Annotated in this window: 88 protein-coding genes; 59 read left to right on the top strand and 29 right to left on the bottom strand. The window is 51.9% G+C overall.

Annotated elements, in window-relative coordinates; all coding sequences use genetic code 11:
- A partial coding sequence (locus tag AB1611_08110) for a dockerin type I domain-containing protein (protein ID MEW6379559.1) occupies positions 1-1,076 on the top strand: 1,076 nt, incomplete at its 5' end.
- 20 nt (positions 1,077-1,096) lie between these two features.
- Here AB1611_08110 and AB1611_08105 read toward each other — a convergent pair.
- From AB1611_08105 to AB1611_08075, 7 genes are all read right to left on the bottom strand, one after another.
- Positions 1,097-1,267 carry a hypothetical protein gene (locus AB1611_08105; protein MEW6379558.1) on the bottom strand — a complete coding sequence of 57 codons (171 nt, stop codon included), beginning with the start codon at positions 1,265-1,267 and terminating at the stop codon, positions 1,097-1,099.
- 10 nt (positions 1,268-1,277) lie between these two features.
- Positions 1,278-1,625 (bottom strand): HD domain-containing phosphohydrolase, encoded by a 348-nt coding sequence (locus tag AB1611_08100; protein MEW6379557.1) that lies wholly within the window; start codon positions 1,623-1,625, stop codon positions 1,278-1,280.
- 312 nt (positions 1,626-1,937) lie between these two features.
- Entirely contained in the window at positions 1,938-2,507 is a 570-nt protein-coding gene (locus AB1611_08095; protein ID MEW6379556.1) for a Uma2 family endonuclease, read from the bottom strand.
- An 84-nt stretch (positions 2,508-2,591) separates the two neighbouring features.
- Positions 2,592-10,913 (bottom strand): UvrD-helicase domain-containing protein, encoded by an 8,322-nt coding sequence (locus AB1611_08090; GenBank protein ID MEW6379555.1) that lies wholly within the window; start codon positions 10,911-10,913, stop codon positions 2,592-2,594.
- A 12-nt stretch (positions 10,914-10,925) separates the two neighbouring features.
- Positions 10,926-11,264, bottom strand: a complete 339-nt coding sequence (locus AB1611_08085; protein ID MEW6379554.1) for a hypothetical protein — start codon at positions 11,262-11,264, stop codon at positions 10,926-10,928.
- Complete coding sequence (locus AB1611_08080) at positions 11,251-11,535, bottom strand: hypothetical protein (GenBank protein ID MEW6379553.1); 285 nt, start codon at positions 11,533-11,535, stop codon at positions 11,251-11,253. Before AB1611_08080 ends, AB1611_08085 begins: the two co-directional genes overlap by 14 nt.
- A 541-nt stretch (positions 11,536-12,076) precedes the next feature.
- Positions 12,077-12,208, bottom strand: coding sequence for a hypothetical protein (locus AB1611_08075; protein ID MEW6379552.1), 132 nt, complete (start codon positions 12,206-12,208; stop codon positions 12,077-12,079).
- Between the two features lie 804 nt (positions 12,209-13,012).
- On the opposite strand from AB1611_08075, the gene AB1611_08070 reads away from it, so the two are divergent.
- The 10 genes from AB1611_08070 to AB1611_08025 all read left to right on the top strand — a co-directional run bounded on the left by AB1611_08070 (position 13,013) and on the right by AB1611_08025 (position 20,424).
- The gene (locus AB1611_08070) at positions 13,013-13,300 is read left to right on the top strand and encodes a hypothetical protein (GenBank protein ID MEW6379551.1); all 288 of its coding nucleotides are present in this window, start codon (positions 13,013-13,015) and stop codon (positions 13,298-13,300) included.
- Positions 13,221-13,511, top strand: coding sequence for a DUF5320 domain-containing protein (locus tag AB1611_08065; protein MEW6379550.1), 291 nt, complete (start codon positions 13,221-13,223; stop codon positions 13,509-13,511). The genes AB1611_08070 and AB1611_08065 overlap by 80 nt, the downstream gene beginning before the upstream one ends.
- An 894-nt stretch (positions 13,512-14,405) precedes the next feature.
- Positions 14,406-14,684: a hypothetical protein gene (locus AB1611_08060; GenBank protein ID MEW6379549.1), complete on the top strand. Its 279-nt coding sequence runs from the start codon at positions 14,406-14,408 to the stop codon at positions 14,682-14,684.
- Positions 14,685-14,771: 87 nt separating this feature from the next.
- Positions 14,772-15,134 carry a NifB/NifX family molybdenum-iron cluster-binding protein gene (locus tag AB1611_08055; GenBank protein MEW6379548.1) on the top strand — a complete coding sequence of 121 codons (363 nt, stop codon included), beginning with the start codon at positions 14,772-14,774 and terminating at the stop codon, positions 15,132-15,134.
- Positions 15,131-15,649 carry a tRNA (N6-threonylcarbamoyladenosine(37)-N6)-methyltransferase TrmO gene (tsaA, locus tag AB1611_08050; protein MEW6379547.1) on the top strand — a complete coding sequence of 173 codons (519 nt, stop codon included), beginning with the start codon at positions 15,131-15,133 and terminating at the stop codon, positions 15,647-15,649. Before AB1611_08055 ends, tsaA begins: the two co-directional genes overlap by 4 nt.
- Entirely contained in the window at positions 15,646-16,485 is an 840-nt protein-coding gene (locus tag AB1611_08045; protein ID MEW6379546.1) for an ATP-binding protein, read from the top strand. Before tsaA ends, AB1611_08045 begins: the two co-directional genes overlap by 4 nt.
- A gap of 20 nt (positions 16,486-16,505) precedes the next feature.
- Positions 16,506-16,775 (top strand): zinc ribbon domain-containing protein, encoded by a 270-nt coding sequence (locus tag AB1611_08040; GenBank protein ID MEW6379545.1) that lies wholly within the window; start codon positions 16,506-16,508, stop codon positions 16,773-16,775.
- 11 nt (positions 16,776-16,786) lie between these two features.
- The gene (locus AB1611_08035) at positions 16,787-17,722 is read left to right on the top strand and encodes an ATP-binding protein (protein MEW6379544.1); all 936 of its coding nucleotides are present in this window, start codon (positions 16,787-16,789) and stop codon (positions 17,720-17,722) included.
- A gap of 2 nt (positions 17,723-17,724) precedes the next feature.
- Positions 17,725-19,410, top strand: a complete 1,686-nt coding sequence (locus tag AB1611_08030) for an iron-sulfur cluster carrier protein MrpORP (GenBank protein ID MEW6379543.1) — start codon at positions 17,725-17,727, stop codon at positions 19,408-19,410.
- A gap of 174 nt (positions 19,411-19,584) precedes the next feature.
- The gene (locus AB1611_08025) at positions 19,585-20,424 is read left to right on the top strand and encodes an MBL fold metallo-hydrolase (protein MEW6379542.1); all 840 of its coding nucleotides are present in this window, start codon (positions 19,585-19,587) and stop codon (positions 20,422-20,424) included.
- A gap of 34 nt (positions 20,425-20,458) precedes the next feature.
- Here AB1611_08025 and AB1611_08020 read toward each other — a convergent pair whose 3' ends face one another.
- Positions 20,459-20,866 carry a DUF1622 domain-containing protein gene (locus AB1611_08020; protein MEW6379541.1) on the bottom strand — a complete coding sequence of 136 codons (408 nt, stop codon included), beginning with the start codon at positions 20,864-20,866 and terminating at the stop codon, positions 20,459-20,461.
- Positions 20,867-21,120: 254 nt separating this feature from the next.
- A complete protein-coding gene (locus tag AB1611_08015) occupies positions 21,121-21,978 on the bottom strand; it encodes a hypothetical protein (protein ID MEW6379540.1) in 858 nt (285 codons plus the stop codon).
- Positions 21,979-22,207: 229 nt separating this feature from the next.
- Between AB1611_08015 and AB1611_08010 the strand changes: the two genes are divergently transcribed.
- A complete protein-coding gene (locus AB1611_08010; GenBank protein ID MEW6379539.1) occupies positions 22,208-24,334 on the top strand; it encodes a vitamin B12-dependent ribonucleotide reductase in 2,127 nt (708 codons plus the stop codon).
- Positions 24,335-24,357: 23 nt separating this feature from the next.
- Here the strand turns inward: AB1611_08010 and AB1611_08005 are convergent, their stop codons facing one another.
- From AB1611_08005 to AB1611_07995, 3 genes are all read right to left on the bottom strand, one after another.
- Entirely contained in the window at positions 24,358-26,223 is a 1,866-nt protein-coding gene (locus AB1611_08005; GenBank protein MEW6379538.1) for a hypothetical protein, read from the bottom strand.
- Positions 26,224-26,377: 154 nt separating this feature from the next.
- Positions 26,378-26,791 (bottom strand): hypothetical protein, encoded by a 414-nt coding sequence (locus AB1611_08000; protein MEW6379537.1) that lies wholly within the window; start codon positions 26,789-26,791, stop codon positions 26,378-26,380.
- 9 nt (positions 26,792-26,800) lie between these two features.
- Positions 26,801-26,929 carry a hypothetical protein gene (locus tag AB1611_07995; GenBank protein ID MEW6379536.1) on the bottom strand — a complete coding sequence of 43 codons (129 nt, stop codon included), beginning with the start codon at positions 26,927-26,929 and terminating at the stop codon, positions 26,801-26,803.
- 171 nt (positions 26,930-27,100) lie between these two features.
- Here AB1611_07995 and pilB point away from each other — a divergent pair, with 171 nt between their 5' ends.
- The 8 genes from pilB to AB1611_07955 all read left to right on the top strand — a co-directional run bounded on the left by pilB (position 27,101) and on the right by AB1611_07955 (position 35,941).
- A complete protein-coding gene (pilB, locus tag AB1611_07990; GenBank protein MEW6379535.1) occupies positions 27,101-28,888 on the top strand; it encodes a type IV-A pilus assembly ATPase PilB in 1,788 nt (595 codons plus the stop codon).
- The gene (locus tag AB1611_07985; protein ID MEW6379534.1) at positions 28,881-29,018 is read left to right on the top strand and encodes a hypothetical protein; all 138 of its coding nucleotides are present in this window, start codon (positions 28,881-28,883) and stop codon (positions 29,016-29,018) included. The genes pilB and AB1611_07985 overlap by 8 nt, the downstream gene beginning before the upstream one ends.
- Positions 29,019-29,143: 125 nt before the next feature.
- A complete protein-coding gene (locus AB1611_07980; GenBank protein MEW6379533.1) occupies positions 29,144-30,205 on the top strand; it encodes a type IV pilus twitching motility protein PilT in 1,062 nt (353 codons plus the stop codon).
- Between the two features lie 19 nt (positions 30,206-30,224).
- On the top strand, positions 30,225-31,439 hold the full coding sequence (locus AB1611_07975) for a type II secretion system F family protein (GenBank protein ID MEW6379532.1): 1,215 nt from the start codon (positions 30,225-30,227) through the stop codon (positions 31,437-31,439).
- A 218-nt stretch (positions 31,440-31,657) separates the two neighbouring features.
- A complete protein-coding gene (locus AB1611_07970) occupies positions 31,658-33,364 on the top strand; it encodes an ATP-binding protein (GenBank protein ID MEW6379531.1) in 1,707 nt (568 codons plus the stop codon).
- Complete coding sequence (locus AB1611_07965) at positions 33,361-34,743, top strand: sigma-54 dependent transcriptional regulator (protein ID MEW6379530.1); 1,383 nt, start codon at positions 33,361-33,363, stop codon at positions 34,741-34,743. Before AB1611_07970 ends, AB1611_07965 begins: the two co-directional genes overlap by 4 nt.
- Before the next feature lie 149 nt (positions 34,744-34,892).
- Positions 34,893-35,459: a TIGR04211 family SH3 domain-containing protein gene (locus AB1611_07960; protein MEW6379529.1), complete on the top strand. Its 567-nt coding sequence runs from the start codon at positions 34,893-34,895 to the stop codon at positions 35,457-35,459.
- Positions 35,460-35,737: 278 nt separating this feature from the next.
- Positions 35,738-35,941, top strand: a complete 204-nt coding sequence (locus AB1611_07955; GenBank protein ID MEW6379528.1) for a DUF433 domain-containing protein — start codon at positions 35,738-35,740, stop codon at positions 35,939-35,941.
- 202 nt (positions 35,942-36,143) lie between these two features.
- Here the strand turns inward: AB1611_07955 and AB1611_07950 are convergent, their stop codons facing one another.
- A complete protein-coding gene (locus tag AB1611_07950) occupies positions 36,144-36,794 on the bottom strand; it encodes a hypothetical protein (protein MEW6379527.1) in 651 nt (216 codons plus the stop codon).
- Between the two features lie 592 nt (positions 36,795-37,386).
- Here AB1611_07950 and AB1611_07945 point away from each other — a divergent pair.
- The 3 genes from AB1611_07945 to AB1611_07935 all read left to right on the top strand — a co-directional run bounded on the left by AB1611_07945 (position 37,387) and on the right by AB1611_07935 (position 40,780).
- Positions 37,387-38,547 carry a RuBisCO large subunit C-terminal-like domain-containing protein gene (locus AB1611_07945; GenBank protein MEW6379526.1) on the top strand — a complete coding sequence of 387 codons (1,161 nt, stop codon included), beginning with the start codon at positions 37,387-37,389 and terminating at the stop codon, positions 38,545-38,547.
- A gap of 50 nt (positions 38,548-38,597) precedes the next feature.
- Positions 38,598-39,323, top strand: coding sequence for a polysaccharide biosynthesis tyrosine autokinase (locus AB1611_07940; GenBank protein ID MEW6379525.1), 726 nt, complete (start codon positions 38,598-38,600; stop codon positions 39,321-39,323).
- 206 nt (positions 39,324-39,529) lie between these two features.
- Positions 39,530-40,780, top strand: a complete 1,251-nt coding sequence (locus AB1611_07935; GenBank protein MEW6379524.1) for a hypothetical protein — start codon at positions 39,530-39,532, stop codon at positions 40,778-40,780.
- Positions 40,781-40,822: 42 nt separating this feature from the next.
- On the opposite strand, the gene AB1611_07930 is transcribed toward AB1611_07935, so the two are convergent.
- On the bottom strand, positions 40,823-44,161 hold the full coding sequence (locus AB1611_07930; protein MEW6379523.1) for an MASE3 domain-containing protein: 3,339 nt from the start codon (positions 44,159-44,161) through the stop codon (positions 40,823-40,825).
- A gap of 722 nt (positions 44,162-44,883) precedes the next feature.
- A complete protein-coding gene (locus tag AB1611_07925) occupies positions 44,884-45,177 on the bottom strand; it encodes a hypothetical protein (GenBank protein MEW6379522.1) in 294 nt (97 codons plus the stop codon).
- A gap of 228 nt (positions 45,178-45,405) precedes the next feature.
- Between AB1611_07925 and AB1611_07920 the strand changes: the two genes are divergently transcribed.
- Positions 45,406-46,725 carry a glucose-1-phosphate adenylyltransferase gene (locus AB1611_07920; protein MEW6379521.1) on the top strand — a complete coding sequence of 440 codons (1,320 nt, stop codon included), beginning with the start codon at positions 45,406-45,408 and terminating at the stop codon, positions 46,723-46,725.
- Between the two features lie 720 nt (positions 46,726-47,445).
- Here AB1611_07920 and AB1611_07915 read toward each other — a convergent pair.
- The 6 genes from AB1611_07915 to AB1611_07890 form a co-directional block, all read right to left on the bottom strand.
- Positions 47,446-50,652 carry an Ig-like domain-containing protein gene (locus AB1611_07915; GenBank protein ID MEW6379520.1) on the bottom strand — a complete coding sequence of 1,069 codons (3,207 nt, stop codon included), beginning with the start codon at positions 50,650-50,652 and terminating at the stop codon, positions 47,446-47,448.
- Between the two features lie 614 nt (positions 50,653-51,266).
- Positions 51,267-53,534, bottom strand: a complete 2,268-nt coding sequence (locus tag AB1611_07910; GenBank protein ID MEW6379519.1) for a cytochrome c3 family protein — start codon at positions 53,532-53,534, stop codon at positions 51,267-51,269.
- Positions 53,535-53,739: 205 nt separating this feature from the next.
- On the bottom strand, positions 53,740-54,825 hold the full coding sequence (locus AB1611_07905) for an NHL repeat-containing protein (protein MEW6379518.1): 1,086 nt from the start codon (positions 54,823-54,825) through the stop codon (positions 53,740-53,742).
- A 673-nt stretch (positions 54,826-55,498) separates the two neighbouring features.
- Positions 55,499-57,502, bottom strand: a complete 2,004-nt coding sequence (locus AB1611_07900; GenBank protein ID MEW6379517.1) for a cytochrome c3 family protein — start codon at positions 57,500-57,502, stop codon at positions 55,499-55,501.
- The gene (locus AB1611_07895; protein ID MEW6379516.1) at positions 57,492-58,523 is read right to left on the bottom strand and encodes a hypothetical protein; all 1,032 of its coding nucleotides are present in this window, start codon (positions 58,521-58,523) and stop codon (positions 57,492-57,494) included. Before AB1611_07895 ends, AB1611_07900 begins: the two co-directional genes overlap by 11 nt.
- Before the next feature lie 227 nt (positions 58,524-58,750).
- Positions 58,751-60,298 carry a sigma 54-interacting transcriptional regulator gene (locus AB1611_07890; protein ID MEW6379515.1) on the bottom strand — a complete coding sequence of 516 codons (1,548 nt, stop codon included), beginning with the start codon at positions 60,296-60,298 and terminating at the stop codon, positions 58,751-58,753.
- 688 nt (positions 60,299-60,986) lie between these two features.
- Between AB1611_07890 and AB1611_07885 the strand changes: the two genes are divergently transcribed.
- The 15 genes from AB1611_07885 (at position 60,987) to AB1611_07815 (ending at position 80,081) form a co-directional block, all read left to right on the top strand.
- Positions 60,987-61,214, top strand: a complete 228-nt coding sequence (locus tag AB1611_07885; protein ID MEW6379514.1) for a hypothetical protein — start codon at positions 60,987-60,989, stop codon at positions 61,212-61,214.
- A 315-nt stretch (positions 61,215-61,529) separates the two neighbouring features.
- Positions 61,530-68,363 (top strand): cohesin domain-containing protein, encoded by a 6,834-nt coding sequence (locus AB1611_07880; protein MEW6379513.1) that lies wholly within the window; start codon positions 61,530-61,532, stop codon positions 68,361-68,363.
- Between the two features lie 189 nt (positions 68,364-68,552).
- Positions 68,553-69,062: a hypothetical protein gene (locus tag AB1611_07875; protein ID MEW6379512.1), complete on the top strand. Its 510-nt coding sequence runs from the start codon at positions 68,553-68,555 to the stop codon at positions 69,060-69,062.
- 19 nt (positions 69,063-69,081) lie between these two features.
- The gene (locus AB1611_07870; GenBank protein MEW6379511.1) at positions 69,082-69,486 is read left to right on the top strand and encodes a molybdenum cofactor biosynthesis protein MoaE; all 405 of its coding nucleotides are present in this window, start codon (positions 69,082-69,084) and stop codon (positions 69,484-69,486) included.
- 28 nt (positions 69,487-69,514) lie between these two features.
- Positions 69,515-70,426, top strand: coding sequence for a response regulator (locus tag AB1611_07865; protein ID MEW6379510.1), 912 nt, complete (start codon positions 69,515-69,517; stop codon positions 70,424-70,426).
- A gap of 88 nt (positions 70,427-70,514) precedes the next feature.
- A complete protein-coding gene (locus tag AB1611_07860; GenBank protein ID MEW6379509.1) occupies positions 70,515-73,340 on the top strand; it encodes a tetratricopeptide repeat protein in 2,826 nt (941 codons plus the stop codon).
- A gap of 150 nt (positions 73,341-73,490) precedes the next feature.
- Positions 73,491-74,078 (top strand): hypothetical protein, encoded by a 588-nt coding sequence (locus AB1611_07855; protein ID MEW6379508.1) that lies wholly within the window; start codon positions 73,491-73,493, stop codon positions 74,076-74,078.
- The gene (locus tag AB1611_07850) at positions 74,059-74,427 is read left to right on the top strand and encodes a GerW family sporulation protein (protein ID MEW6379507.1); all 369 of its coding nucleotides are present in this window, start codon (positions 74,059-74,061) and stop codon (positions 74,425-74,427) included. The genes AB1611_07855 and AB1611_07850 overlap by 20 nt, the downstream gene beginning before the upstream one ends.
- A 287-nt stretch (positions 74,428-74,714) precedes the next feature.
- Positions 74,715-75,116 (top strand): response regulator, encoded by a 402-nt coding sequence (locus AB1611_07845; protein MEW6379506.1) that lies wholly within the window; start codon positions 74,715-74,717, stop codon positions 75,114-75,116.
- A gap of 261 nt (positions 75,117-75,377) precedes the next feature.
- On the top strand, positions 75,378-76,466 hold the full coding sequence (hisC, locus tag AB1611_07840) for a histidinol-phosphate transaminase (GenBank protein ID MEW6379505.1): 1,089 nt from the start codon (positions 75,378-75,380) through the stop codon (positions 76,464-76,466).
- 63 nt (positions 76,467-76,529) lie between these two features.
- The gene (gene hisB, locus AB1611_07835; GenBank protein MEW6379504.1) at positions 76,530-77,114 is read left to right on the top strand and encodes an imidazoleglycerol-phosphate dehydratase HisB; all 585 of its coding nucleotides are present in this window, start codon (positions 76,530-76,532) and stop codon (positions 77,112-77,114) included.
- 45 nt (positions 77,115-77,159) lie between these two features.
- Positions 77,160-77,759, top strand: a complete 600-nt coding sequence (gene hisH / locus AB1611_07830; GenBank protein MEW6379503.1) for an imidazole glycerol phosphate synthase subunit HisH — start codon at positions 77,160-77,162, stop codon at positions 77,757-77,759.
- Between the two features lie 71 nt (positions 77,760-77,830).
- The gene (gene hisA, locus AB1611_07825) at positions 77,831-78,589 is read left to right on the top strand and encodes a 1-(5-phosphoribosyl)-5-[(5-phosphoribosylamino)methylideneamino]imidazole-4-carboxamide isomerase (GenBank protein ID MEW6379502.1); all 759 of its coding nucleotides are present in this window, start codon (positions 77,831-77,833) and stop codon (positions 78,587-78,589) included.
- 8 nt (positions 78,590-78,597) lie between these two features.
- Positions 78,598-79,359, top strand: coding sequence for an imidazole glycerol phosphate synthase subunit HisF (gene hisF, locus AB1611_07820; GenBank protein ID MEW6379501.1), 762 nt, complete (start codon positions 78,598-78,600; stop codon positions 79,357-79,359).
- A 206-nt stretch (positions 79,360-79,565) separates the two neighbouring features.
- On the top strand, positions 79,566-80,081 hold the full coding sequence (locus tag AB1611_07815) for a hypothetical protein (protein ID MEW6379500.1): 516 nt from the start codon (positions 79,566-79,568) through the stop codon (positions 80,079-80,081).
- Positions 80,082-80,118: 37 nt separating this feature from the next.
- On the opposite strand, the gene AB1611_07810 is transcribed toward AB1611_07815, so the two are convergent.
- Both AB1611_07810 and AB1611_07805 read right to left on the bottom strand, forming a co-directional pair.
- Positions 80,119-80,979 (bottom strand): CPBP family intramembrane glutamic endopeptidase, encoded by an 861-nt coding sequence (locus AB1611_07810; protein MEW6379499.1) that lies wholly within the window; start codon positions 80,977-80,979, stop codon positions 80,119-80,121.
- A complete protein-coding gene (locus tag AB1611_07805) occupies positions 80,966-81,163 on the bottom strand; it encodes a hypothetical protein (protein MEW6379498.1) in 198 nt (65 codons plus the stop codon). Before AB1611_07805 ends, AB1611_07810 begins: the two co-directional genes overlap by 14 nt.
- A 218-nt stretch (positions 81,164-81,381) precedes the next feature.
- On the opposite strand from AB1611_07805, the gene AB1611_07800 reads away from it, so the two are divergent.
- From AB1611_07800 to AB1611_07785, 4 genes are all read left to right on the top strand, one after another.
- Positions 81,382-81,723 carry a cupin domain-containing protein gene (locus AB1611_07800; GenBank protein MEW6379497.1) on the top strand — a complete coding sequence of 114 codons (342 nt, stop codon included), beginning with the start codon at positions 81,382-81,384 and terminating at the stop codon, positions 81,721-81,723.
- Positions 81,724-81,807: 84 nt separating this feature from the next.
- Entirely contained in the window at positions 81,808-83,460 is a 1,653-nt protein-coding gene (gene hcp, locus AB1611_07795; GenBank protein ID MEW6379496.1) for a hydroxylamine reductase, read from the top strand.
- A gap of 18 nt (positions 83,461-83,478) precedes the next feature.
- Entirely contained in the window at positions 83,479-84,201 is a 723-nt protein-coding gene (locus AB1611_07790; protein MEW6379495.1) for an HD domain-containing protein, read from the top strand.
- Between the two features lie 94 nt (positions 84,202-84,295).
- Positions 84,296-85,087 carry a 4Fe-4S binding protein gene (locus AB1611_07785; protein ID MEW6379494.1) on the top strand — a complete coding sequence of 264 codons (792 nt, stop codon included), beginning with the start codon at positions 84,296-84,298 and terminating at the stop codon, positions 85,085-85,087.
- Positions 85,088-85,099: 12 nt separating this feature from the next.
- Here AB1611_07785 and AB1611_07780 read toward each other — a convergent pair whose 3' ends face one another.
- From AB1611_07780 to ftsH, 3 genes are all read right to left on the bottom strand, one after another.
- Positions 85,100-86,524 carry a hypothetical protein gene (locus AB1611_07780; protein MEW6379493.1) on the bottom strand — a complete coding sequence of 475 codons (1,425 nt, stop codon included), beginning with the start codon at positions 86,522-86,524 and terminating at the stop codon, positions 85,100-85,102.
- A gap of 298 nt (positions 86,525-86,822) precedes the next feature.
- Positions 86,823-87,299, bottom strand: a complete 477-nt coding sequence (locus tag AB1611_07775; GenBank protein MEW6379492.1) for an Hsp20/alpha crystallin family protein — start codon at positions 87,297-87,299, stop codon at positions 86,823-86,825.
- Positions 87,300-87,497: 198 nt separating this feature from the next.
- Positions 87,498-89,351 carry an ATP-dependent zinc metalloprotease FtsH gene (gene ftsH, locus AB1611_07770; GenBank protein ID MEW6379491.1) on the bottom strand — a complete coding sequence of 618 codons (1,854 nt, stop codon included), beginning with the start codon at positions 89,349-89,351 and terminating at the stop codon, positions 87,498-87,500.
- 149 nt (positions 89,352-89,500) lie between these two features.
- Between ftsH and bamE the strand changes: the two genes are divergently transcribed.
- Positions 89,501-89,872 carry an outer membrane protein assembly factor BamE gene (gene bamE, locus AB1611_07765; GenBank protein MEW6379490.1) on the top strand — a complete coding sequence of 124 codons (372 nt, stop codon included), beginning with the start codon at positions 89,501-89,503 and terminating at the stop codon, positions 89,870-89,872.
- On the opposite strand, the gene AB1611_07760 is transcribed toward bamE, so the two are convergent.
- Positions 89,839-91,275 (bottom strand): hypothetical protein, encoded by a 1,437-nt coding sequence (locus AB1611_07760; GenBank protein ID MEW6379489.1) that lies wholly within the window; start codon positions 91,273-91,275, stop codon positions 89,839-89,841. The genes bamE and AB1611_07760 overlap by 34 nt on opposite strands.
- Before the next feature lie 329 nt (positions 91,276-91,604).
- Between AB1611_07760 and AB1611_07755 the strand changes: the two genes are divergently transcribed.
- Positions 91,605-92,615, top strand: coding sequence for a porin (locus tag AB1611_07755; protein ID MEW6379488.1), 1,011 nt, complete (start codon positions 91,605-91,607; stop codon positions 92,613-92,615).
- A gap of 42 nt (positions 92,616-92,657) precedes the next feature.
- On the opposite strand, the gene mutM is transcribed toward AB1611_07755, so the two are convergent.
- Entirely contained in the window at positions 92,658-93,485 is an 828-nt protein-coding gene (gene mutM, locus AB1611_07750) for a bifunctional DNA-formamidopyrimidine glycosylase/DNA-(apurinic or apyrimidinic site) lyase (protein MEW6379487.1), read from the bottom strand.
- Between the two features lie 169 nt (positions 93,486-93,654).
- On the opposite strand from mutM, the gene AB1611_07745 reads away from it, so the two are divergent.
- From AB1611_07745 to AB1611_07700, 10 genes are all read left to right on the top strand, one after another.
- On the top strand, positions 93,655-95,553 hold the full coding sequence (locus AB1611_07745; protein ID MEW6379486.1) for a tetratricopeptide repeat protein: 1,899 nt from the start codon (positions 93,655-93,657) through the stop codon (positions 95,551-95,553).
- A gap of 21 nt (positions 95,554-95,574) precedes the next feature.
- The gene (locus tag AB1611_07740; GenBank protein ID MEW6379485.1) at positions 95,575-95,808 is read left to right on the top strand and encodes a hypothetical protein; all 234 of its coding nucleotides are present in this window, start codon (positions 95,575-95,577) and stop codon (positions 95,806-95,808) included.
- Between the two features lie 114 nt (positions 95,809-95,922).
- On the top strand, positions 95,923-97,578 hold the full coding sequence (gene ilvD / locus AB1611_07735) for a dihydroxy-acid dehydratase (protein MEW6379484.1): 1,656 nt from the start codon (positions 95,923-95,925) through the stop codon (positions 97,576-97,578).
- Between the two features lie 90 nt (positions 97,579-97,668).
- Complete coding sequence (gene ilvB, locus AB1611_07730; protein MEW6379483.1) at positions 97,669-99,336, top strand: biosynthetic-type acetolactate synthase large subunit; 1,668 nt, start codon at positions 97,669-97,671, stop codon at positions 99,334-99,336.
- 15 nt (positions 99,337-99,351) lie between these two features.
- The gene (gene ilvB / locus AB1611_07725; protein ID MEW6379482.1) at positions 99,352-101,034 is read left to right on the top strand and encodes a biosynthetic-type acetolactate synthase large subunit; all 1,683 of its coding nucleotides are present in this window, start codon (positions 99,352-99,354) and stop codon (positions 101,032-101,034) included.
- Positions 101,035-101,517 carry an acetolactate synthase small subunit gene (ilvN, locus tag AB1611_07720; GenBank protein ID MEW6379481.1) on the top strand — a complete coding sequence of 161 codons (483 nt, stop codon included), beginning with the start codon at positions 101,035-101,037 and terminating at the stop codon, positions 101,515-101,517.
- Between the two features lie 49 nt (positions 101,518-101,566).
- Entirely contained in the window at positions 101,567-102,094 is a 528-nt protein-coding gene (gene ilvN / locus AB1611_07715) for an acetolactate synthase small subunit (GenBank protein MEW6379480.1), read from the top strand.
- Between the two features lie 86 nt (positions 102,095-102,180).
- A complete protein-coding gene (locus tag AB1611_07710) occupies positions 102,181-103,074 on the top strand; it encodes a hypothetical protein (protein ID MEW6379479.1) in 894 nt (297 codons plus the stop codon).
- A gap of 107 nt (positions 103,075-103,181) precedes the next feature.
- Positions 103,182-104,174, top strand: coding sequence for a ketol-acid reductoisomerase (gene ilvC / locus AB1611_07705; protein ID MEW6379478.1), 993 nt, complete (start codon positions 103,182-103,184; stop codon positions 104,172-104,174).
- 4 nt (positions 104,175-104,178) lie between these two features.
- Positions 104,179-104,835 (top strand): phosphatidylserine decarboxylase family protein, encoded by a 657-nt coding sequence (locus AB1611_07700; protein MEW6379477.1) that lies wholly within the window; start codon positions 104,179-104,181, stop codon positions 104,833-104,835.
- An 18-nt stretch (positions 104,836-104,853) separates the two neighbouring features.
- On the opposite strand, the gene AB1611_07695 is transcribed toward AB1611_07700, so the two are convergent.
- The gene (locus AB1611_07695) at positions 104,854-105,558 is read right to left on the bottom strand and encodes a PilZ domain-containing protein (protein MEW6379476.1); all 705 of its coding nucleotides are present in this window, start codon (positions 105,556-105,558) and stop codon (positions 104,854-104,856) included.
- A gap of 130 nt (positions 105,559-105,688) precedes the next feature.
- Here AB1611_07695 and AB1611_07690 point away from each other — a divergent pair, with 130 nt between their 5' ends.
- The 4 genes from AB1611_07690 to AB1611_07675 form a co-directional block, all read left to right on the top strand.
- Entirely contained in the window at positions 105,689-106,282 is a 594-nt protein-coding gene (locus AB1611_07690; protein ID MEW6379475.1) for a D-sedoheptulose 7-phosphate isomerase, read from the top strand.
- Positions 106,279-107,250, top strand: coding sequence for a hypothetical protein (locus AB1611_07685; protein MEW6379474.1), 972 nt, complete (start codon positions 106,279-106,281; stop codon positions 107,248-107,250). Before AB1611_07690 ends, AB1611_07685 begins: the two co-directional genes overlap by 4 nt.
- 226 nt (positions 107,251-107,476) lie before the next feature.
- On the top strand, positions 107,477-108,271 hold the full coding sequence (locus AB1611_07680; GenBank protein MEW6379473.1) for a TlyA family RNA methyltransferase: 795 nt from the start codon (positions 107,477-107,479) through the stop codon (positions 108,269-108,271).
- A 139-nt stretch (positions 108,272-108,410) separates the two neighbouring features.
- The coding region (locus AB1611_07675) for a hypothetical protein (protein ID MEW6379472.1) at positions 108,411-108,652 on the top strand (242 nt) is incomplete at its 3' end.

Raw genomic sequence — 108,652 nt, 5'->3', positions numbered from 1 at the left:
AGTCTCTGATCTTCAATGCCAGGGTAGGTTCCCACAGCGTGGTCGAGCCCGGCTGCACCATCGTGGGGGTGGAAATCCCGGACCATGTCTATGTCCCGGCTGGCACTACCATTGCCTCCCAGGCTGAGGTGGCCGAAAAAACCCGCCCGATCACCGCAGGCTACACCTATGAACACACCAATGAGGCCGTAGTCCATGTCAATGAATCCCTGGCCGAAGGATACCTGGCTATGGATGACACCATCGGCCATATCGCCTCCAACGTATCCACGGATTTCAGCCGGAAGGTTTCCTCTCCGCATATTGCCGGAACAACCTTTGTTCATCCCCTGGCCTCAGTGATCGGCAATGTTACCCTGGAGGGTCACATTATGGTCTCTCCTGCCGCATCGGTGCGGGGTGATGAAGGCCAGCCCATCTTTGTGGGTGAGGCGGCCAATATTCAGGATGGCGTGATACTGCATGGTCTTGAGACCGAGGAACTGTCAGAGCATGGCGAGTGGGAATTCAAGGCAGGACGGCAGTTCAATGCCGAGGGGCAGAGAGTGAGTGACGGCAGCGGCTACTCGGTCTACATCGGCGAGCGGGTCTCGCTGGCTCACCAGGTGCAGATTCACGGCCCGGCCTATATCGGTCATGATACCTTCATCGCCATGCAGTCTCTGATCTTCAATGCCAGGGTAGGTTCCCACAGCGTGGTCGAGCCCGGCTGCACCATCGTGGGGGTGGAAATCCCGGACCATGTCTATGTCCCGGCTGGCACTACCATTGCCTCCCAGGCTGAAGTGGCCGAAAAAACCCGCCCGATCACCGCAGGCTACACCTATGAACACACCAATGAGGCCGTAGTCCATGTCAATGAATCCCTGGCCGAAGGATACCTGGAGACCTGCGACGGCGATGTCAACGGAGATGGCGCGCTTACTCCGGCCGATGCCCTGATGGTCTTCCGGTGCTACCTTGAAAGCGGCGCCTGCTCAGGCTGCGCCGATGTCAACCACGACGGCCAGATTACACCGCAGGATGCGCTCTGCCTGTTCAACAGATTCCTGGAGCAGCCTTCCTGCCTTGACTAGGCGTTTCTTCACCCCATGGTTTAATCCTGACCCGGCTCCAGTTCTCCCGGAGCCGGGTTTTTCTCTTTTCGCCCCGGATTCCCTTCGGCAGCAGGCTGCCTGCATATATTGATCTTATAATATTGTTCCGATGCCAAATCGATAATCCGGGGCTCTTTCAATCGCCGGTAATCGGATAGATGCCCATACATTGGATAAATTTTAACAGGTAGGAGGGGGAAAAGTCTTTTTCACCCCATTCCAGCATCTTGGACATGGCAACATCGGCATGGCCTTCCGGTATGGCCGGTCACTGGTTATGGCATCGAAAACATCGGCAATAGCTGCTATCAGGGCAAACTGGTTTATCCTCAGCCCCTTCAGCCTGAGCGGATAGCCGCTGCCGTCAAAGCGTTCGTGGTGTTCATAAGCAAGATGGATGGAATCCCAGCGGATATGAAGAGATTTTGTGAGTATCTCCTGTGAATATTCAGGATGCTTTTTGATAACCGCAAATTCTTCATCCGTTAATCGTCCGGGTTTATTGACAATTTTTTCCGGGATCCGCACCTTAACTTAAAAAAAGCATCCTTGTTCCTGAAAACACTTTCAGTTGCGCTGTCAGCAGCCCTGAAAATTTCATCCCAGTTAATGGGCTTTCCCTTGAGCGCATTTTTATAGGCATCTTCAATTATCTCGCGGATTTTATAGTATACTCTCCTTGTTATTCTGATGAAATTATCGGCACAGGGAATGAAAGGCATCGGCCTGAATACCTGCTTCATCGATTGAGATGGCGGAATCAGGCAGATCAGGAGGGGGGGCTTGTGCCACGGCAGGACACGGTTATCAGCCCCTTCCAGGACCGGAAATGTGCAAGGACTAACATGAAAAAATCTCGGTAAGGTTTATTCTGAGGCCGGGGAAAAAGGAAGAACCCATGACTTGATCACGATTATAAACTTCGGGTTCCAGAAATCTCTGGTTAACCAGGGTATAGACCTCTACTCTTTCTTTCTCGGGATCAATGATCCAGTACTCTTTTACCCCGAAGCGCTCATAAAGTTTCTTCTTCATGCCAAGATCATATTTCCTGCTGGCCGGCGAGATAATCTCCACTACCAGATCAGGTACGCCCCTGATATTTTTCCTGGTGATAACCTTCTCGTTTTCCCTGGAAATGAAGATCAGATCAGGAACCACGATATCCCAGTTGGATAAAATGACATCACACGGCGCATACAGCAGTTTGCCAAGATTATTTTCCTTGAGGTAGGATGCTATGATCAAGGCCAGATTTCTCGAGATATCCTGATGCCTTATTTCCGGTGAAGGAGCCATATGGTGTTCTCCATCGACAATTTCATGCCTCTTGCCATCGGAAGGAAACGAAACATAATCCTGATAACTGAGCTTAAGCCGATTGTCGTGCTTTATCGAATGAAGGTTCATTGTGCTCACCTTAAAAATTCTTATTCTTAAATCCTGCCAAAAGTTATTTCATTTATAGCAGTATCATCGGGTAACAGTCAAGATTCATTCCTGAACCCTTTCCAAAACAGGCAGCAGAAAATAAGCCCCTTGATTTACCTTATCTTTCAGGAATTCGGTGTATCCCATCCAGTAGGCCGGATCCTCTTCCGAATAAAACCGCACATATAATTCCCTGATCCGGTATGCCCACGGGCCGGACCCGCAGCCCTTGAGACAATTCGGGTTGATTTTGCCGATTACTATCGACGACTTGTGCCCGTCAAGGAAAAGCTCGCCCGTCCGGCTGATCTTGAGCGGTTCATCGACCTTTGGTCTTATTCCTCCTTCCCGCCAGGCATCAAACCGCAGGCCAAACTCCCGCGAGATAAGCTCCCGGCCCGGAAAGGACAGGACAACCGGCATCATCCCCTGATTTTTGCACACTTGAGAGGCTCGATTTCCCTCCCTGACCGGGAGGATGATCGGGAGGTAGCGGATAACCCGCTCCCTTGCACGGGTGATGCCCACATAACCGATATTCTTTTCCTCCCCTTCTTTGCTCTTCCTGGGGGGCATGCCAAAGGGAAGAAGATAGACCGCGTCAAATTCAAGGCCCTTGACCTTGTGTACCGTTGAAAAGATCACCTCGATGCCGCCCTCTCCACCGGCAATTTCCTCTCTCCGCAAAGGTGCCTCCTCGATCAGATAATCCTCCAGCTCACGGATATCGACCTGCCCCTGTACACCGGCTTGTCTCCAGCCATCATACCCTCCACCGGACCCGGAGTGTCCGAAAAGCAGCCTGTACTCCCCGTTCTCTTCCTCCTCCTGTTCCTGCCGGATCAGGATATGGGCAAATCCCTTTTCCTGGCCATTGAGATAGACCCAGATGGCCAGGGGCTCCCAATTCCGGTATGATCCGATATAGCCGGGGACCATCCCAAGGTCCCGGAAGCGGTTAAAAGCTGCCTGGATGACATCTGCCTCAACCCGTAGACCTTGCCGCTCCTTCCCGGCCAGATGCTGGATAGCCTCAAAGACGTCCCACCTTCGCCAGAGAGGAAAATTCTCGTTCAGAGGAAGACATCGGCCAAGCGGAGACAGTATCCGGTAAAGGTGATGGAACGCTGCCTCAACTTCCTGATTGTTCCGGCCAAGAATGGCAATGGACAGATTTCGGGAGACCGGCAGGTCCCCAGCCGTATGGGCAGTGCGGGCAGCGGTACAGCAGCGGGTAATGTCTTCGGCAATCTGCTGATACATGGCCTGATAATACCTGGCTGTGCGGTTTTCCCTGCCAGGGGCATCAGGGGCGTTGACCAGGGCTATCTTCCGGATTATTCCTCCCGCAAGATCATTGAACTCCCCGGATTCCCCGGACCCATCAGCCTGATTTTTCCAAATACCGGCAGGACGATGGATTCTCCGCAAAGGCGCATAGTTATCCGCCACATACTCGTCGAAGAACCGGCAGAGGCTGCCGGAGCTGCGATAGTTTCTGGTCAGCTCTCTTTCAGCATGGGCAATGGATTGCCCGGCCAGGTATGTCTCGATCAGGTCGAAGCTCGATTGTTCTTCCTGCGGACACTGGTAGTGGAAGATATCCTGCAGGGGATCTCCAACCAGGAAGACTTTCAGGTTTTCCCGGTGAGAAGTCCTGATAATGGTTTTGATAAATTCCAGCCGCTCAGCCAGAACGTCCTGGAATTCATCGATCAGAAGGTAGTGGTAATGCCGGGCTGAGAAAAGCCCGGCTGCCCGCTCCAGGCACTTTTGGTGAAACAGCTCTGTCTGGCCGCTCTCTCCTCCCCTCCCCTTCCGGTCCCTGATCTCCTCCCTGATCCTGGCCCGTTCTTCCGGTCCCAGGATTTTCCGGGCAAATCCATGAAAGGTATCGATATTCAGCTTCTGCCAGTCGTTCAAAAGATCGAATTGCGGCTGATAGGCCCGGATACGCCGGTGCAGCTCCACCACTGCCCTGCGGGTGTAGGAGAGAAGCAGAATGTGTTCCGGAGGAACACCTTTCCTGATCAGAAGGTCCAGAACGGCGTAGATCAGGGTCCTGGTTTTTCCGGCACCAGGTCCGGCCCTGACAATCAGCGATTCTCCCCGGCTGAAGGTTTCCACCAGTTCCTTCTGGTCATCGTCAAGTTCCCGGTCTTTGGCCTCAAGGTAGCCTTTCAGCTTTTCTTCGGCAAAATATCCCTGAATCCGAAGCCGCACCTGATCGTATTCCGGCTTTTGCAGCAGAGCCAGCGTGCGGGCAGAGAATCCGGGTGAGCTGCCGGAATGGGGGCAGGTAAAATAATCGACAATCAACTGGTCAGCCAGCTCCCGGTCCCCAGCGGCCAGGGCGGTGAAGAATATCCTGGTCAAAAACTCTTTTACTTTAGCCAGTTGGCTGATTTCCCTGATTCTGTCAAGAGCACTCTCGTTCCATCGATCAAAAGCCCGGCGGACCAGCCGGTAGCCGATTTCCTCCTCCTGTTCGAAGTAATGGATATATCCCATGACTTTCAGCAGGATGAGTGCCCGCCGCATCTCTTCCAGGGAGTGGTCCCGATGGAAACGCTCATAGATGCCAAGAAGGCCGAAGGCTTCCGGCTTCGATCTGCCTGCATGATCCATAGTATCATGGGACATGCGGCTTTCAGCCTGGCAGGAGCGGTGCAGATAGCGGTAAATCTCCTGAGCCAGTGCAACGTCCTGGTCCAGGCGGTGTTTCGGGTTTATCTCCAGGATACGGAAGGCAAGGTTTTTCTCCTTCACCGGATTTTCCATCCGGTAAGCCATGATCTTGTGCTTTTGCCAGAAGCGGAAAAGATGGCCGATCCTGCGCGATTTTTTGACCAGGTCATGCAGCATCTTTATGCGGTGTTTTTCCATCCACGCTTCGAGGCAGGGGTAGTTGGCTGTTGACTGGTCTTCTGAAAGGTGATAAAGATCAAGCTCATACAGGCAGTTGTCATCCGCACTATCTGCCCCATCCGGCAGCTTTTGGAAAAAGCCGCTTCGATAGAGTTCCTCAAGCTCTGCCGACGGCTCCGTGCCTCCCCAGATCCGTTTCCGGTCATCTTCAGAGAAAAAGAGTTTTTCCCGCGGCCGGTACTCACGGATCAGGGCAGCAATCCAGGCCACCAGGTCTGGCCAGAGAATGAGAGGCTCTCTGCCCAGGTATTTTTGCCGGATTTTTTCAAACAGGGCCAGGCTCAGCTCCAGGGGGAAGAACAGCGGGAAAAAACATGACCGGTCATCAGGTGCTTCCCGGCAGTCCATTGCCGGGTTGGCATCCGGCGCACACGGATTGCCTTTTTCCGACCGGCCAGGCAGGACAAAGGATGTCGGCTGAATGCTGCGGTGTGAGATGGCGATTGCTCCCTCCCTCTGGAAGTGGAGGATATCCAGGTAGCAGGCCCGCTCATCCCCATCGTACTGCCGGATCATCTCCTGAAGAGAGAAAACCGCCCGTGCGGTTTTGTGCAATTCTTTCTGCCAGGGCTTATCGGAAGGAAACAGCGCAGGCTCGCCGATCAGGTCCACTTCAAGGCCGTACAGCCGGTATTCGCCCCACTCGAAGATTCCCGCCTCGTATTGGGACAGCCAATAGAGAGCGCTTCGGACTATGGCCTCCTTTCTCCTTTTTTGCGGAGCGAAAGAAAATTTGGATATACCGGCCAGGCGCTCATCGAACCGGAATTCCAGACCATGAAATTGCAGGGAAAAGGTGGCTTCCCGAAGCGTCCCCTTCTTGAAAACCTGCTCCATCAGCTCGGAGCGGATATTCAGCACCGCCTCCCTGGTCAGATCCGGCACAGAGGCCGCATCCTGCTGCTGCGCGATTCCCTCACTCCCACTCCCCTCGATGCCGTCAGGTGCAAGGAGTACATAGGCACGGGCAGGTGTGGAAAACCGGCTCCGCTGCCTGGCTGCCCGCCCTATCTCCTGGAGATACTCCTCCAGGGTCTGCGGTCGCTGGTAATGAATGACCAGCGAAATATTTGGTATATCCATGCCCATGCCGAAAGCCCGGGTAGCCACCAGTGCCTGAATCTCTCCCCCGGCAAAACGGCGATAGATCATCTCCCGCTCCTCCACCGGTATTCCGGCATGAAAGCAGTCGAAATGAACGAGCCTGCCCTGCCGGTCTTTAATCAGGGCTTCATTGAGCGCCTCTGCCAGTTCCTCGGTGCCGGTCTGGGACTGGTAAAAGATAAGCGCCCGAAACGACCGGGAGTCCAGATTGTCTTCAATGATTTTCCTGATAGCCGAAAGCCGCTCAGCCTGAATTTCCGATGCCCTGGCGGGCATTGTCATCAGTTTGAGGCCGGGCACTGCCATGAGCTTGTGGGATGGATTCAGGTGGGAGGGGTGCTCAATGTCTGAACCATTCGGCAGTCCGGGGCTATGAATGCTCTCCGGCGCATTCTGGCTGCTCCCCTCCCCTTCTGCCTCCCTGCCCTGCCCTTTATCCGCCAGAGCCCTGCCAACGGGGAAAATATACTTTTCAATTTCCGGCCGCAAGGGTACCCGGTTTTCCGGATTGACATCCCTGATCACTTGATTTCCTGTGATTCCCTGATCTTCAGATTCCAAAGGCCGGACTTTTTCGACCAGAAGGCGCAGGTTTGTTTCGGTGATTGTGGCTGAGAAGAGAAAGCCCTGAACCCGGCCATAAATCTCATGAAGCAAAAGGTCCTGATAGCAGCACAGATAATCCGGACGGAAATGATATCCCCAGTCCGCAACGCAGTGGACTTCATCGAAAACCACAAACTCAAGCCCGCTATCCAGCGCTGCCCTGCGCTGTAAAACCTTGCGGAAGGCAGGGGAGCGAAACCGCTCCGGTGTCACGTAGACAATGCGCAGCGTGCCGTCCTGAATCTGGCGGTAGAGCAGGTCAACCTCTTCCCGGTCGAGGTCCTGGTGAAATCCTGCAACAAAATCGAACATCCCCAGGGAGCACAGCTTGAACGACTGCTCCTGGATCAGGGCCTTGAGTGGTGAAATGATCACTACCAGCCTGCCGGAACAGGCGGTCCGGATAATGGCCGGCAGTTGAAAGATCAGTGACTTTCCTCCTCCAGTGGGAAGGGTGATCAGCCGGTGACGGCTGTCTTTTGAATCGAAAAATTCATCCACATTCTTTTTCTGCGTCTTTTCATACTGCTCCTGGGAAAATTCCCCCTCCCGAAAGAAAACATGCCGAAGCAAAAGGTCAATATCCCTCTCCCGGTCGGCCTCCTGCTGCTCCTCCCAGCCCCTGGGGTTAAAGAGCTGATTGACCTTTTCCCGCACATCCCCATCATCCTTCTGCGCAGGCGGCATGGGCCATCGACTGGTCTCGATATCCGGGATCCGGTAGTCGAAGAAGTGGACCGCATCAAGGCCGTCAAATAATTTCTGGTAGAAGGGACGAAACTTCCGAAAAATCAGCTCCAGAGAATGAATATCCCCGATAGGGGTATCTTCGGCGGGATGAATATCCCCGGCGGAGCAAGTTTCTCCGGCAGGATAAGTTTCTCCGGTGGGATGAAAATCTTCATCCTCCGCTCTTTGAGGCCACCTGTTCTCCCCCGCCCCTTTGGGGAGAGGGCTGGGGTGAGGGGCTTTCTTGGTAAGTAGCTTGAAGTTACTATCATCGCTCTTGAGGGGCACAGAAGGAAGGCAGCTCAAGGTTATACCTTCACTCCCGCCTGAAGCAAACAGGCTGTAACCGAGTGGGATGCGAAAGGGCAGAGATTCGAGCAGCAGGATTGGCCGCTGCCGGCAGATCTGCTTCCCATCCGGAAAGGCTCTTTGATGGAAGGAGAAAGCCTCCACAACCTCCGCCAGGGCCGTGACCGGGAAAAAACAGGCTTCCTGTCTCCCCTGGAAAAGCAGCTCCAGGTTCCGAAAGATTCCGCTCCGGCTGACCTTTGGCTTATGCCACCCCTCACTTATCCCTCCGATGCCTGACGGACCGGCCTGTGCGCTGCTGTGGGCACCATCAGCCGAAATGGTCTGTTCGCTGCTGCGTGCCATATTAACCCGTATCTTCCCGGCCTTCAGAGACCGGATGATTTCCGGCCAGGGATTGCGGCTGGAGCATTTTTCCGGATCGTACAGGAAGACCACCCGGTTTCCTTTCCGTACCTGCTGAAGAATGCAGAGCAGCAGGGTGGAGTAAAAGGTATGGTGATAGGGAGAGTCCGGAGAGATAAGAAACTGCCGCTCATCAGGAATGACTCTGATAAACCTGGTGGTAGTGACAGCCCGCTGCGGCGACTGCTTTCCGGCAGCAGCCGGACTGCTGGCAGCCTGATCAATGGCAACCAGCCAGGGCAAAGACTCAAGCTGAGGATAGAGGCGAATCTCGCCGGTCAGAACGTTCAGGAGGAGAAATCCGCTCTCCCACAGGTAATTTCTGCCCGGCTCCCGGCCCTGTCCGGCCTGAGCAGCCTGACCGGCCTGATTTGAAGTTCCGGTCTCAGCCTTTGGCAGCCGGAGCCAGTTCCGGCTTGCGCGATGGAGCAAAAAATTGATCCTTTTTTTCTGCTGCCTTCTGGCCTCATCCGCCTCAGCAGGCCAGAATTCCCTGAGCCGGGCTGGCCATCCGGCTGAATCGAAAGACCATTCCAGCCGGGAAAGATAATAAGATGCCCGGTCTGGCCAGTGGAGGGTTTTAAACTCCTGCTCGGTCAGGTTCAAAAGGGGCAGTTCCTCCAGAAAATAAACCCTGCGCGTCCCTTTGCCGGGCTCTTGCCCGGACCCTTGACCCTGACCGGGACTTTTTCCAGGCTCGTGCCCAGGTTCTAGCCTATTCTTTTGCTTTTGACCGGGCTTTTGCCCGGCATCCTGCGAGCCTTCCGGAGGACATTCCGGGCATACCGGGTAATGCTCGTACTCGTGCAGACAGAATCCCGGCGGATAGCGCTCCGGTCTGATAAACTGAAGCTTTCCCTGGCACCATTTCCGGTGCGGGATGGGATGGAGAAGGTATCCTGAGCAGGGAACCTTTCTGCTCCTGCACTCTGCAAAAAAGGAGAAGAGAAAGGCCCCGGCCAGCCCCGATGTTACCCTGGCAAGAGTTTTCTCTTCATCCAGGATGTGCTCTGCGGAACCCACCAGAACTACATCTTGAGTCCCTTCACCTTCAGCCCCTGCACCTTCATCCTCCCCTGCACTTCCAGCCTCTGCACTTCCAGGCTCTGCGTCTTCCCCTCCTGTGCCTTCAGTCCCAGCACTTGCAGTCCCTTCGTGCTGCGTAAAGCAATAAGGAAGGCGATCCTTGATAATCACATTATTCCCCGGCATAAGGGTGATCGCTGCTGCTTCATACCCTGGCCGGAGCAGCTCTTGCGGCTGCAACTCATAGAGAGGGGCCAGGTCCTTGCCGGTTCCCGGCAATCTCTCCGGGCCGCTGGGCTGGGCAGGTTGACCGGCTGGGACGTCAGGGCTAGCCTGGCCGGGGTGACCTGCCAGGCCGGGCGGGCCGAGTTGACCGGATGACGACAGGATATCCCAGAGGGTCTGGAAGATGGGCAGCTCACGTTGGATGCGGTTCCTGACTATTTCAGGCTTGGCTCTGAGCTGAATGACCAGCGAGATGAAAAGGCGGACAGTCTGATAAACATCCTCCAGCGCCCTGTGCGGGCACCGGAGCCGCAGATCCGGCCAGAGAGGATAAGCAATGGCCGACAGCTCCAGGGTATCGATGACCTGGTCATCCGGTATGTCAAGCCCATGATTTTTAAGGATACCAAGATCGTGCTCCCTGATCTGGTGCCCCACCCAGTAAGGATTGGCCAGCATTCCGGTTTTCAGGGCTTCAAGGCCCTGGGCAAGGGCCGAAGGGACATCCTTTCGGCAATCTTGCGGCCTGTCCTTCGAGCGATCCTTCAAGCGATCCTTCAAGTAATCCTTTAAGCAACCCTTTAAGTAATCCTTTAAGCAATCATTCGAACCACTGTGCTGGCGCAGCCCTTGTGGTGAGCAGGCATAAAAATAAATGCCCGGAACCTGGGTGTGCAGGAAGGCCAGTTCCCTGATTTCCCCATACCAATTGGTTTCAACATCCAGAAAGATCAAAGGCGGGCCGCCTGCGGCCAGGAGGCTGGCTTGCAGCCGGGGCAGATATCCTCCATATTGCATGAGCAGGGCTTCATAGAAGCGCCCCTCCTGCTCAAAGACCTCCCTGCCCTGCCGCACGAACCCTTTCAGCTTGAGGCTTTGCTTCTCAAAGGATTGCCGGGTGTAGCAGTCACTGGCTGCCAGTGCCTCCCGATAATACCCGCGGCCAAGGTCCTGAAGAAACGACGCCGATCTTCCATCCGTGATGGGGAGGTTTTCCAGATACTTGCTCAAGCCATAGAGGTAGTAAGATAAGTTGCTGGAAGATTTGGCCATTACCACGTACCGCTAAAGCATTTCTTTATCTTCTAAAAACCTTATCGATTCCTGAACAAAGTCCTTTATTGATTTACTTTCATCAACAAATACGTGTTGATCAGGAGCATCAAAGGGGTGGCAATGATATTTACCACCTTCAGAATCAAAGCCATACAGTCTTCGATTTTTAAAAATAAGAGCAAGATTAACTTTATCTTTTTGAGCATTTGCGTAGATTTGTATAAACAGCCCATTATCGATCACCAGGTTTAAATTGATGATGTTGTCAGTCCTGTCTCTCTCGATCAGGTAAAAATCGTTTTTATCAGCTACATCACCGGCCTCTTTGATAATATTATTGATTTTCACCAGAGAGTTCCTTCAGCTTCTTTTCCAGTGTCTGTATCCCATCAACTGCAAGTTCCCACTCTTGTGCATCAGATTCAACCTCAAAGCTGTAATTCTCTTTTTGGACAATATTTGCCTTCTCGAAACTCTCAAAATCCATATTATATTTTTGCCGGTAAAAGTCATCCGTCATCCTGTACCGGGTCAACCTTCTTAAATAATCTCTCCTGAGAAGATGCTGAAGCTCATCTTCTGTCATTTCATCAAGCTGTTTTTTCAGGGCTGCCTTCATAGTTTGCACCTCCTAGTAAAATATGAACGTTAAGTATGCTGGTCATCTGCCCCACCTGGTTTTATTGTAATCATGCAAGAGCATTTTTTCTAGTCGAAGTTTAAGGGAGAAGTCATGTATATCAAGCATCCAGCCGGAACCTACAGAGGTTTATCGGCTAAAATTTGGTAGAAACTCTTTGAGCAACATCGATCATGGAGCAGGGCCAGATAGAACTGCATCTTGCTCATATAATCAGGCACGAGTTTCCAGATATTAAGCTCAACCGTGCCATCAAATATCCTATACCATACGATATTCCACAGCCTTATGCTTGATCTTTACACACCGTAATCCAGCATATTTTTCTCCCGAAAGGGAAAATCCTTTGCAGGGGTTTTCTTTGAGTTGAGAGAGTATTGACTTGATTCTATCCTGAATGTGATGGTCAAGGCCGGTATATTGCCTGTGAGCTTTCCTGGAAAGAAAAACATTATAACTCACTTCAGGTCCTCTGAAGGAACACTTTGGTTCGCCTGATGTTCTTTCCAAGCCTCATTTTTCATTTTACCTGGGCTTTAGCATAATCTTCGTTAATAATAAAAAATAGTTTTTCTTTCTCTTCTTCACTGAGACTTTTAACTGTTTCTACAATTTTTTCAAAGGGTAAATCCAATGCCATAGAGGTTGCCACAGGGGATACCTGCTCCCTGCATCACAGCATTACCGTCATTCCCGTAACTACCGGGAATGATGGAATGGCTGAAACGAAGACCATAGCTGTTGCTCAAACTATTAGGGGCTTCCGCCGTGCTGTACTGGCAATAACATACTCCATTTTTAAATAACTCAACGGGTTTCAGGTTTATCCAGATTTATTATACCATTTGTTTGAGACAAAAGTGGAGACAAAGAAGAACGGGGAGCAAATTGGTCCCATAGCTTTTCGGTGCTCCTCTCGAATTCCGTTCATCTTGACGGTACTCGCCTTACCAAGGTTCCATAATCCAATGAATTAAAATTCTACAAGGAAACCAAGATCATTACAAGAAATAAAATACAGGTTTTCAGATGGATCGGTGATACCAGCAATATCGGAACCGGCAAGAGGGCCGGTCAGTCCAAGTTCACCAGACAGGACAGGCCGTCCGTACTTTGTTATACTACGAACGGGTGAATATTGAACTTTTTGCTCTTTCTGAATAATGAGTTACCCAGGGTATGGGTAAAGCTCCTTCCCCTTTTCCTGCCTTCAATACCTGCTTGCAAAGCATTACTCCACAATCTCATTTCTGCTACTCTATGAATGACCTTGAGTCGCGGAAAAGCGATCTTATTTCCTTTCTTCAACCCTGTTCACGACTTTGATAATTACTTTATTTTAAAACACTTATATCTAAAAGGTTCTATTTCGCTTTTAGTATGGCACGACTGATGCATCCACGAATGTATGCATTCTATCTTGCAGGGCAATCAGTTGTCCCGTGTAGCAGCCAGAATGGGGAACAACGAAAGACGAACGGAACATTCGGAGGGAAGACAGCAGGATTGCTGGCTGGCTGTGATGGGGCTGCTGCCTGAAGAGCTCGGCATGCCGGGCAGGACCTGGCCTGGCGCTCGGCATGGCGGAATTACGGCATACCCATCCACAGGCTATCAGGAAACAGTGGGCCAGGAAAGAAAAAAAGCGAAAGGAGAATATTGCCATGCCAAGAGGAGATGGAACTGGTCCGACAGGAATGGGGCCAATGACTGGCCGTGCAGCAGGTTTCTGCGCGGGGTTTAGCGTGCCCGGCTCTGCGAGCTCCTCCCGCCGGCGTGGTTTCCGAAACGGAACCAGCCAGGGTTTCCAGGGCCGTGGCTTTCGATCGCCCGGCAGACCCAGAGTACAGGGCCAAACCCAGCCTCAGCCATCAGGCCGGGGAGCCGGTGGTTGCGGATGGCGGTACGGGTTCTGTGTCACCGGGCTGCCGGGCTGGGCTCGATTTGGCAGGTAGACGGCCGGCTGGCAGGTGACGAAATATTGGATAGGAGTCAGAATCCAGGAGTCAGAAGTCAGAAGAAAAGATAGCCTTTGTTCTGACTCCTGACTCCTGAATTCTCGACAAAAAGTAAAGTTTTAACCCGTTTGCAGTATAGATACTCGCGAGGGCAGATACCACTCAAGGAGGCAGGCACAAGTCCTGCCCCCGGTCCTGGACTCCATCAGGAAGCGTCTTGCTCGGATTGATACCGGCGATGAGGCGAAGTAGCCTCGAAAGCCTGTGGAGGGCGGCTGTCCCATGCCGCGAGTATGGCGCAGTCGTTTTTCGCAGCCCTTTTTCACAACCCGCATCGGTACATGTTACCAGTATTACGGGTATCAGATTTTTTCCAACTTCCCTTTATCGATGAGAATGGTGAAAATAACCATCACCTCCACCCAGCCTCCCCTGACAGATGGGCTCTCTGCCTCAAGGGGTTCAGGGGCGGACAGTTTTACTTTTTCTCTTTTGTGGGGGAATTTCCTCCACTTCCGCCCCATAGCATTGAGCGCAGGGAAGTGTTTCTCTCTCTCGTCCCTTTTTGGGGAGAGGGCTGGCAGGGAGCTCCTGTGGCGGGTGAGGGGCTTTCCTGGTAAGTAGTATGGGGGAGGGATTAAAAGCATACGCCCCTTCGGGCTAAGAATTCTGTACAGGTATTGTAAGTATTGCATTTTACGCCTGTTCCATTAGATAATAGGGAAAATGGCACTTACAGATGCCAAGTTGGTACTCATCTCCTGCGGCACCCACAGTGTGGGGCAGCCGCTTTGGACTACGGTGGCACGAACCGCTTTCCTTGTCGTGGGTATGCCGGGCATGTAATGTGTCAGGATTGGCGGCGGTATACCAGCATGTTTGGTTTTCGGTATGTCAGGAAGATACACCTTTTGCAGTGAGCAGCACTGCAAAAGGTGCTTCCACTACGGCCCCAATGTCCACCTAAAAAGGCAATGGGTTAAGGTAAGCCCGGCTATTTTCAAAAGCGGCAGTATTGAGCCATCCGCAAGGGAAGTGGCTGCCAGATTATCTTCGATCCGGGAGAAGGAAAGCGGTATCGTGCTGCCGCAGTCCAAAGCGGCTGCCGCCGCAGAAGGCAGTAGCCCTACCTTTAAGGCAAAATGGCATTGCCCCCCAGGGAGAGATTAGATTGGGTTAGCCGTATGATTCGTTCTGTAAGTGCCATTCCCTATAGAGAAGGATGTTGATACATAAGACGCATAAGGAGAAAAACAGATGAAAGTTGCCTTTACGACATCGGGAGAGAGCCTGGATGCTCCCCTGGACAGCCGTTTTGGCCGTGCTCCCAGGTTCCTCATCTATGACATGGATACCGCTACCTTTGTGGTGATCGACAATCAGAAAAACCTGAATGCAGCTCAAGGGGCTGGCATTCAGGCGGCAGAGACCGTGGCGCGCTCCGGAGCTTCCTGTCTCGTGACCGGGCATTGCGGGCCGAAAGCCTTCCGGGTTCTTTCCGCTGCCGGAATAAAGGTCTACAGCACCGATGCAGCCACCGTGGCCGCAGCCCTCGATTTATTCCGGTCCGGGAAGCTCTCCCCCTCCCAGGCCGCTGATGTGGAAGGGCACTGGGTATGAGCGGGGCCACTCCCATGCCCGGCCAGATCTGCTATACTCCCATTGGCGTTATTCACAGTGAGCATTGCATCCCTGAGAATACGCCGATTCAGCCTGTCTATGCAGAAGGCTGCACAGGCCGGGCGGAATTAGGGCCTGAATATGCCGGGGGGCTGAAGGACCTTGAGGGATTCTCTCACCTGATCCTCCTTTATCATTTTCATCGGGCAGGCAATGCCCGGTTGACTGTTCAGCCTTTTACTGATAACATACCGCGAGGTATTTTTTCCACCAGGCATCCGCAGCGGCCCAACCCCATCGGTATTTCAGTGGTGCGTCTGGTGCGGATCGAAGGGACGACCATCTATCTGAAGGATGTGGACATTCTGGACGGGTCGCCGCTTTTGGACATCAAACCCTATATTCCCCGTTTTGACAGGGTCGAGAATCCCCGTGGCGGATGGACGGAGCAGGTGGATGAGGAAACGGCCCGCCAGCGGGGCCGACGGGGATTTCGCGGCAGGGGGAATTCATGATTATTGCCATTGCTTCAGGCAAAGGAGGGACCGGAAAGACCACGGTCTCTTTGAACCTGGCAAGGGTGCACGGCGGTGCCGTGCAGCTTTTGGACTGCGACGTGGAGGAGCCGAACGGCCACTTGTTTCTGCAAGGTACTGCCGAAAACCAGGAGACAATCGCCATTCCTGTTCCCCAGGTTGACGAATCGCTGTGCGATGCCTGCGGCGAATGCAGCCGCATTTGCCAGTACCATGCCATTGTGTCTCTTGCGACCAGGCCTCTGGTGTTTCCTGAGCTGTGCCACGGTTGCGGCGGATGTGCAAAAATCTGTCCCCGCAAGGCCATTCGGGAAAAAGACCACAGGATTGGTGTGGTAGAGATTGTGAAGTCGGACCATATCACCCTGATTCAGGGTCGGCTCGATGTGGGCGTGGCTATGGCACCGCCTCTTATCCGGGCGGTGAAGGCCAGGATCCGGAGCGACACCCCGGCCATCCTGGATGCGCCGCCGGGAACTTCGTGCCCGGTGATTGTCACTCTCCGGGGAGCGGACTGTGTGGTCCTGGTTACCGAACCGACCCCATTTGGTCTGCATGACCTGGCCCTGGCTGTTGACATGGTGCGGGAGCTGGGAATTCCCTTTGGGGTAGTGGTCAACCGTGTCGGAGCTGGCGATGACCGGGTCCATACGTTCTGCAGGGAGCAGGGCATTCCCATTCTCCTGGAAATTCCGGATGACCGGCGGATCGCCGAAGCTTACTCAAGAGGAGACCTTGTAGTGGATGTTCTGCCGGAGTACCGGGATTATTTTAAGCGACTTTTGAAGCAAATCATGCAATTTGTGCTGGATTGATACTTAATCGGAGGGAAAGCATGCCAACATACGAATATGAATGCCAGACTTGCGGCCATAAATTTGAGCAGAAGCAGGCCATCAGTGAAGTGCCGGTTACCGAGTGCCCGAAGTGCCACGGAGTGGTCAGGCGCATCGTCAGCGGCGGAACGGGTTTTATCCTCAAAGAGAACGGCCAGACCCGGCATGGAGCGGGCAAGAGCGGATGTTCCTTTGAGCAGGGAGGCAAGACCTGCTGCGGCCGCGACCAGCGCGACGACCGCTGCGGGACTCCGCACTGCGGTGAATGAGTGTGACCACGATGTCGAGCGCCCCACAATCTCCAGTCACGGTCCGGCAACTCGTGGTCATCAGCGGCAAGGGTGGCACGGGCAAAACCAGCCTGACTGCATCGTTTGCCTGCCTCGCCGGTGAAACGGTGGTCGCTGACTGTGATGTGGACGCGGCGGACCTGCACCTTGTCCTTACGCCGAAGGTGCGGGAGCGGCATGAATTTCGAAGCGGTCATGAAGCCGTGATCAGGGATGCGGATTGTATCCAATGCGGTGCATGCCGTGAAAACTGCCGCTTTGGAGCGATTACTGTCAGGGACCGGGCAGCAGGCAGCAGGCCGGAGTTTGCAATTGACCCCATAGCCTGTGAGGGTTGCGGGGTATGTGTTCGCTTTTGCCCGGCGCAGGCCATTGATTTCCCGGAACGTCTTTGCGGTGAATGGATGGTGTCGGACACCCGCTGCGGTCCGATGGTTCACGCCCGTCTGGGTACGGCAGCCGAAAATTCCGGCAAACTGGTGTCGGTTGTCCGCCGAAAAGCGCACCAACTGGCCGAGGAAAGCGGATTTCCTCTGGTAATTGTGGATGGCCCGCCAGGTATCGGGTGCCCGGTAATCGCCTCGGTGACCGGAGCATCCCTGGTGGTGATCGTGACCGAGCCAACCGTATCGGGCGAGCATGACCTCGAACGGGTCCTGGCACTTACGCGACACTTTGCCATCCCGGCCCTGGTTTGTGTAAACAAGTGGGATCTCAACCCCGCGATGACAGAACGGATCGAGAACAAGGCGCGCCTGAGCGGCGCACAGGCGGCAGGCCGCATCCGGTATGACCGGCGGGTAACAAAAGCCCAACTGGAGACCCTCGCCGTAGTCGAGACGGATGCTGCGGCTGCGGAAGATATCAATCAGATTTGGAACAAGGTGATGAGTTTGGGAGGTTTAGATGTATCTGCTGGGAGGTAAAAATGAAGTTGCATGAAACCCTGGATTTTTCACCAATAGTGCGCGAGCATGCGCAGAATCCGAGAAACAATGGACCGCTGTCGGCATTCAACGGTCACGCCAGAATTACCGGACCCTGTGGTGATACCATGGAAATCTGGCTCCTGGTTCGTGACCATAAGGTTAAAAAGGTGTCCTTCTCCACCGACGGATGCGAGCCGGCGATTGCCAGTGGAAGCATGACTACCTGCCTGGCTATTGGAAAAAGCGTCACGGATGCGGCCGCTATGGGGCAGCAGGACATTCTCCATGCTCTGGGAGGGCTGCCCGCCGAAGTCGAACACTGCGCCCTGCTGGCGGCCAATACCCTGAAAGCCGCCTGCGAAGAGTATCTGCACAATGAACACCTGAAGTCTGACAAAGCCTCATCCAGGGCAGGGGCAACCTGTGATACCTGCAGCGACTCATCTTGTTCCGCTTCCCGCCGCCGTTCGGACGAAAACGATGAAGAATACAGGGAGCGCCAGAAGCTTGAGCAGCGGCTGTGCCGGATCAGCCATAAAATTGTGGTGATGTCAGGCAAGGGCGGGGTCGGGAAAAGCACCGTGGCCGTTAATCTGGCTATTGCCCTTGCAAGATCGGGGAAAAAGGTCGGACTGCTGGATGTGGACATTCACGGGCCCAGCGTGCCAACCATGCTTGGCCTGGAATTCGGCTCGGTTAACGGAAGAGGGGAAGATTTACTCCCCGCGGACCTCGATGGACTGAAAGTTCTGTCCCTGGGCCTTTTTCTCTCCAACCAGGATGATGCCGTTATCTGGCGGGGACCTATGAAGACAGGGGTTATCAGGCAGTTCCTCAAGGATGTGGCCTGGGGAGACCTGGACTTTCTGGTGGTTGATTCACCACCGGGCACCGGCGATGAGCCGCTGTCCGTCTGCCAGTTGCTCGGCAGGGTCGATGGAGCGGTGATCGTCACCACTCCGCAGAAGGTCGCGGCAGTGGATGTGCGCAAGTCCATTTCCTTTTGCAGGCAAATGCAGGTGCCGGTACTGGGCGTAGTGGAGAATATGAGCGGATTCGCCTGTCCGCATTGCGGCCAGGTTACACCGATCCTGCGTACCGGAGGTGGACGGCGCATTGCCGAAGACATGAAGGTGCCCTTCCTCGGCTCTATCCCCATAGACCCCAAAATCGCTGAATCCTGCGACGATGGCCATGCTTTCCTTTCTCATTATGCCGATTCCCCTACGGCAAAGATCATGCAGGAAATTATCCAGCCGATCAAGGCGCTGGACGGACTGGGCGGGGACGAGATGGAATCGCTGAATAAAAATGAAGAATACCTGAAAACCAAGGAGGATATATCCATGCGGATCGCTATTCCCATCGCGGATGGAAAATTGTCGATGCATTTTGGCCACTGCGGGCATTTCGCCCTGGTCGATGTGGACCCGGCAGCAAAGAAGATACTGAAACGTGAAGATATAGAAGCCCCACCGCACCAGCCTGGACTTTTACCGCCCTGGCTGGGGGAGCGGGGAGCCACGCTCATCATCGCCGGCGGTATGGGCCAGCGCGCTCAAAACCTGTTTGCCGAGCGGGGAATCCAGGTAATAGTGGGCGCTCCCGCCGAAACTCCCGAACGGCTGATTACCGACTATCTTGCCGGAACACTCGAAGTGGGTGATAACGTCTGCGATCATTGAGGGAAAGAAGTGGTCAGTGATCAGTGGTCAGTGGTCAGTAAAAGATAGTGGTCAGTGATCAGTGAATAGGGCAAATGGGGACAGATTTCAAATCTGTCCCCATTTGCCCCCTGATTGCCCCTGATGAGTAAAGCCGGAAGCAGCATTATTGGCTGAATCCTCGGAGAGGGAAAAATGTACACCGGGTCTGTCAGTATTACCATACTGGTTGATAATAAACCAGGAACCGGGCTGGTCGCCGAGCATGGGTTATCGCTCTGGATAGAGGCCGATGGGAAGTGCATCCTGTTCGACACCGGGCAGGGCAAGGCTCTTCCGGAAAACGCCCGCCAACTCGGGATCCCCCTGGAAAAGACCGACTTCATGGTGGTAAGTCACGGCCACTATGACCACACGGGGGGATTGGCTGCTGCCTTGAGGGTCGCAATAAGTGCCAGCCTGATCCTGCACCCGAATGCCGTAGTGCCACGGTATAGTATCCATCCTGAGAAACCGCCCAGGCCGATCGGCATGCCCCCTGCAGCCAGGTCTGCTATCCTTCGGGTACCCGATGGAAGGATTATCTGGGCAACTCAGCCATTAACCTTCACCGGACAGATTGGCATAACCGGGCCGATCCCCCGCGAGACATCCTTCGAGGACGTCGGCGGCCCCTTTTTTCTTGATCCGAAAGGAGAGCAGAAAGACTGCATTGCAGATGACCAGGCTCTTTGGATCAGCTCAGAGGAAGGTTTGATTGTGTGTGTTGGATGCTGCCACGCCGGACTGGTAAACACCCTGACCTCGATACGGCGGCTCAGGGGAAATTCCCCGATCCGGGCGGTCATCGGCGGTTTTCATCTTCTTCGTGCCGATAACCGGCGACTTGAACAAACCGCAGAAGCCCTGCATTCCCTGTCGCCCAGGATGCTGATACCCTGCCACTGCACCGGTGATCAGGCTGTCCAGGCACTCAGGAACTCTTTCGGGGATTGCGTATTATCCGGCTATTCAGGGATGACCTGCCGGTTTTAACAGGAATATATCCGCCTGCACGCTGGTGAGCTGCCTACAGGGTCCGGGAAATATCCTCTTCCAAAACCACCGAAAGGTCTTTCTCTGCCCTGGCTTCCGACTTTTCCAGCTCCTTCTGAAGAAAATAATTGAGTACGGTCCGCAGCACAATGATTGCCGCTACTGTTCCTATTGCCTGCCAGTTCGGTGCAACAGCCGTCTTGAGGATATCGGCCCCCAGCTCGAACTCAAGAGCCAGAGAAAGGGCAAATCCTAACTCGATCCGGAGGTTTTCCTCATTGAGCTTTTCCTTGGGCATCTTCTGAAACAATGCCTTGAAGATGTATCCAAAGAATGCCCGAATGCTTGCAGAAACAATGATAAAGGCAGCGCCAAGCTCTATGATGTTAGCCAGGATGGAAAAAACCCGCATGATAATCAATTCTACTGCTTCCATTGACATAGATGACTGCCCTTTGTGGATAGAAGGTTACGTGTTACGGACAATTGATGTTATAGCAGGAGACAGAATCCAGGAGTCAGGAGAAATGAAAGCCTTTATTTTGATATCCGGCTCCTGAATTCCGCCGTAAGATTTCTCATTTTAATACTCTTCAGGCTGCAAATCAAGAGGGTTTTCGGCGCTTACTGCCCCTATCCTATAAATGGAAGTTTTGCCGAATAAAAACATTTCTCCTGACTCCTGCGGAGCTACTATTATTGTCCTCCCTGTTCCGATGAAGGGCGATTATCCAGGGCATCCACATTTTCATTCAGTTGTGGATCGGCATACAGCCCGCCAATTCCTCCGGATGCTGCGCTGTACCAATAGATGTTGTCCCCGATTGGATCCGTTGCGCAGGGTGCTAAAGAATAGAAAATGACATCGCTGTTCAGTGTGTCAGTTCCGGCATCGAAGGTATCCAATCCACCTGCCACATCGTAGACAATCAAGCCATCAATAGCCTCGGGGAAAATGTGATAGATCTTTCCCCATCCGGATGTAAAGTTGCCGAAATATACTACCTTACTGTCTCCAGCCGAGTAATGGACCGCTTCGTTCTCCCAGTCGAGCGGTACCCCAGGATACGGAGTTTGATATCGTGGATGGTCGTGGGCTTCAAGGGCATCGAGATCCTGACCAGTCAGGCCCAAGTCTACGTCAGTATCATGAACACCGGCGAACGCGATATTCCGTCCAGATCCTGAAGGGACAGGTTCAGGTCCGGTTACATGCCATTCAAAGACATCCGAACTGCCGCTGACAGAGTACTTCAGGAAGTAGTCACCCTTAATCATAGCCGAGAGTGTTACATTGTGGTTCCACGGGGGACATCTATGATGACCGGAAAGGCCGCTCACGTCCAAGCCTCCTGTTGGAATTATAAAATCATCTCCCTTTGTTCCATCTTCGAGAGAATAGAGAATCTGACCAGGGGTAAGTGCACCACTGGCATTGACATCCGGCTTTATCGAGAAATCTTCCCTGCCGTCATTCGTTGAGGCATGTGAGGTTCCCCGAACGAATAATGCCATGCATACACAAACAGGCAGAATGGTAAGTATCTTTTTCATCTTCTTCACCTCATTCCTAATTTGATAATGCTAAAGCAAGCTCAATCACCTTCTTGATGCCAGTAAATCGGTTATTCCATTGGAAAACAGGTTACTTTTTGGGATTGGCTTCCTCCCTTTTCCAGGAGGAATATCCTTAAGCTGCCGGGCAATAAGCCCTGAACCTGCTTACAGCCGATCTATTAAGTTATCAACTGATTAATTTTTCATATTCGGAGATAACAAACATATGAATGCGACCACAATCAGGCAGGTCCGCCGGCGTACCGGCGAGATGGTGCCGTTTGACAGAAAGAAGATCCATCATGCGCTGGAGCGGGCTTTTCTGGAAAACCTCCAGGATGAGCAGGAGTCGGAAAGACGAGCCGGTGAGCTGACGGACAGGATCGTTCCCCTCCTTCGTGAGCGGTTTGGTGAAATACCCGGTGTCGAGGAAATCCAGGACCTGGTGGAAGAGGTGCTGATTCAGGCAGGGTTCACTCAGGTGGCAAGATCCTATATTCTGTACCGGAAGCGGCATCAGGAGATCCGTGAGATAAAGAGCTGGATGGGAGTGAAGGATGAGCTGAAGCTGCCGGTCAACACCATCCGTGTTCTGCACAGGAGGTATCTGCGCAAGGATGACGAGGGGAGGATAATCGAGTCACCTGCCCAGATGTTTCGCCGGGTGGCCAGGGCTGTGGCCGAAGCTGAACGACAGTATGGCTCTGCCGCCGATGTCAGGCTTTACGAGGAGGAATTTTATTCCCTGATGGCCGGCAGGGAATTCATGCCCAACTCCCCCACCCTGATGAATGCAGGGACCCAGATGGGCCAATTGTCCGCCTGCTTTGTCATTCCGGTGGAGGACTCCATCGAGAGCATCTTCGATGCGGTGAAGAACATGGCCCTGATCCACCAGAGCGGCGGGGGAACGGGCTTTTCCTTTTCCCGGCTGCGGCCCAGGGGCGATATGGTCATGTCCACCAAAGGCATTGCCTCCGGCCCGGTTTCCTTTATGGAGATTTTCGATACCGCCACCGGCGTGGTCAAGCAGGGGGGCAGAAGGCGCGGGGCCAATATGGGCATCCTGCGGGTGGATCACCCCGATGTCGTTGATTTTATCACTGCCAAGGGGCAGGAGGGAAAGTTCCGGAATTTCAATCTCTCCGTTGCGGCTGCCGACGATTATATGCAGGCCCTTGAGCAGGACCGGGATTATCCCCTGATCAATCCCAGAACCGGCCAGGAAGTCAGAAGGGTCCTGGCCAGGGAAATCTTCGACCTGATCGCCCACATGGCCTGGAAGAGCGGGGATCCGGGCATGATCTTTCTGGACGCCATCAACCGCGCTAATCCCACGCCGGAGATTGGCCGGATAGAAGCCACCAATCCCTGCGGCGAGCTTCCCCTGCTTCCCTACGAGAGCTGCAACCTGGCTTCCATCAATCTCAGCCGCCTGGTCAGGGGGGGAGATGTAGACTGGGAGCGGCTGACTCGTGTTGTCCATCTGGGCGTACGGTTTCTCGATGACATCATTGAGGTAAACCGCTTCCCTCTGCCCGAAATCGAGGAGATCACCAGAGCAAACCGCAAGATCGGCCTTGGGGTGATGGGCTTTGCCGATCTTCTGCTCGAGCTTGGGATACCCTATGATTCCGATGCGGCTGTCCGGATGGCTGAAAGGATCATGAAGCATGTCAGGGAGGAAGCCTGGAACCGGTCCCGACTGCTGGCCAGAGAGAGAGGGGCTTTCCCCAATTTTTCTGCATCCGTCTATGGCCGACGGGGTGATGCGGCAGTCAGAAATGCCACCACGACCACGGTTGCTCCTACCGGAACCATCAGCATCATTGCCGGGTGCTCGAGCGGCATCGAGCCGGTTTTCGCCTTGAGCTTTGTGCGCAACATAATGGATGGGACCAGACTGCTCGAAGTAAACCCGGTGTTTGAAAAAAAGGCCAAAGAGCGCGGATTTTTCAGCCAGGAGCTGATGGGCCAGGTTGCCAGACTCGGATCGATCCGGGAAATAACTGAAATTCCTGAAGATATCCGCCGGATATTTGTCACCGCTCTCGATATCTCTTCCGACTGGCACCTGAAGATTCAGGCCGCTTTCCAGAAATATACCGATAACTCTGTTTCCAAAACCATCAACCTGCCTGCTGAATCCACCGTGGACGAGGTAAAAAAAATCTACCTCGAAGCTTACCGTCTCGGCTGCAAGGGGATTACCATCTACCGCTACGGCTCAAAACCCGAACAGGTCCTCTCCCTGCCCGGCCAGTACAAGGAAAAGCTGGAAGAAGAATCCTGGTACACCGCGGCTGATGCTGAATACGCCGGAGGCTGTCCCACGCCGGGCTGCACCCTGTAGGTGCAGCCGGGGGGATGTGCTGTTCAGTTAATTGCCCCGCTAATCTCGTAACTACTCAGAGCAATGTCGCAGCAGGCTTGATTTTTCAATTTCATCATTGCTTCCTGGCATACCGATACATCCTCATCGTTGTGAGCAATATCTGCCAGAACAGCTTGATCTTCCAGCTTTTTTACCGCCTCCCGGCGGATCCATACGAGTATTTTGTTATTTCGGGCAATGGCTGTCAGAGCAACCTGGTCTTCCAGTTTTTTCATCGCTTCCTGGCGAATCCAGATAACAACCTCATCGTTTTGGGCGATATCCGCCAGAGCAGCTTGATCCTCCAATTTTTTCATTGCTTCCCGGCGAACGGATGGATCTTTGTCGTTTTTGATAATATCTGCCAGAACAGCTTGATTTTTCAGCTTTTTCACTGCTTCCTGGCGGAAAAACGGATCTTCAATGTTGTAAGCGATATCTGCAAGAGCAGCCTGATCTTCCAGCCTCTTCACCGCTTCCTGGCGAATCCAGATAACAACCTTATCGTCTTGAGCAATAGCTGCCAAAGCAGCCTGATCTTCCAGCCTCTGCACCGCTTCTCTGAGAATATCCACACTCGTATCGTTTCTGATGATATATACCAGGACTGCTTGATCGGCCAACTTTTTCACCGCTTCCTGGCGAACAGATGAATCCTGGTCATTTTGGGCAATAGCTGACAAAACGGCCTGATCTTCCACCCTTTTTACCGCTTCCCGGCGAACAGACTGATTTTTATCGTTCCTGACAACATCTGCCAGAACAGTCTGGTCTTCCAGCTTCTTCACCGCTTCCTGGCGAATGAATGCATCTTCATCGTTGTGAGCAATAACTGCCAGAGCAGCCTGATCTCCCAGCTTCATCACTGCTTTCCGGCGAATTCTTCCATCTTTATTGTTAAGAGCAATGTCTTTTAAAATAGCTTGATCTTCTATCCGACACATCACCCATTCTGTTACTTTTTCACGAACATCCGGATCACCTTTGTCATTTTTTGTAATATCTGCTAAAATACTCCGTAACATGAGCTGATCTTTTATGCGGGCTATTGCTGCTTTGCGAACATACAAACTTTCATCGTTTTTGGCAATATCTGCCAAAACAGTTTGATCTTCCAGCCTTTCCACCGCTTCCTGGCGAACAAATACATCTGTATCGTTTTGAGCAATATCTGCCAGAATAGCCTGATCTTCCATCTTTTTCACTGCTTCCTGGCGAACATACGAGCATTCATCGTTTCTGGCAATGACAGCCAAAATAGCTTGATCTTTCAACCTCTTCACCGCTTCCTGGCGGATTTTTTTATCCTTGGCATAGTTAGCAATATCTGCCAAAACAGTATCATTTTTTGCAATATCTACTAAATTGGGTTGAGCCTTTATATGAGCTATTACTATTTTCCGGACATCCGAGCTCTCATCGTTGTTCAGGATATCTGCTAAGACAGTTTGATCTTTTAACTTCTTCACTGCTTCCTGGCGAATCCTTTCATCCTGAGCATTTTGAGCGATATCTGCCAGAACAGCTTGATCCTGCAACCTCTTCACTGCCTCCTGACGAATATTGAAAATGGTATCGTCTTTTATGAGCGTATCTTCTTTAATAATTTTTACCAATAACTCCTGGGATTCCAATCTCTCTGCCGCCATACATCTGACAACATAACTCATATCACCCTTTGCGATCTCAGCAAGAGAATTCTGGTCTGCCAGCTTCTTGACAGCAGCCTTTCGAACATCCTCATCAGGCTCATTCCTGGCTATCTTTGCAAGTATTTTCTGGCTCTCCAGTCCCTCTACAGTACAAAGACGAACTTCCTTATCAGAATGCTTCCAACGGGGGCGAAAAAAGTCAAGCAGACTCATCATAAGATCCCTTTTTGAGTTAATATACTGAGGTCCCTTTTCTGACCTTATACCATATCAGCGTACGTAATTATCTGGATAACTCATATGCTGTGTAGTTTATATACACTGTGGTATTCATATGACTCTCGGCTCCTCCAAATAACGAGAGGAGTTCTCAGGATCTTATTATAGAAGTACTTATAATCTGAAGGATTTGAAAAGGCAGACGGTTTTCTCTTGAAGGAGAAATATCTTCCTGATGGTTAATCAAGATGTTACTCAGTTGCACACAAGGTGAGAGCAACGTTTCCTGATATTTGTCAGGGTTAATATATTTACTGAGAAAATTAAAAGTGATAAAAAGGTGATATTCCTCAGGAGAGCGAATCGGATTTGTATTCCTGTTTATAACTGCCGTGATGATTTTCGGTTTCTGGGCAGTAATTAATCTCCCTGTAAGCTCAAAAAATCTACCTGCCCCAGTGCGTTGGCGATGTACACATCCAACCGAACCGATCGAACGTAATCCACAGAGCAGGCAGACCCAAAGCAGGCTTCCCAAAAAGACAAGAAATTTTAACTTATCCATACTAATACCCTAGACTTCGATATAAAATCCCCTTCGGCTGATACTGTAAAGCACAATATAAAGCCAAAATGCAATTCCTGTTCCTATGGCTGAATATTTTTCCTCATGCTGCAATTCAATCACAATTTTATCTTCCATCTCAGATTTCACCTGTTCGAGACGATAATAATAGTATATCGCACGGGTAGAAATACTCTATTCCGGGGAAAAGAAGGGCGGGTTCTTCCTCCCTGAATCTTTCCGCTGCTTTTATCTTTACTTACCATTTTCAATATAACATAAAAAGATTACATCCATCAAAAGGTTATCATGAAAGAGCGACTTGGCGAACTGCTCCTCAAGGCGAAAATGATCTCCGAAGAGCAACTCCAGCAGGGATTGGAGGAGCAGAAAAAATCAGGGGGCAGGCTTGGTTTTAACCTGATTAAGCTGGGGTTCCTCAAAGAGGAGGATATTCTCTGGTTTTTAAGCAAGCAGTATGGTGTTCCGACCATCAATTTGAACAGCTTCGAGATCGACGAAGAGGTGGTCAAACTCATTCCGCAGGATCTGGCGAAAAAATATAGCTGCATTCCCGTCAGCCTCATGTCCAGCATTCTGACCCTGGCCATGGTTGATCCTTCCAATGTCTTTGCCATTGACGATATTAAATTCCTCACCGGCTATTCCGTGGAGACCGTCGTCACCTCCGAATCCTCCTTTAAAAGGGCCTTTGACAGGTATTACCGGAAAAAGAAAGCCCCGACGGAGGAGATCAACGCCAAGGATTATGACATTGATGAGCAGGAGGGTACAGGTCCGGGCACGGACTTTTCGGAGGACCTTGATGATTCGGTCGTGGATGTCGATGATTTCGATAACATCGTCAAGGGTGCGGTTGACAACGTTGAAGTGGTGGAGGAGCAGGACGAGGATGGGGTACTGGATGTTGATGCCCCGATCGTCAAGCTGGTCAACGGTCTTCTGATCAAAGCGGTAAAGATGGGAGTAAGCGATATCCACATTGAGCCGTATGAAAAGAGCTTCCGGGTCCGCTACCGCCTGGACGGGGTATTGCGAAAGGCTATGGGCCTGCCGATGAAGATCAAGAATGCCGTGGTTTCCCGTATCAAGATCATGTCCAAACTGGACATTGCCGAAAAGCGGCTGCCACAGGATGGCCGCATCAAGCTGAAACTCGGCAAAAAAAAGGATATGGATTTTCGGGTTTCGGTGCTGCCGACCCTCTTTGGAGAAAAGGTGGTACTGCGTCTTCTGGATAAATCCAACCTTCAACTGGACATGGGCAAACTGGGATTCGAGCCCAAAGCTCTTGAACTGTTCCAGGATGCCATTCACAGCCCCTATGGCATGGTCCTGGTAACCGGCCCTACCGGAAGCGGCAAAACTACAACCCTTTACTCCGCGCTCCATCAGCTCAACAACGAGGAAACCAACATCATGACTGCCGAAGACCCGGTGGAGTTCAATCTGGCCGGAATCAATCAGGTTCAGGTGAAGGAGCAAATCGGCCTGACCTTTGCCGCTGCCCTGCGCTCCTTCCTGCGGCAGGACCCGGACGTGATCATGGTGGGTGAAATCCGGGACACCGAGACCGCCGAGATCGGAATCAAAGCGGCCCTGACCGGTCACCTGGTGCTCAGTACTCTTCATACCAATGATGCGCCCGGCACAATTGGCCGATTATTAAATATGGGGGTGGAACCTTTTCTTGTTTCTTCAGCCGTGATTTTAATTGTGGCCCAGCGGCTGGCACGACGTATTTGCTCCCAGTGCAGGGAGGAAATTACGGTGCCGGAAAAAGCCCTGGTCAGGGTGGGTTTTTCAGCCGAGGAAGTCGGGGAATTGAAAATCTTCAAGGGAAAGGGGTGCAGTGCCTGCAATAACACCGGCTACAAGGGGCGGGTTGCTCTGTACGAGGTTATGAAAATTACCGAAGGGCTGAAGCTTCAAATTCTGAATGGTGCGCCGGTCAATGAATTGAAAGCTCAGGCCCGCCGTGAGGGAATGAGAACCCTCAGAGACAGCGGCCTCCAAAAGATCAGGGAGGGAGTCACCACCATCGAAGAGGTACTGCGGGTATCGTTTGATGATTAAAAAACAGGAGTCAGGAGTCAGAAGTCAGGAGCCAGGAGCCAGAAGAGTGGTCAGTGATCAGTGGTCAGTAAAGACAGTGGTCAGTGATCAGTGGCCAGTGGTCAGTAAAGACAGTTGCCGTAATCAGTAGCCAAGAAGCCGGGGAACAGGGAGCTCAGAGCCGGGAGACAAAGTATTTATTCTGACTCCTGACTTCTGACTCCTGACTCCTCCACAATGAACATGATTCCACATTATGCTGAAGCAGGTATAACGATGCAGGATCTGTTGAAGGCCATGTTCTCTCAGAAGGCTTCCGACCTGCACTTGACTATCGGCATTCCGCCTCAGGTGAGGGTGAATGGTCAAATCCGCCATTTGGATTATCCTCCCCTGTCTCCGGAAGATACCAGGCATCTGACCTTTGAAATTCTGACCGAGGATCAGAAAGGCCAGCTCGAACAAAGCCGGGAGATTGATTTCTCCTTTGGGGTCAGCGACTTGAGCCGTTTCCGTGTCAATGCCTACTATCAGCGGGGGAGTATGGCCCTGGCTATCCGGAGTGTTCCCTATATCATACCCACCCTGCAGGAGTTGAACCTTCCTCCGGTTGTCAGCGAGCTCTGCGAGCGGCAGCGGGGGCTCATCCTGGTTTGCGGTCCAACGGGGAGCGGAAAATCAACTACCCTGGCAGCTATGATTGAATGCATCAATACGCAGGTTCATAAGCATATTATAACCGTAGAGGACCCGATAGAATACCTTCACAGCCATAAAAAGTGCATGATCAACCAGCGTGAGCTGCACTCCGATGCTCTCTCCATGTCCAGGGCTCTCCGGTCCGTTCTGCGGGAGGACCCCGATGTGGTCATGATCGGTGAGATGCGTGATCTTGAAACCATGGAAGCGGCCCTGACCATTGCCGAGACCGGACATCTTACCCTGGCTACGCTTCACACCGACTCCTGTATTCAATCCATCAACCGCATTATCGATGTTTTTCCTCCTCATCAGCAGAATCAGGTCCGGACCCAGCTTTCTTTTCTTCTGGAAGGAATTCTCTGTCAGCAACTGATACCCAAACAGTTTGAAGAGGGCCGGATTCTGGCCCTGGAAGTCCTTATACCCAATCACGCTATTCGCAACCTGGTCCGGGAAAACCAGGTCCAGCAGATTTACAGCCTCATGCAAAGCGGGAGCCTAAAATATGGAATGCAGACCATGAACCAGGCACTCTTCTCGCTGTATAAGCTCAATCACATCAGCAAAGAAACTGCCCTGGGAAGATCCCCCTATCCGGCTGAATTGCATCAGATGATGCAAGACAGCATATTATAAGAAGGAGCAAAGGCAAACTATGCCCGTATTTCAATACACAGGAAAGTCCCTGCAAGGAAAATCCGTCACTGGTGAGATCGAGGCTGAAGACAATAAACAGGCGGCTAAGGAACTGAGAAAACAGGCTATCATTGCCACCTCGGTCAAGCAGAAGGCTAAATCGATCGAGATCAAACTCCCCGGTCTGGGAAAAAAGAAGGTCACTACCCGCGATATCGTTATCCTCACCCGTCAGCTTTCCACCATGATTGACGCTGGCCTGCCATTGGTTCAGGCCCTGGATATTCTCTGCGCCCAAACCGAAAATCCGACCCTGGCTCAATCCTGCAAGGAAGTCAAACAATCGGTGGAAGGAGGTTCATCCTTTGGTGATGCACTCCGCAAGCACCCCACCACCTTTGACAGCCTGTATGTCAACATGGTGGATGCCGGAGAGCTGGGTGGAATCCTCGATACCATTCTCAACCGGCTGGCCATTTACATCGAGCGGGCCATGAATTTGAAAAAAAAGGTCAAATCAGCCATGGTTTACCCGATCGTCATTCTGATCGTGGCCGTGGTAATCGTGGCCGGGCTGCTTATTTTCGTCATCCCGCAATTTGCCAGTCTTTTCACCAGCTTCGGCGGGACGCTGCCTGCTCCGACCCGCATGGTCATAGCCATGAGTAACTTTCTGGCCGGCTGGGGTGGAGGGATAGTCTTTCTCGTCATAGCCTCACTGATTGTTTTTTTGAAGAAATTTTATAAAACTGAAAAAGGGAGGCTGGTCATTGACAGCTTCATGCTCAAAACCCCGGTTTTCGGTATTCTGATCCGCAAGGTCGCAGTGGCCAAATTCGCCAGGACTCTGGGAACCCTGATCAGCAGCGGCGTACCGATGCTGGACGCCATGGATATCACGGCCAAAACCTCAGGCAACAAGGTGGTGGAAATAGCCCTGGCCGAAACGAAATCCAGCATCAGCGAAGGAAAGACTATGGCCGAGCCGCTCTCCCAGAGCAAGGTCTTTCCTCCGATGGTGGTTCAAATGATTACCGTAGGAGAGACCACCGGAGCCCTGGATAACATGTTGACGAAAGTCGCCGACTTCTATGACGATGAAGTGGATGTGGCAGTCGAGACCCTGACCTCCATGCTGGAGCCAATGCTCATGGTCTTTCTCGGCGTGGTGGTCGGCTTTATCGTGGTGGCCATGTATCTGCCGATATTCAAGCTGGCAGCGACGATTAATTGATGTTGAGGAGACAGGAGTCAGAAGTCAGGAGAGAGTAGTCAGTGGCCGGAGCGCAAGTCATGGCCTGGTAAATGACTCTGAGCATTCTCGTGAAAGGTATCATCCTTATGAAGATCCTTTATTTCGCTTGGAATGACAAATGGCGAAGCATTTACTATGCCTTTTCTCCTGACTTCTGACTCCTGACTTCTGACTCCTTTAACCAATGTGAGACCGATATGAGCTGGCTGCCGCAGATTTCTCAATCAGCCTTACCGGGGGAGGACCTCCTGAGCAAGATCAAATGGCTGGTCGCCATCAGGGTGATCGTGATAACCCTGCTCCTGGGGTCCATGACCATTTTACAGTTCAGGAACCCGACGGTCTCTCTCCTCCCCTTCTCAACCCTGATTATCATTACCTATGTCATGACCATCCTCTATGCCATTATCCTCCGCCTGGGGCCGCCGGATGTGGTCTTCTTCGCCTATATTCAGATCTGCGGCGATCTGATCATCGAGACTGCGCTCGTTTTTTATACCGGAGGAATCAGAAGTCCCTTCTCATTCGCCTATAGCCTGACTATTATCACTACCAGCATCCTGCTGTCCAGAAGGAGCAGCATGGTTGTGGCCAGCTTCAGCAGCCTGGTTTATGGTCTGCTTCTGGCCCTTCAGTTTACCGGAATACTTATTCCTCCCTACAATTACGTACCCAAAGAGATCGAGCTGAACCTTTTATACGTTTCTCATACCATTTTTGCCAATATCTTTGCCTTCTATCTCACCGCTTTCCTGAGCGGATATCTGGCCGAATTGCAGCGCCGGGCGGGCAGAGAGCTCCAGGCCAGGGATGGTGATATCGCTCAACTGCAAACCTTCAACGAGAACATTCTCCAGAGTATGAGCAGTGGCCTGATCGTATCTGACCTGACTGGATGGGTTGCCCTGATGAACCGGGCTGCCATCCGGATTCTCGACCTTCCCCGCCCGGCATCGGGAAAAGGTGCTGGCCAGTTTCACTGGAATCAGCTCTTCAGGCCCCTGCAGATCGAAAAATACTACCAATCCATGGACAAGGGAGGAAAGAATTTCCTGAGACTGGAGAGCCGGATCAAACGGAAGGGGCAGGAAACTTTCCTTGGCCTGACCATTTCTATTCTGAGGAATCCCCAGGGAGAGGCCAAAGGGCTGATCACCAATTTTCAGGATCTGACCGAGTACAAGAAAATGGAGGAGCAGGTCAAACAGGCGGAGGTGCTGGCGACCATCGGCCAGATGTCGGCAAGCATAGCTCATGAGCTGCGCAATCCCATGGCCTCGATCAGGGGCTCGGTTCAGTTCCTCCATGATGAGCTTGAGCTGGATGAGGAAAACCGCCATCTGATGGAAATCATTCTGAAAGAATCGAACCGGCTGAACAGGATTATCACCGATTTTCTGCTGTATGCCAGACCTCAGCCGCCCAACCCGCAAAACTGCTCCCTCGCGGATATCGTTCAGGAAACCGTCACGCTCATTCAAAAAAGCGGAGAAAAGAATGACCGGATCCAGATCGTTACCGATATCGCTGCATCGATGGCGGATGTTGAGGCAGACCCCGGGCAGATCAAACAGGTTTTCTGGAACCTGGCCACCAATGCCTGCCAGGCCATGCCCGATGGCGGGACATTCACCATCCGGGTCAGGGAGGCGGAACAGGGGTTTTGTCTGATCGAATTTGCCGATACCGGCATCGGGATATCTCCTGAGGGCATCAAGCAACTGTTCACTCCCTTCTACACTACCAAAGACAGAGGCATGGGCCTGGGCTTAAGTATCGCCTATCGGATCGTTGAAGAACACCACGGGAAAATCGAGGTAATCAGCGCACCGGGTGAGGGAAGCAATTTCAGGGTATTTCTCCCTGCTGCCTCACCAATTCTCCTTGAGGACGTACGAATATGAGATCGATTCTTGTTATTGATGACGAAGAAAGCATGTGCATGTGCCTGTCTATCATTCTGCGCAAGGAAGGCTACAAGGTCCAATACGCAACTCATCCGGAAAGAGCCATCGAGCTTGTGCAAACGCATTCCTTTGATCTGGCTCTCCTGGATATCAAGATGCCCGGAATGAGCGGGCTGGACCTCCTGAAAGCCATGAAAGAGCTGAGCCCGGAGACCGTAGTCATCATGATGACCGCTTACGCCTCAACCGAAACAGCGGTCCGGGCCATCAAGTGGGGAGCGTATGATTATCTTACCAAACCGTTCAAAGATAACGACGAAGTCAAACATATCATCAGAAATGCCCTGGAGAAGAAACAGTTGACGGAAGAAAACCTTGCCCTGCGCACCGAGCTTCTCGAGCTGCGTGACCAGTACCAGCTTGACAGCATGGTTGGCAAGAGTAAAAAGATGCGCGAGATTTTCTGCATTATCCGCAAAATTGCCGACAGCACCAGCACGGTCCTGATTACCGGTGAAAGCGGCACCGGCAAGGAACTGGTAGCCAGGGCCATTCATAATAACAGCAGCCGGAAAAATAAACCCCTGATCAGCCTCAACTGCGGTGCCATGCCTGAAGGGCTTTTGGAAAGTGAGCTCTTTGGCCATGTCAAAGGGGCCTTTACCGGAGCTGTTCTCACCAAAAAGGGGCTCTTCGAGATGGCTGACGGCGGAACCCTGTTTCTGGACGAAATCGGTACCACTCCGCTTTCGATCCAGGTCAAACTGCTCCGCGTGCTTCAGGACCGGGAAATACGCAAAGTAGGCTCAACCGAAAGAATCCAGACGGACGTCCGGCTGATCGCCGCCACCAACATCGACATCCCATCCGCCATCGCCGCCGGTACCTTCCGGGAGGACCTTTACTATCGTCTCAATGTAATCCCTGTTCACATGCCCCCGCTCCGGGAGCGGGAAGGGGACATACCCCTTCTGGTTAATCATTTTCTCAAGGTATTCAATCAAAAAACTAATCAGGAGCCGAAAAAGATATCCCCCGAAGCCATGCAGCTTCTGTCCGCCTATTCATGGCCGGGCAATGTCCGGGAAATGGAAAACACCATCGAGAGGGCCGTGGCCCTGGCCGCACAAGGAACCATCCAGCCGGAAGACCTTCCGGAAAATATCCGGCATGCAGCAGCCGGCGGTAAACCTGTCATAGACTACGATATCGAGCAGGGCATCGATCTGGAGAAGATCATGGACAGCCTGGAAAAGAGCCTCATTTTCCAGGCCCTCGATAAAAGTAACGGCAATAAAACCCGGGCCGCCGAGCTCCTTAACCTGAGTTTTCGCTCGTTCCGCTATCGCCTGAAAAAATATGACCCCAATCAGTGAGCAATACCCTGCCATCGGACGAAAATTCTAACCATAAATATTTGAAAGATCTATTTCCTGATGGTATACTTTTTATCAGATTACATTTCCCCTTTTGCTTTATGAATTTCAGGTGAATATATGACGCTAACGAAGGGAGGCGTTGAGAAGTGCCAAGATACCGTTTCCTCCTCCTTCTTACTGCTGCGGCGTTTATGTCGATCGTTTTTCTCAGCCAGTCGAATGCTGCGGCCAAAACCATGTACGTATCCGCTATCCATATGATTAACATGCGCAGTGAGCCGGAGATGAGCAGCAGGATCGTTGCCCGGGCCAGGTCCGGAGAGCCGATAACGGTTGTCTCCCAAAAGGGTGGGTGGTATTATATCCGTACTCCGCAGGGCGAAGAAGGATGGGTGGCGCAATCACTTCTTACGAATAAAAAACCTCTGGCCGAGCAACTCGAAATTCTGACCATCGAGGCCGATAAACAGGCACGACTGATTGCCCAGTTGAGCCAGGAAAACAAATCCCTTAAGAAATATGTTCGATTGTTCGAGCTTACCGAGGGAGAGCTCAAGCAAATCAGAAATAAAAATTACCGGCTGAAAAACCGCCAGGATCAGATGTGGGCAGCTTTCGGTGCCGGGATCCTGTTATTTGGCTGGTTCATCGGGCTGATCACCAGAGGTTTTTCCTGGAAAAAGAAATCAGGATATCGCTATATGATTGATTAGCTATTTCGCTACCGGACACTTTTTTTTTTCAATTCCTGTAATCAACCGCGAATGCACACGAATAGACGCTAATAAATTCTTTTGATTTGCCTTCATTATCGAGTCCTCTTTGTTCAGTTCGCGTTCATTCGCGTTCATTCGCGTTCATTCGCGTTCATTCGCGTTCATTCGCGGTTGTTACCTCAAAAGTGTCCGGTAGAGAGTTAGCTATATAACTCATTAAACAGGTGGTTGATTGGAAGATTATTTCTGAGCATACATACTTCGGAGGAAGTTACATGGTGCAGAGAGAGAGAATTATTATAGATACTGAAATACTTGGAGGCAAACCAATTATCAAGGGTACACGGCTCAGCGTTGAATTTATCCTTGAATTATTGGCTTCTGGAATGACCCAAGCAGAAATTTTGGAAGATTATCCCCACATTTGTGAGGAAGACTTGCATGCGGTTTTGGAATATGCTGCACATGCACTGAAATAAGATGTAAGATGGCCTGCTCAGGGATTTCCCCCCTCAGGGGGTATTTTCCCCTGGTCAAATCCCTGAACAGGCTTAATGTCAGAAACTAACTCTCAAACACCGACCTTCAAATACTCTCGTTCACTTTCAAACATTCGCTCTCAAAGACTTGCTCTCAAAGACTTTCAAACACTAACACTCTCAAAAATCGAAAGATTTATCCTTAAATTCCGAGTAACAGCAGGGTAGTTGTTGAAACGCCGCCGCCGCCGCCAAGCAGCAAGGCCGTGGTAGTCCCGATCGTGGGTGTGGTAGTAGTCGGAAGCAGGGTGGTAGTTGGTAATACCGGGGTAGTTGGCACTACCGCAGTTGTGGTAGTAGTCGGCAGTGTCCCAAGCAAGGCCAGAGTAGTCAAAGTGCTTGTGCTGACGCCACCAAGCAGAAAAGCGGTAGTAAGTCCGGGGAATGTAGGCGTAGTAACTGTCGGGGTAACGACTGTCGGGGCTACAGTTGGAGCCACCGTGGCTAAAGCGGTTGCCGGCAAAGTAATGGTAATGGTAGCAGGAGCAACCGGTACTAGGGAGGTGACGCTCAATCCGGCAGGAGTTACGGCCGGAACTGTCGGTGCGGGAGCGAGGGCGGTAAGCAGACTCGTTGTTGTCAGGACGTGCGGTCCCCGGTAAGGGCCAACTGGAGCTGCTGGCACAGGAAGTGGGGGAAGTGGAAAATATCCATAAGCAAAAGGTCCTGCATAATACGGTCCAAAAGGCCCAAAATAACCAAATTGAGCATTAGCTTTCGGGCTGCCGATAGTGAATAACAAAGCCAGTATACTGACAATAATAAATCCTTTAAAAAGTTTTTTCTGTTCCATGGGTGCCTCCCTTTCATAAAATATCAAGATTTACCGTAATACTTTTACTGCCAGGCTAAAAAATAGGGGATACATGATATCCGGTTAACGACGTACGGACAATAAACCTCCAGTTTCGCCTCCTTTCGTTAAAAGTTGTTATCAGGATGAGATGATTGCTCAGGCACGGGAAATAAATAAGTCATCGCTTTTGTCAGGTTGTTAAAAGCATATTGTTAAGCTAATGATTTTAAAAACAATGAGTAAATATTTCTCCAGTTCCGAACAATCCCTTTCAAGAAAACTGCGTTAGGGAAATAGTCTGGACCTTCGATTGATTTTACTGACGCATTAAAGCGTTATTTCATTGGCTTCATACTTCACGCTTATCTATTTGACGATCGCGGAATGAAACTCTTATGCTTCAAAACGGACATATCTTACAAGTCATTTTGGAGCTCAACGGCAGAAAGTAGAAAAGTAGATAAGACAGGCAGCACCTGAAGTGAATTTAATTTTCCAATTTACCCATATTGACTTTATTGTCAATTATATCTAAACTTGGGATAAAATGCATTTGTATTTTTTATATCACCCGAAGAGAGGAGATAACTTGGCTCAATCAAACCAGATTCGGGCATCTTACCTGATTACAACAGAAGAAGATCCGGAGAAGATCGCCACGGCGATTGCCTTCGAGCAAACTGTGGAGATGCCGGAGTATTTGATATCCGATCCCCGCATATTGGAGAAAATCGTCGGTCAAATTTCTGAGATTCATGCAGAGGGTGAAGATCAGTACCGGATAATTTTAGAGTATTCACCCGATATCCTGAACGGCTCGCTGAATCAATTCATGAATCTTGTCTTTGGCAATATTTCGTTAATGCAGGGTATCAGGCTTATTGAGTTGGCTCTTCCCCCGGACTTTCTCCAAAAGTTTCCCGGACCAGCCTATGGCGTCAGCGGATTGAGGAGCAGGACAGAGATCTTTGGACGGCCCCTCACCTGTACGGCACTGAAACCACTGGGGTGCAGCGCTCCGGAACTGGCTCGGATCTGCTATGAGCTTTCCCTTGGAGGGATCGATATTATCAAGGATGACCATAACCTGGGAAATCAGCCGACATGTACCTACCAGGACCGGGTCCGCCTCTGCCGGGAAGCTCTCCTGAAAGCCCAGGAGAAAAGCGGCAGGAAATCACTCTACTTCACGAATATCAATGACAGCCCTGGAGTCATGCAGCAGCAGATCGAGTATGCCCTGGAGCTGGGCGTAGATGGACTCCTGTTGCAGCCGGTAATCACGGGGTTGGATTTTTTCCGCTCGATTGCCGAAAACCAGAGTTATCCTTTTTTTCTCATGGCCCATCCATCTCTCAGCGGGGTCTTTTTCACCAGCAGCAAAGAAGGCATCGCCCCGGAAATCCTCCTGGGAACTCTCTTTCGCATGGCTGGAGCGGATGCCGTAATTTTTCCGGATTGCAGCGGCAGATTCGCATTCGATGAGAATACCTGCCGGAGAATCAGTACCAATCTGCTGGCCCCTCTGGGCACGATATTACCATCCTTTCCAATTCCCGCGGGAGGTATCAGGCTTTCCAACCTGCCGGAAGTTCGGGGAAAATACCCTGAAGACACCATATTCCTGATCGGAGCCGGCCTTTACGGATCAGGCCGCAATCTCCAGGAAAACGTTAAAAGGTTCCTTGACCAGTTACTTAGTGAAAATTCCCGGTACCTTCCGAACAATTCCAGACTCCATACCGAATAACTAAACAGAAGAACAGGAAAAGTGTCTACATTTACGAGGAATAAAACAAGATGAAAGATAGTGCGACGTTTGATGAGCATTTGGTTTCGATATGGAAGCCCGACTCTGTGATTGCCGAACAGTACCGCATATTAAGAACCTATATCCTGGAAGTGTCAAAGAAAAAGGAAAGCAGGGTGTTTCAGGTCTCCAGTGCCATTCGGGGTGAAGGAAAGACGTTAACTTCCATCAACTTAGCTGTTTCTATCGTTAAGGGCATGGATGAAACCGTTCTCCTCATTGATGCTGATATGAGAAAACCGCAGGTGGGCAAAATGCTTGGCCTCGATAAAAGCTGCGTAGGATTAGCAGAGTACCTGACATACGGAGGTGATCTGGCGAAATATATCCTGAAAACCCTGATTCCAAAGCTGAGTGTAATTACTGCCGGTATTCCCCCCGAAAATCCTTCAGAGCTCCTTGATTCCGACCGCATGTTCAATTTGATTCAAGAGGTAAAGAACCGCTATGACAATCGTTTTATTATTATCGATTCTCCCCCGATAATTCCAGTGACTGATTCAACTATCATATCTTCTCTGGTAGACCATGTTATCCTGGTTGTCAGAGCATCAATGACTCAACGGGAGGCGGTATATGAGGCGATTAACAAATTGGAAGACAAGACAAAGATTCTGGGATTAGTTCTGAATGGCTGTGAAAACAGCCTGTCTAATTATTTCTACCATCGCTATGGTCGATATAGTTATTCCTATGAGAGGAAAAAAACGGTTTAACTTCGAGGTATTCATCTGTCGCAGGGAGCCCCGGTGGGGCGAGGCTCTCTGCCAGCCATCTTTCGCTCCTGTATGACTGCTTCCTCCCATTATCACCCGGTGATATAAATCTTGAGCCCGCTTCCGATAAGAATGATGATTATAAAGTTTTTTTAAGGTCTTATAAATACCTGTGAAGATGCATCATCAGGGAAGGGAGGAAGGAAATGACTGACTTCAGAAAAATCCTGCTCGCAGTTTTGGTTACCGGCCTGATACTGCCGCCATGCTCTGTCTGCCGGGAAGTTGAAGATATCGGCGCTCAGGGTTTTGATTCCCATGAGGTTGAAGAGTCGTATCATGGTCAGCTTGGATATGGCACCGGGCTTGGTATGCTCGAAAAATGGTGCGCTCTGTCGATGTTTAAGTTCTCCGAAGAGGGAGGGGTTGATGGCTGGATCAGTCGAAAATGCGACGACTGCCACATCGGCGCTGAATGGAATCCGAAAAAGTCCACGGCCAATTGCCTAGTCTGCCATTCATCCATCAGCCAGACAGACAGCGGGGACTTCAGGGCCGAGCCCCCGACAGTCGGACAATGCTTCACCTGTCACAAAAAGGATACGGAAAAGCGGGGTGATCTTTTTGACCCTGGCCAGGATGTCCACCTTGGGTCAGATCCGCAAAAGGCCTGCCAGTCATGTCATATTACTCAGGATCATCAGATAGCCAAGGGATCGGCGATCGATACCAGCGAACCGACCGTGACCGACCCTGTGGTCGGTTGTACCATGAGCGGCTGCCACTCATCTGCTCCCCACTCGGAAGCAGCAGAGAGCGGGAAGAAAATATCCGGGCACAGACTGGATCAGCATTGCCGGATAGTCGCCTGTGAAACCTGCCACACGGATACCCGGACAAGGTCAGCCCTGGCTCTGGCTGGCCGGGACTGGAGCCGGTTCAGAAACGGCCAGCCGGTTACCCGCAACCATGAGGCTGGCTGGCTGCCAGCCTATAAATGGTATGATGGCAGCGGCCCGTCGGCTGATTACAAGCATGTGCCGATACTCGGCTTTGCAGAGCGCAAGGAAGCGCCCGGGGCCAGGATATACCCATTCAATGTAATCAGCATTAGCTGGTTTATCAAATCAACGGAATCTGACATCGATGACATTATTCCCGCCAGCAAGGTCAAGGCCGCGGGACGGACCGATCCTGAAGATCCTTCCCTCCTCGTTACCACCGAGGCTGATATGCGGGCCTATGACGATCCCAATGACGCCGATCAGGAGCCGGATTACCCGCAAGCTACCCTGATAACCAGGGATTTGAACTTCAGCCTGAGCCATTCCATCGGCCCGAAAGAGGAAGCTCTTTCCTGCACCGACTGTCATGGTCCGGGTGGCCGCCAACTGCTGGACTGGGACAAATTGGGATACAGGCAGGGTGATCCACGGGGAACAGACAGCGGAGATTGAGGTAACTGCTCTGAGGCACCCAGGCACAAAGAAGGTAAGTGGTTATCGCCCCGGATAGCGGGAATGAGTCCCCCGATCTGCCAGGGGCTTTGGTCCATATGCTCCCGTGCCTTTGAGTACCCTGTGTAATTCCCGGCTGAGCCCTTCGAGGTTATAGGGTTTGGCAACCACTCCCTGGAAACCGTGCTGCCGATATTCTGATACGATAGGATCACCGGAATAACCGCTTGAGACAATCGCATTGACCTTTGGGTCGATCTCGAGCAGTTTCCGGATGGTCTCATCGCCTCCCATGCCTCCCGGAATGGTCAAATCGAGGATAACGGCATCAAAGGCATGTCCTGATTCCCGGGCTTTTTTGTACATCTCGACAGCCTCCTGACCTTCCCTGGCCAGCTCAACTTCATAGCCAAGATCAAGCAGCATCTCTTCAGCCATATCCCTGATGATTTCCTGATCGTCCATGAACAGGATTTTCCCCTGCCCGCGTATCGGCCCTTCCTCGATAACATCTTCCACGACAAAAGCCTCTCTGGCTGAAGCCGGAAGATAGAACGAAAAAGAAGTTCCAACCCCGACTTTTGATTCCACCGTTATATGTCCTGCATGCTTCCTGACGATCGAGTAGCAAATTGCCAGGCCAAGACCGCTGCCTTTCTGCTTGGTGGTAAAATAGGGGTCAAAGATACGGGTAAGATACTCCTTCGGGATGCCGATCCCCTGGTCCCTGACCGTTACCCTGATATACCTGCCATCATCGAGCGGAAGATCATCGCCATTACTGCCCTCACTACCCTCCCTGATCACGACATTCTCAGCCTGCAGTTCGATTGTTCCGCCTTCCGGCATGGCCTGGTCGGCGTTGATCAGCAGGTTATTGATAACCTGACTTATCTGGCCTTCATCAATTTCGGCCCACCATAGATTATCAGGCAGGTGCAGCCTGCAGGTGACATTGGAGCCGCTCAGGGCAAGGCGGGCTGCATCTCTCAGCAGATTGGCAATGGATGCAGTCTTCCTCACCGGATTGCCGCCTTTTGAGAAGGTAAGGAGCTGCTGGGTCAACTCTCTGGCCTGCTGGGATGCCCGTTCCGTATTTTTCAAGGGTTCGAAGATGCTGCCGCCGGATTTCAGATACATCTCGATAAGAGACAGATTGCCGATGATAGCAGCCAGCAGATTATTGAAATCGTGGGCAATACCACCAGCCAGAAGGCCGACGGACTCAAGTTTCTGGGCCTTCAGCAATTCATTCTCCATTCTCTTGCGGCTGGTGACATCCCGGAAAATGCCCAGGGTGGCGGGTTTCCCGTGGTATTGAACAAGTCCTGCCGAGATTTCGATATCCCTGATGGTTCCATCTTTGGCCTGAAACCTGGCCTCGTAGAAAGAGGGAGTATCCTTGCCGGAAAGGCGCGAGCGATATCTCCGGATCATAAGGTCTCTGCTTTCAGGTGCTACCACTTCCCAGAAGGGCCGGTCCATCATTTCCTGAACCGTATAACCGATAATCTCGGTCATGACCCGGTTAACGAACTTCCATGCTTCATCCTGGATAATAGCCACCCCGTCGTTGGCCTGCTCGACCAGAGCCAGATACTTGGCCTCCGCCTCCTCCTTGGCCCTGCAAAGCTCTTCCATCATCTGTTTTCGTTCGGTGATGTCCTTCAAATCTTCAACCGCGCCGATCAATTCGCCATCAGGCCCCCGAAAAGGGGTCGCGTTCACCAGGCAGGAAATTTTCCGGCCGTCGAGGCGTTCCTTGATCACCTCAGATTCAATATGCTCCTCACCATGGAGAATTCTGATCAGCGGGCAGTCAGGAGTATGGCAGGCGGAGCCGGGAAATACCTCGTGGCATTTTTTGCCCACCATCTCCTCCTGACTGAGTCCTGCCATAGTTGAAAATGTCTTATTGGTTCTTATGACCGTAAAGTTTTTATCAACCACCCGCATCCCATCCGCTGCGGTGTTGAATATCTGGTCGAGCTCGGCGTAGGCTGACCTGATCGATTCCTCTGCCCGCTGCCGTTCCCTTTCCTGACACTCGCTCTCTAATCTGGCATACAATATGGGGGCTATCTTGGAGTTGACGATGGTTTCCAGAAGCTCCTGGTCCTTGTCCGTGTAATCGGTAGCTTTGTTGGCGACCGCGATTTCACCGATAACCTTTCCGGAATGGATAATGGGCACGATCAGAGTTCTGGTTATCGGAATGTGCCCCCTGGGCACAGTGCCAGGCTCATTGGAGCGGATGGTTCTCTTTCCGACAAGGGCCTGCCCCCAGATGCCACCCCATTCCCTGCGGGGAAAAACGATCTTCTTGTCAGGTATCCGGCACTCATCCCAGATCTCCCTGGTCATGGATGGAAAGACCATATCTCCATCCTGATTGATATACCCGAAGAACCCGAACCTGCTGTCCATAGCCTGGAGAATTATGTGGAGTACATCCGCGTACATCCGGTCATCCGGGACCGTCAGGAAAATGTCGGAGATCTGGTTTCTGATGGTCAACTCCCGTTTTGATTGCTCAAGGGAAATCTCACAGCGGCTCGCACTTTCCCTCAGCAGTTCCTCGCTCCGCTTCAGATTCCGGAAAAGAAGCTGATACGGCCTCATCATGCCGGTCTCGACGATGGCCTTGTAGATGAGGTAGAATGAAAAGGCATTGAGTGTCAGACAGGTCAGCGTGTAAGGGCCACCGCTCCTTACAGCAAAAAAAGCAATGATCAATTCGGAACTGATGGTAATGATAATTGAAGTAACCACCAGGTAGAGAACAGCCGGTTCAAACTCCCTGCGCCGGTGAATGAGGTGCGTAATCGAGGCCAGCAAGATCAGGCAAATGACCAGTCTGCTCATCCTGCCAAACAGAGTTGACCCTGCTCCCTCGATAAAATAGATCGGGGAAATGTATTGGGAAAGGATGGCCCACAGCACAAGGAAACTGGCAGTAATGTAACCCGTAAATACCCGCCGGGCATTCAGTTTCCTGCCGATAAACAGGGGAGCGATCAGAAAAGAAATACTTTCGATGAAGCGGGCAGCGATCCAGAACTGCATCGTGAGATTCGGGTCGCTCCCATAATTCGGGAATATCATGAGACCGCTGTATGAAAGGAGATAGAGCACTTCCATGCCGCCGATAAAGAGGTAGGCAACACCGAGGAATGGATAGAAGTTATTATCCTGGAACTGACGTGAGTTCCATCCGGTCATGAATATTCCGCCAGCGACGATGATTCCGAAAATCTCGACCAGGCTGTGAGCAAGAAGGCCATTAACATAGTTCATCAGATACAGCCCGGCCAAAACCAAGAGCACGCTGACAATCAGGCCTGAGTATCTGGACCAGGGAGTGAATAACCGGCTTTTCATACCCTTTTAATACCGTCCTTTCTTTAAGCTGAAAACCAGGCTCATTGATGGAGCTTAGTACACGGCGCGGGAGTGAAGGACAGCTATCCCCCCTCAGAAAGGCATCGAGTACCTGGAGGGTGGGGCTGCTTTTTTGCCCCACCAAATCAAATACCGCACGCGATCTCTTGGTCGAGCCTAACTGTCCACGTATTTACTGCGTCCACGTATTTACCGCGCTATATACTAAGATTATGCAACTATTATACGCTAATACTTTAAAAAATAAAGATAAAAAATGCATATCCAAATTGAGTGGCCAGTAATCAGTGACTCGACGGGACCTTTTCAGCACCTCTTGCGCCGTTAGGCTTTAGTGCATGCAGACTTTATAGTATTGATAATGGCTTTGATCCACCGGCTGAAGGGTTTATATCAGCCTCAACCGGTGGAGCCAAGAATATAATAGTATGAAATTATGTTACGATGTTTATCTGATAACCGGCCGGCCAACATTCCGGTTGCATATCACACAGCCCTTGTAAGGCATTTTCTCGACCGGAAACCAGGGGCAGTATCACCCTCCGTAAAGAATCTCTTTTTCTCCAGGCTGCAGATGTTCCCCATCTTGGATGAAAGCCTCCATAACTCCCCTCCCCCTTGAGGGGGGAGGCTGGGTGGGGGTGATGGTTATTTTTCACCTTCCTCATCGAGAAAAGGAACATGGGGAACATCTGTCCAGGCTACTTCTTGCTTGATGCTGTGTCGTCCAGGGAATCGTTCGAGGAAGACCATATCTTCTTAATGAAATCTTTGATTTTTTCCTGTCTTTCCTCTATTCTCGTGGTCATTTCTTCAGCTATATCCGGGTTGAAATTACTGATAAACGCTATCAGTTTTTCTCTCACCGGGCCGATGAAAGGGCCTGTTGGTAGTGGTGTTGGAGGTTCAGCCAAAGCTGAACCGGCAAAGATCAAGCTACCTATGAGTATGGATGCAAGGGAAAGGGTTAACCTGCGTTGGGTTTTCTTTTTCATACGCTTCACCTCATCACCGTGGTTTAGGGTTAATTGGTTGATACCAGCATGCTATCATACAAATCTATTTCGGCTATAAGTAAAAAAATATATTATCATGAGTACAAAAGTATCTCCTGGGCCTATTATTTTGTGTGTTTCAGGTGTTTTATGAGGAATATTTCATCCTGGTAATCTACTTTTCAATGAATTCATCCGATACAATAACCAGGAGGCGGGTGATTTACCATGTTAAACGATGTCATAGCTGTTATTCTCGGTGGCGGGCGCGGCACACGGCTGCTTCCCCTCACGCTTGAGCGGGCCAAGCCGGCCGTGAGCTTTGCCGGTAAATACCGGCTGATCGACATTCCTATCTCGAACAGCATCAATTCCGGAATCAACCGGATCTTCGTCCTGACGCAATTCATGTCAGCCAGTCTGCACCGGCATGTCATGCAGACCTATCAGTTTGACCTGTTCAGAGGCGGACTGGTAGATCTTCTGGCTGCCGAGCAGACCCTTCAGCGGACGGACTGGTTCCAGGGTACGGCAGATGCCGTGCGGGCCACCCTGAAGCATACCCTGTATTACCGGACGGAGCAGATGCTCATTCTCTCTGGTGATCACCTGTACCGGATGAATTACGCCGACCTCATCCGCTTTCACCGGGAAAAGAAGGCCGATGTCACCTTGTGTGTCTATCCGGTCACTCCGGCGGAAGCTCCGGGCATGGGGCTGCTCAAGGTGGATGAGTCGGGAGCGGTGCAGGAGTTTGTCGAAAAGCCCGAAGATCCGGCAGTTATCGAGCACTTCATGGCTTCGCGGAACATCTTTGAATCACAGGGGCTGACCCTCGATCCGGACCGCTGCCTGGCCTCGATGGGTATTTATGTCTTCGAGTCAAAGGTTCTGACCGAACTCCTGGCCGACCAGGCCAAAAATGACTTCGGGCATGAGGTCATTCCTTCAGCCATCGGGCAATACCGGGTCATGGCCTATCCTTTTTCCGGCTACTGGAAAGATATCGGGACGATCGCCACCTTCTTCGAGGCCAACCTCGCCCTGCTCCAGCCTGAGCCTCCTTTTTCCCTGTACTGGCCCCGGTGGCCCTTCTATACCCGCAACCGTGCCCTGCCGCCCAGCAGGATCGTGCAATCCAGGATCATTGACAGCCTGGTAGTCGAAGGCTCGGAAATCAAAGGCGCCCACATCATTGATTCCATTGTGGGCATGCGCGGCGTGGTCCGCAAGGGAAGCCGCCTCGATAACGTGGTCATGCTGGGAGCCGATTTCTACGACGGCGAACAGGTACTGGGCAACTTCCGGGAAATGAAAAGAAAACCGGGCAGATTCCGGGAAACGGACAAGGATCTGCCCCGACTTGGCATCGGGAGAGGCTGCCAGATCGAGCGGGCCATCATCGATAAAAACGTGCGCATCGGTGATGAGGTCATCATCCGGGCAAAACCGGAAGCCAAAGATTCTCAGAGCGATATCGCCTGGGTCCGGGACGGTATCACCATTATCCCCAAAGGTGCGGTAATCCCGTCAGGAACGAGGTTGTAAGGCATAAGGCACGCCCCCTTCTTCCCCTTCTTGCCCTCATCGAAGGACACCAAGGGTACGAAGACCACGCAGAGATTAAGCTTTTTAAAGGGTCAGGGTCCAGAGCAAGGTCCCTCGTGGCATGGGCAGGATGCCCATGCCAGTCTTTCTCTCTCTTCGTGCTCCGTGTTCCCCTTCGTGCTCTTCGTGTCCCCCTTCTTATTCAGCTTAACACCTGTGCCCTTCGGGGAGATGGCCGGCAGGGAGCCCCTGGGGCAAGGTGAGGGGCGTTGATCGCCGTTAATCCGAATGGCACTTACATAAGAATTAGTAATTCTCCCGCAGAGACGCTGAGACGCAGAGGATATCATTGAAAAGTAAAAGTAAAACAAGTTCCTCCTTGTGCCTTTTTACTTTTTGCTTGCTTCCAGGCCGTTGACACATCGATATATCCCGACTTTCATCAGGACCTTGCCGGATTGGTTGTTCTCTGCGTCTCTGCGGGAGATCTTTTTCCCTGTGTGCTTTGTGTCCTCTCTATTATAAGCTTGGCTTATGTAAGTGCCATTCCCGTTAATCCTGAAATTAATGACATTGCCCCCCAGGGGGGTGATCACTGGTAAAAGGTGTGTTGTCTTACCACTATGAGCCAACGGAATCGATAAGGAACGGGCTCGCAGCCTGATGGCGGCTGCGAGCCCGGATAAAACAATCATACTCCCGATGGGTGCCGGAAGAAGGTTAAGGCCAGCTTGACCACAGATTTGTCCCAGACCAGTTGTTGCCAGACCAGTTATATGAATTACCGAATGAATTATTGAACAGGCCATATGAGGAAGAATGGCCATACGATGGCCACCCGCTCGAACTATACGATGGCAGCCAGCTTGAATTATAGGATGACCAGGGGTTCGAGCTGTTCGATGACCACCAACCTGAATGAGAGGATGGCCACGAATTCTGATCATACGATGACCACCCGCTTGAGCTATAGGATGACCACCAGTCTGGATTTAATAATGCCAGCCAGTTCGACGTGTACAACGGCCAAATTCCATAAGAATAAGAAGTAGTTTGGCTGGTATTTGTCGTCGTACTGGCCTGCTGTTGGGTCACGAAAGAGCTGCTTCTTGCCGAGCTGAGCTGATTTCCGGAAAGATCCATGACGCCCTGGTCAATGCTGATCTGGTAGGTGGTCTTTGGGGCCAGCTTTGATTTGGGGGCCTGAAAAGTGATCGAGGTCAGGTCCGGCGATGGTTTGACTGTAAAGTTCGGGTCATCCGGCGTAATCGTAATATTCTCCAGCAGGGAGGCAAAATCCATAGGCTCACTGAAGGTAATAGTTATATCCTGCGATAAACTGACCTCAGTGGCATCGGGATTGGGCGTAATACTCTTCACCACCGGCGGAGTAATATCCAGCCTGCTGACTCCACTGTCCGTACCGAACCACAAATTGCCGCTGGCATCCTGCTGAATGCACCGTATCTGATCATCAGGAGAAGAATATGGATTCATCTGGGCAGTATAACTCTTCCAGGCTTTCCAGTCAGTGGTGGCAAAAATGCCGCCATCGGCAGCAAACCAGTACTTTTCACCGGGATAATCACTCCGGGTCACCGGAAAAATCGCGTTTACGCCCTTGCTTGCCAGGCCGGTTACTTTGGACCACCGGACCGCACGATCGGCACGATAATGATATGCTCCATCTCCTGTAGCTACCCAGAGAGTATCTTCCACAGGGTCGAAGAAAAGTGAGTTGATATTGATACCATAGGCATTGAAAACGGAGAACGAGCTGTCAAGGTTCGAGCTGTAAATGAGCTGGTTGGCTGAATTGAATTTAAAGATGTCGCCGAATTCCGTAGCCAGCCAGATATTGCCTGCATCATCCGGGGCTATGGCCTTGACCCAGTTATCAGTCAGGCCGCGACTGGTATCAAACATGAGCTTCCACTGCTGGTTGTACAAACGGAAAACGCCGTGATTCTGGGTCGCTACCCAGACACCGTCATTGGGGTCGATCGCAAGATCATGGATCGGATCATCGGGCAGCCCGTTTTGCCCCTTCGGAAAAAACTTGACTACGGTACCCTTGTCCGGATCGAACTTGACCACGCCCCCTCCCGTATCATTGTCCGGTTGAGCGCAGAGCCAGAGATTCCCTTGCTTATCTCCAGCCAGGCAGGTGATCCAATCGCCGGGCAGACCCGTAACGGGATGGTAGTCGGTCCAATAAACCGGCTTCAGCGGGTCCCCGTCAGCTTTGGGAGAATACTTGAACAGTCCGGCTCCGAGGGTTGCTGCCCAGAGAATGCCTTTCTTATCCAGGGCAAGATCGGAGACCGGTCTGTCGAGCCAAAAATAAGTCCATCCCTGATAGCAGGTCATATACTCAAAAACAGCCTCCATGCTATTGGGGGGCACAGCATAATCACTGGCTGTTATCCTGACTGAAACCCGCTGATTCTTTTCAAACGGTGCAGCGGAAGTGTAGGAAATGAGGCATCCCTGCTCATCTGTTGCAGTGATGCTTGCCTTTGCGGTAACATCACTTCCGTTTACTGTCAGGTGCACGGAGCCAATGTCCACGCCTGATCCAAGATCGCCGATACCATAGGTAAAGGTGGCATTGGCCGGTACACAGGACTGGTCAGGAGGATTACTGCTTGTCAGATATGGCTTGCAGGAATCCTCGCTGTAGAGGAAATAGCTGCGGGTTGCCGAATGACCGGACTGATCGCTTGCCTCGACCCTGACCGGGATAATGGTCGAGCACGCAAGGGGTGTATTGGGCCGGTAGCTCAGGGTGAGCCCCTGTGAAGTATCGGCGATGGTGGCTGCACTGGTGACATTGCGTCCATCGACAAAAAGGCGGATGGAATTCCGGTCGAGCCCGCCACACAGGGCCCTGATATTCAGGGTAATCTTCGGGTTGACCGAAATATTCGTGGAATTGGGGGGTGGATTGATAGCTTCGATAATCGGCTCACAATTCTGGCCGCTGGCAGGGGTGGTATCGGCAACAGGAATGGTACTGGCAGCAGGGGGGGGGCTGCTGCCGGGGGGAGCGCTGCTGCCGGCTATTGAGCCACTGCCAGGTTCAGTGCTCCCACTGGGTATTGTGCTACTGCCGGGTGCAGTCCCACTGCCAGGCGTAGTCCCGCTGCCGGGCTCGGTACTCCCGCCGGGAGTTGAGCCTGTTGTCCCCTGGTAGACCTGGGGTACAAATCGCGCTGCCTGGTTAAAGGAGACAGCCATCCCATTGCTGAGTGCATTCCTGGTATTGTACGAATACTGTCTGACTGTCTGGTTGTGATACTTGAGGCCGATTGTAGCACAGGCCCCGCGGGTTGAACGGTCGCTTCCTGTTATAACATCCTTGTACTGAAATACAATTTCATTACTTTCCTCATACAGGATCACCTCAAAGGTAACGGTGTCCGAGGCAATCTCGCCGGTATAGTGGCGCATGGGAATATCATGCCACTCGACAATAAGCCGGGCAGGTTTACTCACCCTGTCAACAAGGTAATAGACTGCCCCCCCAGTTGCGGGATCGAGATCAGCCCACAGGGGAGCAATAATATCACCGGGATTTCCCGTATAGGCTTTATTCGGATCAGCCGAATCAGCCAGGGGCTCATTGCTCCACTTGGCAGCATCGTTATTGCCAAAGGTGAGATATCCATTGGAAGAAATCTTAAGCTGAGTCAGCGGCTCTCCCAAAAAAGAGAAATGAAACCCGATACTTTCCAGGTCCACAGTTCGAAAATCATCATCCCCAAGAGTCAGGTTTTCCCTGCCGGATTTTGAGGACACATCTATCCATACATACGGACCGGGGCCAGCGACCTGGGCCCTGGCTACCGGACCTTTCAGCAGAAAAGTACACAAGATTGTTGATATAATGAAGCACACAGTGTTCTTCGATAACCTGACTTTCATGGTAATTCCTCCCGTTTGCCTTTGTTTTGCTGTTCTTGCCTGTATTTATTAACCATCAACCAACTTTTCCTTTTTCAAAGCCCCCCCTCCTGCCCTTAATACACGATGATGTTAACCAAATACCCAGCGCGGTAAACAGGGGCCATAGGGTAAAACCATCCTCATCTGAACCATATAAGCTACTATCTTCGCTCTTATGGGAAAGACGACATGGCAGTGTTGTATTTCTCCCCATCCTTACTGCGGGTCACCGGATGTTGTGCCATGTATCTCAACATGAGCGACTATATTTTGCCTTTTCGTGGAAAAACTTTTGTTTATTATCTTAGCTTAATTATATAAAAATTGCTATTTTTTTCTGCGGCGTGTTTCAGCCGCTGGGCAAACTGGCGTTTCTTACTATGGACCACTGGCAAGAAGAAACTAGCGGAGAATTTTCTCTGGATCTGGGGTATTTATGTGGTTGCGTTTCGGCAAGAGATTGGAGTCTCAAAAACACCCTGGGGTTTCCTTACCATCAGAAACCCCAGGGATAGTGTAATTCTCAGAATCAAGGCCCTTTGACGGGTGCCTTCAACTACAGCTCCAGCTCAACATCAGCCCAAGCTTTCGACTTAGAATTGATCATGACAGGCGCTGCACATATTGCTGCCTGGTGCCGCCGAGTAGTTATCCTGAACGAGCAGTTGGCCATGCTTGCCTTTTTGTCCAGCGGCTGGACGAGTCTCTCCGGCAATGGTTCCATCCCAGGCGGTTGCGGCTGCATGGGTGTTGTGGCAGGTCAGGCACAATACACCATCCGTGGCGGTATTGTTCCCGGCAGTAACACCCAGCGGGGAACCGCTCTTGCCGCCGAAAAATTGCTTGGGAAATGCCGTGCAGGTATTGCGGCCATTGGGTTTCTTGTCGGCTCCAACCGGGTGAGTCGTCCCCTGGGCCATCGGGTCAGGATTCGTGGCCGTGCAATGGCACTGTTCGCAGTAGCCATTGGCCTCGAACGGCGATTTATGGTCGTCCTCGGTCAGGCGATACAGATACGGCGGTTTGGTATTAATATGGACATCATGGCAGGTACCGCAGAAGATCTGTCCCTCGACCGTGCCATAATCATCCATGACCCCGCCTGCCGAACCCGCCTTGCCGTCGGCCTTCAGGAATTTCGGAACACCGACGCCCCCCGCGGAAATGATGTTCTCACGGGTATTGGGACTGACCGGTTTGCAGGCAAACCGATGGCTCTGGCGCGCCGTCGGGTTCAGGAGCGATCCGTTCTTCTCGTAGCTGCCGACAATGGTGGAATTACTATGGCAGCCATAGCACATGGCTTCATATCGGTCGAGTGGATCGGCTTTCAGGGTGGTATCTCCCTGAGATCCCCAATCCAGTTTTACGGCAGGGACTCTCATCATGGCATCGATATCAGCCCGGAGCGGAGATACACCAGCTCTGGGATCATCCTTGTCGTTCGAGTGAATGAAATGGCAGAACATGCAGCCGCCGCATTTAACCTTCTTCTCCGGACGGACACTCGTGGCCTTGAAGGTCCGTTCAACCCGGTTCTTGGTATCGTTCCTGGTTTTAAAATGAAGTCCGCCATTGGCTTCAAGCATTTTCCGGCTTTTGGGATGCTTGGGATCGTTGTGGCAATATTCGCACAGGGCAGTATCGTCATCTTTGAAAGAGGCAAACCGCAGGAAGCTTGGATTGCCCTCTATCTCGGTAGTATGGGATGCATGGCATGAGGTACAGCCAAAAATCTGCTGATCAAAGGGGGCGGATTTTCCATCTGCAGTGGAACCTTCCAATTTAAAAAGGAGCCCATTTCCTGGAACCTTGCCTTCATGACATCCCGAAACACCGCAGGAGGTCTGTGCCCATCGTTGACCCATGGGGTGATGAGCACGGGTTTTATCCAATTTCGGAGCATTGGGCCAGGTAGTCGTTGAAAGATGGCATGAAGTACAATTCTGCGATTCATATTTCACACCGAGAGCCCCGGCATTTCTCCCCAGAGATTGCTGGAACCCCGAGTTTTCTGTTCCGTAGGTCCAGATTCCCAGGGGGTCCAGACGATCGAGAAATATCATGGCATCATTTTCTGGATGATCAGCATCGTGGAATCCATCATGGGGGCGGTGGCAGGCTTCGCACTGAGGATCACCTTCGTCACCCGCGTGGACATGGACCACCGACTTTCCATCCGTGCCCTTGATATTACCTTCCTTCGGATGGCACTGACGGCAGAATGCCCTGCGGTCGTGGGTTTCACCTGCACTGCCGGTTTTCGAGTTAAGCCGCAGGTAATCTCCATGTCCTGATTCATCATTATTTGGCTGCTGGTGGGGGTTATGGCAGGAGCCGCAATAAAAGCCCTCGGTTTTTGAGAAGGGGAAACCGACGACCTCAGCCTCTCTGCCTCCATCTCCCTCAGTGCTGCTGAGATAGCTTGTGCCTCCATCCCTGTTGGGCTGGAATTGTGGCCCCATGACATGGTTGGCGCTGCCTCCCGAAAAAACGTTTCCATTTTTATTATTCAAATCAGCGAACTTGCCTCCATATTGGCCGTTTCCCTTCATGCGCAGCCCGGATTCAACCTGGGGAAAATCTTTATTTCCCTGATAGTGGCAACTGGCGCACAGGGTCTTTACCGTTGCCTCCTTGCCCTGAACCTCACTCCTGGCCCAGATTCTTGCTCCCTTTCCTGCGTGGGGGATATGACAATTGGCGCAAACCTGCTTGTTCGATCCAGATACCACGCACAAATGCCCGTTATACGGTGTTTGCCTTGATCCGTCAACCGCGTAAGCTCCAGGGGAACAGCAGAAAAGGATAAACAGACAGATTCCGAGAAAAGACAGTATCGTTTTTAGCTTTTTATTCATTGTTCGATCCCCTCTCTTCCATAAGCACTCTCTCCCAACCATTTTAATACGGTTCAGCATCTTAAATTTTAAACCCTCTCAATTCCGGATAATAACAACCTTCCCAAACTCTCAAAATCGAATCTCTCCATTCAATCACCGGCTACGTCATCATTGTCCACTCCTTCCCTTTTTCAATAAGCTGTTTATTGACTGATAGACATGATTATTTTTGATTTCCATCCTTGACTATATAAATCTTATTGACCTCCTGATCAGTAACCAAAATCGAGCCGTCATTCCCGATAAAGATTCCCGTTGGCATGGTGAAATAGGTCTTACCCTCTTTGCTGTCCATCCACTTGATTGCACCGACAAATTTCCCTTCAGGGCTGAATACCTGAACACATTTCAGAAGGAGGTCGCTTACATAAGCCCGGCCTTTACTGTCAACAGCCACTCCCGTCAAACGGGAAAACTGACCGGCCAGTTCCCCGCTTTGCCCGCCGATCTGAAAAAGCTCTGTTCCGTCCTGCTTAAAAACCCGAACCCGGTCGCACATACCTTCCGGCACAAATATCCGGTTCTGCTGATCGAAGCAGACAACTCCGGGAGTGCAAAACATGCCTTGTTCCTTGCCTTTAAAATACTGCAAAAACTTGCCATGCAGATCATAAATCCAGATATGGCCATTCGAGGCATCACTGACATAGAGCCGATTGCTTTTCTTATCAATGGCAATGCAACCCGGAGCGGCATTCTGATATTTGTCATCTGCGGTCAGAGCCGACTTGGAGGAAAATTCTTCCACAAATTCACCGGCAAAGGAAAAAACCAGTATCTTCTCCCGCTTGACATCACAGATGTATACTTTATCCTGACTATCAATGGCGACGCTGAACGGCTGGAGGAACTGACCCGGACCACTGCCTTCCTTGCCGAATTTGAATAAAAACTTGCCATCCCTGCTGTAAACCGCTATCTCGGAGGGTATATTTTTTACTACATAAAGATCACCCTTCGAATTCTGGGCCAGATGTACCGCGATACCATCCTGGCCTCCCTTCATCTCGACAGTCCGGGATTCACCCAGGGTGCCGACAAGTTTAACCGACCTGTTTTCAACCTTCTGCTCCTGATCGTCTTCAGCCTGAGCATCTTTCCGGTCCCCGGCCTTCTGTCTGCCTGCCTTGTTACCTGCCGTGGTCTCTTTGGCTTCAGCTTTGAAAAAGGCCGGCGGTGAAACAAGAAAAAACTGGACCAGCAGATTGATCAGGAAAAAAATCCATAAACTGGATGAAAACCGCTTCATAAATCTTATCCCCCTCCAAGTTTGAATTGTGCCGTCATCTATTTTCTCCGCATGCACCGCTACTCAACTCGCGCCAGGTTATTCAGTCAGCCCGGGAAAAAACTCCGAAAAACCCCGCTCCTCAAAAACCGCTCCGACATAGTGCATCATTAAAGGATGCAAAATAAATACCACGACTCCCCCATACCTGGCTGGTATCCCGAGATTTTTTGCTGGTGAAGGTAACTGGCCTGAACAAAAACCAGGAGCCCTTCCCTGAAATTCTCAAGGTTATTCCGGCAAACAGGAATAGAAAATATCAACTATGAATCCGATTACACAGTATGAAAGAAAATGCGAACTTATTATTCACTGCCGGGGTGTGGTCAACGCCTTCGACATCAGAGGAGTATTCACAAGATTTCGAGTGTATTGTCATATATCGGCTGTTTCTCCGATTTACCATGACAGGAAATGCCATTTCAGCCCATCAGAAAATGCATTCGTCTACTGTATAATCCTGCCGGGGAGGCGATCTCTTGTCTCAGAGAAGTATACTCAGCGTAAAATACATAGGGTTGCATATTTACAAATATGATATAATATAACAAAGGTATAAACCCAAGTCAATCGGTAATTTCCAATTATTCGGGAAGTTGAGCTGCCTTTGCCCCTCTGAACCTGGGTAGTTACGTTAATTCATCCCATAATGGCAATTAAAGCATAATCCACTGCCATACTGGTACTCGGGCTGATTCATGAACCTGCCGCCGATGGCATTATCAATGATCAGGAGTTTTCCGGCATTCACTTTTCCAGCCCGGCTGATCCCGTCATGCCTGGTCACGGCTGTATGGACACTGTGGCAGGACTGGCAGATGATATCTCCATCCAGCGTGTCGTTTGAGGTCTGTCCTCCAATCCCTCCACTGAAACCGGCGGTGACATAACCCTGAAAATGAGCACCGAATTGAACCGCTTTCTGTTTCAGCGGCCTGTTGACCGGATGGGAGGATTCGGTCTCGGCAGATATCGGCTTACTGGTGTGACAGGCAATGCACAGTGCAGAGCCGGAAAAGTCCTCGGTCACATTCGACCTGCGAAGGTACGCTGTGCGCCGGATGGTAAATTCCTGCGAGTAGTGGACAGGCGGGGAATCCTGCCTATGGACATTGTGACAGCTTCCACACCAGATTTTATCCTTCTCGATCCCGTAGTCATTTTGGCACTTCTTCTCTCTGCCATCGGAAACAACCGGTTTCCCATCCTCAAAGGGATCCAGGGTATTGATGACTTTGCTCGGCACGACATTAAACCGGTGTGAAAAGTACCGCTCGTCCACATTGTCAAAGAGGAGGGAATTTTTATCGTTATCAGCATCTTTTGACCCAACGATTTCAGACCGCGCATGGCAGCCATAGCAGGCATCCTCATAATCACGGGTATCCTGGTCCTGGAATTTATCAGCCCATTGCAGGTTTACCGGCACAATCCGCATGATTACATCGGTCGAAACTGAGGAATTCACTTCGGTTGCGATATCGCTATCAGTCTGGCAAACAGCCGCTGGTTCATCCGCTGATTGATGAATGGAGTGGCAGAAAAGGCACTCATTTTCATTCTGGGACTGCTGGCCGGTTGAACGCCCGACCTGATTATGCCCCCGTCCTGAAGTGGGCTCAAGATCACTGACCGCTTTATCAGAATGGCAGGCGACACAGAAGGCTCCGGGATGAGCCGGATCGTAGCTGGTGATGACCTGGGGATTCAGGTATTTTCCATTGGTACCCTTGTGAGGATCATGGCAGGATTTGCAGTAAAGTTCTCCTTCCGGCGAGAGGGGGCCTGCCGCGGTCTTCTGATGCCCATCGAGTGTAGCGTCCGCGCCTGTGCCCATAGGGTGATGTTCGTATCTGATCTGACAATCGTCTCCATTGAACGGGGCCATGAATGATCCATCGCCCCCGCCCTGTGCCCGATGGCAGCCATAGCAACTGGCTGCATACGATTCAGCCGCCGGATCGGAAAAACCGGGTACGTTGGGCACTGCCTTGAAGAGAACGGTGCTTTCGGTCCTGATAATTTTTTTTCCGCGATTGGGAGAATAATGCGGAGTGTGGCAGTCAAAGCAGCCGTCTCTGGTTCCGTGTCCACGAGCATTGCCCTGGATGAGGGGGGCATGGCATTGAATGCAGAATTCATAATGTTTCTGTGAGGTATTCTGAATCGTGCCCGGGGAGGACTCCCGCAGGTAATCGCCGCCCTCGAATGGATCGGTGTGAGGATTATGACAGCTCCCGCAATAGAACCCATCCCCCCCCTCCTTTATCCGCAGAGGGAATTCGGCCCAGTCTTTCCGGGTCACTGCCGGCCCTTGAAGGGAAGCATTGGCTCCCATGGGATGATCATTTCCTTCCTCAATAAAAATGTAATCCCTGGCCCCAAAGAGATGAGTTCCGTGACAGGTACCGCACAGCCGCTTGGTTCCGGTAAATTCTCCTCCCGGAGTACGCGCCCAGAGAAGGTCATCGGCAGCATGGTGAGGAAGATGACAGGCCCCGCAGGGGTCATCGGGTACGCACCAGGCATGGGGTCCGTTGAGAGCGCAGACGGTTTGAAAGCTGAAAAATATCGTCACCAGAGCACCAACAATGCCTACAGTCCACTGGAGAGTGATTCTCCGATACCTACTTTGCAATGTCGAATACTGAAACAACTTTTGTCTCCGCATTAACCACATAGATTTTATTATTCACCCATGCCAGACCGAGAGGCTGGCTGAACAGTCTGGGATTATCAGGCTGACTCACCGAGACCAGGTATTGCCCTTTATTGTTGAATACCTGGACTGAATTCGCAATAAAATCGGAAACATAAATCCGGTCTTTGGCATCGATGGCCAGGCCATAAGGCCGGACAAACTCTCCCTCTTTCGTCCCGCTCCTGCCGAACGCAAAGCGGAACTTGAAATCAGGAGTATAAGATTGAACCCTGAAATTACCTGCATCAACCACATAGATATTTCCCCTGGTATCGAACGAGATATGAGCCGGGCCGCTCAAATCCCCCTCCCCTGTTCCTGCTGTGCCAAAACTGGCTTTGAATTCTCCCTTCAGCGTGTAGACCCCAACCAGGTGATTGCAGGCATCGGCAGCATAAAGCCGATTGTCATAAGGATTATAGGCGATAAAAGGAGCACAGGTTTCACGCCCCTTTTCCGGCTGATGCAAAGGAAACTGGTCCAGAAACCTGCCATCCGAGCTGTAAATCAAAATCCTGTCCGCAGCCAGATCACTGATGTAGATAAGGTCCTGTTTATCAATCGCTATCCCCGAAGGCTCTTTGAGCACCCCTTTGTTACCAGACTTGTCCTGGCTGGAAGACTCTCTGCCGAAAGCAAACAGAAACCGTCCGGCGGAATCAAAGACCCGGACATCGTTTGTCAGCGAGCAGACAACAAAGAGCCTGCCGGTCGAATCGATAGCCAGGGACGTGGGCTTGCCGGACCGTGCTCCGGAAAAACTCATTTGAACCTGCCGGTCAAACCGATACAATGCGTCCGCCCCGGAGGGCTCCCTGGCCCGGACTGGACAGGTGAAGAGGAAAAGAAAGAAAAGTGACAAAATACAGGAACCTGCCGGAAATCCTTTGTGCTTTAAAATCAATTTCAAAAACATCATAAATTTCTTCCGCTCCCGAAGCCCTGCAAAGACAGTCATCAGTTATCAGTTATTCTCCGGAGTTTGTAATAAGCAAGACATGTGCCGTTCATAAATTGGCCGGGGAGAGTGTCTGCGCCAAACTCTGCTGGTTACGTAATTACACATATTATGAAAAAAAATGCAGATTTAGTCAATACTAATCTCATTATTTTTACCAGACATCTTCGCTTATAGCAGTTTTCCCTCTGTGCCTCTGTGTCTTGAGTGGTGTCCTTTGTCTTTTCTCACGGCTCCTCGTCAAGGCAGTACCGCTTGATTTTCTTATGCAGGCCCTGCCTGGTAATCCCCAGTAAGGCGGAGGCCTTATTCTTATTCCCCCGGGCTTCCTGGAGCGCTTTCCTGATGAGTCTGATTTCCAGGGCTCTTACCTGGTCAGGAAGCGAATAACCGGCGGTCTCTTTCTCGTGCAGAGAATGGCCGAAATTTTGCAGCTCCCGCGAGCACTTGTCAATGGTAATCCGCTCCCCTTCAGGGGTCAAGGCAACCAGATGTTCCACCTCCCGAAGTAATTGACGAACATTTCCCGGCCATGAATACTCCTCGAATAAGCTCAACACTTCCGGAGAGAACCCGGCCACCCTTTTTTTAAAGCGCTGGCTTACCCTGTCCAGAAAAGCCAGGGCCATGGTAACGATATCCTCCCGGCGTTCTCTCAGGGGCGGAATATGAATCTCGACCGAAAACAGCCGGAAGAACAGATCCTCACGGAAACGCCCGCTCGCCACCTCCTGCCGAAGATCCTTGTTGGTGGAGCTGATGATGCGCAGATTATAGCGCATCAGCCTGTTGCTTCCCAGCCGGCAGCCTTCCCCTTCCTGAATGGCCCGGAGAAACTTCGGCTGGATGGCCAGGGGCATATCGGCCACCTCATCCAGAAATAACGTGCCGCCGTCAGCCTCTTCAAACCGGCCTTTGCGGCTCGCCACAGCGCCGGTGAAAGCCCCCTTTTCATAGCCGAAGAACTCGCTTTCCATCAGGCTTTCAAGGATCGAAGCGCAGTTGACAGCCACAAAGGGCTTATCGCGCCGGTCACTTCCTTCATGGATCATACGGGCAATCAGCTCTTTGCCTGTCCCGTGCTCTCCATGAATAAATACATTGACCGGGGTCTTGCTGATCATCCGCACTTCGTCGATGATATTCCTCATGACCGGGCTTTCGACAATAAAGAGGACATCCCGGAAATAATTTTTTTCAAATTGCTCGACCTCGCAGTTCAACTGGCTTGATATCCGCAGGATCTCCCGGCTCAGGAGTATGCCCTCGATGGAAGCTGAAAGGAAATTGGCGATTTCCTGCAACCGCTCCACATCCTGCCGGGTAAACTGCCGCCCCTCTGCCTTGTTCAGCACTTCGATGGCACCGGCCACACCACGTCCGGTCAGACTCCTGATGGGGGCGCAGACCAGACTGTGAGTGACAAAGCCGGTCCTGGCATCAGTTTCGGTATGAAATCCCTGCCGCTTGTCCAGGTCATGCTCGACAATACACTGGCCGGTCGAGACAGCCCTGCCGACAACGCTTTCATCTTTCGGCGGCTCGATTTTTATTCCTTCCAGCCCGGTGCCGAACATCGACCAGATCTTGCCTATCTCAGCGTCAGCCATGAAAATGGTGCAGCGTTCGGCATCCATAACCTTCGGCAGAATGGCCACGTAAAACTTCAACAGGGCTTCATAATCATCAACTGTCCAGGATCGGGTAACCTGCTCCAGCCGAAACTTAAGGTTGGCAAGTCGCTGGTAAATCGTTTCAGGCTCATTTACCGCCACTCTTTTCCCTCCACCTTTTGTAAATTAAGTTTACTATTAATAACACCGTTGACATCTCACCGTTGATGCTGTCCTGTGAGATGCTCTGAATCCACTGCACATTAAATCCGTACCGGCTTTCCAGATTGGTAGCGGGATTCTTTCCATAATTCTACTATAGTTCTGGAATACTTGCCATATAAAGTCAAACGAATGAGGGAGAAAAACGCTTCCCTGAGCTTATACTCTAAACGGCTGAGAGCTGAACTTTTCCAGGGGAGTCAGGAATCAGGCGTCAGAATTCAGAATAAGCAATCATCTTTTCCTGACTCCTGGCTCCTGACTTCTGACTTCTGAATAATGGATTTCAGCCTCCTTACGTAAACATCGTTGACGACAAAATGGCCTTCAAAATAATTCACGCTGATCTGATCAGCGGAGATTACCTCATAACATTTTGTTATATCGTAGCTTACAGAATACCCCCCAATCAGCGGCAACCTTATGGCATGCGGGTTGCATTATAAATGTAGTATAATAGAGTAATAGCCAGCACGAATAACTTGCGCTTTACTGTAACCTGCACCGTACCAGTACACGCGGTCAGTGAATGAATCTGGAAGCAGTTCAGAAGTATTCGTTATGATCCTCTTATCCCTTTTTGGGGAGAGAGGTTGTGAGCGGTTTCGATCGAAAAGGAGGGTTTCGCATGGAAAGCTTGTTGAGCAATCTGATAGTCACCATTTCTGCAGGCCATATTATCCTCCTGGTCATTACCACCACCATTTCTTTCACCCTGGCTCAACAGAAAAAATTTGTCTTACTGCCGCACCGGGCCATTAGCGCTCGAAATATCCCTGGCAAAAATCTTATATGTTCAGTTGAACCGATAGTCAACCTTTTTCGCTCATATCTGCACGGCAATGCACAGCACTGAGACATTCTGGTCTCAAGAGGCGCACAAGGAGGAGGGGAGCGGGGGGATTCCAGAATCCCCTCTTTCCTGAAAGGATCGAGGCGGGACGTGAAATTCCCCCTCGATCCGCCTCAAAATAGGGGAGAGGGATATCCTGTCCGGTTTCCCGGCTCCTGAAATGCCCCGGCATACCAGCACATATGAGCGCCCTTTTCATAAGGAGGTGAACACGGCGAAGAGGAAAAAAACAGGTAATTCTTTATAATTTGTCTTGGAAGCACAGGTAGTTGAGAGTAAAAAAAAAGAGGAGAGTCAGAGAAAGGAGTAGTGAGGATCATGGCTAAGTTAAAAAACATCTGGTGGGCCAAGTTGTCGAGCTTCTGTTGCCTCGTGTTCTTCATCATGGCCATTGGCATAGGGTTTACGGGAGTTCAGGAAGGCAGGACAAATTCGGAGACGAATCTGTCTCTGAGCGGGCAGGCGCTGTATCCTCAGCCCGTGGATCAGGAAGTTCCGGAAATCTACGATACGAAAGTCGTCTGGATGCAGCAGGGAGACGATTATTACTACAAGGTATTCCTGAGTGACCTTGAGACCGGCAGCAGCAGGCAACTCGGTCAAAGCGCGGCTGCGGAAAAGTATCCGGCCATCTGGGGAAACAAGGTTATCTGGATGGATTACCGGAGCATCATGGATGATCCGTCTGTCGAGAATAAATATGCATACATCTTCAAATACTACGACATGTACGGATATGACCTGGAGACAGATGAGGAGTTTCCCATCTGCACGAATCCGGAATGGCAGGGGTACGGAGATATTCAGAAAGAGCGCGTCGTGTATGCGGACCTGCGGACCGGCAGCCCGGACATCTTTCTCTATGACCTGCGAACCAGCCAGGAATATGCTATTTGCCTCGATCCTTCCTGGCAGGGGAATCCGGTCATTTCCGACAATTACATCATCTGGATGGACGAGCGGTCGGGCAATTATGACATCTATGGCCTTGACCTGACGACCGGCCGGGAGTTCCCCATCTGTACGGCGGCTGATAATCAGGCTTACCCGGCTGTCAGTGGAACAAAGGTTGTCTGGCAGGACAAAAGAAACGGCAACGACGATATTTACCTGTACGATCTGGCCACAAAGCAGGAAATCGCCATCTGCGTCCACGAAGGGAAGCAGCAGGTTCCGGATATCTGCGGCAATATCGTTGTCTGGCAGGATGACCGAAACGGAAACTGGGATATCTATGGTTACGATCTGAATACCCATAAGGAATTTCAAATTACCGACCAGAGCGGAGATCAGACTTTCCCGGCTATTTCCGGGGACAGGATTATCTGGGTCGATTCCAGAAGCGGTCATAAAAATGTCTATGCCGCTATCCTGCCGACCGGATTTGCTCCGCAACCCGATGTCCAGGTCCGCTACCGGGAGGCTGTCACTGCCGCTGGCGCGCTTACTGCTTCTGTCTCTTCGACTATAGCTTCGAATATCGATATATCGAAAACCGCTGTAACTGCAACTCCTGTTGGGACATCCATAACCGGCCCTTCAATCGTGAATTATGAAAACAGCGGCTGCAAAAAAGAGATTTCCTCCACTACGGGACGATCTGCGGAAGAGGAGAAATTTACCTGCAGTTATCATGACAATCTCCTTTACCTGTTCCATGAGAACGCCTCGTACAACTGCTGCATTGAGGAAATCGCCGTCACCATGAGTATGACGGGAAATACCATCAATATCTATGAAGAGGAAAAGTTAGAAGGCAGTGGATGCAGATGTATCTGCACGTATGATATCACTACAAAAATCGGATGCCTGGAGCCCGGCACGTATGAAGTGAAATTCTTCAATAAGAAAACCGGGCAATTGCTCGGCGTGATTAAAGAGGTGGTTATCCCGCCTATTGTTTGCCCGATTTCCAGCACTGCTCCAGCGCAAAAATGCTGCCCGCTTCCCTGCACCGATCCCATAAACAGGTGCTGCCCCTATGCTTCTGCCATTCCGGAGCAAAAGTGCATAGTGTGCCCGGTGCCCTGCCCGGTTGCTGCCGATACAGTGCCAGCCCAATTCTGCTGTCCATGCAGGCACTTCGATAACATGGAACTGGACACCTGGAAGTTCACCAAGGGACCAGTAACCAAGCCGTTTCCGGTGACCCAGGAAATTGATTATTCAACGGAAGCATATGTCTCGCCCAAACGGTCAATCCGGGCTTTTCTGGAAGGTTATCTGGAAAAGACCAGCAGCAGTACCGCTACTATCAAGGCTTCAAGTGATACTCTGATAGCTGCGAATCCTCTGCTCGTGGCGGATGCCACTCAGATAGTCGTGGATCCCACCATAATAGCGCCAATCGACCCGGAAAAATATCCAGGCAAGGTCAGCGCTTCCCGTGAATTTTATCTCTGCGGATGCGAAGACCTCAACCTTAAGCTTTCCTATCGCATTCAACAGGTTATGACTTCCCGCAGCGCCTATCGCAGAGTGAGTGTGGAAGTTATTGCCCGTAACGCCTCCGGACAGACCATGGGCCAGCGCTCCTATGTTTTGTTCAAGAACGGTTCCCAGTCTTTGGAACCGAACACCACGATTCTCATAGAATCCTCCACTCAGGACAAATGGAATACCCTGGAGAGAAGTCTTGAAAAGGACATTCCCATCAAGTGGTGCGAGGTCAGAACCATCCAGGTGATATTGACCGCAGCGGGGAATTTCCCGCCAGGATCGGGCGACTACCTGAAAGTATTCTGGGATGATCTAACCATCTGGGGCCAAAACTGCGATTCTATCCCCTGGTGCTATCCCTGTCCGACGACCGGAACTGCCCCGCAAATAATCTGCTGCCCGCTGGCTACAGCCGATGTAAGCTCGGATGTTCTGTGGTGCAGGCCCTGCCCCTATGCGTACAAGCTGCCAACCGGCGAGGTCAGGTACTGCTGTCCGGTGGCTGCCACCGCCGATATTCAGCTCTGGTGCAGGCCCTGTCCTGTGGCTGATACCGGAACGGCAGGCCCCAATGCCTACTGCTGCCCGGTGGCTGCAACTACGGCGGACAGTCAGGCACTGTGGTGCAGGCCCTGTCCTCTGGCCACGAATGTTGATGACAATATCCAGGCATGGTGCTGCCCGGTGTCGGATGCGACCGTGGAAGGAGTGCGCCTGTGGTGCAGACCCTGCCCCATAGCTGTCCAGCTCGATAACTCTGTCATACGCTGGTGCTGCCCGGTGGCCCAGGCTGATGTGGCCAATCAGGCCCTGTGGTGCAGACCCTGCCCCTATGTGGTGGAAAAGGATGGCCAGCTCACCCGCTGGTGCTGTCCACTGGCCAAAGAGGTCGATAACCAGCTCTGGTGCAGGCCCTGTCCCAATCCCAAAACCACGGATAAGGAGCTGAACATTTACTGCTGTCCCATTGCCACCAGTACCGGCCAGGATCTGTGGTGCAAACCCTGTCCTCTGGCCGCTGGCGTGGATGAGGCTCTCAGGCAGTGGTGCTGCCCGCTGCCAACCGCAGAGGTCAACTCCGATGTTCTCTGGTGCCGCCCCTGCCCGTTTGTTCAAAATGTCGATGGCGGCATTATCAACTACTGCTGCCCGCTGGCAACAGCCGAAGTAAGCTCGGATGTTCTGTGGTGCAGACCCTGTCCCTATGAGATCAAGATGGCCGATGGAACCATAAAACGCTGCTGCCCGCTGGCTACAGCCGAGGTGAGCGCAAATGTCCTCCGCTGCTATCCCTGCCCGATAGTTGCCGGTACATCGCCCAGTCTGATCTGCAAGCCCTGCCCCTATGCGTACAAGCTGCCAACCGGCGAGGTCAGGTACTGCTGTCCGGTGGCTGCCACCGCCGATATTCAGCTCTGGTGCAGGCCCTGTCCTGTGGCTGATACCGGAACGGCAGGCCCCAATGCCTACTGCTGCCCGGTGGCTGCAACTACGGCGGACAGTCAGGCACTGTGGTGCAGGCCCTGTCCTCTGGCCACGAATGTTGATGACAATATCCAGGCATGGTGCTGCCCGGTGTCGGATGCGACCGTGGAAGGAGTGCGCCTGTGGTGCAGACCCTGCCCCATAGCTGTCCAGCTCGATAACTCTGTCATACGCTGGTGCTGCCCGGTGGCCCAGGCTGATGTGGCCAATCAGGCCCTGTGGTGCAGACCCTGCCCCTATGTGGTGGAAAAGGATGGCCAGCTCACCCGCTGGTGCTGTCCACTGGCCAAAGAGGTCGATAACCAGCTCTGGTGCAGGCCCTGTCCCAATCCCAAAACCACGGATAAGGAGCTGAACATTTACTGCTGTCCCATTGCCACCAGTACCGGCCAGGATCTGTGGTGCAAACCCTGTCCTCTGGCCGCTGGCGTGGATGAGGCTCTCAGGCAGTGGTGCTGCCCGCTGCCAACCGCAGAGGTCAACTCCGATGTTCTCTGGTGCCGCCCCTGCCCGTTTGTTCAAAATGTCGATGGCGGCATTATCAACTACTGCTGCCCGCTGGCAACAGCCGAAGTAAGCTCGGATGTTCTGTGGTGCAGACCCTGTCCCTATGAGATCAAGATGGCCGATGGAACCATAAAACGCTGCTGCCCGCTGGCTACAGCCGAGGTGAGCGCAAATGTCCTCCGCTGCTATCCCTGCCCGATAGTTGCCGGTACATCGCCTGCTCTGATCTGCAAACCCTGTCCGGTGCCGGTAACACCGCTGCCTGACAATTGCATAATCGCCAAGGTAAGGGAAATCCAGCACCATGTCTCAACAGGCCGCTCTGATCTGAAGATAGTTGATGAGTCGGGAAATATCCGTGAGATTTCGGTACCTTTGACCCAGGCTGAAGATATCGAGGCCGGCGATCAGGTCAAGGTTTGTTTCGAGATGGATGCAAGTGGCCGGATTATCTCAATCACTATTGAAAAGTATGATGCTCAGGCTCAAGTGATTCCTCCGGCTCAAATTTGTTATCCCTGCCCCCTGGCCACAGCCGAGGTGAGCGCGGATGTTCTGTGGTGCAAGCCCTGCCCCTATGCGTACAAGCTGCCAACCGGCGAGGTCAGGTACTGCTGTCCGGTGGCTGCCACCGCCGATATTCAGCTCTGGTGCAGGCCCTGTCCTGTGGCTGATACTGGAACGGCAGGCCCCAATGCCTACTGCTGCCCGGTGGCTACAGCCACAGTAACTAACCAGGCACTGTGGTGCAGACCCTGTCCTCTGGCCACGAATGTTGATAACAGTATCCAGGTGTGGTGCTGTCCGGTGCCCGATGTTTCCGTGGAAGGAGTGCGCCTGTGGTGCAGACCCTGTCCCATAGCTGCCAAGCTGGATAACAGTGTCATTCGCTGGTGCTGTCCGCTGGCCCAGGCTGATGTGGCCGATCAGGCCCTGTGGTGCAGACCCTGCCCCTATGTGGTGGAAAAAGACGGCCTGCTCACCCGCTGGTGCTGTCCGATAGCCAAAGAGGTCGATAACCAGCTCTGGTGCAGGCCCTGTCCTTATCCCAAAACTGCTGACAAGGAGCTGAATATTTACTGCTGTCCCATTGCCACCAGTACCGGCCAGGATCTGTGGTGCAAACCCTGTCCTCTGGCTGCCGGTGTGGATGAGACTCTCAGGCAGTGGTGCTGCCCCCTGCCAGCCGCAGAGGTCAGCTCCGATATTCTCTGGTGCCGCCCCTGTCCGTTTGCCCAAAATGTCGATGGCAGCATTATCAACTACTGCTGCCCGCTGGCAACAGCCGAAGTAAGCTCGGATGTCCTGTGGTGCAGACCCTGTCCGGCAAGCAGTACTCAACCCGCCCAGATCTGCTGCCCCATCTCCACTGCCCAGGCCGCTGGAAGCGTTTTGTGGTGCCATCCGCTAGTAACTGGATGTACAGAGGAAAGTAGCGGAGCGCTGGATATCGAAGGAGCCCAGGGGATAGCGGGAGGTGAGGTTAAAATCCCGGTACGGATTCAAAAGGCGCCCACCAGTGTCTCTGCCCTTGGCTTTGAAGTAGTCTACAGGCCGGATATTTTGCAGTACATTGGATATGAACCAGGCGATCTGGTAACTTCTTTCCGCTTGTTTCAGGTCAATTCCATTGGCACTGATAGACTCATCGTCGGAGGAGCTTCTGATAAAGCAATCCCCAAGGGAACAAGCGGCAGGCTCGTATGGCTGAAATTCAAGGTTATCGGTGATCTGGAAGACGGCTGCTATCCTTTAGACCTGGAAAAACCGATCGATGATCTGGTTCAATTTTCCAAAACCGGAGGATGTATCTGCCTGAAGGACACTGTTCCACCTGAAATCGACTGCCCGGCAGACAGGGTCATTGCCCAGATAACCAGTGCAGGTACGCCTGCTGACGATCCCGAAATAGTTGCCTTCCTGTCCGAGGCTAAAGCCTGGGATGCGGTAGATGGCAAGGTTGAGGTTACCTGCCATGTCCCCTCCGGTGTCAACGAGGAAGGGATAAAATCCGCGCTTCCGCAAATCCTGCCGCCTGGCAAGACCACGGTCATCTTTACTGCCAGTGATAAGGCCGGTAACACCATCTCCTGCACAGCTACGATCACCATTCAACCGATCGTGTGCGAGGAAGATGATTCCGGAAAACTGGACATCGAAGGGACCCAAGGCAGGGTGGACGAAGAAGTCAAGATACCGGTAAGGATTCAAAAAGCGCCCGGTGCAGTCTCTTCCCTTGGCTTTGAGGTAAGCTACAAGCCATCTGTCCTGGAGTACCTGGGGTTTGAACCAGGGAACCTGGTAACCTCTTTCCCGAGCTTTTCGGTCAATTCCATTGGCTCCGGCAGACTGATCGCAGGAGGATACTCCACCCAGGGTATCCCGAAGGAAGCAAGCGGTACTGTGGTCATCCTGAAGTTCAAGGTCAGGGGTGGCATGGAAGGTGGATGTTATCCCCTGAGGCTGGAAGAATTGACGGACGATCTGGCAAAGTTTTCCGCCACTCCAGGCTGCTTCTGCATCTATAGCTGCGATGGCGATCTTAACGGAGATGGCAGCATTACGCCAAAAGACGCTCTGATCGCCTTCCAGTGTTATCTTGCCGCAGGACCGTGCAGCGATTGTGCCGATGTCGATGGGAATGGCAGCGTTACTCCGGCTGACGCTCTGTGCCTGTTTAAAAAGTATCTGGGACAGCCTTCCTGCCTGGATAACCAGTAAGCGTTAAGCCCGGCTTCAGCTTACAGCAATTATTCAGGGGCGGCCCCGACCAGGGGGCCGCCCCTTTTTTTCGTTCCTTTTTGACAAAAAAGCATATATATGATAAATTTCACACTAGATCCTAAACTGATATTAGTGGCAGTTAAGACTTTTTCTTAAAAGTGTCCGGTCGAGAGAGGTGGTCCAGAAATGATACCCAAGATTCCAATATCAAAGGAGATGGTCAAAAAGGTAGTCAGAAAAGTTACCCTGGAAGTGATCTATGAGACCGTAGAGGAGAGAACTGCCGAAATCAGGACAGACATCGCGGAATTAAAACAAAAGCAAGAGGAGGATTTCCGGTACCTGAACCAGCGGATCGATACCCTTGGACAAAAGATTGATTCTGAAATAGGGCAAATAAGCCATAAGATTGACTCTCAAATCGGGCAGGTAAGCCATAAGATTGACTCTCAAATCGGGCAGGTAAGCCATAAGATTGACTCTGAAATCGGGCAGGTAAACCAGAAGATTGATACTCAAATCGGACAGGTCAGGCAAGAAATCGGGCAAGTAAACCAGAGGATAGATGGATTAAGTCAGAAGATTGACTCTGAAATCGGGCAGGTCAGGCAAGAAATCGGGCAGGTTAGACAGGAAATATCCCAGCTCAATCAAACTATCCTTCAATTCCTCGTGAAAAAACAAAAAGAATCGTAGAAGGATCCAGCAAAAACTTATGATCATCCAGGCAGAAGTATCCCAGGAAAACTTTGACTTATCTCGCCTTTTGCAAAGATTCGAGCAAAAGGAGACTCACCAGACAGGAAGTATCGTCATCCATCGGGGAAAAGTGAAATCGCCTGGCAAAAAGGTGGCCAATCTGTCTTCAGTGCTCCTGAAAGAGCGGCTTGAGGGAGATGCTCCACGGGAGTTATACAAAATCGGAGAGCGTGCAGGCGAAAAGTTCCATTACCTTCAGCAGGTCTACATCAGCCATAGACTGGGTAATGCCAGGCCCGGAGATGATATTCTCCTGGTCATTGTCTCGGCTGCTGACCGGGTAAGTGCTTTTTCTGCTGCTCACTGGATTGTCGATGAAATAAAAAAAGAAGAGATCATAACCTTAAAGGAGATAGGTTAAGAGGGGAGAAATAAAGCAGGTAGAAAGTATGGACCAGAAAAATTGCCATGATCTCACAAAGCCCAGAATACTGTTTGTCGATGATTGTCCGGACCTTTTGCTTCTCTATGAAACCCTGTTCCAAAAATATGGCCAGGGGATTGTTTTCTCTACGGTGGACTCAGGGGATAGGGCTCTTGAACTTCTCAGGAGAGAACCCATCGATTTACTGGTCACTGATCTGACCCACTGCGGCGATAGCGGCATCTTTTTTCTCGAGACAATCAAGAAAACCCGGCCAGACCTTCCGGTCATCGTCTGCTCCGGGAACAGCTCAACCGCCAAGGTTGAAGAGGCATTCCGGGCAGGGGTAAAGGACTATGTCATCAAGCCTTTTCATCCCTCCTGCCTGATACAGGCTGTCGGCAATGTTCTGTTCGAAGGGAAAGAAGGGACAGGCTATATCAGGCAATGCCTGACTATGGTCTGCCATCACATCTCCTTTCTTCTGGCACCGAACTGTAAATCGGAATGGGGCTTCATCGGGCTCAGGCAGCCGGACTCGATCACCATCGAAGATTGCAGTAAGGCCGTAACCAGGGCCTACGAGATTCCGCCTCCACCGTATCTAACCAACATACCGGAAGTTTCCGGAAATTTCCCCCTGGAGCGGTTCACTCCGCCGACCCTGGAGTGCATTCAAAGGCAGCATGTCGTGACTCTGGACTTTCCAGCTATCCGGATCGTGGAAAAAGAGCATGGTCAAACCAATACTCTGAATCTCTCTACCCTGTTCTGTATTCCTGTGTTGACTCAACTATCAGAGGTGCAGTGCATTCATCTGTTTCCTCATACCCTCGATTTCCCGCTGCCGGATAATTGGAACATCATCCTGCAAAAGGCCGAAGAACAGCTTTCCTCTACACTTCAACCTATTGGCAAAATCAGTGCAAGGCGATAGGAGTGGTCAGTGGTCAGTAAAGACAGTGGTTAGTGGTCTGTGAATAGTGGTCAGTGGAATGTTAAAGATAAAATCATTCCTTTCTTTCATGGTTTTCCTCCTTCTGCTCCTCACCTGCCTTCCTGCTGCCTGGCCGGTTCAGGGAGAAAAGCAGCGGCCGTGCAATGTGCTTCTGATCACCATTGATACGCTTCGGGCAGACCATCTTGGCTGCTATGGATATCGGGCCATTCAGACTCCAAACATCGATGCCCTGGCCAGACAGGGCGTGCTGTTTTGGCAAGCCTTTACCCCGGTCCCGATTACCCTTCCCTCACATGTTTCTCTCTTGAGCGGCCTCTATCCTCATCAGCACGGGGTTTTGGATAACGGCTCATTCTCCCTGAAAAAGGAAACGCTGACCCTGGCGGAGATCCTGAAGGAGCGAGGGTTTTCCACCGGCGCGATTATCGGCTCCTTTGTCCTTGATTCCACCTTCGGCCTGGACCAGGGATTTGACGATTACAATGACCACCTGCCAAAGCAGCAGACGACTATGGCTGTCCATTTCAGTGAGCGCCGGGCTGCCGAAGTGACCGGCCTTGCTCTTTCCCGGATCAGGGATCACAAGAACCGGAAGCGATTCCCCTTTTTCCTCTGGCTCCACTACTTCGATCCGCATGCACCTTATGAAGCCCCGGAGCCGTTCAAAGGCCGGTACAGCCAATCTCCCTATGACGGGGAAATCGCCTCAGTTGACCACTGTCTCGGCACCCTGTTTCAGGAGTTGAAAAAACAGGGGCTCTTTGACCAGACACTCATCGTGCTCACGGCTGATCATGGGGAAGGGCTGGGAGAGCATCAGGAGAGCACACATGGGAATTTTCTCTACGATTCCACGATCCGGGTTCCTCTTATTCTCAAGCTCCCGAAAAATGCCCCTGACGGCGATCCGAAGCAGGTAAAATCCCTGGTTCGAACCATTGATGTCCTGCCGACTATCCTTGACCTGGCCGGACTCTCCGCCTATATCCCGAAAAAGATCGATGGTCTGAGCATGCTGCCCCTCATCAGGAGATCTCAGGATCAGAATAATGAGCGATGTCTTCGATGTGAAACCTTTTCTCCTCTTTTTCACTATGGATGGAGCCCTGAGCTTGGCGTGCGGACAGCCCAATGGAAATACATCGAAGCGCCAAAACCTGAGCTGTATTATCTGATCCAGGATCCGGGGGAGAAAGTCAATCTCTACCGGCAGCAGCATCCCAAGGCGTCAGAGCTTCGCTCCAGCCTGGAAAGCAGCCGTCGTCTGGGGCGACTCCCCTCCCCTTCTTCCTCTTCCCCTGCCCAGCGGAACCGCCTGATACGGGAGCAGCTTCAGAGCCTTGGCTATCTTCAGGTGAAGGCCCCGCTCTCTCCGAGGGCGTGGGCAAACCTGCCGGATGCCAAGGATAAGGTGGAAGTGCTCAAAGGCATTGACGAGGGAGTGGCTGATCTTGCCCAGGGCAGGTATCAGGAAGCCCTTGGGAAGTTCACTGCAATCGTCGGGTCCGATCCGGCGAATATTTCCGCCCTGTTCTATCAGGCCTGCCTCTACCGCAGGCTGCGCCAATACTCTTCGGCCATAGATGCTTTAAGAAAAATCCTCGATCTTGACCCGACACACCTGGATATCCATAACCACCTGGGAAGCATCTACCATGAAATACATGACCCGAATCAGGCTATCCGGGAGTTCCGGCAGGAAATCGAGCTCCACCCCAACCATGCCGAGGCTTACTATAATCTGGCTGTAGATTATGCTGATCAGGGAAAAATCCAAAAAGCCCTGGACACTGTCCGGACCCTTCTCCGGCTTGACCAGACCTCTGCCGAAGGGTATAACCTGCGGGGGAAAATCCGGATCAGGGAGGGTGATCCGGCCGGGGCGGAAGGGGATTTTCGAAAAGCCATCTCCCTCTGGCCGGAGTACGCCGATGCCCACAACAATCTGGGCGTCCTCTATGGCCAGCAGGGAAAGCAGGCACAGGCACTCAGGGAGCTTACTCTGGCCGGAGATCTTGATCCGCAGAATGCCGGAATACTGATCAACCTGGCAAATGCCTGTCTTCAGCACAAACACTACAGCCTGGCTGAAAAGCATTTTCAGCGGGCCCTCCTCCTGGAGCCTGGTTCGATTGAAGCCAGGGAGGGACTTGGCCGCATTTACCTTCAGAAGGGCCAGCCGGAGAAGGCCAGAATCCTGTTCGAGCAGGTAATTCAGACTTCTCCGAAGCGGGCCGGAACCCGCCTGCTGCTTGGACAGGCATATGCGCTGCAGGATTATTGGCCAAAAGCCCGAAAAGAATGGGAAGCGGCAATCCGCCTCGACCCTGGATGTGACCAGGCATATACGAAACTGGGCAACCTGTTCTTTCAGCAGGGGCAGAATGCCGAGGCTTTCAGCAACTGGAAGAAGGCGATCAGCCTGAATCCGAAAAACCTCGAGGCTTACCATAACCTGGGTGCAGCCTGCTTTCAGCAGGGGAAGGTGAATGAGGCGATCGCGGCCTGGAAGGAAATTCTGCGCATCGATCCTAATTCCGCATCCGCTCATCTTCACCTTGGATCAGCCAGGTTTCAGCAGGGGGATATCCAATCCGCCATTTCGGAGTGGAAAAAGGTGCTCGAAGCAGAGCCCGGAAACTTCGAGGCACTCTCGAACCTCGGCTCAGCCTGTATACAAAAAGGGATGCCGGAAGAGGCCAAACGATACTGGCAAAAAGCGGTCGAGATCAGACCGGAGAGTGCTGATCTGCACTTCAACCTGGCCATTATCTTCCTTCAGCAGGGAATGATGGCCAGAGGTGAAAGCGAACTGCTCAAGGTGCTCAAAATCAATCCCCGGTATCCCAGGGCGAATGAGCTGCTGCAACAGGTTAAGAGCAGGCATTGAGATAGGGGGCAGCGGTTTGCTCCCTCGCCCCTTCGGGGAGAGGGCTGGGGTGAGGGGCGTTTGGGGTTAGTAGTATAATGTTCACGATATTGCCCTTGAAGAATGGGGGGCGATCTCTGTCTTCACAATTGATCAGGAGGATGTCAGCCAGTGATGCTGTTTTCCCTTACCCTTATCCTTGCTGCTGGTATCCTTGCGGTCTGCACTCTGGTGCTGCTGGCACCCATTTCTTTGAGGATCAATACTATCGAGCAGGAATATGCCCTCATTCTGGCTGGGATATTCCGAATTAATTATGATTATCTTCAAACCCCAAAGTTCTTGCGGTTCTCTCTTTTTGGCTGCTCCTGGACCAGGGAAATCAGGTGGCCTGTCACCTGGAACCGAAACAGGCTGAAGCAGCTTGGGGTGGTGCTGAAACAGGATCGGGAGGCGTATTCCGGGGTGCTTGCCGGGCTTAAGGATTCGTGGCACACTCTTTGGCGCCTGTCAAGCTGGGATATGGACATAAACCTGTGCACTCCGGATTATATGGCCAACGCAGTGCTGTCGGTGATTTTTCTGCATACAAACTTCCGGGGAGTCAGGATACGGGTGAATTACCTTGAAGAAAACTGGCTGGTTGGCTGGTTTACGATCCATCTGTGGGCGGTGATCTGGGTAGGACTCAAGTTTCTCCTTGCCCGTCCGGTTTCATCGAGGAAAGGTTGGAGGAAAAATGGAAGATCAGGTTATTGAGACGATTTCTGTTTTACTGCGGGAGTTTCAAAAATATGGAGCTACGGATAGTGTGATCGGCAAGGAACTGCATATAGGGGAAATAACCATAGTGCCCATCAGCAAGCTTTCTCTGGGAGTCGGGGCCGGTGCAGGCATGAATAACAAAAAATCTGAAGAAAGAGGAAGCGGCGGAGGCGGCGGCCTGAAAGTAGAGCCCGTGGCCTTTCTGGTAGTTCAAAAAGACCGGGTTTCCCTGCTGGGTCTGGGAAAGAAAGGCCCGCTTGATACACTTTCTGAACAGATACCGGACTTACTCAATAAATGGATAGACAAGCAAGCTCCTCCCGCCAAAGAGAAAGGAGATTGATTCTCTGATTATTCCCCTGCAATTTCAAGACCTTATGGAATTCGCCTGTTCAGCCGGAGGACCCTGATAAACATTTGGTCACTGTTGTGCGAAATTTCACCTGACCCTGCCTGCCGGGTCAAAATGGTATTAATACTCTATTTCAAACACTTATTGGCTAAAATTAGCCTCTTTCTGCCGATACAGATCCTGGCATCCAATTTGCTTTCAGTAAACGAGGAAACCGAAAAACGATACATCCACCAGTTACCTGTTGTTTCATTCTTAATGTAAAGGGGCATAATGTCATGGATACCAAGCGAATCTTGATCGTTGATGATGAAGCCAATATGTGCAGCATTATGCAGGATATCCTGGCCGATGAAGGCTATGAGGTGATGGTGGCCGAAAATGGAAGCGAAGCCTTGCAGATTGTCCGGGAGATTACACCGGATTTGATCATTACTGACATTAACATGCCCTGTATGGGAGGGTTGGATCTGTTACGTGAAGTAAAGAGCCTCCACCCGGATATCCAATTCATCATCATGACCGGCTTTGGTGAATTGGAAACTTATCTCAAGGCCATGCACAACGGGGCTTTTGACTACATTACCAAACCGCTGAATATTGAAATGCTGAAAATCATGGTGGCCAAGGTTCTCGGCCAAAACAGATACTTCGCCTCTGGCGTATTCCAGAGAAATTAACCGGTGATTTGCGGTCACTTTCGATTTTTTACTGACCACTGACCACTCTCTTTACTGGCCGCTGATGGAGGGGAATGGGGGGATGCAGAGCAGGTGGACCCCTCCATCGGATGTCCAGTCAAGTTGTCGGATTGCTTTACGGTTTCACAATTCTTAATCATGTAATCATGTCAAAAATCCTTGACAATCTCCTGCCATTGATCATACAATTATCTGTTTTACGTTTAAGCCCTCCTTACCGGATGTAGATGGAAAGATTGCATGAAATCGATTGACATTCAAAAGTTTCTGCGGGTTGATCCCCGCCAGGCTCCAGCCTACGAGATTTCTGTTTTTCCGGAAGCCGTCAAACTGGACGCTAATGAGAGTCCGTATGACATCCCTGCTGACCTGCTGACGCAAGTCCTTCAGAGTCTCGGCCATGCCCGTTTGAATCGGTACCCTGATCCGGGCTATCGGGAATTGCGGCACATGGCGGCGCAGGAGTGGGGGTGGGCTGCGGACAGGATACTGCCGGGAAATGGGTCCGATGAATTGATTCAGGCAATTATCATTGCCTTCGGCGGGCCGGGGAAAACGATTTTCGTTCCCAGCCCTTCATTTGCCATGTACCGGATCATTGCCAGATCTTTGGGCGAACAGGTGGAAGAGATTCCCCTGACCGAAGATTTTGATCTGGCTCTGTCGGATGCCTGGCGGGGTCAGATGTATGAGCCGGCACAGCCCGGCAATATCATCTTTCTGGCTGTGCCCAATAATCCCACCGGGAATTGCTTTGGCCGATCGGTCATCGGGGAAATCCTTGAGAATTTTCCGGGAATTGTCTGTCTCGATGAAGCCTATGCAGATTTTGCCGAGGGGAATTTTCTCGACCTTCTGCCTGAGCATCCCAACCTGATTATCCTGCGCACCCTCTCCAAGATCGGTCTGGCCGGAATCCGGATGGGATTCCTGCTGGCTGATACAGCCATCATCCAGCATATTCAGCGGGTAAAGCTTCCCTATAACATCAATATCCTGTCCGAAACCATAGCCAGAATTGCCCTGTCTCAAAGGGAGAGCATCACCCCCGGCATCAACCAGATCAAGCAGAACCGGGACTGGCTGTATGAGCAGATGAGGCAGATCCAGGGCCTGCGGGTTTATCCATCGAGCGCCAATTTCATTCTGTTCAAGGTGGATTCGAACGTCTCCGGGGTATTCGAGCATCTGCTGGCTGCGGGGATCCTGGTGAAAGGTTTTGGCTGTGAGGGAAGGCTGAAGGATCATTTTCGGGTAACGGTCGGTACCAGGGAAGAATGTATTCGTTTTCTGGACGCACTGACGCAGATTCTCTCTCATCCTCGTTGATCAGAGGCTGGCGGTTTTGACAGATGGTTTCATCACTTAATGATAATATAAGGTTAAAATATTATGGGTCGAAATACAAAAATTGAGCGGAAAACCACAGAGACTGATATCTCTCTGGAAATTGAGCTTGATGGACAGGGAGTATATGAGATATCGACCTCTGTTCCCTTTATGGACCATATGCTTTCCGCGATGTGCAAGCATAGTTTGTTCAATGTAAAGCTTCAGGCCAGCGGGGATATCGATGTCGACTACCATCACCTGGTGGAAGATATCGGCATAACTTTCGGCACAGCTTTTCGTCAGATACTTACAGATAAAAACCGGATCCGGCGCTATGGGGCAGCCACCCTGCCTATGGATGAAGCCCTGGCTACGGTGGCCCTGGACATCTGCTCCCGCTCCCATCTGGTCTATAATGTCGATATACACGGCATGATCGGGGATTTCAATGTGGACCTGATAAAGGAATTTTTCCGGGCCTTTGTCGGCAACAGCATGATAACTCTCCACATCAATCTTTTTTACGGGAGCAACAACCACCATATTGCCGAAGCCATATTCAAGGCCTTTGGCAGAGCATTGAGCCAGGCCACCCGAATCGATCCCACGAGGGAAGGAATTCTGTCCACCAAAGGGAAGCTCTAGTCAGGCAGATGATGATATCTGCCTGAAAGGAAGAGGTTTTCAAAAATGATTGCCATCCTTGATTTTGACATGGGAAATCTGCGAAGTATTCAAAAAGGATTCGAGCAGGTCGGTCATGAGGCGATAATTACCCGAAATCGGGCAAAGATCCAATCGGCCCATAAGCTGATTCTTCCCGGAGTCGGAGCCTTTCGGGATGGGATGAAGAATCTTGACCGCTACGATCTGATTACTCCGATTTATAAGGCTGTCGAAGCAGGGAAACCGGTCATGGGGATCTGTCTGGGAATGCAGTTGCTTTTTACCGAAAGCGAGGAGTTTGGCACGACCCGGGGACTTGCCATCATACCCGGCAGGGTAAAACGGTTTGCAGTCGATCTGAAAGTTCCTCATATGGGCTGGAATTCTCTTGACATTAAGAAACAAACTCCCCTTTTCCGGAATTCCGCGCAGGGAGAGTATTTTTACTTCGTCCATTCATATTATGGAGAGCCGGAAAACCCGGATTGCGTTGCCGCAACAACAGAATACGGAATTCATTTTACCTCGGCCATCAGTCAGGATGCCCTGTTTGCCACTCAGTTTCACCCGGAAAAAAGTCAATCAAGCGGGTTAAAAATACTGAAGGTCTTTGCCGAGCTTTAACAGGGATTGCTTGAGCAGTGTTCCAATATTGGATATTTACCCGTAAATGAATAAACGCCGTGGGGGGAGCTATGCTTATTATACCAGCAATTGACCTTATTAAAGGGGAATGTGTTCGTTTATACCAGGGGAAGGAAGAGGAAAAAACGGTCTTTTCCTCCTCTCCTCTGGAAATTGCCAGGACCTGGCAAAATCAGGGCGCTGAGCTGATCCACATCGTGGATCTGGATGGAGCGTTTTCCGGAAGTCCCCAGAACCTTTCTACCGTTATGCAGATTGTTCAGGACCTGGACATTCCCGTCGAGCTTGGCGGTGGTATCAGGACTTCAGCCATGGCCAGAAAGCTGCTGGAATCGGGTATCGACCGGGTTATCCTCGGAACGATTGCTTTTTTCGAACCCATGCAGGTCAAGACCCTGTGCCGGGAATTTCCCGGACGAATCTCGGTGGGTATCGACACCAGAGATGGCATGATAGCCATTCACGGATGGAAGAATACGACCGAGGCGCAGGCTTTGGAATTCTGCCGTCAGATAGAGGACTGGGGGGTCAGGAATATCATTTTTACCGATATCCGAACGGATGGGACCTTGCAGGGTCCCAATATTGAAGCCATCAGAAACATGATTGAACATATCGATATTCCGCTCATCGCTTCAGGCGGCATATCCAGCATGGATGACCTGCACAATCTGGCTGAGCTGGAACCCCTGGGTCTTGAGGGGGCCATTATCGGCAAGGCAATCTATACCGGCAGCATTGATTTGCAGGAGGCAGTCCGGTTGTATCAGAACAATTCGGCAGATATCAGGTACGCTCAGGGGAAGTAGGTGGATCAATTATGTTAGCAAAAAGAATTATTCCCTGTCTGGATATTAAGGATGGCCGGGTGGTCAAGGGAGTCAGTTTTGTCAACCTGCGGGATGCGGGGGATCCGGCTGATGTAGCCAAAACCTACGAGATGGAGGAAGCCGACGAGGTCGTCTTTCTGGATATTACCGCCTCACATGAGAAGCGGGATACCATTCTTGAGGTTGCCCGGAGAACTTCCGAAATGGTATTCATGCCGCTGACCATTGGCGGAGGAATCCGCAGTCTCAAGGACATCGAGCGGCTGCTGAAAGCCGGAGCGGATAAGATTTCCATCAATACCTCGGCTGTCGAGAACCCGCAGCTCGTCCGCGAAGCAGCCGAGTACTTCGGCAGCCAGTGTATTGTGGTGGCTATTGATGCCAAGAAGAACGGTCCCGCATCCTGGGAAGTATACACGCATGGCGGCAGAACAGCACGGGGGCTTGATGCTCTGACCTGGGCCAGGGAAGTTGAATCCCTCGGAGCCGGTGAAATTCTCCTGACCAGCATGGATCAGGACGGCCAGCTCAATGGCTATGACCTTGGCCTGGTTCGAACCGTGTCCGAAGGAGTGCGGATTCCGGTTATCGCTTCCGGCGGAGCAGGCACGCTTGAGCACCTTTACCAGGCATTTGTCGAAGGCAAAGCGGACGCCGTCCTGGCAGCATCCATCTTTCACTACCGCACCTATACTATCCATCAGGCCAAGGCATACCTGAAAGAGCGGGGCATTCCAGTCCGGATGTAATCGCTGGTTTGTGAAATTTCTGTTGATTTTATTTCCATTTTGTGTGTATGATAATGTATGGAGTAATATAAGCTCTCTTCCTGATTCTGCACGTTATCGGGTTCCCCCTTCCGAACGTACTATCAAATTCCTGAAAAACATAACATCATATCCATCATATTTATAACCCGCTTTTCAGCTCAACAAATATTTGGGAGGAAGCAACAATGAGGAAGTATTTCCTATCCTTGGTCATCCTGATCAGCATCTTATTCACTTGTAAGCCTGCCACTTCTCAGATGATCCCCTTTCCCGGTTACTGGGGAATACAAAATTTCGCATTTGGATATCCTGCCCTTTATCCGGCGATCATGCCTCCCCTGGCTCCCCCTGCCGGTGTAGCTGCCGTGCAGCCTCCTGTACCCCTTCTTCTGATGCCTCAAATAAGTGTTCCCAGCCCTGTGCGAAGGTTTGCCGCAGCAACCATCACCATCTTTTCCGTTCCCACGCTGTCAACCATTCAGGTCACAGCGGTGCCAGCAGTTACAACGTCGTTAAATGCCACTACAACCGCAACCTCATCTTACACATTTATTCTGCCATCACTTCTGACCATCCCGACAAGCCCGTATATTCAAACTCAAACAGCAGCCCTGACAGCCGTTTTCCCCATTTCACCTCTCATTGGCACGACAACGGCAATCGCTCCCGGACTGGCTGCCGGATTAGCCCCGGTTATCTAGCGATCAGGGTGCTCTGGTTTAACCTGAATATGAAAATTTAAGGCTGTTTGCTCCCCATAATCCGAATAGTCGTCAGGCCGAGGATTAGCCAGATTACAATGCCCACCAGTCCGGTAAAACCGCCCAGCACAGGATTCACCGTCGGAAAGAGGACTCGCCAGAAGCCATAAATCTGACTATTGAAAACACCATGGATCCAACTGGCCAGGATAACGCTGCGGTAGTGAACGGTCAATTCGTTGACGAAAATCCCGACGGCAATGGTTACTCCGACAAAGGTAATGATGCCCTGAACCGGATAACCCGGATAATCGAATCCCATCCAGATAAGAGGAGCATGCCACAGCCCCCAGATTATACCGAGCACAAGGTATGCTTTGAACTTGCCAAGAGGCAGCAGCCTAGGTAAAAGATAGCCGCGCCATCCGCATTCCTCGCCGAAAGCCAGCAGGCTGTTGACTAAGGGAGCAAAAACCGCCGTGATCACGAACATCTCCAGGATGCCGGGCATGGATGAAAACAGAGTTCCGCCGGACTGAGTAAGGTTGTGCAGCCTTTGCAGGGTGAAATCAGGCCGGCCCAGGCCGAGGAGCCAGGTCAGGCCATAGACCAGCCCAAAGCAGGGGGGAATGACCAGAGCACAAATCCAGTACGGTTTCCCCGAGCTGCCAGGTTTCAGATAATCCCACGAAAATTCCTCATGTGTAATGTATCTGACGGTGAGAATTGTAGCCAGAGTCGGCACCCACATGAGGGCGGCAATACTATATCCTGCCCAGGCAGACGGAGGATCGGTGATCCGAAAACCCGCCAGGATGAGCCCCCCTTCGATCATATAGGTGAGGCCGAAGGTGATGGATAAAAATGAAAAGATGCCCTTTCGATCAATGGTGACCATTGGTAAATCTCCCTGTCCAACATCCACCTGCCACGAAGGTGGTTACTTTTTCTTCGCTACCGGACACTTTTTTTTCAATTCCTGTAATCAACCGCGAATGCACACGAATAGACGCTAATAAATTCTTTTGATTTGCCTTCATTATCGAGTCCTCTTTGTTCAGTTCGCGTTCATTCGCGTTCATTCGCGGTTGTTACCTCAAAAGTGTCCGGTAGAGAGACTTTTTCAATGAATAGTGTAAAACTTTGCCAATATTTTTGCAACCAGCAAAAAAATTCAATCCTTGACTTAAGTCAGTGATATCATCAATACTTGTGGCATAATCGGCATACAGGCTGAAAAACTTAACATCTGCTGGTATTCGAGGACCCATTAACCGTTATCCAAAAAAAGGAGGCTATTATGATCAAGAGCATCAGGCCGGATCAGGCTCCGGTGGCAAAGACTCCCCACGGAGTGGATATTCGCAGGCTGCTCGATACCGAGCATGCCCAGGTCATGCACATCAGACTCCTGCCCGGTGAGGAGCTTAAAAGGCACCTTACCCCCGTGGATGTATTCTTCTATATTCTTGAAGGCAGCGGCCTGGTCGAGATCGGCGAGGAACAGGCCAGAGTATCGGCGGATACCCTCATTGAAAGCCCGGCCAATATTGCGCACCGGCTGATCAATGACAGCCAGGCGGTATTCCGGTTTCTGGTGGTCAAAACACCGCGACCAACCAAGGCGACTCAGATACTGTAACCCGCTGATTCAATTTTCAGCTTTTTCACTGACCACTGACCACTGGCCACTGGCCACTGACCACTCACAAAAAAGGAGATAATCATGTTTTGTTATCAATGCGAACAGACAGCCAGAGGAGAAGGATGCACGGTAACGGGTGTTTGCGGCAAACAGCCGGATGTGGCAGCGCTCCAGGATCTTCTCCTGTATGCCCTGAAGGGGCTTTCGATTTTTGCCGCAGCCAGCCGGGAATCGGGCAGGCGCGGTCCGCAGGACCTGATGTCTCAGGTAAATATCTTTACTGCCAGGGCTCTTTTTGCTACCCTGACCAATGTCAATTTCGATCCGCAAAGGTTCGTCGAATTCATACACCGCTGCGTCGAGTTGAGAGAGGAGTTAAAAAGCAGTCTGGCGGCGGCAGGCGGCGACAAGCCTGTCATTCAGAGCGAAGGGGCAGCCGTTTTCAGCCCTGAGTTTAGCCTGCCGGGCCTGATCAGACAGGGGGAGGCTGTGGGGATCAAGTCTGACCCAACCATTCCGCCGGATATTCTCTCTCTCCAGCAGACCCTGATTCTCGGCCTGAAAGGGGTGGCTGCCTATGCCACGCATGCTCATGATCTGGGTCAGGAGGATGATACGGTCTATGCTTTTATCCATAAAGGCCTGGCCGCTACCCTGAAGCGGGATCTATCCCTGAATGACTGGGTCGGGCTCGTTCTCCAGTGCGGCCAGATCAATCTGCGGGTCATGGAACTGCTCGATGCAGGCAATACCGGCACCTACGGTCATCCGGTGCCGACCGTCGTTCCGCTTGGGGCCAGAAAGGGAAAAGCCATCCTGGTCTCAGGCCATGACCTCAGGGACCTCGAAGAGATATTGAAGCAAAGCGAGGGCAAGGGCATCACGGTTTACACTCACGGCGAGATGCTGCCTGCTCACGGCTATCCGGGGTTGAAAAAATACTCCCACTTTTATGGCCATTACGGGACAGCCTGGCAAAACCAGACTAAAGAGTTCCCTCAGTTCCCCGGAGCAATCCTGATGACCACCAACTGCCTGCAAAAACCGAAAGAGTCGTATCAGGCCAATATCTTCACCTGCGGTGAAGTGGGCTGGCCCGGAGTAACCCATATTGCCGGCCGCAATTTTGCCCCTGTGATCGAAAAAGCCCTCAGCCTGCCCGGCTTTGCCGGGGACAGCACGGACAGCCGCCCGGTCATGGCGGGTTTTGCCCGCAACGCTGTCCTGTCGGTAGCTGACCAGGTGATCGGGGCGGTCAAGAGCAAGGCCCTTCGCCACATCTTCCTGGTCGGAGGCTGCGATGGAGCAAAACCTGGCCGCAGCTACTACACCGAGCTGGTCGAAAAGATACCTCGTGACTGCCTGGTCCTGACGCTGGCCTGCGGCAAGTTCCGCTTTTTCGATAAGGATCTTGGCCGGATCGGCAATATTCCGAGGCTCCTGGACATTGGTCAGTGCAACGATGCCTACTCGGCCATCCAGATCGCTCTGGCACTGGCTCAGGCATTTAACTGCGGAGTCAATGACCTGCCGCTTTCCCTGGTCCTCTCCTGGTATGAGCAGAAGGCTGTAGCCATCCTGCTTACCCTGTTTTCTCTCGGCATCAGGGACATTCGGCTGGGACCAAGCCTTCCGGCTTTCGTCAGTCCAGCGGTACTCGATGTTCTGGTCAGCAATTTCAATATCAAGCCGATCACCACACCCGATGAAGACCTGCGGGCCATTCTGGGATAGCAAAGGGAGGACACTGCAATGAGATGTCCGGGTCAGGATACCCGCTTCTGGAAGCCCGATGCCATATTTGAAGTCAAATGTCCGGGGTGCGGGCAGGCCATAGAGTTTTTCAAAGACGAATCCAAAAGGCGCTGCAAGCACTGCGGACATGAGATGCTCAACCCCCGGATGGATTTCGGGTGTGCGGCCTATTGCCGGTTTGCCAGGGAGTGTCTGGGAGATCCGGACAGGGTCACTCACAAGGATGACCTCCTCAAATCCCGCGTGGCTGTGGCCATGAAGAGCTATTTTCAAAAGGACTTCAGGCGGATCGGTCATGCGACCAAAGTGGCCCGGTACGCTGAGCGAATCGCCCGGCAGACTGGCGCGGATATGGCTGTGGTTCTTTCAGCCGCCTATCTGCACGATATCGGCATCAAAGAGGCCGAGCGCAAGTATAACAGTACCGATGCCCGCTATCAGGAGGAGGAAGGGCCGCCAATCGCCAGGAACATCCTGGCCGGCTGTGGGGCCAGTCAGGAACTGATCGATGAGGTAGCCGACATTGTCGGCCACCACCATCACCCCAGGGCTGAAGAGACGGCGAATTTCAAGGCCGTATACGATGCCGATCTCATCACCAACCTGGAGGAGGAAGAGACCGGAGAGACTGCCAGGGGCAAAGAGAAGATATCAGCCATCATCGACCGGGCATTTCTGACCGAGAGCGGCCGTGAGTTGGCCAGGAGCATACTCCTTTGAGAGATATCTTTCGCTCGGAGAGATCGTCGCTGTATCCAGCAATTCCAGATTGTATGGCGGGTGAGGTTTACCTGCACCAGGGAGAGAACAAGCCATGAAAGTAAAACGAAAAATTATTGAAATCAACGACGAGCTTTGTAACGGCTGCGGCCAGTGCGTGCCTTCGTGCGCGGAAGGAGCCATTCAGATTATTGACGGCAAGGCCCGGCTGGTAGCTGAAAAGTACTGTGACGGACTGGGGGCCTGTCTTGGAGAGTGTCCCACTGGAGCACTGAAGATCACCGAACGAATGGCCGATGACTTCGACGCGGCATCTGTCCAGGAGTATCTGAACCACCAGGAGAGCCGGGAGGCCCATCAGGTGAAAGCCGGAGAAACCCGACAGCCCCGGCAGGAGGCGTCTCTGGCCTGCGGGTGCCCTTCTACCCATCTTGAGAGCTTCGGGCAGTCAGGATCCGGCCCCGGGGACAGTCATCCGGCCTGCCAGTGTGCAGATACCGCTTCAGGCCTTTCCCACTGGCCTGTTCAGATCAGGCTGGTGCCGCCGAGCGCTCCCTTTCTCAAGGAAGCGGATCTTCTGGTAACTGCTGACTGTGCAGCCGTTGCCTATCCCGATCTCCATCGTGACTTTTTATCCGGCAGAGCTGTTCTGATGGGATGTCCCAAATTCGACCAGGCTGAAGAGTATATCAGGAAATTTACCGCCATCTTTCAAACCGCCAAAATCAAGCGGATCACCATCCTGATGATGGAAGTTCCCTGCTGCAGCGGACTGTCCATAATTGTTGAAAGGGGTCTGGCTGCCGCAGGTGTTACTATCCCGGTTGAGAGAATAAGGGTGAGCAGCCGGGGAGAAATTCTCGACCGAAAAGCTTCGGCGGACTAAAGCCCTCCATTTCTACAAAGGAGGGTCGAGATGGACGTTGACCGAAGGTGAAGGGTTGGCCGCAGGATCGGGTTCAGAAACCATCCGCCAGATTTCACACCCGATGTCGAGGCCGGCAAGTTGGGTATCCCCATTTGACTGGCTCCTGGGTACCGGAGTGCTGATGATCGTGGCTGTTCCTGCATAGAGAGTATTGCGAAAGATACCGAAGGTGCGGATGCCGATGTTTTTCGGTATCTCTATGTTTGCACCATCGGACCAGGTCTGTCCATCAAAGCCGTTATGGACAAGGTTATAAAATGTGCCCGGATCACCGGATTCGGAAACCCAGATTTGAGCGCCGGTCACTCCAGGGTTTCTCTTGACCGGCCCGACATTCATGGTGCCGATAAAGAGCCTGTTCTGAAAAACGATCATACGCCAGATATAATAATTAGCCGTCTCGCCCAGGTCTTCAAAATCCAGAACCTTGGTCCATTCGGTTCCATCGGATGTTCTCCAGATGGCGGTATCGGCATGGGCATTCAGGGTTCCCAGATAGAGCCGGTCCTGAAAAACAATGGCTGAAGTAACCACGTCATTATCCAGGCCAGCATCAGGATCCCGAAGGCTTAAGCCCATGCCGTTGCCGTAGATATCACCCTGGCCTATTACTTTCTCCCAGTTAATTCCATCGTTACTGCGCCAGACCTCAAAGGCACCGGGAGAGCAATTCTTGCGCCCTTCGGATCTTTCTCTTTTCACCTCCAGTCCGAGCATGTGCTCGACGATATCCTGGTATCTGACCTCCCTGGTCCAGGTAAAGGCGTAGAGATACTTATTGAAAACTGCCAATTCTCCAATCATGGTATTATTGTTGACCTTTTTGCCTGACTGAAGACCATGGACCTGCGTGGAGGCCAGGTCCGGGTTGGTCATGACCGGCTGCCAGTTGAATCCGTTACTGCTTCGATACATCTGGGCTTTATCGCTGCCCGCACCCGCATAGAGATAATCGCCAAACCGGACCATGCAGCGCAGAGCAGCATTGCCCCGATTACTCAGCCTTCCGACCCTGTTCCACCTGCGCCCGTTCGTCGTCCTCAGAATTTCGGCTCCACCGGCATTCACCATGCAGGCATACATGGCCTGATTGTCGTCAACATAGAGATTGCGCACCCCGATATTGCCCAGAATGGAGGAAGGGGAATTATAAACCCTGTGCCAGTTGTCCGGATCACCGGTACTGCTGAACCAGATTTCCGCTCCCTTCATGAAATTCAGCGTTCCGACATAGAGCTTTCCTTTAAACGTGGCCATACTCCAGGCATAATCATTACTTGGATCTCCAAATCCCCTGGTGACAACCTGTTCCCAGGATTCAGCACCGGCGCTGGCCGGCAGGAGGCACAAAACCAAAAGGCTGGATAGAATAAGCCTTATTGCAGCTTTTACCATGTATCGTCTCCTTATAAAAAATTAAAACACACATATAAAAAAATAACGCTTTTTCTATCTCTTCTCGTACAATATTTAAATAACCCTGAAGGTTTATGCTCATTTATTTAACCATGTCGATGATTTATTATAATCAGCAGTAAGTTTTTTTAAGATATCCCCCTCACCCACCCTTTCTCCTGGAGAGGAGAAGGATAGGGTGAGAGGGAATCTTGAGACCGCTTGGGAAAGCCAATTCTGACACGCTGCATACATGCAATGGAAGTTTCTCTGCGGTCAAGAGAGGGTGTTTTTGCCGCTATTCGGATCTTACGGCTATTTTTTTGCGTGCCCGTTCGGGTAATTTCTGCATTTCAATTTTCAGCACTCCGTTACGATATGTAGCATTAACCTTGTCACTGTTCACATCAGTAGGAAGCTCTATACTCCGGCTGAACGATCCGTATCTGCGTTCACGGCAGAAAGAGTATTTTCCTTCCTCTTCTCTTTCCTCCTCTTTCTCTCCCCGCATGGTGAGCATGTTTTCCGATACGGAAATTTCCAGGTTATCGGGTTTGATCCCCGGCAGGTCTGCCGTGACTATGACCTTATCATTGGTTTCAGATATATCGAGCGGAGGACTCCACATGGCCATTGGACCCATCTCCTCCATCCCGAAAAGCTCATCAAACATTCTGCTTATCCTGTCCATCTGCTCACGTATTGAAGGAAAGAGCGAGGACATCGGTCGAGCCATCATTTCCCTGCCACGCCGTCTGGCTAATTCAGGTGCCATTGCTGTTCTCCTTAACTAGTATGCTTTTTATGCAGTTATTTTGTTATCGTTTTACTACCTTATTACGATAAACATGATGGTAATCATATCTATGATATCGTTCTCTTTGCAGCTTTTGCCTGCATGGAGAAAGCAGAAAATGGAGGAAGAATAGCAAAACAGCTCGGTTTGCCCACCTCTCAGGTGTGCACTTGGAGATCACGGCCCGATGAATCCCAGCAGTTGATCGACTTCCTCATTTGACAGGCTCTCATGCTCCAGCAAGCCTTGAGCCAGGGTATCCAGTTTGTCGCGGTTTGCATGCAGGACCGCTTCCGCCTTCTTTTCCATATCCTGGACAATCCTTTGTATTTCCTCATCGATCAGCCGGGCGGTGATCTCACTGAAATCCTTCAGCTCGGTAAGCTCCCGGCCCAGAAACGGATGGGGCTCACCCCGTGAGAAGGTAATGGGGCCAAGCTTATCGCTCATTCCCCACTGGGAAACCATGCGCCGCGCCAGCCGGGTGGACTCTTTCAGATCGTCGGCTGCTCCGGAGGTGATATCCTGAAAGACGAGCTTTTCGGCCACTCTTCCTCCCAGCATAATGGCTATGCGGTTGAGCAGGTACGAGCGGCTCAGGTTGTAGTGGTCTTCTTTGGGAGTTTGCTCGGTTGCTCCCAGAGATTGGCCGCGGGGGATAATGGTTACTTTTTCCAGGGGGTCCGCCCCTGGCAGGAGCCTGGCCAGCAGGGCATGGCCAGCCTCATGATAAGCGATTATTTTTCTTTCCTTATCGCTGACCATCTCATCCCGCTTGACACCCATGATGATTTTATCCCTGGCCTGGTCAAAGTCCCCGGTATCGATCGCCACCTTATCCTTACGGGCGGCCAAAAGGGCAGCTTCATTGACCAGGTTTTTCAGGTCCGCTCCGGAAAATCCCGCTGTCCTGCCAGCCAGGTTGTCCAGGTTCACATCCTGAGTGAGCGGCATTTTCCGGGTATGGATTTGCAGGATTTCATGACGGGCTTTCCTCTGGGGAAGCTCAAGGGTGATGTGGCGATCGAACCGTCCGGGCCTGACCAGGGCGGGATCGAGGACATCAGGCCGGTTCGTGGCCGCCATGACGATCACGGATTCATGAGGGGCAAAGCCGTCCATCTCGGAGAGGATCTGATTCAGGGTCTGCTCCCGCTCATCATGGCCCCCTCCCAGCCCGGTGCCCCGGACGCGGCCGATGGAGTCCATCTCATCGATGAAAATGATCGAAGGGGCTTCTTTTTTGGCTCTATTGAACATATCCCTCACTCTGGCTGCGCCGACGCCGACAAACATCTCGACAAACTCGGAGCCGCTGATACTGAAAAAAGGGACCCCCGCCTCTCCGGCAGTAGCCCGTGCCACCAATGTCTTTCCCGTTCCCGGAGGTCCTACCAGCAGGATACCCTTTGGCAGCTCACCACCCAGCATCTGGTATTTTGATGGCCTTTTCAGAAAGTCAACGATTTCCTGAAGCTCTTTTTTGGCACTGGAGAGCCCGGCCACATCCTGGAAAGTAATCCTGACATCCGACCTGGTGTAGAGCCTGGCCCTGGATTTGCCGAATGCAAACGGCCCTCCCCCTGCCCCGCCCAGCCGGTCCCCCATTTTCCTGGTGCTATAAACCAAAAGACCGATGATCAGGATCCAGGGAAGGAAAGCGAGGAGGAGAGTAGTGAACCAGGCATTGTTTCCCGATTCGGCTTTGATGATAACGTTATTTTTTTCAAGAAGCTCCAGGAGCTCAGGGTCATCGACAGCAGGCATGATGGTTTTGAAATACTGTCCCCTCTCATGAGGCTGCTGTGGCCCTTTAAGCGTCCCGGTTATTTCCCTGCCCTTGAAGGTTATTTCCGATACCTTCCCCTGACTCACGTTCTTTTTGAAATCAGAGTAGGATATTACCCCGGCTTCTCTGGTACTGTAGACACCCAGGAAATATACAATCAGGATAAGAAGGACAAGCGGCCACACAAGGGTGCTCCACCAGCCCGGTACCCCTGACACCGAAGGTCCCCTTTTTCCTTCCATAGCTGAAAATCCTCATGAAAAAATGACCACGGATATCACAGGCAAATCAAAAAGTTGTTCTCCCTCATGTATTTTCGGCTTTTTCATGGAAGGTATCAACAATTTTCAGATCTTACCGATCTATAAGTGAGAAAGATGGGGAATCGACTATGAGAGAACTCGGAAGACATGCCGGAAAGCAAGGTGGAATTGCCTGCCGTGCCTGCCTTATACTTGCGGTATCAACCCTGGCTACGGCAGCCGGTTGTGTCACTATTGGCCGTGATTTTCCGGTTGCAGCCGTGTATCAGCTCCAAAAAGGAAAGACAAGCCGGGCGGAGGTTGACCGCCTCTTCGGGACTCCGTGGCGTACAGGAATTGATGATGGGATGAAAACCTGGACCTACGCCTACTATCGATATTCCCTGTTCGGAAGTCCAAAGACACGCGACCTTATCGTACGATTTGATGACCAGGGCATTGTGGCTTCCTATACCTTCAATTCGACTTATTCGGAGGATTCACCGGAATCATACCGGTGAGCGAGGTCCCGATAGAAAAGGTAAACCGTTTCGTCCGTAGTGGAGCAGGAGCAGATGAAGGCCCGGTTATCTTTATCCAGCCATAAACTGTTATACAGGCCGATATCCCCTTGCGAAGCAATGACTTCCGTATTCCAGGACCCGTTCTTGAGATAGGCAAATTTAAGGTTTTTCAAGGGGTATGGGGGATCGAGGTTCTGTATCTCATAATAGGCGATGGCCGGACATCCCTGTGAGTCGAAGGCCAGACTGCAATAATCTCCACACCTTACACTGTCATCCACCATCATGAGTTCCCAGGTGGAGAATTGCTCATCCGCAACCGCATATCGCAAGCAGTAAATATCGTCCCGGCCACTGTCAGGCGTATAGCTCTTTACCTGGTAAGCGACTCCAATATATCCGGTTTTGACGTCTCTGGCACAGCTAATGCACCCTGCCTCGCATCCCTGCTCAATCCATTCGCTCCTCCACGTTCCATCGGATCGTTTTCGGGCAACCCGAAGTCCCTTTGTCCGGTCTGAAAACTCGGCAAAGTGGAAAATCACCGGGTTCTCAGCCCTGTCCAGGATAATGCTGCAATGGGCTCCGAGGAAATGGCGTTCGCCATTCCGGTCCTCTTCTTCCACCCTCTCCGCAAGAACCCCGCTCCCAAGGGATGAGCGGTGTTTTTTGAGATAATAAAGGTCCGCAGATACGCTTTTATCCCGGCAGCTTTCGGAAAGAAGCTGATAGCTCAGGTGGATATATCCCTTCGAATCAGTGACTATCGACACTTCAGTCCCCGCAAGCCCCACAGAAGAATCCTTTTCAGCTACTCCTTCAGCACCGGTCCAGGATGACCAGGCACCTTTTTCCCTGAGACTGATTATGGCATCTGACTCCAGCAGCGGCTCTTCCCCGCTGCACCCCCGCAGTGTTCCTCCCCGGTAGGCGAGCACCGGGCAGTTATCCCTGGTCAGGGTAAAGGCCGGAACCTGGCAATTGTCGATACCGGCAACAGGCTCCAGTTCCTGCCCGGCAGGATTCAGAAAGTTTTTCCAGTTCCAGGACAGACAACTGAGCTGGTACTCTCCATCGATGCCGCTGGCGTGGAGGCACGAGATGTGCACATTGCCCCCGCTGTCGAAAACAGCCCTGATCTTCGGCTTCAATTCACCTTCGGCCATGATCCTGACCAAAGGAAGCTGCCCCCAGGAGTCGGCAGGCACCTCGATGGGTATCTCCTCATCCGGCACCTGGCCAGGTCCTCCAGGTCCAGGATTCTCGTGAGTGATGTTCCCACCGCCTCCGCCGCATCCACCCAGAGAGGAAATGCTGATAATGCAGGAGATACCAACAACCAGGGCTAAAAGCACAATCGAGGTCCTTAACCTGATCTCCTGAACCATGTCAGTAGCCATGGGCAAATTCCTCAACTTTTTAAATAAAAGTGAATGATTCAATAGTAAACACACTTCATTCCTGAGTCAAGCGAATAATAAAAATAGACATAAAATTTAATAATATTTATAACTATATTATGGGGTTCCTGTCTATTTCGCATTCCGTGACCGGCAACAGAACAGCAAAATGCTTGACAGAAAGATCGAAGTATTATAACTTATTATAGTTTATTATTAATTTCGGGACATCCGCTATGACGAAAGGCTGATCATGCCTTCCGTTGGATTGGTAAAGCAGGCAGAAATACCGTGGTTCAAATAAGAGAAAGGTAGAGAAGGAGAAAAAAATGGGAAAAGAATATACCTTGCGTACGGTTTTTATTTGTGTCCTCCTGGCTTGTGCACTGAGCTTTGCTGGTCGGGCGCGGGCTGAGAAACTGGAGATCGGCGGAACCATTGATGTGGACCTGTTCGGGGGAAAGCAAAAGAATACCGATACTTCCAGTGACCTCAAACTGGATTTGTTTGAGCTGTCCATCGACAGTGAGCTCGACGAGCATGTTTCAGCCCATGCTCTGGTTAATTATGAATACGAAGGTGGAGATGAAGAAGAGAGTTACAACCTTGTTGTGGATGAAGCTTACCTGACGTTGTCCAAGCTGGTTGATCAGCCTCTGACCATCATGGCCGGAAAGTGGTACCTTCCCTTTGGAGTATTCAACAATCACCTGACCACAGACCCCCTGACCCAGGATGCCTATGAAATCAATGCCCCGGCAGTGAGTTTTATCTTTGCTCTGGAGGAAATCGAGGGTGTGGATGTTTCCGTGACCGGCTATTCCAGCAGGGAGGCCCGCTTTGCAGATCCTAACCTGGCTGAACCTGAAAACGATTTTGGCAATTATATGGTCAATGCCTCCTTTGCTCCGGGGGAATTCCTCAAAATGAGTGTTTACTTTGATTCAGAGCAGGGAGTGAATGACCGCAACGATTCTCTGGGGGCCAGCCTGTCGGCGGCATATCAGGATAGTCTGACCTTTGATGCCGAATATATCAAGGCACTGGAAAGAGACCAGGGCCGCTCCAAGGATTCGGCCTATTCCATTTCCGGAGCTTTCAAGCCCCAGCCGGAACTGGAGCTGGTCGGCAGGTTTGAAGGATACGATGATGGCGTGGATGGTTACCAGGATTATGATCCTGATTCACTGGTAGGTGTGGAATACCGGGTAAGTGCGGGAATCAATTATGAGCTGCATGAGCATGTCACCCTGATGTCTGAATACCGGGTTACGGAAGTGGAAGATGCGGATGTATCAAACGTCAAGGACTGGACTCTCCGGTTGAGACTCGAATTCTGAATTCTTTTCGGGAGTGGGGCAGGCACGCCGCCCCACTCCCCCTCACCCCCCTCTCCTCTGACACCGTGGGCAGAAACAGGTGCTGCGGCCCGCCACCTGAATTTTCTCTATCCTGGTGCTGCATCGACGGCACGGGAGGCCACACCGGCCATAAACCAGGTGCTGGTTTTGATATTGGCCCTGCTTTCCTGATGATTCAACATAATCGCGGATTGAAGATCCCTGATGCCGGATAGCGTCCTGAAGAACGCTTTGCATGGTGTGGTAGAGAGCTTGTATCTTTTCGGTGGATAACCGGGCTGCCGGGGTTTCCGGGTGGATCCCGGCATGGTGCAGGGTTTCATCCACATAAATGTTTCCAAGGCCCCGCAGGAAAGCCTGGTTCAACAGTACGGCCTTGATTTTTCCTCTCCTGGACTGAAGCCTTTCCCGGAAGCAGGGAAAGGAGATTTCCAGAGGATCGGGTCCGACAAAATTGCCATCGCGCCACTTCGTCCATTCTTCAGCAGTCAGGATCTGGATGTATCCAAACTGCCGGATGTCCCGGTACCGTAATTCCAGCTCTCCTCCGTCGAGCGAGAAAATGACATGGGTGTGCTTGCGGACAGGATCCCGGGGAAGATTCACCAGCAGTTGTCCGGTCATTTTCAGATGAATCCGGGCATACCATCCCTTTGAAAATTCCAGAATGATGTTTTTCCCCCAGCGGAAGGCGTTGACCAGGGTTTTACCGACCAGATTCTCCGGGACACCCTGCCCCGCAGCACCGATGATCTTGGGCAGGTAAATTTTCAGGTCAGTGACTTTTCTTCCCAGAATGCGTGGCCGCAGACTTTGGACAATGGTTTCGACCTCCGGCAGTTCCGGCATAAAATCTCCTCACAAATAACAGATTACGAGCATAAAAAGCCAGCATAATACAAAAGGCCGGTAAAAATCAAGGTCAGGATTTGTGCTTGACATAAGCTCTTTTCCTATGATAAATTGAAACAAAACATTACTGAATACTTTATACTTCTTGTCTGTAGGAGGATGTACCATGATACAAAAGAGGCGGCTTGCGGTTTTCCTCTTGATATTTATGAGCTTTATCAGTTTGTCCTGTATCCGGATGGCTAATGCGCAGACCATTCCCAAAGAAGCGAAAAATCATAATCAAAAGGGAAACGAATACTGTGAGAAAGGGGAATTTGAAAAAGGGATTGCCGAATATGAAAAAGCCATCAAGCTGTATCCCGGATTTACCGATGCCCTGTACAATGCAGGTCTGACCTACTACCTGGATTTAAAGGACTATGCCAAGGCAATTTCTTATTTCAAACGGTTCATTCAGCTCGAAGGTGACACTGCCGATGGCAAGCAGGTCAAAAAATGGCTGACTGAGGCCGGACAGAAACTGGCTGCTGCAAAAAATACCCGGCCAAAGGAAGCAGCACATCAAGCGCAGCAGGCCCAATCGGCACAGGCGAAAGAGGTACCCCCGGCGAAGAGCGATCAAAAAGCCTCTTCATCATCCCAGCAGGTAGCGGCTCAGGTGGCAGCTCCGTCTCAGCAGACGGCAGTATCCCAGGGGACAGTGATGGCTCCCCAGGGAACCGCGCAGGCAGCAGCCTCATCCGCTCAGGAGAGCGCACCCGCGCCATCCCAGGCGGCTGGCCAGGCGGCAGAGCAGCCACCGGCATCCCCGGTGGAAAGCCCGGCCCCGGTGGAAAGCCCGGCAGCAGTGGCCGCGATTCCTCCTTCCCCTGCTCTTCCCGGGCAAGAGACAATGCCGCAGGAAGCGGCGCCACAGCAGGCAGCACCCCAGGAGATTCAGCCGGTCCCCGCCGAATTGAGCCAGCAGCAGGCTGCCCCCGCCCCCCGGACACCGGAGGAAGAGGCCCGGGCATATAAAGAGAAGGGGAACGAATACAACAACATGGGGAAACCTGAAGAAGCGGTGAAAGAGTATTTGAAAGCGCTGCAGATTTATCCGCAGTATACGGATGCTTTATATAATATTGCCAAGACCTATGATTTCAGCCTGAAGGATTATGCCAATGCAATCCGCTACTATCAGCAGTTCCTGCAATTCGAATCCCCGAACAGCCGGGATGCGGCCCAGGTGAGGATCTGGCTGGGAAGAGCAGAAGAAGTTTACCAGTCGCAGACCAGGCAGGCCAAAGAGCAGCCGCAAAGCGGCAGCCAGTCTGCATCTCAGCCGACAGCCGCACCTGCCCTGGCGACAGCCAGGGTACCGGCAGTAAAAGCTCTGAACAGGGGAAAGAAAGAGGGAGATTATTATATCAAGGAATTTCTCCCTGTCCCTGCGGATACCCCGGCAAAGGCCAAAGACGAGGCCAGGAGCACTGAAACCCGGCAAGCGGAGCTGCAATCGGCAATTATTTCCCAATCTCCTGAAGTCGCGGTCCAGCCTCCGGCACCGGCAGTTGTTGCCCAGTCTCCGGCAGCGGCGGCCATACCTCAGTCCCCTGCCCAGCAACCGGCAGCCGCTGTTCCTCTGCCGCAGGCAACGCAGACCAGACCGGCTTCCGCAGGCCCGGCGGCCCAGCCATCCGGCGGCCGGGAAATTCTTCTTGAAACCATCATCCCCAGGGATGTCCAGGCCGCTGACCTGGTACCTCTGGTCATGAGCCAGATGCAGAAGGAGATTACCGAGATACTCACCCAGGCCAAAGCGCAATCTCCTGAAGAATTGGCCAGGTTATACCTGTCCAAAGTCCAGAGCGATATTTTACCCTCCGGTGAAAGGGTCTCTTCTTTCCGATTAGGAGGTAAGGAACTGGCTGATATTCCCTATGTCCGCATCCTGACCGAGGCGGAGAAGCAGGAGATGGAAAGGGAAAAATGGGAATTGATCAGGACCAGGAAATCACCGGCCAGGTTGAAGGAGGTACTGACTGCTTTACGTGATGGATACAGAGTTGTTCCCCAATAAAACCAAAGGAGGACCCTGGGATTGGACCAGCAGTATGAAGAAGATATAAAAGCCTCTTTGCGAATGACAAACCGGGAATTCAGGCAGTTGGAAAGTCTTCATCAGCACTACGAACAGGAACTGGCATCTTTAGCCGGCAGCCACCACTTGACCCAGGATCAGGTGATTAAACAAACCGATCTCAAGAAACTCAAACTCCAGGCCAAGGACCGCATGGCCCAGATTATTCGCCAATACCGCAATCAAATTCATTAAGGAGGAGTCAGGAGTCAGAAGTCAGAAGTCAGAATAAATACTTTTCCTCCTGACTCCTGTGTTCTGACTCCTGACTCCCGGTTTCTCTATTCTTAACAAAAATTCGAGGGGAAGATGAAGAGTCAAGACATTACCAAAGGATTAGAGAGAGCACCGCACCGGGCCTTATTATACGGAACCGGATTTCCCAAAAGCGCACTGGATATGCCCAAGGTAGGAATCGCTTCCTCCTTTACCGACCTGATTCCGGGGCATGTGGGTATGCGAGACCTGGAAAGAGCCATTGAGAAGGGGATCCATACCGGCGGAGGGTATGCATTTTTGTTCGGCATTCCCGGCATCTGTGACGGAATCGCCATGGGTCATTCGGGGATGAAATACTCTCTGCCGTCACGGGAATTGATCGCCGACATGGTGGAAACCATTGCCTCGGCCCATTGTCTGGACGGGTTGATCCTGCTGACCAATTGTGATAAAATCACGCCCGGCATGTTAATGGCCGCAGCCCGGCTCGATATCCCGGCCATCGTGGTCACCGCCGGTCCGATGATTTCCGGACGGTATAAGACCAGAAGGTTATCGCTGGTCCGGGATACCTTTGAGGCAGTGGGCAAGTGTCAGCAGGGATTGATTTCTGAAGAGGAAGTCGAGGCACTTGAAATCGAGGCCTGCCCTGGAGCCGGTTCGTGTCAGGGAATGTATACGGCAAATACCATGGCCTGCATTACCGAAGCCCTTGGCATGTCACTGCCCGGTTCAGCTACCGCTCTGGCTGTCTCGGCCAAAAAGAAAAGACTGGCCTTCGAAAGCGGACGACAGGTAGTGTCTCTGATCAGGGATGGAATTACCCCCCGGCAGATCATGACACCGGCGGCTTTCGAGAATGCCATTCGGGTTGACCTTGCCCTTGGAGGCTCGACCAATACGGTTTTACATATCCCGGCCATTGCCGCAGACGCGGAAGTGGATACTCCGCTTGAGCTTTTTGACCGCCTGAGCAGGGATACCGCACATATTGCCAGTCTTCGGCCGGGTGGTGAGCACTTTATGGAAGATCTTGAATTCGCCGGTGGCATTCCGGCAGTATTGAAAAGGCTTGCCAGCAAGCTCAAAGATAATCCGACCGTCTGCGGCCAGTCCATTGTCCGGATCGCCGAACAGGCAGAGATCTTCGATGAGGATGTCGTTCATTCTCTGGATAACCCCTATCATGCCGAGGGAGGAATTGCGGTTCTGCGGGGAAACCTGGCCCCGGATGGCGCCATTGTCAAACAGTCGGCGGTGAGTGAAAAAACCCTGCGGTTTTCCGGCCAGGCCCGGGTGTTCGATTCCGAAGAGAAAGCCATGCAGGCTATTATGAATAAACAAATTTCCGAAGGCAGTGTGGTGATTATTCGATATGAAGGACCAAAGGGAGGTCCGGGCATGCGCGAGATGCTCTCTCCCACGGCTGCCCTGGTTGGCATGGGCCTGACCGAATCGGTGGCTCTGATTACCGATGGCCGGTTTTCGGGAGGAACACGAGGCCCCTGCATCGGCCATGTCTCGCCTGAAGCTATGGAGGGAGGGCCGATTGCCCTGATTCAGGATGGAGATCGGATCACGATTGACATTCCTGCCCGACAGTTGATCTGGGAGGTGGATGAAAAAACAGAAGCTGAGCGACGCAGGCAGTGGACTGCTCCGGCAGGCCGGGTCCAGAAAGGGTATCTCAAGCGCTACGCACAACTGGTGACTTCGGCCAATACGGGAGCTGTTCTTCGAAAATAAGAGCGAGTTGGGGAATGTATCTGCATCTGCCGTTATTTTCTTTCCCACCCCACGAACATCCATAGACCACCAAAATGATGGGAGCAACCCGTGAAAATCAGCGGATCGGAAATATTTATTCGCAGTCTGAAGGAAGAAAAGGTAAGTCATGTTTTCGGCTTTCCCGGAGCAACGATCCTGGGTATTTACAACCAGTTTCTGGAATCGGATATCAAGCACATTCTGGTTCGGCATGAGCAGGGAGCGATTCATGCCGCTGACGGCTATGCCCGTGCTTCCGGAAAGCCGGGAGTATGCCTGGTCACCTCCGGTCCGGGAGCCACGAACACCGTGACCGGCCTGGCCACCGCCTTTATGGATTCCATCCCGGTCGTGGTCTTTACCGGCCAGGTCCCCACCAGCATGATCGGCAACGATGCCTTTCAGGAAGTGGATATTGTCGGCATTACCCGCTCCATTACCAAGCATAATTACCTGGTCAGCCAGGTCAAGGACCTGGCCAGAACCATCAAAGAGGCTTTCCATATCGCCACCACCGGAAGACCGGGGCCGGTGCTGGTAGACCTGCCCAAGGATGTGCTCCTGGACGAGACCGAGTTTCATTATCCTGCCGAGGTTTCGATTCGCGGTTACAAGCCAAACTATGTCGGGCACCCCAAACAGATCGAATCGGCCCTCAAATTGATTGCCAGGGCCAAACGTCCGCTCATCTATTCCGGCGGAGGGGTCATCCGTTCCGGAGCGGCCCAGGAGCTGCTCGATCTGGTCACCAAAACCAGTATCCCGGTTACCAGCACCCTGCTGGGCCTGGGAGGCATTCCCGGCGACCATCCCCTGTTTCTGGGAATGCTCGGCATGCATGGAACCAAGTATGCCAATCTGGCGGTCACGGATTGTGACCTTTTGATTGCCATCGGGGCCAGGTTCGATGACCGGGCTACGGGAAAACTGGAAAAATTCGCTCCCAAGGCCAAATATGTTCACATCGATATCGATCCTGCAACCATCAGTAAAAACGTACGGGTCCATATACCGATTGTCGGCGATGCCAGACTGATTCTCCGGGAAATCAACAAAAACGTGGTTCCCGGCGATTATGCGGCCTGGATCGAGCGGATCGGAGAATGGAAAAGGGATTTTCCGCTTTCCTATCAGCAGGATGATGAAACCATCAAGCCCCAGTACGTGATCGAGCAGATCTACGAGCTGGTCAAGGACCGGGCCATTATTGCCACGGATGTCGGCCAGCATCAGATGTGGGTGGCCCATTACTATAAATTCAATGACCGCAGGACCCTGATAACTTCCGGAGGTCTGGGGACTATGGGCTTCGGATTTCCGGCAGCCATCGGTGCCCAGGTTGCCTGCCCTGACAAGCTGGTCTTTGATATTGCCGGAGACGGCAGCTTCCAGATGGTCCTCCAGGAACTGGCTACGGCAGTGCAGCATAACCTGCCGGTGAAGATAGCGATCATCAATAACCAGTGTCTGGGAATGGTCCGGCAGTGGCAGGAGTTATTCATGCACAAGCGCTACTCCGGTATCTGTCTCAAGTGTGCTCCGGATTTTGTCAAACTGGCCGAGGCCTACGGAGCCGTGGGTCTTCGGGCCAGCAGGCCGGATGAAGTGCGCACGGTGATCAGCGAGGCTATTTCGGTTGATAAGCCGGTGGTTATCGATTTTCGGGTCGCTTGTGAGGAAAATGTGTTCCCCATGGTCCCTGCCGGTGCAGGGATCGAGGAAATGATGTTATCGTAAGGAGAGGTTTCCCCTTTGAAAAAAACAGGTGCGAAAATATTTGTCGAGACGTTGCTTGAGCATGGCGTGAATACGATGTTCGGCTATCCAGGCGGAGTGCTGCTGCCAATTTACGATGAGCTTTATCATGCTCCGATCCGCCACATTCTCTCGCGGCATGAGCAGGGTGCAATCCATGCAGCGGATGGATATGCACGGGCCACCGGCAAGGTAGGTGTCTGCATGGCCACCTCCGGCCCCGGTGCCACCAACCTGGTCACCGGACTGGCGACCGCCTTTATGGATTCCGTTCCCGTGGTTGCCTTTACCGGCCAGGTTTCAACACACCTTCTGGGCATTGACAGCTTCCAGGAGGCGGATATCTACGGCATCAGCATTCCGGTAACCAAGTATAATTACCTGGTCAAGGAGACATCCAGATTAAAAGAGGTGATGTATGAGGCCTTTCATCTGGCGATCAGCGGACGGCCCGGGCCGGTGCTGATCGACCTTCCCAAGGATGTCCAGACCATTCAGATCGATGATCCGCCGGTTCCTGCGCTGACCCTGCCGCAAAGGAGGCCGCATCTTGATCCAGTCGAACGGGATCGGCAGCTTGAGAAGATCCTTTCACTGATCCGGGACGCCAAACGGCCGGTAATATATGCCGGAGGCGGGGTCATCAAATCAGACAAAGCACATGAGGCTTTGCTGCGACTGGCTGAGAAGGCTCAGATGCCGGTAACCACCACCCTGATGGGCAAGGGAGGTTTTCCGGAAACCCATTCCTTAAGCCTGGGAATGCTGGGCATGCATGGAACGCGGTATGCCAACTACGCGGTCGCCAAGTGTGATCTTTTGATTGCAGTCGGGGCCAGGTTCGATGACCGGGTAACCGGGGAGCCCTCGACCTTTGCCAAAGAGGCGAAAATCGTCCATCTCGATATCGATCCGGCAGAGGTGGGAAAGATCATTCAGGTGGATGCTTGTCTCATTGGCCAGGCCAGGGACCTTCTTCAGGAGCTGGCTGACCGGGTCGAACCCCAGGCCCACGAAGAGTGGATTTCGCAGATTGCCCAGTGGAAAAGGGATTTTCCTCTTTCCTATCCGAAGAAAGAGGGAGTGATCAGCCCCCAATATGTCGTTGAGCAGATTTATGAAAAAACCCGCGGTGAGGCGATCATCACCACCGAGGTAGGGCAAAACCAGATGTGGGCAGCCCAGTATTTCAAAAGCACCCGGCCCAGGACCTTTATCACTTCAGGAGGGCTTGGGACTATGGGTTATGGATTTCCGGCTGCAATCGGAGCCAAGATCGGATGTCCGGACCGCATCGTGTTCGATATCGCCGGAGACGGCAGCTTCCAGATGAATATTCAGGAGCTGGCCACTGCCGTTTACAATAAGGTCAATGTCAAGATAGCCATTTTGAACAATGGATTTTTAGGCATGGTCCGGCAGTGGCAGGAGCTTTTCTACGGCCGCAGGTATTCTCAGACCACACTCAACGGGAACCCGGATTTCATCAAGATTGCCGAAGGGTATGGGGCGCTTGGCATCCGGGTGGAAAAACCCGAAGATGTGCCTTCCGCCATAGAGCGGGCTATTGCCGAGGATCACCCGGTGGTTATCGATTTTCATGTTGACCCGGAGGAAAATGTCTACCCCATGGTGCCGCCCGGAGGGGCCATCCATAATATGCTGGATAGGAAAGAGTAAATGAGACACATTATCTCGGTTCTGGTAAGAAATCATCCCGGAGTATTGTCGCATGTGGTAGGTCTGTTTACCCGGCGCTCATATAACATCGAAAGCCTGGCTGCCGGGGTAACGGAAAATCCCGATGTCACCCGGATCACTATCGTGGTCACCGGAGACGATCTGGTACTGGACCAGGTCATGAAACAGGTTAACAAGCTGGTCGATGTGTTGAATGTCACCGATTTGAAATATGATCAGGCTATCACCAGAGAGCTGGCCATTATCACCGTCAAAACCACGCTCCAGACCAGAGGGTCAGTTATCGAGATTGCCAATGTCTTTGGAGCGAAAGTCGTTGACATGTCGGAAGACACTATCACCCTTGAGCTTTCGGGAACCGAAAGGGTGCTCCAGAATCTGATGCGCCTGCTGAATCCTTTCGGCATCAGCGAAATGGCCAGGACCGGCATGATTGCCCTGGCCATGAAAAGCAGTGAATAAATAGCAAGCGATCTAAAGAAGCAGCTATCACAAGAGGAGAGGGAGAATCGTGCGACATACCATATCTGTATTTGTGGAGAACAAGTTCGGAGTACTGGCCAGGATTTCCAGTCTGTTCAGTGCCCGGGGATTCAACATCGACAGCCTGTCGGTTGGTGAGACCATTGATCCGAGCATTTCGCGGATGACCATTCTCACCAGCGGTGATGACCAGATTATCGAGCAGGTGATCAAGCAACTGCGCCGCCTGGTGGATGTAATCAAGGTCAGTGATCTGACTCAGAGCGATTATGTGGAGCGGGAGATGGTCCTCGTCAAGGTGGACGCACCTCAGACTCACCGGGCGGAGATTCTGCGGATTTCCGACATCTTCCGGGGAAAGATCGTTGATGTGAATCCCAAAACCATGACTATGGAAGTCACCGGGGATGAGGGCAAGATCAATGCCCTGATCGACCTGCTGAAACCCATCGGCATCAAGGAAATCGCCCGGACAGGGAAAGTGGCCATGTCGAGGGGAAAACAGGAAAAGAGCTCCGGAGCCAGGATCCAGGAGGCAGCGGCCAACGGGGAGTAAAATCAGTGGTCAGTGATGATTGATGAATATCTGGAGTTATCAAGCCATACGAGCTTCCACGCTCATCAGGGGAAAAGAGACCCATTATGCAGCGATTGGCTGGAGCAGCACTGATTCTATTATCGATGTTGATCATGACGGATTGTTATGCCGCCGGTGGATCCAGTGAATTTAAATTCAATGTGTATCAGAAAATAGAAAGCTACAGATGGGCAGAATACAATGAGTATGGAGAACGTCTTCTGGAAGAAACCGGCCCGATCTATGGTGCAGGTTTTACATTCTCGGGGAAAATCCCGCCGAAAATAAAAACCGCTGTCCATCTGATGCTGAAAGGCAAGCTGGAGATATTTGGCGGCACGGTGGATTATGACGGGCAAACCTGGGGCGGCGACCCGGTAACGAGCGACGTAGACTATTTCGGCTACAGGCCTGAGCTTACCGTCGGACCAGGATTTACCATACCGAGAAACTCCAACATCTCCGACGGTCTCTTTGTCCAATTTGGCCCCTTTGCCGGGTTAGGTGTTAAGCACTGGGACAGAGACATTAACGATACAACGTATCAGGAGAGCGATGATCTATATCCAACCTACGTACATGGGTATACGGAAACATGGACGTGCATTTATGCTCCATTAGGCATCCGGGGTGATATGGTCTTTCCCAGGCATGGCATTAAAGGATTCATTGAATTTGTAGCCAAAATTCCCCTGGATAATGAAAACACATCAGATGATGTAGTGGAAGGTGAGCATGTCACAATCAAGCCTGGGGAAGAGGTTTCTTACTATTTTGAAACAGGTGTTGCCTGGCAAAAGTCTCGATTTCCGGGAATCAGAGCCAGCTTCTTTTACGAAACTTTGAGATTCTCCCAATCGGACCCGGTTAAAGTCAGAATGTGGGATAGATATCGTTACCTCTCCCAGCCAAGATCGGAAGCTGATATGTACGGCTTACATATCGGAGTAGTCTTCTAGCCTCTGGCAGCCAGTCGCGGATCAAACCGAAATCATGCTTTCTCAAGGAAAAGGGGATGAAAAAATCGTACATTCCCCATTTGCAATAAACAAAAGGAGGTTATATAATGGCTAAAATGTATTATGAGCAGGATGCTGATTTAAAGTATCTCCAGGACAAAACCATTGCCGTAGTAGGTTATGGAAACCAGGGAGCTGCCCAGGCGAGGAACATGAAGGACAGCGGCCTCACGGTAATCATCAGTGATATCATGGGAAGCCGGCAGTGGAGTCAGGCTGAAAAAGATGGCTTTACGGTCATGCCTACCAGGGATGCGGCAGCCAGGGCCGACGTGATTCAGGTCCTGGTTCCCGATCAATATCAGGCCGATGTTTATGCCCAGGATATCAAAGATCATATGACCAGCGGCAAAGCCCTGGTGTTTTCCCACGGCTTCAACATCCACTTCGGACAGATTGTGCCGCCCTCCGATGTTGATGTTTATATGGTAGCGCCCAAGGGACCGGGATTTTTAGTCCGGGAGACCTATGAGCAGGGCAATGGCGTGCCAGCCCTGATCGCGGTCCAGCAGAATGCCAGCGGGAAGGCCAAGGAGCTGGCCCTGGCTCATGCCAAGGGAATCGGAGCTACCAGAGCGGGAGTTCTGGAAACCACCTTTGCCGAGGAAACGGAAACGGACCTGTTCGGTGAGCAGGCGGTTTTGTGCGGCGGCCTGACGGAGCTGATCAAGGCCGGTTTCGATACCCTGGTTGATGCTGGATATCAGCCGGAGATCGCTTATTTTGAATGCCTCCATGAGGTAAAACTGATTACCGATCTCATCTATGCCAAGGGATTCTCCGGCATGCGGCAGGCAATCAGCGATACTGCCGAATACGGGGATTTGACCCGGGGAAGCCGGGTGATCAACGAAGATGTGCGCGATGAGATGCGGATGATCTTAGCCGAAATTCAATCAGGAGAATTTGCCAGGGAATGGATTCTTGAAAATAAAGCCAACCGGCCGGTGCTGAATGCTCAACGGAGAATTCAGAAAGAGCACTTGATAGAGCAGATTGGCCAAAAAATTCGAGGAATGATGAGCTGGCTGAAAAAGTGAAGTAATGATGCGTATTCCAATAGCTAAACAAGGTTTTCCCTTTATTCTTTTTTTTGCTGCATTGACGATTGTGGCTCTGCTGACAGGTTTTCCCCTGGCAGCAGGGCTTCTTTTTTTTGTGACCCTCTTTGTGCTCTTTTTCTTCCGCGATCCGGAGCGGACGGCCCCGGAAGATGAGCACCTGATTGTTTCTCCAGCAGATGGCACGCTGATCCAGATTCGCGAGATCCCGGCTGGAGATGTTCTGGGATGCCCCGGCATTCAACTCAGCGTGTTCATGTCTCTTTTCAATGTTCATGTCAACCGGATGCCTTTGCGGGGAAAGGTCCTGAAAAAAATGTATAACCCCGGGAAATTTCTTCCCGCCTTCCGGGAGAAGGCCTCGCTTTTGAATGAGCAGCTCACGCTGATGCTCGATACTGCAGGAGGGCCGGTCCGGATGACTCAAATCGCCGGGCAGGTGGCGTGCAGGATCGTGTGCTGGGCAGAGGTAGATGACACTCTGGACAAGGGCAAGCGATTTGGTCTCATCAGGTTTGGGTCCCGGGTCGATTTATACCTGCCCCGGGAGAATACGGTTATTATCACCAGGGTCGGAGACCGGGTAAAAGCCGGGGAGAGTGTTTTGGCACGCTTTTCCTCGCTGCCGAACAAAGTATGACAAAGAGGCTTGTGCGCCTCATTTGTCGCCTCTATGCTGCTCATGGTATTTATTGAGATAGTCCATGACGACATACTGATCCGATTCCGGGGCGAATGAGAGAAACTGGACTCCGATGCCCGGCAATTGATGGGGGACATCCCAGGGCCTCATCCAGGCAACCCGAATAACGGCTTGAATCGGCTCTGGTGCCACATCATGAATCTGGACCTCAAGCCTGAGGTCGGGTTGGAAAGGAAATATGGTGGTGATAAACATTCCCCCCTGGGATATATTGAGGGTATTAGCCCGCAGAAAATCGGAAGAGTGATCCTGCCTGATCAGTACCCGCAGGATAGACCTGTATCGCTTGTATTTGCGGGCATTGGCAGCAAGGATTTCTTCCTCCTGAAGTTTGGCAAAAAACTTTTGGAGGAAAATATCCAGGCGCTCAACCGCCCGCTGCTCCATGAGGAGGACATCCACCTGGTCCTGCCGGGGCCTGATTTTCAGGATGGAAGGAGAATGCGACAGGGAATTGAGCTTTTCAATGTAGAGCCTTCCATGACCGAGACTCAGTTTCAAATCGACGAGGATTAAATCGTAGTAGCTCTTCAGACATTGCTGGTAGGCTTCATTCAATCCGGATGCCAGGTCGAACGGAGTAATATTTTTCAGATAATGATCATACTTTGTCCTGTTCGCTTCATCCGTGACAACCAGAAGGATTTTTCCCTTGACCATGGGTGAATGTCTCCATCGCGGGTGGGTGAATATCTCCGAAGCGGGTAAAAAAATCTATACAGGATATATCAGAAACGAAAAGGACCGTCAAGCATAAAGTACCCTCACTTAACAAGGGCAAAGGAGTTATATGGACCTGCAAAATCGCCTGAAGCAAATATTTCAACGAAGCATCGAGGCCAAAGAAGTTTTCCTGAAATCAAACCTCAACCTTCTGGAAACCGCTGTCTCGCGGATTGTACTCTCCCTGCAGAGCGGCGGCAAGGTTATGCTGTTTGGAAATGGCGGCAGCGCAGCCGATGCACAGCATCTGGCTGCGGAGTTTGTCAACCGGTTCTTATACGATCGTCCGGCATTGCCCGCCATCGCACTGACTACTGACAGCTCGGTTCTGACCAGCATCAGTAACGATGCTGCTTATGATCACATCTTCAGCCGTCAGATCGAGGCTCTGGGGAGGGAAGGAGATGTGGCCATCGGCATCAGCACCAGCGGCAATTCACCCAATGTATTATTGGGGCTGCAAAAAGCGCGGGAGATGGAGCTCTATACTATTGCCCTGCTTGGCGGCGACGGAGGAAAGATCAAGGCTGCGGCTGATCTTTGCCTCATTGTTCCCATCCGGGAAACGCCCCGCATTCAGGAAACCCACATCACCATTGGTCATGCCATCTGTGAATTGGTGGAAGAAGCGATTTTTCCGAAAGGGGCAAAAGGCGCATGAGTCAAAAACCATCTTCTCCAGCGTCATTCTCGCCCCTGAAGTTTGAAAAGCTCAGGACAAAACCTCTGGCCGAGCGAAAGAGCAAGGTGAGGATAGAGCTGTTTGCCAAACCAGGGAAACAGGGCCAGACATTTTCCCAATTCCTGGACGGGCTGCCCAGGATTCTGGCTGGCCAGGATTTTCTCGAAGTGATTGACCGGGTGGTCCAGGCTGTCAGAGAAAGCAAGGGCGTTGTTCTGGCCATGGGTGCCCACGTGATCAAGTGCGGCTTAAGTCCGGTTGTGATCGACCTGATGCAGCGGGGCGTGATAACCGGCCTGGCGTTCAATGGAGCGGGGATTATCCATGATTATGAACTGGCCATTCATGGTCAGACCTCGGAAGATGTCGATCAGGCCATTGTCGGGGGAGAATTCGGCATGGCCGAAGAGACCGGCAGACAGATCAATCAGGCCATCAATGAAGGAGTGGAATCAGGGCTTGGCCTCGGTGAATCCATAGGCAAATATCTCGTTGAGCTTAACCCTCCCCATGTCGGTTCCAGTCTCCTTGCAGCCGCCTGCCGGTTGAGGATTCCGGCAACGGTCCATATAGCCATCGGGACAGATATCATCCATATGCATCCTGAAGCCCGGCCAGACCTTTTGGGCCAGGGGAGCATGCTGGATTTCCGGCTGCTGTGCTCGGTTATCACCTCGCTGCATCAAGGCGGTGTGTATTTCAATATCGGCTCTGCGGTTATCCTGCCCGAAGTTTTCCTGAAAGCCCTGACCCTGGTCCGGAATCTTGGCTACCCCTTACGTGATTTTACCACCGTGAACCTGGATTTCATCCAGCACTACCGCCCCAATACCAATGTGGTCCGAAGGCCGATCATTGGCGGCGGAAAGGGGTACTCCCTGACCGGTCATCACGAAATCATGATCCCCCTTCTGGCTGCCGCCATCCTGGAACGGCTGGGGGCCTGATAGCGGTTCTCAATTGCGAATGCTACAAAAAAACAAAAACAAAGACAAAGGCAAAGGACACTACAGAGGCGCAGAGAATGGCCGAAAATGCTATCCTCTGCGTCTCTGCGTCTCTGCGGGAGAAATACCAAGGCATATGGAGGGTGGGGCTGCTTTTTTGCCCCACCGGATACTGCAGGCGATCTCTTTGTCGAGCCTAAAATGAAAAAACAGCGGGTGTAGTACCATGAAAAGTTCTCGAAAAAGGGAGCGGGTTGATAAGCTCCTCTTTGACCGGGGTCTTGTGCCCAGCCGGGAGAAGGCAAAGGCCCTGATTATGGCTGGCTGTGTATTCAGCGGCGAGATGCGGATCGAAAAACCCGGCCAATTGGTGCCCCTTGAGGCTCCACTGACAGTCAGGGAATCGGACAACCCGTATGTGAGCCGGGGTGGGCTCAAGCTTGAGCGGGCTTTGCGCGAGTTTGCCCTGGATGTCCAGGATAAGAGGGCATTGGATATCGGAGCGTCAACCGGCGGATTTACCGATTGCCTGCTCCAGCATGGCGCTGTCCGGGTTTATGCCCTTGATGTCGGATATGGCCAGATGGACCCCAGGATCGCCCGCGACCCGCGGGTGGTTCACCGCGAGCGGGTAAATGTCCGGCACGGGGTGCCGTCAGATTTTTCCGGACCTTTCGATTTGGTCACTATCGATGTCTCGTTCATCTCCCTGCGTCTGGTGCTCCCGGTAGTCAAAGAGTTTCTATCTGCCGAAGGTGAAATCGTGGCCCTGGTCAAACCCCAGTTTGAAGTGGGCAAAGGCCAGGTAGGCAAGAACGGGATTGTCCGCGATCCTGAAAAACATGCCACTGTTCTGCGGGAAATCATCGATTATGCTCAAAGCCTTGGCCTGTGTTTCCGGGGCCTGGTGACATCGCCAATCACCGGGGCCAAGGGGAACCTGGAGTTTCTGCTCCGCCTGGCCCGGTCCGGAGAACAGGCAACTCTTGAGGCAATCGAGCTGGCCATTCAGCAGCGTTGATGCTGAGCTGCAGTGGGGGAGTTGATAATGGAGATAATCAAGGTCATCTACTCCAGTTTTTACTATTGATCTTGATCATTGCTTGGTGATATATTGGGTATTGTAAATAGGGTGTGTAGAAAAACTGAAAGGGCGCACGATGAATGATCCATTAGCCACAACAGCCAGGGTATTCAAGAGAGTTACGCTGGATGATATTTATTCAGCCATTGATGAGGTTAAACATCGACAAGAGGAAAGCTCCCGGTATTTTAACCAACGTCTTGATACTATGAATCAGAGGATTGATAATCTGGGTCAGAGGATCGATAACCTGAGTAGCCAATTAAACCAGAAAATCGATTCTCAAATCGTACAGATAAACCAGAAAATCGATTCTCA

This window comes from bacterium, assembly GCA_040755755.1.
In the GTDB taxonomy this organism is placed as follows: Bacteria; SZUA-182; SZUA-182; order DTGQ01; family DTGQ01; genus DTGQ01.
The sequence above is the reverse complement of the archived record's forward strand: the minus strand, read 5'-3'. Positions and strand labels throughout refer to the sequence as shown.

What these genes read in the sequence shown, in the direction of transcription:
- AB1611_08105 (MEW6379558.1), bottom strand. Translation starts at nt 1,267, where the DNA reads ATGTATGGGCATCTATCCGATTACCGGCGATTGAAAGAGCCCCGGATT.
- AB1611_08095 (MEW6379556.1), bottom strand. Translation starts at nt 2,507, where the DNA reads ATGAACCTTCATTCGATAAAGCACGACAATCGGCTTAAGCTCAGTTAT.
- AB1611_08090 (MEW6379555.1), bottom strand. Translation starts at nt 10,913, where the DNA reads ATGGCCAAATCTTCCAGCAACTTATCTTACTACCTCTATGGCTTGAGC.
- AB1611_08080 (MEW6379553.1), bottom strand. Translation starts at nt 11,535, where the DNA reads ATGAAGGCAGCCCTGAAAAAACAGCTTGATGAAATGACAGAAGATGAG.
- AB1611_08070 (MEW6379551.1), top strand. Translation starts at nt 13,013, where the DNA reads ATGGGGAACAACGAAAGACGAACGGAACATTCGGAGGGAAGACAGCAG.
- AB1611_08065 (MEW6379550.1), top strand. Translation starts at nt 13,221, where the DNA reads ATGCCAAGAGGAGATGGAACTGGTCCGACAGGAATGGGGCCAATGACT.
- AB1611_08060 (MEW6379549.1), top strand. Translation starts at nt 14,406, where the DNA reads ATGTCAGGAAGATACACCTTTTGCAGTGAGCAGCACTGCAAAAGGTGC.
- AB1611_08055 (MEW6379548.1), top strand. Translation starts at nt 14,772, where the DNA reads ATGAAAGTTGCCTTTACGACATCGGGAGAGAGCCTGGATGCTCCCCTG.
- tsaA (MEW6379547.1), top strand. Translation starts at nt 15,131, where the DNA reads ATGAGCGGGGCCACTCCCATGCCCGGCCAGATCTGCTATACTCCCATT.
- AB1611_08045 (MEW6379546.1), top strand. Translation starts at nt 15,646, where the DNA reads ATGATTATTGCCATTGCTTCAGGCAAAGGAGGGACCGGAAAGACCACG.
- AB1611_08040 (MEW6379545.1), top strand. Translation starts at nt 16,506, where the DNA reads ATGCCAACATACGAATATGAATGCCAGACTTGCGGCCATAAATTTGAG.
- AB1611_08035 (MEW6379544.1), top strand. Translation starts at nt 16,787, where the DNA reads ATGTCGAGCGCCCCACAATCTCCAGTCACGGTCCGGCAACTCGTGGTC.
- AB1611_08030 (MEW6379543.1), top strand. Translation starts at nt 17,725, where the DNA reads ATGAAGTTGCATGAAACCCTGGATTTTTCACCAATAGTGCGCGAGCAT.
- AB1611_08025 (MEW6379542.1), top strand. Translation starts at nt 19,585, where the DNA reads ATGTACACCGGGTCTGTCAGTATTACCATACTGGTTGATAATAAACCA.
- AB1611_08020 (MEW6379541.1), bottom strand. Translation starts at nt 20,866, where the DNA reads ATGTCAATGGAAGCAGTAGAATTGATTATCATGCGGGTTTTTTCCATC.
- AB1611_08015 (MEW6379540.1), bottom strand. Translation starts at nt 21,978, where the DNA reads ATGAAAAAGATACTTACCATTCTGCCTGTTTGTGTATGCATGGCATTA.
- AB1611_08010 (MEW6379539.1), top strand. Translation starts at nt 22,208, where the DNA reads ATGAATGCGACCACAATCAGGCAGGTCCGCCGGCGTACCGGCGAGATG.
- AB1611_08005 (MEW6379538.1), bottom strand. Translation starts at nt 26,223, where the DNA reads ATGATGAGTCTGCTTGACTTTTTTCGCCCCCGTTGGAAGCATTCTGAT.
- AB1611_08000 (MEW6379537.1), bottom strand. Translation starts at nt 26,791, where the DNA reads ATGGATAAGTTAAAATTTCTTGTCTTTTTGGGAAGCCTGCTTTGGGTC.
- AB1611_07995 (MEW6379536.1), bottom strand. Translation starts at nt 26,929, where the DNA reads ATGGAAGATAAAATTGTGATTGAATTGCAGCATGAGGAAAAATATTCA.
- pilB (MEW6379535.1), top strand. Translation starts at nt 27,101, where the DNA reads ATGAAAGAGCGACTTGGCGAACTGCTCCTCAAGGCGAAAATGATCTCC.
- AB1611_07985 (MEW6379534.1), top strand. Translation starts at nt 28,881, where the DNA reads ATGATTAAAAAACAGGAGTCAGGAGTCAGAAGTCAGGAGCCAGGAGCC.
- AB1611_07980 (MEW6379533.1), top strand. Translation starts at nt 29,144, where the DNA reads ATGCAGGATCTGTTGAAGGCCATGTTCTCTCAGAAGGCTTCCGACCTG.
- AB1611_07975 (MEW6379532.1), top strand. Translation starts at nt 30,225, where the DNA reads ATGCCCGTATTTCAATACACAGGAAAGTCCCTGCAAGGAAAATCCGTC.
- AB1611_07970 (MEW6379531.1), top strand. Translation starts at nt 31,658, where the DNA reads ATGAGCTGGCTGCCGCAGATTTCTCAATCAGCCTTACCGGGGGAGGAC.
- AB1611_07965 (MEW6379530.1), top strand. Translation starts at nt 33,361, where the DNA reads ATGAGATCGATTCTTGTTATTGATGACGAAGAAAGCATGTGCATGTGC.
- AB1611_07955 (MEW6379528.1), top strand. Translation starts at nt 35,738, where the DNA reads ATGGTGCAGAGAGAGAGAATTATTATAGATACTGAAATACTTGGAGGC.
- AB1611_07950 (MEW6379527.1), bottom strand. Translation starts at nt 36,794, where the DNA reads ATGGAACAGAAAAAACTTTTTAAAGGATTTATTATTGTCAGTATACTG.
- AB1611_07940 (MEW6379525.1), top strand. Translation starts at nt 38,598, where the DNA reads ATGAAAGATAGTGCGACGTTTGATGAGCATTTGGTTTCGATATGGAAG.
- AB1611_07935 (MEW6379524.1), top strand. Translation starts at nt 39,530, where the DNA reads ATGACTGACTTCAGAAAAATCCTGCTCGCAGTTTTGGTTACCGGCCTG.
- AB1611_07930 (MEW6379523.1), bottom strand. Translation starts at nt 44,161, where the DNA reads ATGAAAAGCCGGTTATTCACTCCCTGGTCCAGATACTCAGGCCTGATT.
- AB1611_07925 (MEW6379522.1), bottom strand. Translation starts at nt 45,177, where the DNA reads ATGAAAAAGAAAACCCAACGCAGGTTAACCCTTTCCCTTGCATCCATA.
- AB1611_07920 (MEW6379521.1), top strand. Translation starts at nt 45,406, where the DNA reads ATGTTAAACGATGTCATAGCTGTTATTCTCGGTGGCGGGCGCGGCACA.
- AB1611_07915 (MEW6379520.1), bottom strand. Translation starts at nt 50,652, where the DNA reads ATGAAAGTCAGGTTATCGAAGAACACTGTGTGCTTCATTATATCAACA.
- AB1611_07910 (MEW6379519.1), bottom strand. Translation starts at nt 53,534, where the DNA reads ATGAATAAAAAGCTAAAAACGATACTGTCTTTTCTCGGAATCTGTCTG.
- AB1611_07905 (MEW6379518.1), bottom strand. Translation starts at nt 54,825, where the DNA reads ATGAAGCGGTTTTCATCCAGTTTATGGATTTTTTTCCTGATCAATCTG.
- AB1611_07895 (MEW6379516.1), bottom strand. Translation starts at nt 58,523, where the DNA reads ATGACTGTCTTTGCAGGGCTTCGGGAGCGGAAGAAATTTATGATGTTT.
- AB1611_07885 (MEW6379514.1), top strand. Translation starts at nt 60,987, where the DNA reads ATGGAAAGCTTGTTGAGCAATCTGATAGTCACCATTTCTGCAGGCCAT.
- AB1611_07880 (MEW6379513.1), top strand. Translation starts at nt 61,530, where the DNA reads ATGGCTAAGTTAAAAAACATCTGGTGGGCCAAGTTGTCGAGCTTCTGT.
- AB1611_07875 (MEW6379512.1), top strand. Translation starts at nt 68,553, where the DNA reads ATGATACCCAAGATTCCAATATCAAAGGAGATGGTCAAAAAGGTAGTC.
- AB1611_07870 (MEW6379511.1), top strand. Translation starts at nt 69,082, where the DNA reads ATGATCATCCAGGCAGAAGTATCCCAGGAAAACTTTGACTTATCTCGC.
- AB1611_07865 (MEW6379510.1), top strand. Translation starts at nt 69,515, where the DNA reads ATGGACCAGAAAAATTGCCATGATCTCACAAAGCCCAGAATACTGTTT.
- AB1611_07860 (MEW6379509.1), top strand. Translation starts at nt 70,515, where the DNA reads ATGGTTTTCCTCCTTCTGCTCCTCACCTGCCTTCCTGCTGCCTGGCCG.
- AB1611_07850 (MEW6379507.1), top strand. Translation starts at nt 74,059, where the DNA reads ATGGAAGATCAGGTTATTGAGACGATTTCTGTTTTACTGCGGGAGTTT.
- AB1611_07845 (MEW6379506.1), top strand. Translation starts at nt 74,715, where the DNA reads ATGGATACCAAGCGAATCTTGATCGTTGATGATGAAGCCAATATGTGC.
- hisC (MEW6379505.1), top strand. Translation starts at nt 75,378, where the DNA reads ATGAAATCGATTGACATTCAAAAGTTTCTGCGGGTTGATCCCCGCCAG.
- hisB (MEW6379504.1), top strand. Translation starts at nt 76,530, where the DNA reads ATGGGTCGAAATACAAAAATTGAGCGGAAAACCACAGAGACTGATATC.
- hisH (MEW6379503.1), top strand. Translation starts at nt 77,160, where the DNA reads ATGATTGCCATCCTTGATTTTGACATGGGAAATCTGCGAAGTATTCAA.
- hisA (MEW6379502.1), top strand. Translation starts at nt 77,831, where the DNA reads ATGCTTATTATACCAGCAATTGACCTTATTAAAGGGGAATGTGTTCGT.
- AB1611_07815 (MEW6379500.1), top strand. Translation starts at nt 79,566, where the DNA reads ATGAGGAAGTATTTCCTATCCTTGGTCATCCTGATCAGCATCTTATTC.
- AB1611_07810 (MEW6379499.1), bottom strand. Translation starts at nt 80,979, where the DNA reads ATGGTCACCATTGATCGAAAGGGCATCTTTTCATTTTTATCCATCACC.
- AB1611_07805 (MEW6379498.1), bottom strand. Translation starts at nt 81,163, where the DNA reads ATGAACGCGAATGAACGCGAACTGAACAAAGAGGACTCGATAATGAAG.
- AB1611_07800 (MEW6379497.1), top strand. Translation starts at nt 81,382, where the DNA reads ATGATCAAGAGCATCAGGCCGGATCAGGCTCCGGTGGCAAAGACTCCC.
- hcp (MEW6379496.1), top strand. Translation starts at nt 81,808, where the DNA reads ATGTTTTGTTATCAATGCGAACAGACAGCCAGAGGAGAAGGATGCACG.
- AB1611_07790 (MEW6379495.1), top strand. Translation starts at nt 83,479, where the DNA reads ATGAGATGTCCGGGTCAGGATACCCGCTTCTGGAAGCCCGATGCCATA.
- AB1611_07785 (MEW6379494.1), top strand. Translation starts at nt 84,296, where the DNA reads ATGAAAGTAAAACGAAAAATTATTGAAATCAACGACGAGCTTTGTAAC.
- AB1611_07780 (MEW6379493.1), bottom strand. Translation starts at nt 86,524, where the DNA reads ATGGTAAAAGCTGCAATAAGGCTTATTCTATCCAGCCTTTTGGTTTTG.
- AB1611_07775 (MEW6379492.1), bottom strand. Translation starts at nt 87,299, where the DNA reads ATGGCACCTGAATTAGCCAGACGGCGTGGCAGGGAAATGATGGCTCGA.
- ftsH (MEW6379491.1), bottom strand. Translation starts at nt 89,351, where the DNA reads ATGGAAGGAAAAAGGGGACCTTCGGTGTCAGGGGTACCGGGCTGGTGG.
- bamE (MEW6379490.1), top strand. Translation starts at nt 89,501, where the DNA reads ATGAGAGAACTCGGAAGACATGCCGGAAAGCAAGGTGGAATTGCCTGC.
- AB1611_07760 (MEW6379489.1), bottom strand. Translation starts at nt 91,275, where the DNA reads ATGGCTACTGACATGGTTCAGGAGATCAGGTTAAGGACCTCGATTGTG.
- AB1611_07755 (MEW6379488.1), top strand. Translation starts at nt 91,605, where the DNA reads ATGGGAAAAGAATATACCTTGCGTACGGTTTTTATTTGTGTCCTCCTG.
- mutM (MEW6379487.1), bottom strand. Translation starts at nt 93,485, where the DNA reads ATGCCGGAACTGCCGGAGGTCGAAACCATTGTCCAAAGTCTGCGGCCA.
- AB1611_07745 (MEW6379486.1), top strand. Translation starts at nt 93,655, where the DNA reads ATGATACAAAAGAGGCGGCTTGCGGTTTTCCTCTTGATATTTATGAGC.
- ilvD (MEW6379484.1), top strand. Translation starts at nt 95,923, where the DNA reads ATGAAGAGTCAAGACATTACCAAAGGATTAGAGAGAGCACCGCACCGG.
- ilvN (MEW6379481.1), top strand. Translation starts at nt 101,035, where the DNA reads ATGAGACACATTATCTCGGTTCTGGTAAGAAATCATCCCGGAGTATTG.
- AB1611_07710 (MEW6379479.1), top strand. Translation starts at nt 102,181, where the DNA reads ATGCAGCGATTGGCTGGAGCAGCACTGATTCTATTATCGATGTTGATC.
- ilvC (MEW6379478.1), top strand. Translation starts at nt 103,182, where the DNA reads ATGGCTAAAATGTATTATGAGCAGGATGCTGATTTAAAGTATCTCCAG.
- AB1611_07700 (MEW6379477.1), top strand. Translation starts at nt 104,179, where the DNA reads ATGATGCGTATTCCAATAGCTAAACAAGGTTTTCCCTTTATTCTTTTT.
- AB1611_07695 (MEW6379476.1), bottom strand. Translation starts at nt 105,558, where the DNA reads ATGGTCAAGGGAAAAATCCTTCTGGTTGTCACGGATGAAGCGAACAGG.
- AB1611_07690 (MEW6379475.1), top strand. Translation starts at nt 105,689, where the DNA reads ATGGACCTGCAAAATCGCCTGAAGCAAATATTTCAACGAAGCATCGAG.
- AB1611_07685 (MEW6379474.1), top strand. Translation starts at nt 106,279, where the DNA reads ATGAGTCAAAAACCATCTTCTCCAGCGTCATTCTCGCCCCTGAAGTTT.
- AB1611_07680 (MEW6379473.1), top strand. Translation starts at nt 107,477, where the DNA reads ATGAAAAGTTCTCGAAAAAGGGAGCGGGTTGATAAGCTCCTCTTTGAC.